This is a genomic window from Mesorhizobium sp. B2-8-5 (assembly GCF_006440675.2).
GTDB lineage: Bacteria > Pseudomonadota > Alphaproteobacteria > Rhizobiales > Rhizobiaceae > Mesorhizobium.
In genome coordinates this window covers 1,509,164-1,621,681 of the sequence record NZ_CP083951.1, presented here as the reverse complement: position 1 = coordinate 1,621,681, position 112,518 = coordinate 1,509,164, and the positions used below count along the sequence as shown (strand labels likewise).

The 112,518-nt window shown below is 64.5% G+C and carries 108 protein-coding genes, 1 tRNA gene and 1 riboswitch (1 of these 110 running past the window's edge); of the genes, 51 read left to right on the top strand and 58 right to left on the bottom strand.

Features of this window, described 5'->3' with window-relative positions:
- Nucleotides 1-139: 139 nt before the first annotated feature.
- The 4 genes from FJ430_RS07885 to FJ430_RS07870 all read left to right on the top strand — a co-directional run bounded on the left by FJ430_RS07885 (nt 140) and on the right by FJ430_RS07870 (nt 3,621).
- Nucleotides 140-1,714 carry an ABC transporter permease gene (locus FJ430_RS07885; protein WP_140645267.1) on the top strand — a complete coding sequence of 525 codons (1,575 nt, stop codon included), beginning with the start codon at nt 140-142 and terminating at the stop codon, nt 1,712-1,714.
- Nucleotides 1,711-2,793 (top strand): ABC transporter ATP-binding protein, encoded by a 1,083-nt coding sequence (locus FJ430_RS07880; RefSeq protein ID WP_140704921.1) that lies wholly within the window; start codon nt 1,711-1,713, stop codon nt 2,791-2,793. The genes FJ430_RS07885 and FJ430_RS07880 overlap by 4 nt, the downstream gene beginning before the upstream one ends.
- Before the next feature lie 157 nt (nt 2,794-2,950).
- Nucleotides 2,951-3,226 (top strand): AbrB/MazE/SpoVT family DNA-binding domain-containing protein, encoded by a 276-nt coding sequence (locus tag FJ430_RS07875; protein WP_140645203.1) that lies wholly within the window; start codon nt 2,951-2,953, stop codon nt 3,224-3,226.
- Entirely contained in the window at nt 3,223-3,621 is a 399-nt protein-coding gene (locus FJ430_RS07870) for a type II toxin-antitoxin system VapC family toxin (RefSeq protein ID WP_140704919.1), read from the top strand. Before FJ430_RS07875 ends, FJ430_RS07870 begins: the two co-directional genes overlap by 4 nt.
- Before the next feature lie 3 nt (nt 3,622-3,624).
- Here FJ430_RS07870 and FJ430_RS07865 read toward each other — a convergent pair whose 3' ends face one another.
- The 5 genes from FJ430_RS07865 to FJ430_RS07845 form a co-directional block, all read right to left on the bottom strand.
- Nucleotides 3,625-4,422, bottom strand: coding sequence for a phosphodiesterase (locus FJ430_RS07865; RefSeq protein ID WP_140704917.1), 798 nt, complete (start codon nt 4,420-4,422; stop codon nt 3,625-3,627).
- A 22-nt stretch (nt 4,423-4,444) separates the two neighbouring features.
- Nucleotides 4,445-5,554: a sn-glycerol-3-phosphate ABC transporter ATP-binding protein UgpC gene (ugpC, locus tag FJ430_RS07860; protein WP_140704915.1), complete on the bottom strand. Its 1,110-nt coding sequence runs from the start codon at nt 5,552-5,554 to the stop codon at nt 4,445-4,447.
- A gap of 10 nt (nt 5,555-5,564) precedes the next feature.
- Complete coding sequence (locus tag FJ430_RS07855; RefSeq protein WP_140645199.1) at nt 5,565-6,479, bottom strand: ABC transporter permease subunit; 915 nt, start codon at nt 6,477-6,479, stop codon at nt 5,565-5,567.
- Between the two features lie 7 nt (nt 6,480-6,486).
- Nucleotides 6,487-7,371 (bottom strand): ABC transporter permease subunit, encoded by an 885-nt coding sequence (locus tag FJ430_RS07850; protein WP_140704913.1) that lies wholly within the window; start codon nt 7,369-7,371, stop codon nt 6,487-6,489.
- A gap of 166 nt (nt 7,372-7,537) precedes the next feature.
- Nucleotides 7,538-8,890, bottom strand: coding sequence for an extracellular solute-binding protein (locus FJ430_RS07845; protein WP_140704911.1), 1,353 nt, complete (start codon nt 8,888-8,890; stop codon nt 7,538-7,540).
- A 253-nt stretch (nt 8,891-9,143) separates the two neighbouring features.
- Here FJ430_RS07845 and FJ430_RS07840 point away from each other — a divergent pair, with 253 nt between their 5' ends.
- On the top strand, nt 9,144-10,184 hold the full coding sequence (locus FJ430_RS07840) for an endonuclease/exonuclease/phosphatase family protein (protein ID WP_140704909.1): 1,041 nt from the start codon (nt 9,144-9,146) through the stop codon (nt 10,182-10,184).
- A 160-nt stretch (nt 10,185-10,344) separates the two neighbouring features.
- A complete protein-coding gene (locus FJ430_RS07835) occupies nt 10,345-12,786 on the top strand; it encodes an EAL domain-containing protein (protein ID WP_140704907.1) in 2,442 nt (813 codons plus the stop codon).
- 5 nt (nt 12,787-12,791) lie between these two features.
- Here FJ430_RS07835 and tlpA read toward each other — a convergent pair whose 3' ends face one another.
- Entirely contained in the window at nt 12,792-13,475 is a 684-nt protein-coding gene (gene tlpA / locus FJ430_RS07830; RefSeq protein WP_140704905.1) for a thiol:disulfide interchange protein TlpA, read from the bottom strand.
- 33 nt (nt 13,476-13,508) lie between these two features.
- Between tlpA and argH the strand changes: the two genes are divergently transcribed.
- From argH to FJ430_RS07805, 5 genes are all read left to right on the top strand, one after another.
- Complete coding sequence (gene argH / locus FJ430_RS07825; RefSeq protein ID WP_140704903.1) at nt 13,509-14,909, top strand: argininosuccinate lyase; 1,401 nt, start codon at nt 13,509-13,511, stop codon at nt 14,907-14,909.
- 129 nt (nt 14,910-15,038) lie between these two features.
- Entirely contained in the window at nt 15,039-15,245 is a 207-nt protein-coding gene (locus FJ430_RS07820; protein WP_127253283.1) for a lipoprotein, read from the top strand.
- A 55-nt stretch (nt 15,246-15,300) separates the two neighbouring features.
- On the top strand, nt 15,301-16,569 hold the full coding sequence (lysA, locus tag FJ430_RS07815; protein WP_140704901.1) for a diaminopimelate decarboxylase: 1,269 nt from the start codon (nt 15,301-15,303) through the stop codon (nt 16,567-16,569).
- 28 nt (nt 16,570-16,597) lie between these two features.
- Nucleotides 16,598-17,539, top strand: a complete 942-nt coding sequence (locus FJ430_RS07810; RefSeq protein ID WP_140704899.1) for a threonine/serine dehydratase — start codon at nt 16,598-16,600, stop codon at nt 17,537-17,539.
- 114 nt (nt 17,540-17,653) lie between these two features.
- Nucleotides 17,654-20,263, top strand: a complete 2,610-nt coding sequence (locus FJ430_RS07805) for a TIGR02302 family protein (RefSeq protein WP_140704897.1) — start codon at nt 17,654-17,656, stop codon at nt 20,261-20,263.
- A gap of 137 nt (nt 20,264-20,400) precedes the next feature.
- Here the strand turns inward: FJ430_RS07805 and FJ430_RS07800 are convergent, their stop codons facing one another.
- Nucleotides 20,401-21,285 (bottom strand): LysR family transcriptional regulator, encoded by an 885-nt coding sequence (locus tag FJ430_RS07800; protein ID WP_140658779.1) that lies wholly within the window; start codon nt 21,283-21,285, stop codon nt 20,401-20,403.
- A 368-nt stretch (nt 21,286-21,653) separates the two neighbouring features.
- On the opposite strand from FJ430_RS07800, the gene FJ430_RS07795 reads away from it, so the two are divergent.
- Nucleotides 21,654-22,607 carry a DMT family transporter gene (locus FJ430_RS07795; protein WP_140704895.1) on the top strand — a complete coding sequence of 318 codons (954 nt, stop codon included), beginning with the start codon at nt 21,654-21,656 and terminating at the stop codon, nt 22,605-22,607.
- Here FJ430_RS07795 and FJ430_RS07790 read toward each other — a convergent pair.
- From FJ430_RS07790 to FJ430_RS07780, 3 genes are all read right to left on the bottom strand, one after another.
- Entirely contained in the window at nt 22,590-22,961 is a 372-nt protein-coding gene (locus tag FJ430_RS07790; protein ID WP_140704891.1) for a response regulator, read from the bottom strand. The two genes, FJ430_RS07795 and FJ430_RS07790, sit on opposite strands and share 18 nt — an antisense overlap.
- An 83-nt stretch (nt 22,962-23,044) precedes the next feature.
- A complete protein-coding gene (gene hpt / locus FJ430_RS07785) occupies nt 23,045-23,587 on the bottom strand; it encodes a hypoxanthine phosphoribosyltransferase (RefSeq protein ID WP_027167478.1) in 543 nt (180 codons plus the stop codon).
- Nucleotides 23,588-23,744: 157 nt separating this feature from the next.
- On the bottom strand, nt 23,745-24,374 hold the full coding sequence (locus FJ430_RS07780; protein ID WP_140704889.1) for a hypothetical protein: 630 nt from the start codon (nt 24,372-24,374) through the stop codon (nt 23,745-23,747).
- A 180-nt stretch (nt 24,375-24,554) separates the two neighbouring features.
- Here FJ430_RS07780 and ftsE point away from each other — a divergent pair, with 180 nt between their 5' ends.
- The 3 genes from ftsE to FJ430_RS07765 all read left to right on the top strand — a co-directional run bounded on the left by ftsE (nt 24,555) and on the right by FJ430_RS07765 (nt 27,085).
- A complete protein-coding gene (ftsE, locus tag FJ430_RS07775; RefSeq protein ID WP_027167480.1) occupies nt 24,555-25,214 on the top strand; it encodes a cell division ATP-binding protein FtsE in 660 nt (219 codons plus the stop codon).
- Nucleotides 25,207-26,199: a cell division protein FtsX gene (locus FJ430_RS07770; protein WP_140704887.1), complete on the top strand. Its 993-nt coding sequence runs from the start codon at nt 25,207-25,209 to the stop codon at nt 26,197-26,199. The genes ftsE and FJ430_RS07770 overlap by 8 nt, the downstream gene beginning before the upstream one ends.
- A gap of 157 nt (nt 26,200-26,356) precedes the next feature.
- Nucleotides 26,357-27,085 (top strand): YdcF family protein, encoded by a 729-nt coding sequence (locus tag FJ430_RS07765; protein ID WP_140704885.1) that lies wholly within the window; start codon nt 26,357-26,359, stop codon nt 27,083-27,085.
- On the opposite strand, the gene FJ430_RS07760 is transcribed toward FJ430_RS07765, so the two are convergent.
- Complete coding sequence (locus FJ430_RS07760; RefSeq protein ID WP_140704883.1) at nt 27,082-27,702, bottom strand: pyridoxamine 5'-phosphate oxidase family protein; 621 nt, start codon at nt 27,700-27,702, stop codon at nt 27,082-27,084. The two genes, FJ430_RS07765 and FJ430_RS07760, sit on opposite strands and share 4 nt — an antisense overlap.
- Before the next feature lie 101 nt (nt 27,703-27,803).
- On the opposite strand from FJ430_RS07760, the gene FJ430_RS07755 reads away from it, so the two are divergent.
- Entirely contained in the window at nt 27,804-28,706 is a 903-nt protein-coding gene (locus FJ430_RS07755) for a LysR family transcriptional regulator (RefSeq protein WP_140704881.1), read from the top strand.
- An 81-nt stretch (nt 28,707-28,787) separates the two neighbouring features.
- Nucleotides 28,788-29,582 carry a lysophospholipid acyltransferase family protein gene (locus FJ430_RS07750; protein WP_140704879.1) on the top strand — a complete coding sequence of 265 codons (795 nt, stop codon included), beginning with the start codon at nt 28,788-28,790 and terminating at the stop codon, nt 29,580-29,582.
- Nucleotides 29,583-29,586: 4 nt separating this feature from the next.
- Here FJ430_RS07750 and FJ430_RS07745 read toward each other — a convergent pair whose 3' ends face one another.
- The 4 genes from FJ430_RS07745 to FJ430_RS07730 form a co-directional block, all read right to left on the bottom strand.
- Nucleotides 29,587-30,207 carry a LysE family translocator gene (locus tag FJ430_RS07745; protein WP_140704877.1) on the bottom strand — a complete coding sequence of 207 codons (621 nt, stop codon included), beginning with the start codon at nt 30,205-30,207 and terminating at the stop codon, nt 29,587-29,589.
- A gap of 76 nt (nt 30,208-30,283) precedes the next feature.
- Nucleotides 30,284-31,231, bottom strand: a complete 948-nt coding sequence (locus FJ430_RS07740) for an aldo/keto reductase (protein WP_140658770.1) — start codon at nt 31,229-31,231, stop codon at nt 30,284-30,286.
- A 79-nt stretch (nt 31,232-31,310) separates the two neighbouring features.
- The gene (locus FJ430_RS07735) at nt 31,311-31,475 is read right to left on the bottom strand and encodes a hypothetical protein (protein WP_181175318.1); all 165 of its coding nucleotides are present in this window, start codon (nt 31,473-31,475) and stop codon (nt 31,311-31,313) included.
- On the bottom strand, nt 31,472-31,993 hold the full coding sequence (locus FJ430_RS07730) for a gamma-glutamylcyclotransferase (RefSeq protein WP_140704875.1): 522 nt from the start codon (nt 31,991-31,993) through the stop codon (nt 31,472-31,474). The genes FJ430_RS07735 and FJ430_RS07730 overlap by 4 nt, the downstream gene beginning before the upstream one ends.
- A 125-nt stretch (nt 31,994-32,118) precedes the next feature.
- On the opposite strand from FJ430_RS07730, the gene FJ430_RS07725 reads away from it, so the two are divergent.
- Together FJ430_RS07725 and FJ430_RS07720 are read left to right on the top strand one after the other, a co-directional pair.
- A complete protein-coding gene (locus tag FJ430_RS07725; RefSeq protein WP_140704873.1) occupies nt 32,119-33,117 on the top strand; it encodes a DUF2125 domain-containing protein in 999 nt (332 codons plus the stop codon).
- Between the two features lie 7 nt (nt 33,118-33,124).
- Entirely contained in the window at nt 33,125-34,069 is a 945-nt protein-coding gene (locus FJ430_RS07720; protein WP_140704871.1) for a sugar kinase, read from the top strand.
- A gap of 120 nt (nt 34,070-34,189) precedes the next feature.
- Here FJ430_RS07720 and FJ430_RS07715 read toward each other — a convergent pair whose 3' ends face one another.
- From FJ430_RS07715 to FJ430_RS07675, 9 genes are all read right to left on the bottom strand, one after another.
- Nucleotides 34,190-35,125 (bottom strand): prephenate/arogenate dehydrogenase family protein, encoded by a 936-nt coding sequence (locus tag FJ430_RS07715; protein ID WP_181175316.1) that lies wholly within the window; start codon nt 35,123-35,125, stop codon nt 34,190-34,192.
- A gap of 6 nt (nt 35,126-35,131) precedes the next feature.
- The gene (gene hisC, locus FJ430_RS07710; protein WP_140658765.1) at nt 35,132-36,235 is read right to left on the bottom strand and encodes a histidinol-phosphate transaminase; all 1,104 of its coding nucleotides are present in this window, start codon (nt 36,233-36,235) and stop codon (nt 35,132-35,134) included.
- A 140-nt stretch (nt 36,236-36,375) separates the two neighbouring features.
- A complete protein-coding gene (locus tag FJ430_RS07705) occupies nt 36,376-37,206 on the bottom strand; it encodes a 3-methyl-2-oxobutanoate hydroxymethyltransferase (RefSeq protein WP_140704866.1) in 831 nt (276 codons plus the stop codon).
- Between the two features lie 2 nt (nt 37,207-37,208).
- Entirely contained in the window at nt 37,209-37,670 is a 462-nt protein-coding gene (gene rbsD, locus FJ430_RS07700) for a D-ribose pyranase (protein ID WP_140658763.1), read from the bottom strand.
- Entirely contained in the window at nt 37,667-38,617 is a 951-nt protein-coding gene (locus FJ430_RS07695; RefSeq protein ID WP_226892107.1) for a ribokinase, read from the bottom strand. Before FJ430_RS07695 ends, rbsD begins: the two co-directional genes overlap by 4 nt.
- Nucleotides 38,618-38,630: 13 nt before the next feature.
- Nucleotides 38,631-40,148, bottom strand: coding sequence for a sugar ABC transporter ATP-binding protein (locus FJ430_RS07690; RefSeq protein WP_140704862.1), 1,518 nt, complete (start codon nt 40,146-40,148; stop codon nt 38,631-38,633).
- Nucleotides 40,149-40,207: 59 nt separating this feature from the next.
- A complete protein-coding gene (locus FJ430_RS07685; RefSeq protein WP_140704860.1) occupies nt 40,208-41,176 on the bottom strand; it encodes a sugar ABC transporter substrate-binding protein in 969 nt (322 codons plus the stop codon).
- Nucleotides 41,177-41,329: 153 nt separating this feature from the next.
- Nucleotides 41,330-42,352: an ABC transporter permease gene (locus tag FJ430_RS07680; RefSeq protein ID WP_140704858.1), complete on the bottom strand. Its 1,023-nt coding sequence runs from the start codon at nt 42,350-42,352 to the stop codon at nt 41,330-41,332.
- Between the two features lie 134 nt (nt 42,353-42,486).
- Complete coding sequence (locus FJ430_RS07675; protein WP_226892106.1) at nt 42,487-43,242, bottom strand: phytanoyl-CoA dioxygenase family protein; 756 nt, start codon at nt 43,240-43,242, stop codon at nt 42,487-42,489.
- Nucleotides 43,243-43,430: 188 nt separating this feature from the next.
- Here FJ430_RS07675 and FJ430_RS07670 point away from each other — a divergent pair, with 188 nt between their 5' ends.
- The 4 genes from FJ430_RS07670 (at nt 43,431) to FJ430_RS07655 (ending at nt 47,539) form a co-directional block, all read left to right on the top strand.
- The gene (locus tag FJ430_RS07670) at nt 43,431-44,285 is read left to right on the top strand and encodes an AraC family transcriptional regulator (RefSeq protein ID WP_140704856.1); all 855 of its coding nucleotides are present in this window, start codon (nt 43,431-43,433) and stop codon (nt 44,283-44,285) included.
- Between the two features lie 170 nt (nt 44,286-44,455).
- Nucleotides 44,456-44,533, top strand: a riboswitch (SAM riboswitch).
- A gap of 95 nt (nt 44,534-44,628) precedes the next feature.
- Entirely contained in the window at nt 44,629-45,798 is a 1,170-nt protein-coding gene (gene metX, locus FJ430_RS07665) for a homoserine O-acetyltransferase MetX (RefSeq protein ID WP_140704854.1), read from the top strand.
- Between the two features lie 79 nt (nt 45,799-45,877).
- Complete coding sequence (gene metW, locus FJ430_RS07660) at nt 45,878-46,492, top strand: methionine biosynthesis protein MetW (protein WP_140645165.1); 615 nt, start codon at nt 45,878-45,880, stop codon at nt 46,490-46,492.
- Between the two features lie 54 nt (nt 46,493-46,546).
- Nucleotides 46,547-47,539 (top strand): glycosyltransferase, encoded by a 993-nt coding sequence (locus FJ430_RS07655; protein ID WP_140704852.1) that lies wholly within the window; start codon nt 46,547-46,549, stop codon nt 47,537-47,539.
- Nucleotides 47,540-47,669: 130 nt separating this feature from the next.
- On the opposite strand, the gene FJ430_RS07650 is transcribed toward FJ430_RS07655, so the two are convergent.
- Entirely contained in the window at nt 47,670-47,990 is a 321-nt protein-coding gene (locus FJ430_RS07650; protein WP_140704850.1) for a DUF1330 domain-containing protein, read from the bottom strand.
- Between the two features lie 327 nt (nt 47,991-48,317).
- Between FJ430_RS07650 and FJ430_RS07645 the strand changes: the two genes are divergently transcribed.
- Complete coding sequence (locus tag FJ430_RS07645) at nt 48,318-49,247, top strand: glycosyltransferase family 2 protein (RefSeq protein WP_140645163.1); 930 nt, start codon at nt 48,318-48,320, stop codon at nt 49,245-49,247.
- A gap of 105 nt (nt 49,248-49,352) precedes the next feature.
- Here the strand turns inward: FJ430_RS07645 and FJ430_RS07640 are convergent, their stop codons facing one another.
- Together FJ430_RS07640 and FJ430_RS07635 are read right to left on the bottom strand one after the other, a co-directional pair.
- Nucleotides 49,353-51,194 carry an ABC transporter ATP-binding protein/permease gene (locus tag FJ430_RS07640; protein ID WP_140704848.1) on the bottom strand — a complete coding sequence of 614 codons (1,842 nt, stop codon included), beginning with the start codon at nt 51,192-51,194 and terminating at the stop codon, nt 49,353-49,355.
- A gap of 118 nt (nt 51,195-51,312) precedes the next feature.
- Nucleotides 51,313-52,089, bottom strand: a complete 777-nt coding sequence (locus tag FJ430_RS07635) for a class I SAM-dependent methyltransferase (RefSeq protein WP_140645161.1) — start codon at nt 52,087-52,089, stop codon at nt 51,313-51,315.
- 150 nt (nt 52,090-52,239) lie between these two features.
- On the opposite strand from FJ430_RS07635, the gene gloB reads away from it, so the two are divergent.
- Both gloB and FJ430_RS07625 read left to right on the top strand, forming a co-directional pair.
- On the top strand, nt 52,240-53,007 hold the full coding sequence (gloB, locus tag FJ430_RS07630; RefSeq protein ID WP_140704846.1) for a hydroxyacylglutathione hydrolase: 768 nt from the start codon (nt 52,240-52,242) through the stop codon (nt 53,005-53,007).
- Between the two features lie 59 nt (nt 53,008-53,066).
- Nucleotides 53,067-53,501 (top strand): cupin domain-containing protein, encoded by a 435-nt coding sequence (locus tag FJ430_RS07625; RefSeq protein ID WP_140704843.1) that lies wholly within the window; start codon nt 53,067-53,069, stop codon nt 53,499-53,501.
- A 13-nt stretch (nt 53,502-53,514) separates the two neighbouring features.
- On the opposite strand, the gene FJ430_RS07620 is transcribed toward FJ430_RS07625, so the two are convergent.
- Genes FJ430_RS07620 through FJ430_RS07610 form a run of 3 tightly spaced genes read right to left on the bottom strand, consistent with a single transcriptional unit; the run spans nt 53,515 to nt 55,895 of the window.
- Nucleotides 53,515-54,186: a lysoplasmalogenase gene (locus tag FJ430_RS07620; RefSeq protein WP_140704841.1), complete on the bottom strand. Its 672-nt coding sequence runs from the start codon at nt 54,184-54,186 to the stop codon at nt 53,515-53,517.
- Nucleotides 54,183-55,070, bottom strand: coding sequence for a DMT family transporter (locus tag FJ430_RS07615; RefSeq protein ID WP_140704839.1), 888 nt, complete (start codon nt 55,068-55,070; stop codon nt 54,183-54,185). Before FJ430_RS07615 ends, FJ430_RS07620 begins: the two co-directional genes overlap by 4 nt.
- A 33-nt stretch (nt 55,071-55,103) precedes the next feature.
- Nucleotides 55,104-55,895 (bottom strand): DUF3108 domain-containing protein, encoded by a 792-nt coding sequence (locus tag FJ430_RS07610; protein WP_140645156.1) that lies wholly within the window; start codon nt 55,893-55,895, stop codon nt 55,104-55,106.
- Nucleotides 55,896-56,152: 257 nt separating this feature from the next.
- On the opposite strand from FJ430_RS07610, the gene rpmB reads away from it, so the two are divergent.
- From rpmB to FJ430_RS07585, 5 genes are all read left to right on the top strand, one after another.
- Entirely contained in the window at nt 56,153-56,449 is a 297-nt protein-coding gene (rpmB, locus tag FJ430_RS07605) for a 50S ribosomal protein L28 (RefSeq protein WP_126087388.1), read from the top strand.
- A gap of 110 nt (nt 56,450-56,559) precedes the next feature.
- Nucleotides 56,560-57,246, top strand: coding sequence for a queuosine precursor transporter (locus FJ430_RS07600; RefSeq protein ID WP_140704837.1), 687 nt, complete (start codon nt 56,560-56,562; stop codon nt 57,244-57,246).
- A gap of 121 nt (nt 57,247-57,367) precedes the next feature.
- The gene (locus FJ430_RS07595) at nt 57,368-58,042 is read left to right on the top strand and encodes a hypothetical protein (protein WP_140704835.1); all 675 of its coding nucleotides are present in this window, start codon (nt 57,368-57,370) and stop codon (nt 58,040-58,042) included.
- Nucleotides 58,043-58,200: 158 nt separating this feature from the next.
- Nucleotides 58,201-59,976 carry a GtrA family protein gene (locus FJ430_RS07590; RefSeq protein WP_140704833.1) on the top strand — a complete coding sequence of 592 codons (1,776 nt, stop codon included), beginning with the start codon at nt 58,201-58,203 and terminating at the stop codon, nt 59,974-59,976.
- A 221-nt stretch (nt 59,977-60,197) separates the two neighbouring features.
- Nucleotides 60,198-61,007, top strand: coding sequence for a hypothetical protein (locus FJ430_RS07585; RefSeq protein ID WP_140704831.1), 810 nt, complete (start codon nt 60,198-60,200; stop codon nt 61,005-61,007).
- A 136-nt stretch (nt 61,008-61,143) separates the two neighbouring features.
- On the opposite strand, the gene FJ430_RS07580 is transcribed toward FJ430_RS07585, so the two are convergent.
- The 4 genes from FJ430_RS07580 to FJ430_RS07565 form a co-directional block, all read right to left on the bottom strand.
- A complete protein-coding gene (locus FJ430_RS07580; protein ID WP_140704829.1) occupies nt 61,144-62,160 on the bottom strand; it encodes an esterase-like activity of phytase family protein in 1,017 nt (338 codons plus the stop codon).
- On the bottom strand, nt 62,157-64,055 hold the full coding sequence (gene cobT, locus FJ430_RS07575) for a cobaltochelatase subunit CobT (protein WP_140645150.1): 1,899 nt from the start codon (nt 64,053-64,055) through the stop codon (nt 62,157-62,159). Before cobT ends, FJ430_RS07580 begins: the two co-directional genes overlap by 4 nt.
- A gap of 54 nt (nt 64,056-64,109) precedes the next feature.
- Nucleotides 64,110-65,096 carry a cobaltochelatase subunit CobS gene (cobS, locus tag FJ430_RS07570; RefSeq protein ID WP_140633012.1) on the bottom strand — a complete coding sequence of 329 codons (987 nt, stop codon included), beginning with the start codon at nt 65,094-65,096 and terminating at the stop codon, nt 64,110-64,112.
- A gap of 124 nt (nt 65,097-65,220) precedes the next feature.
- A complete protein-coding gene (locus FJ430_RS07565) occupies nt 65,221-65,844 on the bottom strand; it encodes a J domain-containing protein (protein ID WP_140659654.1) in 624 nt (207 codons plus the stop codon).
- Nucleotides 65,845-65,980: 136 nt separating this feature from the next.
- Between FJ430_RS07565 and FJ430_RS07560 the strand changes: the two genes are divergently transcribed.
- Nucleotides 65,981-66,283 carry a BolA family protein gene (locus FJ430_RS07560; RefSeq protein WP_140645148.1) on the top strand — a complete coding sequence of 101 codons (303 nt, stop codon included), beginning with the start codon at nt 65,981-65,983 and terminating at the stop codon, nt 66,281-66,283.
- Here FJ430_RS07560 and FJ430_RS07555 read toward each other — a convergent pair whose 3' ends face one another.
- Nucleotides 66,284-67,090 carry an alpha/beta hydrolase gene (locus FJ430_RS07555; protein ID WP_140704827.1) on the bottom strand — a complete coding sequence of 269 codons (807 nt, stop codon included), beginning with the start codon at nt 67,088-67,090 and terminating at the stop codon, nt 66,284-66,286.
- 284 nt (nt 67,091-67,374) lie between these two features.
- Here FJ430_RS07555 and FJ430_RS07550 point away from each other — a divergent pair, with 284 nt between their 5' ends.
- From FJ430_RS07550 to FJ430_RS07540, 3 genes are read left to right on the top strand one after another with little or no spacing between them, the layout of a single operon-like run.
- Nucleotides 67,375-69,324, top strand: coding sequence for a PrkA family serine protein kinase (locus FJ430_RS07550; protein WP_140645146.1), 1,950 nt, complete (start codon nt 67,375-67,377; stop codon nt 69,322-69,324).
- A 19-nt stretch (nt 69,325-69,343) separates the two neighbouring features.
- Nucleotides 69,344-70,654, top strand: coding sequence for a YeaH/YhbH family protein (locus tag FJ430_RS07545; protein ID WP_140659657.1), 1,311 nt, complete (start codon nt 69,344-69,346; stop codon nt 70,652-70,654).
- 11 nt (nt 70,655-70,665) lie between these two features.
- On the top strand, nt 70,666-72,210 hold the full coding sequence (locus FJ430_RS07540) for a SpoVR family protein (RefSeq protein WP_140704972.1): 1,545 nt from the start codon (nt 70,666-70,668) through the stop codon (nt 72,208-72,210).
- 403 nt (nt 72,211-72,613) lie between these two features.
- Here the strand turns inward: FJ430_RS07540 and FJ430_RS07535 are convergent, their stop codons facing one another.
- The 3 genes from FJ430_RS07535 to FJ430_RS07525 are packed head-to-tail and all read right to left on the bottom strand — an operon-like array spanning nt 72,614 to nt 75,278.
- Nucleotides 72,614-73,510, bottom strand: coding sequence for an HlyC/CorC family transporter (locus FJ430_RS07535; protein ID WP_140704825.1), 897 nt, complete (start codon nt 73,508-73,510; stop codon nt 72,614-72,616).
- Nucleotides 73,507-74,652: a 3-dehydroquinate synthase gene (gene aroB / locus FJ430_RS07530; RefSeq protein WP_140704823.1), complete on the bottom strand. Its 1,146-nt coding sequence runs from the start codon at nt 74,650-74,652 to the stop codon at nt 73,507-73,509. Before aroB ends, FJ430_RS07535 begins: the two co-directional genes overlap by 4 nt.
- The gene (locus FJ430_RS07525) at nt 74,649-75,278 is read right to left on the bottom strand and encodes a shikimate kinase (protein ID WP_140659660.1); all 630 of its coding nucleotides are present in this window, start codon (nt 75,276-75,278) and stop codon (nt 74,649-74,651) included. The genes aroB and FJ430_RS07525 overlap by 4 nt, the downstream gene beginning before the upstream one ends.
- A 188-nt stretch (nt 75,279-75,466) precedes the next feature.
- On the opposite strand from FJ430_RS07525, the gene FJ430_RS07520 reads away from it, so the two are divergent.
- The 5 genes from FJ430_RS07520 (at nt 75,467) to FJ430_RS07500 (ending at nt 79,434) form a co-directional block, all read left to right on the top strand.
- A complete protein-coding gene (locus FJ430_RS07520) occupies nt 75,467-75,619 on the top strand; it encodes a hypothetical protein (protein ID WP_042643428.1) in 153 nt (50 codons plus the stop codon).
- A 34-nt stretch (nt 75,620-75,653) separates the two neighbouring features.
- Nucleotides 75,654-76,568, top strand: a complete 915-nt coding sequence (locus FJ430_RS07515) for a site-specific tyrosine recombinase XerD (protein ID WP_140704821.1) — start codon at nt 75,654-75,656, stop codon at nt 76,566-76,568.
- Between the two features lie 99 nt (nt 76,569-76,667).
- Nucleotides 76,668-77,618, top strand: a complete 951-nt coding sequence (locus tag FJ430_RS07510) for an acetyl-CoA carboxylase carboxyltransferase subunit alpha (RefSeq protein ID WP_140704819.1) — start codon at nt 76,668-76,670, stop codon at nt 77,616-77,618.
- Between the two features lie 224 nt (nt 77,619-77,842).
- Nucleotides 77,843-79,132, top strand: coding sequence for a L,D-transpeptidase family protein (locus FJ430_RS07505; RefSeq protein ID WP_140704817.1), 1,290 nt, complete (start codon nt 77,843-77,845; stop codon nt 79,130-79,132).
- 50 nt (nt 79,133-79,182) lie between these two features.
- Entirely contained in the window at nt 79,183-79,434 is a 252-nt protein-coding gene (locus tag FJ430_RS07500) for a sulfurtransferase TusA family protein (protein WP_140657901.1), read from the top strand.
- Between the two features lie 17 nt (nt 79,435-79,451).
- On the opposite strand, the gene FJ430_RS07495 is transcribed toward FJ430_RS07500, so the two are convergent.
- Both FJ430_RS07495 and FJ430_RS07490 read right to left on the bottom strand, forming a co-directional pair.
- Nucleotides 79,452-80,591: a CobW family GTP-binding protein gene (locus FJ430_RS07495; RefSeq protein WP_181175314.1), complete on the bottom strand. Its 1,140-nt coding sequence runs from the start codon at nt 80,589-80,591 to the stop codon at nt 79,452-79,454.
- Nucleotides 80,592-80,599: 8 nt separating this feature from the next.
- The gene (locus FJ430_RS07490) at nt 80,600-81,766 is read right to left on the bottom strand and encodes a D-alanyl-D-alanine carboxypeptidase family protein (protein WP_140704813.1); all 1,167 of its coding nucleotides are present in this window, start codon (nt 81,764-81,766) and stop codon (nt 80,600-80,602) included.
- A gap of 221 nt (nt 81,767-81,987) precedes the next feature.
- Between FJ430_RS07490 and FJ430_RS07485 the strand changes: the two genes are divergently transcribed.
- Together FJ430_RS07485 and FJ430_RS07480 are read left to right on the top strand one after the other, a co-directional pair.
- Nucleotides 81,988-83,151 (top strand): M20 aminoacylase family protein, encoded by a 1,164-nt coding sequence (locus FJ430_RS07485; RefSeq protein ID WP_140647422.1) that lies wholly within the window; start codon nt 81,988-81,990, stop codon nt 83,149-83,151.
- A 133-nt stretch (nt 83,152-83,284) separates the two neighbouring features.
- Nucleotides 83,285-83,361 (top strand) — tRNA-Arg (locus FJ430_RS07480).
- 43 nt (nt 83,362-83,404) lie between these two features.
- Here FJ430_RS07480 and FJ430_RS07475 read toward each other — a convergent pair.
- The 6 genes from FJ430_RS07475 to FJ430_RS07450 form a co-directional block, all read right to left on the bottom strand.
- Nucleotides 83,405-84,811 (bottom strand): NAD(P)-dependent oxidoreductase, encoded by a 1,407-nt coding sequence (locus FJ430_RS07475; protein WP_140704811.1) that lies wholly within the window; start codon nt 84,809-84,811, stop codon nt 83,405-83,407.
- A gap of 297 nt (nt 84,812-85,108) precedes the next feature.
- Complete coding sequence (locus tag FJ430_RS07470; RefSeq protein ID WP_140704809.1) at nt 85,109-85,789, bottom strand: SGNH/GDSL hydrolase family protein; 681 nt, start codon at nt 85,787-85,789, stop codon at nt 85,109-85,111.
- 54 nt (nt 85,790-85,843) lie between these two features.
- A complete protein-coding gene (locus tag FJ430_RS07465) occupies nt 85,844-86,773 on the bottom strand; it encodes an ABC transporter permease (RefSeq protein ID WP_181175327.1) in 930 nt (309 codons plus the stop codon).
- Between the two features lie 24 nt (nt 86,774-86,797).
- Nucleotides 86,798-87,760 (bottom strand): ABC transporter permease, encoded by a 963-nt coding sequence (locus FJ430_RS07460; RefSeq protein WP_140704805.1) that lies wholly within the window; start codon nt 87,758-87,760, stop codon nt 86,798-86,800.
- The gene (locus FJ430_RS07455; protein ID WP_140704803.1) at nt 87,757-89,286 is read right to left on the bottom strand and encodes a sugar ABC transporter ATP-binding protein; all 1,530 of its coding nucleotides are present in this window, start codon (nt 89,284-89,286) and stop codon (nt 87,757-87,759) included. Before FJ430_RS07455 ends, FJ430_RS07460 begins: the two co-directional genes overlap by 4 nt.
- Nucleotides 89,287-89,359: 73 nt before the next feature.
- Nucleotides 89,360-90,385 (bottom strand): ABC transporter substrate-binding protein, encoded by a 1,026-nt coding sequence (locus FJ430_RS07450; protein WP_413467866.1) that lies wholly within the window; start codon nt 90,383-90,385, stop codon nt 89,360-89,362.
- A gap of 442 nt (nt 90,386-90,827) precedes the next feature.
- On the opposite strand from FJ430_RS07450, the gene FJ430_RS07445 reads away from it, so the two are divergent.
- Both FJ430_RS07445 and FJ430_RS07440 read left to right on the top strand, forming a co-directional pair.
- Nucleotides 90,828-91,478 carry an SGNH/GDSL hydrolase family protein gene (locus FJ430_RS07445; RefSeq protein ID WP_140704799.1) on the top strand — a complete coding sequence of 217 codons (651 nt, stop codon included), beginning with the start codon at nt 90,828-90,830 and terminating at the stop codon, nt 91,476-91,478.
- 47 nt (nt 91,479-91,525) lie between these two features.
- Nucleotides 91,526-92,626 carry an ROK family transcriptional regulator gene (locus FJ430_RS07440; protein ID WP_226892105.1) on the top strand — a complete coding sequence of 367 codons (1,101 nt, stop codon included), beginning with the start codon at nt 91,526-91,528 and terminating at the stop codon, nt 92,624-92,626.
- 147 nt (nt 92,627-92,773) lie between these two features.
- Here the strand turns inward: FJ430_RS07440 and FJ430_RS07435 are convergent, their stop codons facing one another.
- The 7 genes from FJ430_RS07435 to FJ430_RS07405 form a co-directional block, all read right to left on the bottom strand.
- Nucleotides 92,774-93,664 (bottom strand): adenylate/guanylate cyclase domain-containing protein, encoded by an 891-nt coding sequence (locus tag FJ430_RS07435; protein WP_140704797.1) that lies wholly within the window; start codon nt 93,662-93,664, stop codon nt 92,774-92,776.
- Nucleotides 93,665-93,859: 195 nt separating this feature from the next.
- Nucleotides 93,860-94,789: an anti-sigma factor family protein gene (locus tag FJ430_RS07430; RefSeq protein WP_140704795.1), complete on the bottom strand. Its 930-nt coding sequence runs from the start codon at nt 94,787-94,789 to the stop codon at nt 93,860-93,862.
- Nucleotides 94,776-95,315, bottom strand: coding sequence for a sigma-70 family RNA polymerase sigma factor (locus FJ430_RS07425; protein WP_226892104.1), 540 nt, complete (start codon nt 95,313-95,315; stop codon nt 94,776-94,778). Before FJ430_RS07425 ends, FJ430_RS07430 begins: the two co-directional genes overlap by 14 nt.
- Nucleotides 95,316-95,361: 46 nt before the next feature.
- Entirely contained in the window at nt 95,362-95,697 is a 336-nt protein-coding gene (locus FJ430_RS07420; protein ID WP_140704793.1) for a hypothetical protein, read from the bottom strand.
- A 118-nt stretch (nt 95,698-95,815) separates the two neighbouring features.
- Complete coding sequence (gene chrA, locus FJ430_RS07415) at nt 95,816-97,204, bottom strand: chromate efflux transporter (RefSeq protein ID WP_140704791.1); 1,389 nt, start codon at nt 97,202-97,204, stop codon at nt 95,816-95,818.
- A complete protein-coding gene (locus FJ430_RS07410; RefSeq protein WP_140704789.1) occupies nt 97,201-98,019 on the bottom strand; it encodes a chromate resistance protein ChrB domain-containing protein in 819 nt (272 codons plus the stop codon). Before FJ430_RS07410 ends, chrA begins: the two co-directional genes overlap by 4 nt.
- A gap of 281 nt (nt 98,020-98,300) precedes the next feature.
- Nucleotides 98,301-99,089, bottom strand: a complete 789-nt coding sequence (locus FJ430_RS07405; RefSeq protein ID WP_140704787.1) for a 3-hydroxybutyrate dehydrogenase — start codon at nt 99,087-99,089, stop codon at nt 98,301-98,303.
- Between the two features lie 248 nt (nt 99,090-99,337).
- Here FJ430_RS07405 and FJ430_RS07400 point away from each other — a divergent pair, with 248 nt between their 5' ends.
- Entirely contained in the window at nt 99,338-100,126 is a 789-nt protein-coding gene (locus FJ430_RS07400; RefSeq protein WP_140704785.1) for an acetoacetate decarboxylase, read from the top strand.
- Nucleotides 100,119-101,279 (top strand): patatin-like phospholipase family protein, encoded by a 1,161-nt coding sequence (locus tag FJ430_RS07395; RefSeq protein ID WP_140704783.1) that lies wholly within the window; start codon nt 100,119-100,121, stop codon nt 101,277-101,279. Before FJ430_RS07400 ends, FJ430_RS07395 begins: the two co-directional genes overlap by 8 nt.
- Before the next feature lie 158 nt (nt 101,280-101,437).
- Here the strand turns inward: FJ430_RS07395 and FJ430_RS07390 are convergent, their stop codons facing one another.
- The 3 genes from FJ430_RS07390 to FJ430_RS07380 all read right to left on the bottom strand — a co-directional run bounded on the left by FJ430_RS07390 (nt 101,438) and on the right by FJ430_RS07380 (nt 104,825).
- Nucleotides 101,438-102,466: a CorA family divalent cation transporter gene (locus FJ430_RS07390; protein WP_140647437.1), complete on the bottom strand. Its 1,029-nt coding sequence runs from the start codon at nt 102,464-102,466 to the stop codon at nt 101,438-101,440.
- Between the two features lie 84 nt (nt 102,467-102,550).
- Nucleotides 102,551-104,161, bottom strand: a complete 1,611-nt coding sequence (locus tag FJ430_RS07385; protein WP_140657936.1) for an inorganic phosphate transporter — start codon at nt 104,159-104,161, stop codon at nt 102,551-102,553.
- Between the two features lie 130 nt (nt 104,162-104,291).
- Nucleotides 104,292-104,825 carry a TetR/AcrR family transcriptional regulator gene (locus FJ430_RS07380; RefSeq protein ID WP_140704781.1) on the bottom strand — a complete coding sequence of 178 codons (534 nt, stop codon included), beginning with the start codon at nt 104,823-104,825 and terminating at the stop codon, nt 104,292-104,294.
- Between the two features lie 146 nt (nt 104,826-104,971).
- On the opposite strand from FJ430_RS07380, the gene FJ430_RS07375 reads away from it, so the two are divergent.
- Together FJ430_RS07375 and FJ430_RS07370 are read left to right on the top strand one after the other, a co-directional pair.
- Nucleotides 104,972-106,297 carry an efflux RND transporter periplasmic adaptor subunit gene (locus FJ430_RS07375; protein ID WP_226892103.1) on the top strand — a complete coding sequence of 442 codons (1,326 nt, stop codon included), beginning with the start codon at nt 104,972-104,974 and terminating at the stop codon, nt 106,295-106,297.
- Nucleotides 106,294-109,377, top strand: a complete 3,084-nt coding sequence (locus FJ430_RS07370; protein WP_140647440.1) for an efflux RND transporter permease subunit — start codon at nt 106,294-106,296, stop codon at nt 109,375-109,377. Before FJ430_RS07375 ends, FJ430_RS07370 begins: the two co-directional genes overlap by 4 nt.
- Nucleotides 109,378-109,503: 126 nt before the next feature.
- Here FJ430_RS07370 and FJ430_RS07365 read toward each other — a convergent pair whose 3' ends face one another.
- The gene (locus tag FJ430_RS07365; protein ID WP_140704779.1) at nt 109,504-109,959 is read right to left on the bottom strand and encodes a L,D-transpeptidase; all 456 of its coding nucleotides are present in this window, start codon (nt 109,957-109,959) and stop codon (nt 109,504-109,506) included.
- A gap of 635 nt (nt 109,960-110,594) precedes the next feature.
- Here FJ430_RS07365 and FJ430_RS07360 point away from each other — a divergent pair.
- Entirely contained in the window at nt 110,595-110,759 is a 165-nt protein-coding gene (locus tag FJ430_RS07360; RefSeq protein WP_140647442.1) for a hypothetical protein, read from the top strand.
- 71 nt (nt 110,760-110,830) lie between these two features.
- Here the strand turns inward: FJ430_RS07360 and FJ430_RS07355 are convergent, their stop codons facing one another.
- Complete coding sequence (locus FJ430_RS07355; protein WP_140647443.1) at nt 110,831-111,532, bottom strand: response regulator transcription factor; 702 nt, start codon at nt 111,530-111,532, stop codon at nt 110,831-110,833.
- A 93-nt stretch (nt 111,533-111,625) separates the two neighbouring features.
- Here FJ430_RS07355 and FJ430_RS07350 point away from each other — a divergent pair, with 93 nt between their 5' ends.
- Together FJ430_RS07350 and FJ430_RS07345 are read left to right on the top strand one after the other, a co-directional pair.
- Complete coding sequence (locus tag FJ430_RS07350) at nt 111,626-112,354, top strand: response regulator (protein ID WP_226892102.1); 729 nt, start codon at nt 111,626-111,628, stop codon at nt 112,352-112,354.
- A 136-nt stretch (nt 112,355-112,490) separates the two neighbouring features.
- Nucleotides 112,491-112,518 carry the beginning of an ATP-binding protein gene (locus tag FJ430_RS07345; RefSeq protein WP_226892101.1) on the top strand. 2,081 nt of this gene lie beyond the right edge of the window, so the window shows 28 of its 2,109 coding nt (coding positions 1-28); its start codon is at nt 112,491-112,493; its stop codon lies off the right edge, out of view.

Here is a 112,518-nt window from a genome sequence, read left to right as displayed (position 1 = left end):
CGCGGCAATTCGCCTTCCTCGGGAGCGTTTTTTGTTTGGAGATGGCTTCGTCGATGACAGTCGACTGCGCTTCGAGCCGCTCGCGCGGCGTATCAGATCGCGTCCGCCGCCCGGCGGCAGCGGCGCAGCGGCCTGCCTGATGCAGTCGGCGATCGACATGACGCCGGCAAGACTGCCGGCGGCCGGGATGAAGAAGCACCGGTCCATCTCGTGGATCACGCTCGCCGCCGCTCTGATCGCGCTTATCGCGCTGCTGCCGCTCGCCTTCATCGTCTGGGTGGCGATCCAGACCGGCTGGGACACCGTGGTGGCGCTGATCTTCCGCCCGCGCGTCGGCGAATTGCTGGTCAACACCGTGCTCCTCGTCGTTGTCGCCGTGCCGATCGCCATCGTGCTCTCGGTGGCGCTGGCCTGGCTGACCGAGCGCAGCGACCTGCCAGGCAACCGCTGGTGGTCGTGGCTTTCGGTCGCGCCGCTCGCCATTCCCGCTTTCGTGCACAGCTATGCCTGGATCAGCTTCGTTCCGGGCCTGCACGGGCTGTGGGCCGGCGTGCTGGTCTCCGTCATCGCCTATTTCCCGTTCCTGTATCTGCCGATCGCCGCCGCGCTGCGCCGGCTCGATCCGGCGCTGGAGGACGCGGCCGCGGCACTTGGTCTTGATCCTTGGCGGGTTTTCGCGCGCGTCGTGCTGCCGCAGCTCAGGCTCGCCATCTGCGGCGGCTCGCTGCTGGTCGGCCTGCATCTTCTGGCCGAATACGGCCTCTATGTCTTCATCCGTTTCGATACCTTCACCACCGCGATCGTCGACCAGTTCCAGTCGACCTTCAACGGTCCGGCGGCCAACATGCTGGCCGCCGTGCTGGTGGTCTGCTGCCTTTTCCTGCTCGCTCTCGAGGTGACGATACGCGGCGAGGAGCGCTATGCCCGCGTCGGTTCCGGCGCCGCGCGCCAGCAGCAGCGCGCTCGCCTCGGCCGCGCCACCTTGCCCTGCCTGCTTTTGCCGGCGGGCGTCGCGCTGCTGTCGCTCGGCGTGCCCTTCGTCACGGTCAGCCGCTGGCTGATCGCCGGCGGCACGGAAGTCTGGCGTTGGGACGAGATCGGCCTGGCGCTCGGCCAGACGCTGTTCCTCGCCATCGCCGGCGCGGTGCTTGCAACGATCGCCGCCATGCCGATGGCCTGGATCTCGATCCGCGCGCCGGGACGGCTGCAGCGACTGCTCGAGAGCTGCAACTATATCGTCGGCGCGTTGCCGGGCGTGGTCATCGCGCTGGCGCTGGTGACGATCACCGTGCGCGTCGCGCTGCCGCTCTACCAGACGCTGTTCACCATCCTGTTCGGTTACGCGCTGATGTTCCTGCCGCGCGCGCTGATAAGCCTGCGCGCCTCGATCGCACAGGCGCCGGTGGAGCTGGAGCGCGCCGCTTCCAGCCTCGGCCGTCCGCCGGTCAAGGCGCTGTGGTCGACGACCATCCGTCTGTCGGCGCCGGGTGCGGCGGCCGGCATGGCGATGGTGGCGCTCGGCATCACCAACGAGCTCACCGCCACCCAGATGCTGGCGCCCAACGGCACCCGCACGCTGGCGATGGCCTTCTGGTCCTACAGCGGCGAGATCGACTACGCCTCCGCCGCCCCTTACGCGCTGATCATGGTGGCGATGTCGTTGCCGATGACCTGGTGGCTCTACGTCCAATCGAAGCGGATGGCGGGACGATGAGCTTTCTCGAACTCAGTGGCGTCGCGAAGAATTATGGCCCGGTGACGGCGCTCGCCGGCGTCGACCTGGCTGTCGAGAGCGGCAGCCGCACCGCGATCGTCGGGCCGTCCGGCTGCGGCAAGACAACCTTGCTCAGGCTGATCGCCGGCTTCGAGGCGCCGGACCGCGGTCGCATCGCGCTCGACGGCAAGGTGCTCGCCAATGGCGGCGCGGCCGTGCCGGCGCATCGCCGCGGCATCGGCGTCGTCGCGCAGGACGGCGCTCTGTTCCCGCATCTCACCATCGCCGACAATATCGGTTTCGGCATCGCGCGGAATGCCGATAGACGAGCCGAGCATATCGTCGAGCTCGCCTACATCGTCGGACTGGACAAGGCGATCCTGAAGCGGCGGCCGCACGAGCTTTCCGGCGGACAGCAGCAGCGCGTGGCGCTTGCCCGCGCCATGGCCATGAAACCCAGGCTGATGCTGCTCGACGAGCCGTTCTCGGCGCTCGACACCGGGCTTCGCGCGTCGATGCGCAAGGCGGTGGCCGAGCTTCTGGAAGAGGCCGGCATCACCACCATACTGGTCACGCACGACCAGGCCGAGGCGCTCTCCTTCGCGGGCCAGGTGGCGGTGATGCGCGACGGCCTGTTCTCGCAGGTCGGCACCCCGCGCGAGCTCTATTTCCAGCCCAGGGACCGGATGGTCGCCGAGTTCCTCGGCGACGCCATCATCGTGCCGGCGAGGATCGCGGACGGTTTTGCCGTGTCGCGGCTCGGTCGCATCGCGGTCGACACAAAGGAACGGCGCGATGTCGCGCGCATCATGCTGCGGCCCGAGCAGGTCCTGCTCAAGCGGACCTCGCGCGAGGGCATGTCCGGCACGCCGGACATGCTGTTCGGTGAAGTGACGGACTGCGAGTTCGCCGGCTCGGTCTGCACCGTCGCGGTGCGGCTGCTCAACAGCCCGGATCCGCCCGATGCCGCCGCCATCGGCAACACGCCGCTCATTCTGCGCAGGACAGGCATGGACGCGCCGGCTGTAGGCGAGATCGTGCGCCTCACCTTCACCGGCAAGGCGCATGTCTTTGCTTGATCTCCGTCTTGAGAATAATGCAATCTTGCATTATTTTTGGCGTTGAGCAATCCCAGGAAAAGTGTGAGCGGTTTTTCCGTCAGGAATTGCGACAAAGAAGGAGATAGAGCGGTTCGCCGTTTCCGTGAAACGGTGAACCACTCTAGCAGGCCACATCATGACGACGTTGACGGTTACCGCACGGGGCCAAGTCACATTCCGGAAGGACGTGCTCAAGCACCTTGGCATCCAGCCCGGCGACAAGATCAGGCTTGATCTTCTGCCTGGTGGACGGGCGGAGCTGAAAGCTGACCAGGGCAAGGGCTCGTGGCAAGAGCTGAGCGGGATGCTCAAGGGCAAAACGAACGGCGCACGGCTTTCGATCGAGGAGATCAACGATGCGATCGCCGGCGCCGGTGCTTCGAGCGGGATGCGCGGAATCGAGCGCAAGTGAAGATCAGCCTCGACACCAACGTGCTGTTGCGCCTTGTTGTCGGAGACGACGAAGCGCAGCAACGGACAGCAGCCGAGACCCTGGAAGGGGCCGAGTTGGTCGCGATCAGCGTTCAAGCGCTCTGCGAGTTTGTTTGGGTGCTGGATAGAAGTTACCAGGTTACGCGGCCGGATATATCCGCTTCGATCCGCCGCATCCTCGACATGCGCAACGTCGTAGCCAACCGACCAACGATCGAAGCGGGCCTGGCTGTGCTCGACGCTGGTGGAGATTTCGCGGATGGCGTGATCGCGTTCGACGGTCAGTGGCTCGGTGGCGAAACCTTCGTGTCCTTCGATAGGAAAGCGGTAAAGCTGGTCGATGGGCAGGGAACGCCCACACTGTTGCTCGGGTGATTTCTACCGTACGCGCTGCCCCGTCGCCGGCGACCATAGCGGCCATTGCTCAAGGAAATCACAGCTGTGGATGGCGACGCGCTGGCTATCGATCAGGATGATCGAATAGGCGGGCGGCGCCTGCTCGACAACCTCGTCGCCGACGAGATCGAGCATGAAGCGGGCATGCAGGCCGCGCTGCACCGAGAAGGGAATGCCGGCGACGGTGCCGGCGATGTCGCGGTGGACATGGCCGAAGAAGATGTAGCGGACATTGCCGTGGCGGGTCAGCACATCGAGTAGCCGCTGCGGCTGTTCGAGGCCGAGCGGGTCGAGCAGTGTGAGCCCGAGTTCTACCGGCGGATGATGCAGGAAGATATAGGCCGCCTTGCCTGCGGCCTCGCCAAGCCGTGCATCGAGCCAGGCAAGCCGGTTGTCGCACAACTCGCCGGTGACACGGCCTTCCGCCAGGCTGTCGAGAAAAACCAGCCGCCCTTCCGGCGTGTCGAAAACCGACTGCGCGAAGCCGTTGCCGTCGGTTCCATTCTCGGGAAAGGCGGCGATGAGATTGGCGCGCCGGTCGTGGTTGCCAGGCAATAGACGGTAAGGCACGGTCAGCCGGCTCAGCGCCGCCTTCAGGTCGGCATAGCTCTCGGCCTCTCCGTCATCGGTCAGGTCGCCGGTGAAGATGCAGAGCGTCGCATCGCTGTGACGCTGATTGATATGATCGATGCATCGATCGAGTCGTTCATTCAGGTTCGCGCCGTAGCGTATCTCGCGCCGACGGCCGAGATGGACGTCGGTGACCTGGATGATTTTCATTGCATGAACCCTCAAATCAAATTCACAACGTCGCCGGAGCCGGTTCCGGCACCGAGGCCTTGAACACATCGAGCCTGCCACCCGTCTCCGAGGAGAAGAAGTGCAGGTCCGATTCGGCGAACTGCAGGCCGATCGTGCTGCCCGGTTCGGGGTGGACGGTCTCCGACGTCACGATGGAGAAAGGCGCGCCGTCGAGATCGACATAGACGACGCGGCCGGCGCCCAACTCTTCGATGAGATCGACAGTCGCCGCGAGCGCTCCCGGCGTGCCCGGCGCCACCATGCGCACCGCCTCCGGCCGGACGCCGACCGCGACTTTCGCGCCCACGGGAACGCCCGTGCGCGACACATTGAGCTTGCGGCTGCCGCCGAGCAATGACAGCCCGTCGAGCGTGACGGTGCCTTCGAGCATGTTCATCGCCGGCGCGCCGACGAAGGTGGCGACGAAGCGGCTTGCCGGCCGGCTGTAGACTTCCGCCGGCGTGCCGACCTGCTCGACGCGGCCGCCATTCATCACCACCAGCCGGTCGGCCAGCGTCATCGCCTCGACCTGGTCATGCGTGACGAAGACCGAGGTGGCGCTGAGGCGCCGGTGCAGCTTGCGGATCTCGGAGCGCATCTGCACGCGCAGCTTGGCGTCGAGGTTGGAGAGCGGCTCGTCGAAGAGGAACACCTTCGGCTCGCGGATCATGGCGCGGCCCATGGCGACGCGCTGGCGCTGGCCGCCGGAGAGCGCCATCGGCTTGCGGTCGAGCAGGTGCTCCAGCTCCAGGACGCGCGCCACCGCCTGGACGCGCTGGGCGCGCTCGGCCGACGCAACGCCGGCTACCTTCAGCGAATAGCCGATATTCTGTGCCACGCTCATATGCGGGTAGAGCGCGTAATTCTGGAACACCATGGCGCAGCCGCGCTCGCGCGGCTCGAGCCTGTTGACCACCGTGCCGTCGATCGCGATCGTGCCGTCGGAAATCTCTTCCAGCCCGGCGATCATCCTGAGCAGCGTGGACTTGCCGCAGCCCGACGGCCCCAGGATGACGACGAATTCGCCCGAAGCGAAGTCGAGGTCGACGCCGTGCACGACCTGCGTCTTGGCGTAGTTCTTCTTGACGCCGCGAATGGTGATGGAGGCCATTTTTGTCTCCCTATTTTTCGGTGGCGATCAGGCCGCGCACGAACCAGCGCTGCATCAAGACCACGACGATCAGCGGCGGCAGCATGACGATCAGCGTGCCGGCCATGGCGATATGCCATTCCGGCGCGCCGCCGACATTGGGTATGAGCTGCTTCAGCTCGGTCACCGCCATCGCATGCGACTGGTCGGTGGTGATGAGCAACGGCCACAGATACTGGTTCCAGGCCCACAGGAACATGATGGTGCCGAGCGCCGCCATGTTGTTGCGCGACAGCGGCAAAAGGATATCGACGAAGAAGCGCAGCGCGCCGGCGCCGTCCATGCGCGCCGCCTCGGTCAACTCGTCCGGCACGGTCAGGAAGAACTGGCGGTAAAGGAACGTGCCGGTGGCGGTGGCGACCAGCGGCAGGATCAGGCCGCTATAAGAGTTGAGCAGTCCCAGGCTGAGCGAAACCTGCACGCCCGAGACCTTTTCGATCAGCCAGGAGAGGCCGGTCAGGTCCATGATCGCCTGATAGGGCTCGAGCACGTTGGCGACCACCGCGTAGGTCGGCACGATGCGCACCTCGAGCGGCAGCATCAGCGTGATGAAGATCAGCCAGAACATCAGCATGCGGCCGGGATAGCGGAAATAGACGATCGAGAAGGCGGTCAGCGCCGAGATGATCACTTTGCCGGCAGCCACGCCAAACGCCATGATGAAGGAGTTGAGCAGCTTCGGACCGAGATCGGCGGTCGTCCACGCCGTCTTGATGTTGACCCAGAAATCGCTGCCCGGCAGCAGCGACATCGGCACGTCGTTGACGTCCTTCAGATTGTGCGAGGCGGCGATCGCGACGATAGCAAATGGCGCCACGCAGAATACGAAGCCGGCGAACAGGATCAGATGCGTGAAGAAATTGAGGATCGGGGTGCGCTCGACCATGGCCGCCTCACCGGTAATGCACGCGCCGCTCGATGAAGCGGAACTGAACGATGGTAAGGGCGATGATCAGCAGCATCAGGATGATGCTCTGCGCGGCGGCGCCTGAATAATCCAAACCTTTGAAGCCGTCGGAATAGATCTTGTAGACCATCAGATTGGTGGCGTTGGCCGGGCCGCCGGCGGTCATGATGTCGACGATGCCAAAGGAGTCCTGGAAGCTCTCGGTGATGTTGATGACCAGCAGGAAGAAGATCGTCGGCGTGATCAGCGGGAACTGGATATCCCAGAAGCGCCGGATGACGCCGGAGCCGTCCATCGCCGCCGCCTCGATCAGCGAGCGCGGAATCGCCTGAAAAGCGGCGAGGAAGAAGATGAAATTATAGCCGACATATTTCCAGGAAAAGGCGATGATGATCGAGGCCATGGCGTCGGCGCCGTCGAGGCCCGGGTCCCAGAAACCGGGCCAGGCTCGGTTGACCACGGCCATGAAGCCGGCTTCCGGCGCCAGGATGAAGCGAAATGCCAGCGCAAGCGCCGGCGCGGCGATGCCGTAGGGCCAGATCAGCACCACGCGATACAGCCATGAGCCGGCAAGTTGCCGGTCGGTCAAGGCGGCGAGCACCAGCGCGATGACCATCGCCAAACCCGTGCTGATGCCGGCGAAGATCATGCTGGCGGCAATCGAGTCCCAGTAGCTGGCGTTGGACAGGATCGAGCGGAAATTGTCGAGCCCGACCCAGATATTGCCGCCGCCCCAAGGCTGCTGCAACGTCAGCGACCAGTAAACGGCCTGCCCGGCCGGCCAGTAGAAGAAGGTGAAGATCAGGAAAAGCTGCGGCACGGCGAACAGGATGCCGATCGTCCATTTGCTGAAAGTGACGCGTTTTTCCATCGATCCGCCGATGTCGTTGAACCGCCAACCCGCTCTCGCGGCACAAGACTAAAGCATGTCTCCCGAAAGTGGGAACCGGTTTCGGGACAAAGACATGCGTAAATCAAAACCCATATGAAATGGCCGCCCGTCGATGCTCGGCGGGCGGCCGTTCCAGTATCCGGGATCAGGGCAGGGTCTTACCCGGATAGGTCTGCTGGAAGCGATCGAGGATCGCGTCGCCATTCTTGACCAGCGCGTCGAGGCCTTCCTGCACGCTGACCTTGTTGGCGAAGATCGCCTGCATCTGCGTGCCGAACTCGGCGCGGATCTGGGTGAAGTTGCCGAGGCGAACGCCGCGGGTGATGTCGGTCGGCTCCGACGCGGTCAGGCTGGCGATAGCCACTTCGCGGCCCTTATAGGGCGCCTTGTCGTAGAAGCCGTTGGACTTCATGAAATCGAAGCCCGACTTCGTCACCGGAATGTAGCCGGTGTTGGTCGACCAGAACAAAGCGGTCTTGGGGTCGTGGATAAAGTTGAGGAACGCGGCCGCGCCCTTATATTCGCCGTCCGACTTGCCCGACAGCACCCACAGCGAAGCACCGCCGACCAGCGAATTCTTGCGCTCGGTGCCGGCATAGACCGGCAGCTCGGCGACGTCCCAGTTCATGCCTTCCTTCTGCGTGCGGCCGACCGTGCCGTGGTCGCCGACCGAGGTCAGGATGAGCTGGCAGGTGCCGGTGGCGAAAGCCTGAACCATATCCTGGCCGAGATCCTTCGACTTGATCTTGACCAAGCCGGCGTCATACCACTTCTTGAGGTCGGTAACGTACTGGACGAACTTGGTCTTGTTGACTTCGAGGCGGGCGTCGAGGCCGTCATAGCCGTTGTTCTTGGTGGCGACCGGCTGGTTGTGCAGCGCCGAGAACTGCTCCATCAGCTGCCAGCTTTCATTGGCCGAGATGTTGATCGCCATCGGGCAATCATAGCCGGCGTCCTTCAGAGCCTGGAGGTCGGCGGCGACATCTTCCCAAGTCTTCGGCGCCTCGGTCTTGCCGATCTTGGCGAAGGCGTCCTTGTTCCAGTACATCAGCGCGGTCGACGAGTTGAACGGGAAGGACAGCATCTCGCCCTTCGACGTCGCGTAATAGCGCGCGATGCCTGGGAAATAGTCGCTGTAGTCGATCTTGTAGCCGTTCTCTTCCATCAGCTTGTCGGCGGGCTTGTAGGCGCCCGACAGCATCATGGTGGCGGTGCCGACGTCATAGACCTGGACGACGGTGGGCTGCTTGCCGGCGCGGAAGGCGGCGATCGTGTTCTGCAGCGTGGCGTCGTAATTGCCCTGGCTGGTGCAGACGACCTCGTAGTCCTTCTGGGATTCGTTGAAGTTCTTGCACAGCGTATCGACGACGCGGGCGAGATCGCCCGAAAGACCGAACCAGAAATCGAATTTGACCGGCTCGGCAAAAGCAGGAACCGCGAGCGCGGTGCTGAGCGCGCCGGCGGCAAGGGCGGCGAAGCCCCGCTTGATGATCGTCATGGTTTTTCCCTCTTGATTGGCAGTGTGACCAGGGTTTTGCGCAAGTCCTTGCCCGCTCTCATAGAGAAGGTATGTGACAGTTCTGTTGTGGCCCCTGGACCGGTAAGCGGTTCCTGTGGACAGCCAGTCTCTCCTCCCCTGGCAGCGGTCGCGCCGGCATGAAAACGTCACATCGGCGCTCTAGGAAGCTAGGGCGCCTCGAAGCGGCGAAAAGACCTTCCGTGATTAACCGGCTAACTGGATGAGAAGAGACATGCTGGTCCCGCAGCTCACGCACGTGCCTGTCGCCGCCCGCAACGCGATGCGGAACGGACCGCGCGACAGCGCCACCCATCTGCGCCACGCCGCCGCCATTCCCGCCCTGGGCGAGATCGAGATCGGCGGCCAGGCGACGCGCGGGAGCGTCGGCGGGAGCCTGACCGTCATGGCCTGGAACGTCGAGCGGCTGCGTCATGTCGATGCCATCGCCGCAACGATCGCCGGCCGGGCGCCGGACGTCGTGCTGCTGTCCGAGGTCGACAAAGGCATGGCCCGCTCCGGCAACGGCCATCTGTTGAGCCGGCTTGCCGATCGTCTGGGCCACTCCTACGCCTATGGCGTCGAGTTCCTGGAACTCGGCACCGGCAATGAGACGGAGCAGGCGGCAAATGGCGGCGCCGAGAACACGGAGGGCTTCCATGGCAACGCCGTAACCAGTGCCGTTCCGCTGCTGCGGCCTTTTCTCATTCGCCTGGACGCGGCCGGCGCCTGGTTCCTGCCGGAGCACGGCCAGCCGCGCATTGGCGGCCGCATGGCGCTTGGCGGGCAGGTGATGGTCGGCGACCATCGGGTCACCGTCGTTTCGGTGCATCTCGAAAACCGCACCACGCCTGCCGGCCGCGCCGACCAGACGCGCCATCTCCTCGACGCCATCGACAGGTATGACGCGGAGGCGCCGGTCCTGATCGGCGGCGACTTCAACACGCTGACCGCCACATATCCGGAACGCAATGACGATCCTGCGGCGTGGCTAAAGCGCGTTGCCGCCGAACCGGACCGGCTGATGTATCCGGAGCGCCATGAGCCTTTGTTCGCGGTATTTGCCGAGCATGGCTACGACTGGAAGACGGCCAATGCTTTCGACAAGCCCACCCAGCGGCGCGCGGTCGGCGACTTGACGCCGGCCGGCCATATCGACTGGTTCTTCACCCGCGGCCTCACGGCAAGCGCGCCGGCGACGCTGCCGGCGGTGTTGACGGACGGCAGCCCGAGCGCCGATCACGAGGCGCTGGTGGTCACGGTGCGGGTGAAGTAACGGCCCCCGGATCGACACAATCGATCCCGAGATCGTTCCGGCGCATCAATACAACCTGGAAAGCACGCAGCGGTTGCGGGCAGCATAATCGATTCTTCAGCCGTCCGGCCCTAATCAATCATGTTGCCTTGATTGATGGGGGAAGATCAGGTGAAGCAAGATGCTGACCGTCTATAATTGCATCGTGAATGAGCACGACCTGAGACTGGTGGCGCTGGCCGCGCTCATTTGCGGAATCTCCTGTTTCTCCGCCGTCAACCTGCTTCGCCATGTCGACCAATCGACGAGCCGAAACCGTCATGTGTGGTTGCTGATTGCAGCCGCGTCGACCGGCTTCGGCATATGGGCGACGCACTTCATCGCCATGATCGCCTTCACGCCGGGAATACCCAACGCCTACAACGCCGAGCTTTCGGTGGCTTCGCTGGCGATGTCTGTCATCCTGACCGCGGCCGGTATGTGGATCGCGACGGTGCGCCGTAGCATCGACCACTACCTCGTCGGCGGCGCCGTGCTCGGCATCGGCATTGCGGCGATGCATTATACCGGCATGGCGGCTTTCGAGGTCGAAGGCCGGATCGTCTGGAACCGGTTGCTGGTCGCCGCATCGTTGGCCTCGGGTGTAACGCTTGCCGCGCTCTCCATGCTTGTCGTGCTTCGCCGGCCGTCCACACAGGCGACGGTCGCCGGCGCTGTCCTGCTCACGCTGGCGATCTGCACGCTGCATTTCATCGCCATGGCCGCCGTCTCGATCTATCCGGATTCCTCGATCGAGATCTCGAAATTCACGATTGCGCCGATGTCGCAGGCCTTTGCCGCCGCGGCGGCAAGCCTCGTCATCCTGGTGCTGTCGGCCACGGCGCTGTGGATCGACCTGCGCTTCCGCCGCCACAGGACAGAGGCGGAGCGTATGCACGGCCTTGCCAATGCCGCCGTCGAAGGCCTGATCGTCTGCGACGGCAGCCGCATCGTCAGCGCCAATGACAGCATCGCTGCGCTGAGCGGTATCGCCGCCGGCACGCTGAACGCGATGACGCTGGGCGACCTGTTCGGCGAGCGGACTGCTTCCGCCGTCGCCGCGGGCAACGGGCAGGCGCAGGAGGTTGACCTGCGCGGCCAGGACGACAGCCGGATTCCGGTGGAACTGATCGCCAGGAGCATCGACTATTGCGGCAAGCCGCACCTGGTCGTTGCCGTCCGCGATATTCGCGAGCGCAGGAAGGCCGAGCAGGAGATCATGCGCCTCGCGCATTACGACCCGCTCACCGGGCTTGCCAATCGCCGCAGCTTCACCGGCCGCCTGGAAGCCGAGATCGCCGCGTCCGCGGAAGGCGGCAAAGACGGCCAGTTGGCGCTCATGCTTCTCGATCTCGACCGGTTCAAGGAAGTGAACGACCTCTTCGGCCACGCCGCCGGCGACGCCGTGTTGCAAAAGGTGGCTCACTGCGCCTCCGGCGTGCTGCGCCACGGCCAGATGCTGGCCCGACTCGGCGGCGACGAATTCGCCATCATAGCCCCCAGCCTTCCCGACCCGCAGGCGGCCGGCCGCATTGCCGAAGCGGTGCTTTCGGCGCTGCGTCAGGAAAACCGGCTGTCGCCCGGCGGCATGGTTTCGGCCAGCATCGGCATCGCGCTCTACCCGCTCGACGCCGACGAACAGGCGGCGCTGATCAGCCATGCCGACACCGCGCTCTATCGCGCCAAGGCCGAGGGCAAGGATACGTTCCGCTACTTCGAGGCCTCGATGGGCGCCGAGGCGCGAGACCGGCGCATCATGGAGCAGGACCTGCGCCAGGCCGTGGCGCGCGGCGAATTCCGGCTCGTCTACCAGCCGCAGAAGGAAATCAGCAGCGGCAGGATGATCGGCTTCGAGGCCTTGCTCCGCTGGCAGCATCCCGAACGCGGAGAGGTTCCGCCCTCGGTGTTCATCCCGGTGGCCGAGGATAGCGGTTCGATCGCCCAGATCGGCGAGTGGGTGCTGGCGACGGCCTGCAACGAGGCCGGGACATGGAAGAACCCGTTGACGGTCGCGGTCAACGTCTCAGCGGTGCAGCTTCACAACCTCGATTTCAGCCGCCGGGTGCATGAGGTGCTGCTTCGTTCAGGCCTGGCGGCGGGCAGGCTCGAGCTCGAGATCACCGAGACGGCGCTGGTGAAGGACATGCCGCGGGCGCTGGCCACCTTGCGCCAGATCAAGGCGCTTGGCGTGCGGGTGGCGATGGACGATTTCGGCACCGGCTATTCGTCGCTGTCCAACCTGCGCGCCTTCCCTTTCGACAAGATCAAGATCGACGGATCCTTCATCAAGTCTGTCGACCGCAACGACCAGGTCGCGACCATCGTACGCGCCGTGCTGGGTTTGGGGCGCGGCCTCGGCCTGCCGGTCCTGGCCGAAGGCGTCGAGACGCTGGACGAGCTGCGCTTTCTCGATGCCGAGGATTGCGACATCGGCCAGGGATATTATCTCGGCAGGCCTGGCCCGATCGAGGCGTTCGGCGAACTGACCGGCGTTTCGGCCGCCGATGACGGCGTCAAGCCTGCCGGCAGGAGCGGCGGCAGCATCCTGATGCTCGAGCCTGCCGCGGCGGCGCGCTCAGCCTGATACGATCAGGGTTCGAGCGCCGCTTCCACCAGCCGCTTGGCATCGGGGCTCGACCATTCGGCCGGGCCGTTCATATGTGCGATCAGGCAGCCATCCGCGTCGATCAGCATGGTGACCGGAAGCCCGAGCGCCAGCCCGCGCGTCTTGACCTCGTTGAACAGCGCGATCGTCGGGTCCCGGTAGAAGCCGAGCGTTTGAACGCCGATCTCGTTGAGGAACTTCTTCGGCTTCGTGTCATCGCCAGTGTCGACATTGACCGCGACCACCTCGAAAGCATTGCTGCCTTTTTCCTTCTGCAGCGCATCGAGCGCCGGCATCTCGGCGCGGCACGGCGCGCACCATGTCGCCCATAGATTGAGCAGCACCGTCTTGCCGGCATGGTCGGCCAGCGTCATCGGCTTGCCGTCGGGGCCGTTGAAGGCCAGGCTCTTCAGCGACTGCGGCGGGTCGGCCGGCTGCAGCGCGGCCACCTGGCCGACGGCCTTGGCGGCGACCTGCTTGGCGCGCCCGGCCTTGGCCGCGCAGGCGGCGTCGTCCTTGCCGGCAGCCGCGGCGACCTTCTCGGGAGCGTTGTTGCCAGAACCGCTCTCGCTGACATATACCGCGACCGCGCCCGCCAGCACGCCCGCCAGCAAGGCGGCCAGGATGAGGCGCGTAGCCGGAAAAAAGAATCTCTTGCCGTCTGCCATTTTCAAAACTGCTCCGGAGCACGGGTTATAGCGATGAGCGACAAGAAGGCCAGCAACCAGATGTGGGGCGGACGTTTTGCCTCGGGTCCGGCCGCGATCATGGAAGCGATCAACGCGTCGATCGGCTTCGACCGCAAGCTCTATGCGCAGGACATAAGCGGATCGATCGCCCATAGCGAGATGTTGGCCGAAACGGGCATTATTTCGGCGGCAGATCAAGAAAAAATCGCTCACGGGCTGAACACGATCCTGAAAGAGATCGAGGCCGGCACGTTCGAATTCTCGACCAAGCTGGAAGACATCCACATGAATGTCGAGGCCCGCCTTGCCGATCTGATCGGCCCGGCGGCGGGACGCCTGCACACCGCCCGCTCGCGCAACGACCAGGTGGCGGTCGACCTCAGGCTCTGGGTCAAGCAGGAATGCCAGCGCGTCGCCCGGGCATTGAAGGACCTGATCGCCGCGTTGCTCGAACGCGCCGAGGAACATGCGGCGACCGTCATGCCCGGCTTCACCCATATGCAGGCGGCGCAGCCGGTGACTTTCGGCCACCATTGCATGGCCTATGTCGAGATGTTCGGCCGCGACCTCGCGCGCGTCCGCGACGCCATCGAGCGCATGGACGAAAGCCCGCTCGGCGCGGCGGCGCTTGCCGGCACAAGTTTCGGCATCGACCGCCACATGACCGCGAAGGCGCTGGGTTTCCGCGAGCCGACGCGCAATTCGCTGGACAGCGTTTCGGATCGCGATTTCGCGCTCGAATTCCTGAGCCTCGCCGCGATCTGCGCAACGCATTTGTCCAGGCTCGCCGAGGAGATCATCATCTGGTCGACGCCGCAATTCGGCTTCGTCCGCCTGTCGGATTCCTTCTCCACCGGCTCCTCGATCATGCCGCAGAAGAAGAACCCGGACGCCGCCGAGCTGGTGCGCGGCAAGACCGGCCGCGTCAACGGCCATCTCGTCGGCCTGCTGACCGTGATGAAGGGCATGCCGCTGACCTACGGCAAGGATATGCAGGAAGACAAGGAAGCGGTCTTCGACGCCGCCGAGACGCTCGACCTGATGCTGGCGGCGACCGCCGGCATGGTGCGCGACATGACCGTCAACGCCGCCGCCATGAAGAAGGCGGCCGGCGCCGGTCACGCCACCGCGACCGACCTTGCCGACTGGCTGGTGCGCAATCTCGGCCTGCCCTTCCGCGAAGCCCATCATGTCACCGGCCGCGCCGTGGCGCTTGCCGAGGAGAAGAAGGTCGGACTGGAAAAACTCTCGCTGGACGACCTGCGCTCGATCCATCCAGGCATCACCGACGATATCTTTTCGGTGCTTGCCGTGCAGAATTCGGTGAAGAGCCGCACAAGCTTCGGCGGCACCGCGCCGTCGGAAGTGCGAAAGCAGATCCGCTATTGGAAAAAGCGGCTCGCCAAGGCTTAATGCATGTCGCCCAGAAGTGTGCAGCGGTTCTGGGACAACGACATGCATCAAAGCAATTGCCGGGATGCAAAGCGCTGAAAACTCGGCTAAAAGCGGCGTCACAAGAAACAGTTTCGAACGGATGGATCGATGACCCGTAGCAGGATTTTGGTGACGCTGGCGCTGCTGGCGGCGGTTGTCACCGTCACGGCCTGCGGCAGGAAGACCGGCCTAGACACGCCCTATGAGGCGGCGGAGCAGGCGCGCAAGGATGCGGAAAAGGCCAAGCAGCCGGTTCCGCCCGAGCCGGAAAAACCGGTCAAGGACAGGAAGTTCATCCTCGATCCCCTGCTCTAGAGCCGATGAGATCGACCCGATCTCATCGAGCTTCAACCTTCCGGAACCGAACCCCGTGAACCATTTCGACTACCGCGACGGCGTGCTCCATGCCGAGGACGTCGCCATCCCCGACATCGCAGCCGAGGTCGGCACGCCCTTCTATTGCTATTCGACGGCGACGCTGACCCGGCATTTCCGCGTCTTCAAGGAGGCCTTTTCCGGCCTCGACGCGCTGGTCTGCTACGCCATGAAGGCGAACTCCAACCAAGCCGTGCTGAGGACGCTGGCCAGGCAGGGCGCAGGCGCCGACGTGGTCTCGGAAGGCGAGTTGCGCCGCGCCCTGGCCGCCGGCGTCCCGGCCAGCAAGATCCTGTTTTCCGGCGTCGGCAAGACCGCGCGCGAGATGGACTTCGCGCTTTCGGCCGGCATTCTCTGCTTCAACGTCGAATCCGAGCCGGAGCTGGAATTGCTGTCGGCGCGTGCCGCGGCCCTCGGCAAGGTGGCGCCCATCTCGCTGCGCATCAATCCGGATGTCGATGCCAGGACCCACAAGAAGATCTCGACCGGCAAGGCCGAGAACAAGTTCGGCATTCCGTGGCAGCGCGCGCGGCAGGTCTATGCCCGCGCGGCTGAACTGCCCGGGATCAGGGTGGCCGGCATCGACACCCATATCGGCAGCCAGATCACCGAATTGCAGCCGTTCGACGATGCCTTCGCATTGCTGGTCGAACTGGTCGGGGCGCTGCGCGCCGACGGACATTCGATCGAGCATGTCGATCTCGGCGGCGGCCTCGGCATTCCCTACCGCGTCGACAACAGCCCGCCGCCCCTGCCCGACGCCTATGCCGAGATCGTCAGGAAGCACGTCACCAGTCTGGGCCTGAAAGTGATGTTCGAGCCCGGCCGCCTGATCGTCGGCAATGCCGGCATCCTGGTGTCTGAGGTCATCTATGTGAAGGAAGGCGACGCCAAGAACTTCCTCGTCGTCGACGCCGCCATGAACGACCTGATCCGGCCGACGCTCTATGACGCCTTCCACGACATCCGGCCGGTGGTGCAGCCGCCTGCCTCCACCCCGCGCATGAAGGTCGACGTCGTCGGCCCGGTCTGCGAGACCGGCGATTTCATCGGTCTCGACCGCGACCTGGCAAGATTGAAGGCAGGCGATCTGATCGCGGTTTCCACCGCCGGCGCCTATGGCGCGGTGCAGGCCGGCACCTACAACACCAGGCTCCTGGTGCCAGAGGTGCTGGTCGACGGCGACCGTTTTCATGTCGTGCGGCCGCGCCAGACCTATGAGGACCTGATCGGACTGGATTCGGTTCCCGACTGGCTGAAATAACCGAGGCGCGCGCCTTAAGGAGCTGGCCATGCTGGAAAAAAAGACGATCACGCGCGAGCGCATCGCCGCTGTCGAACCGCGCATCCGCCCCTATGTCCGCCATACGCCGGTGATGCGCGTCGACCTGGCGGATTTCGGCCGTCCCGCCTTTCCGGTCGATCTCAAGCTCGAATGCCTGCAGCATTCCGGCTCCTTCAAGGCGCGCGGCGCCTTCACCAACCTGCTCGAGCGCCAGGTGCCCGAGGCCGGCGTGGTCGCCGCGTCCGGCGGCAATCATGGCGCCGCCGTCGCTTATGCCGCCATGAAGCTCGGCCACAAGGCGACCATCTTCGTGCCGGAGGTCAGCCCGCCGGCGAAGCTCGCGCGCATTCGCGGCTACGGCGCCGAGTTGGTGGTCGTCGGCGCGCGTTATGCAGAGGCGCTCGCTGCCAGCGAGGATTTTGCGGCCAGGACCGGCGCCCTGCAGATCCATGCCTTCAACCAGGAGGAAACGCTGCTTGGCCAGGGCACGCTCGGCCTGGAGATCGAAGCCGACTTGCCCGAAATCGACACGCTGCTGGTCGCCGTGGGCGGCGGCGGCCTGATCGGCGGCATCGCCGCCTGGTTCTCGGGACGCATCCGCATCGTCGCCATCGAGCCCGAGGGGGCGCCGACGCTTTACCGCGCTTTGGAGGCCGGCCAGCCGGTCGATGCGCCCGCCGAAGGCATTGCCGCCGATTCGCTGGCGCCGAAGCGCGTCGGCGAAATGATGTTCCCGATCGCCGAGGCCTTCGTCGAACGCTCGATCCTGGTCAGCGACGACGACATCGTCGCGGCGCAGAAAGCGCTCTGGGACCGCGTGCGAATCATCGCCGAGCCCGGTGGCGCCGCGGCCTTCGCCGCCATGCTTTCCGGGCGCTATGTGCCGGCGGAGGGCGAGCGCGTGGCGATCCTCGTCTGCGGTTCCAACACGAATCCCGCCAATTTCTGATCATAACCCGGCCAAACCGCTTCACGTTTTTGGAACCCGCCTCGCCTTTGCCGTGTTTGCTGGTATCCTTCTGGTGATGACGTCCGGGCTATTGTGCCCGGGCAGGAAGGGCCGATGACCGAACGACCCATTTCCAGCGGCAAACGCGGCCTGGCCGGGCGCTTGGCGTTCAGCCGGTTGGCGACGCGGGCCTCGATGACCTTCGAGCGCGCCTGGCCGCTCGTGCTGCCGCTGCTGGTCGTCGCCAGCCTGTTTTTCAGCTTTTCGTGGTTCGGCCTTGTCCCGCGCCTGCCGGACTCGGCGCGTATCGGTCTTCTGATCCTGTTCGCGCTGGCGGCGGTCGCGGCGCTCTATCCGCTGCGTTTCTTCCGCATGCCCTCGGCCGCCGAGGTCGACAGGCGCATCGAGGCGGCGAACGAATTGCTGCACAGCCCGGTGCAGGTGCAGACCGACCGGCCAAGCGGCGCCGACAGCATCTTCTCGCAGGCGCTGTGGCGCGAGCACCAGAAGCGCATGGCCGAGCGGCTTTCGAGCCTCGGCGCCGACCGGCCGCGCACCGGCGTGCCGGACTATGACCGCTGGGGCCTGCGCGCCGTGGCGGGGCTGCTGTTCGTCACGGCTTTGGCCTTCTCCTTCGGACCCTTTGGCGGCAGGGTCAGCGACGCTTTTGTCGCCCGCGCCGGGCACGACGCCGTGCCGCCGCGCATCGACGCCTGGGTGACGCCGCCCGCCTATACCGGCAAGGCGCCGCTGTTCCTGACCGCCGATGCCAATCAGGCCGTCCAGACCTTTTCCGTTCCGCAAGGCAGCGACGTTTCGCTGCGCGTCACTGGCGGCTCGGGCGAGGAAACGCTGAGCTATGCCGATCAAGGCGGCAATGACCGCGCCATCGAGCCCGCGGCGCCCCCCGGAGCAGCCAAGGGGACCGCGCCCGCCGCCGCCAGCCAGACGGCGCCAAAGGTGCGACAGTTCTCCGGCAAGCTGAACACCAACGGCACGCTGACGCTGAAATCCGGCGAGGGCGATCTCGGCCATTGGGCCTTTGCCGTCATTCCCGACAAGCCGCCGACGATCCGCTTCGTCGGCGAGCCGAAGCGCGCGGTCAACGGCGCCATCGAGCTGAACTACCAGATCGACGACGACTACGGCGCCGCCTCCGCCAAGGCCGTTTTCGAGCCGTCGAACCCGCCGGCCGCCAACGCCCATCCGCTCTACGGCGCGCCCGACATGCCGCTGACGCTGCCGCGCCGCGGCGGCAAGGCGAACGCGGCCAAGACGACCAAGGACCTGACCGAGCATGTCTGGGCCGGCACCAACATCAAGCTGACGCTGAGCGTCACCGACGATGCCGGCCACACCGCGACCAGCGAAACCAAGACAATGGTGATGCCGGAGCGGCCTTTCGCCAATCCGCTCGCCCGCGCGGTGATCGAGCAGCGCCGGCTGCTGGCGCTCGACACCAATGCCAAGCCGCGCGTCCTCGACCTGATGGACGCGATCACGCTGCGTCCCGAGGACACGTTCGACAACATGTCGAACTATCTCGCCATCATGAGCGCGAGGAGCCGGCTGAAGCTCTCCGAGAGCGACGACCAGCTGCGCAACGTCGTGTCCTATCTGTGGGAGATCGCGCTCGGCATCGAGGAAGGCAATCTGTCGGCCGCCGAGCGGCGGCTGCGCCAGGCGCAGCAGGCGTTGCAGGATGCCATCAAGAACGGCGCCAGCGATCAGGAGATCGAGAAGGCGATGAAGGAACTGCGCGAGGCGATGAACCAGTTCCTGCAGGAATTCGCCCAGCGCGCGCAACAGAACCCGAACGCGCCGCAGATGCAGCAGAACGGCCGCGAGCTGCGCCAGAGCGATATCGACCGCATGATGGACCAGATCGAGAATCTGGCCAAATCGGGCGATCGCGACAAGGCCCAGCAGCTTCTCTCCGAGCTGCAGGACATGATGAACAACTTGCAGGCCGGCCGCCAGCAGCAGGGCGGCGAGCAGGACAGCGAGCTGCGGCAGCAGATGGACAAGCTCGGCGACATCATGCGCCGCCAGCAGGAAATGATGAACGACACATTCCGGCTGGACCAGATGCAGCGCGGGCAGCGCGGCGAAGGCGGCGAGCAACAGCAGCTTGGCGAGGACGGCGAACAGGGCCAGTTCGACGACCAGCAGCAGCGGCCCGGCCCCGGCCAGGACCGCGATCCGCTCGGACGTCCGAAAATGTCGCCGAAGGATTTGGCCGATGCGCTGAAGCAGCTGCAGGAGGGCCAGGGCCAGCTGCAGAGCGAGCTCGACCAGCTGAAGAAGGGACTCGAGGGCATGGGCATGGAGCCCAATGAGGGCTTCGGCGAGGCCGGCAAATCGATGGGCAATGCCGAACAATCGCTGGGCCAAGGCGACGGCGACCAGGCCGTCGGCCACCAGGGCCGCGCGCTGGAGGCGCTGCGCCGTGGCGCCAAGGACATGATGAAACAGATGCAGGCCATGCAGGGCGATCAGGGCGGCAGCGAACAGGGCGGCCGCCAGCAGGACGCCGACCGCGATCCGCTGGGGCGGCCGCGCGCCACCAACGGCCCCGATGACGGCACCTCGGTCAAGGTTCCCGACGAGATCGACGTGCAGCGCGCGCGCCAGATCCTCGACGCGATCCGCAAGCGGCTCGGCAATGCGCTCAGCCCCGATATCGAGCGCAGCTATCTCGAGCGGCTGCTGGAGCTGAAGTAAGCTCGCATACGCCTTCCGGATTTCCGCCACCTACGCCGAAACTTGGACCCGTCACCCGATCCTGCGCTTGTTCGACATCGCCAAAGGGGCGCGAATTCTATCGGCAAACTGCTGCAAATCGGACGCAGTTCCAGAATTCAAAGACCGGCCGCAACCGGTGCCTGCCGGGTCAGCATGAAGGCCTCGCGGATCGCATTCTCCATACCGTCGATCGCCTCGCCGGTCGCCAACGGATTGCGGTGCAGGACAACATTGGAGGAATCGATGTCGCCGAAACCGTCGGCGACCGTCAGTTCGCGGCAATCGTCCGGGATGTTGCTGCGCGAAATCGGCGCGATCGCCAGGCCGGAAGTGACGGCGAGCGTCAGGCCGCCATTGGTGTCGCTCGTATAAGCGACCCGGTAGTCGAGGCCGCGCTGCTGCAGCGACTTGATAGCGAAGTCGCGGCACCAGCCGTTGCGGCTGTAAAGCGCGATCGGCACCGGCCTTTCCTCATGCATGTGGTGCAGCGTCGACGTCACCCACACCGTGGGGTCGTGCATCAGCACCTCGCCGCCGGAAGAGCCCTCCCATTCGAACACCACCGCGAGATCGAGCTCGCCCGCCGCGAGCGCCCTTACCTGCGAATCAGAATGCGCGTAGCGCACCGTGACCTCGACGCGCGGATGGCGCTTGGCGAATTCGCCGAGTGCCCGCGACAGGATCGACCGGCCATATTCGGCCGGGATGCCGATGCGCACCAGCCCGCCGAGCGGCGGCGCCACCAGCGAGGCGGCCGTCTCGTCGAGCAGCGAGACGATCCGCCGCGCGTTCGAGATCAATTCGCTGCCGCGGCGCGTCAATGCCACGCCGCGCGAGCCGCGCTCGAACAGATCGTCGCCGACCATGTCCTCCAGCTTCTTCATCTGCATCGACACGGCCGATTGCGTGCGCCCGGCTTTCTCCGCCGCGCGGGTGAAATTGCCGGTTTCGGCCACCGCCACGAAGGTGCGCAGGAGGTCGCTGTCGAGCACGGGCTTCATCGAGTTCCGCCATAAGAAAATTTGATTGCTGGCATCATTCCAATTCGTTTGCAAGATGTCAAACACCGCAGGATAGTCGCCATACCCATTGGATATGCGACCGCGAAATCGGCCGCGGACCAATCGAAGAGTCCTCACTCGTACCCGCTGCCTGAAAATGGTAGCGGGTTCTTTTTACGAGCATGATGCCGAAAAGCGGGAACCGGTTTTCGGACAAGATCATGCTCAAACGACAACAGTTGGAGCAGGATGACGGTTCAGCGAAGCGTCATCCTGCTCTACGAGCAATTCCAGGAAAAGAGCCCAGCGGTTTTCCGTCCGGAATTGTGTGAATTGAATAACCAACGGCTCGCGGGGGGCCGACATTGATGCAGAACCGGATGGTGCTAGGCATTCTGAGCCTGTGCCTCGGCGTGCTGGTCTTTTCGCTGCAGGATCCGCTGGTGAAGGCGGTGTCGAGCGGCTATCCGGTGACCGAGGTGATGGCGATCCGCGCCATTGTCGCGCTGCCGATCCTGATCGTGCTCGTCCAGGCCGATGTCGGCCTGAAGGCGGTGCTGTCGAAGCGCTTCGGCATGCTGACGCTGCGCGCCTTCATCCAGTTCTCGTCCTACACGGTCTACTATCTGGCGATCGCCGCACTGCCGCTGGCCGACGCGGTGGCGCTCTATTTCATGGCGCCGCTGTTCATCATGGCGATGGCCGGTCCCTATCTCGGCGAGCGCGTCTCCTGGAAGACGCTGGCGACTGTGCTGATCGGCCTGGTCGGCGTGCTGGTGATGGTGCGTCCAGGCGCCGGCGTGTTCGACTGGGCGGCGCTGCTGTCGCTCGGCTCGGCCTTCCTCTACGGCTTTTCGCAGTTGATGGCGCGCCGCATCGGCGACACCGAATCGTCGACTGTGATGGCCTTCTACCAGAACGGCGCGTACCTCAGCGGCGCCGTTGCCGTCGCCGCCGTCTTTCATCTCGCCGGCATCACCCACGCGGCGCATCCGAGCATCGAATTCCTGGTGCGGCCATGGGTGTGGCCGACGATGCCGGATTTCCTCAAGATGGCCGCCTGCGGCTTCGTCGCTTCCGCCGGCATGATCCTGCTGTCGCAGGCCTACCGCATGGCGCCGGCCAACCGCGTCGCCACGTTCGAATACACCGGCATTCTCTGGTCGCCGCTGTGGGGTTTCCTGTTCTTCGCCGAGGTGCCGCGCGAAACGACCGTGCTGGGCGCGGCGCTGATCATCGGCGCCGGCCTGCTTGCGCTCAGCGGCGGGCGTCGGCGAAGGGCCGCGCCGGCGGCCGGCGCGGTCTCAAGCGAAGCAGCTTAATGCCTTGCCGACACGGGCGCGGATCTCGGCAAGCGTGAACGGCTTTTGCACGACATCGAGGATGATGCCGTTGAGTTCCTCGGCGCGCTCGCGCTGATCGGCATAGCCGGTCATCAGCACGATCCTCATCGTCGGGAATTCCCTCGCGGCCGCCGTGGCCATCTCGATGCCGTCCATTTCCGGCATGCGGATGTCGGACACCACCAGATCGTAGCCGCCACGGGCCCGCCGGATCATGTCCAGGCCCTGCGCACCGTCGGTGGCAATGGTGACATTGTGGCCGTCGCGCTCCAGGGCGCGGGCGGCGAGGGTGCGGACGGACTCATCGTCCTCGACGATCAGAAGCTTTGCCATGCCGAGATAGATGCCGCCGAAACGTTGACGTTTTCTGAAAATTCTAACGAACGGCGGCTTTTCGGAACGACTCCTGCGCCTCCTCAGGCGTCGCCCTTGACGACCCCGACAAACGGCAGTTCGCGGAAGGCATGGGCGACGTCCATGCCGTAGCCGACGACGAAATAGTCCGGGCAGTCGAAGCCGACATAGTCGGCGTTGAGCGAGGTCTGGCGGCGCATGCGCTTGTCGAGCAGCACGGCAATGGCGCAGCTCTTGGCGCCGCGCGAAAGCATCAGGTCGCGGGTGAAGGAAAGCGTCTTGCCGGATTCCAGTATGTCGTCGATCAACAGCACATCGCGGCCGGCGACCTCATTGTCGATGTCGCGCAGCACCCTGACCTCGCCGCTCGTGGTGCCGGCGCCGTAGCTGGAAATGAAGATGAACTCGACTTCCGGCGACAGGCCGACATCATGCATGGCGCGGATGAGATCGGCGGCGAAGACGAACGATCCCTTGAGGATCGAGATCACCAGCAGGTCGTGATAGTCGCGCCCGGCGATTTCCTTGGCGAGTTCGAGATTGCGGCGCGCGATCGCCGACGCCGAAAACAGGACCTCAATGTCCTTGCCACGCACAACTGGCATAGTTTTTCCTTCAAAAATCGGCGTACGTGAGCACCGGCCTACGCCGGCCGTAGCCTCAATTTAACTGCTACGCCACTCCTAAGTACTTCGGCCGGCGAAGGCCGGACGCGCAGGAAGCCGCTATTTGCAGGCCGGCCTCACCTGAATATCGACCCGTCTAGCCTGCGAAGATGACTGCGACGGTTCTTACGCCGTCTTTAGGCACATCGAAGCGGCTGGAAAAGCCGAATCTTTCGCCGGGCGCCAGCGAGCGGTTAGATGTCCCCAGCCTGTAGCGGATGATGTTGGAATTGTTGTCGGTGACGCGGATTTCGAGCGGCGGCAGCGTTTGCGACCTCGTCCCGTCATTGGCCGCCTCGCCATCCACGAACAGCACCGGCTTCAAGCCCGATTCATCGATGCGCGACGTTAAGCCGGAAATGGTGAGCGCGCTCGCCGGCGCCGCGGCCGCCCAAAAGGGGCTTTGCCGGACCAGCGCATGACCGCCCGACACCCAGAAGGAGATCAGCGCTATGCCGACGCCGGCGATCCAGAACATCGGGCCGCCGCGCGAGGATCGCGACGGCACGGCTTCCGGTTTGCGCAGCATGCCCATGCCTTCGATCGAAGGCGTCGGAGGGATCTGCGGCGGGGGCGCCGACGGCGCCGCGGCAAATCGCGGCAGCACCACATAATCGGCATCGACGATATCGGCTGCATCGAACATGACGCGCTCCGGCGCGGCATTTGTTGCCGTGCCGGTCATGATTTCGCCGGAAACAGGGCGCGCGGTTCTCTCGTCAGCCATTACGGCACCAGTGCAGTCTTCGTTTCTTTTGCGTAAACGGAATTGGTTAACGCTTCCCCACCGGAATGGCTTTGATGCGCGCTGAACATTGCAAAATTAACCGCCGGTTAACCATGCCGGCCGATGGTCGGTTAAAGTAGATTGTGGCGCGTCGCCGCCGAAAGTTTCAGGTCGCCGAACGTGATCCGCTTCGAAAATGTCGGCCTCCGCTATGGCATGGGTCCGGAGATCCTCCGCGACATCTCCCTGCACATTCCGGAGCGCTCCTTTCAGTTCCTGAGCGGCCCCTCGGGTGCCGGCAAGACGACCTTGCTGCGCCTTTTATTCATGTCGCTGAAGCCGACGCGCGGCCTGATCACCATCTTCGGCAAGGACCGCTCGCGCATCTCGCGCGGCGAACTGCCGCTGCTGCGCCGCCGCATCGGCGTGGTGTTCCAGGATTTCCGCCTGCTCGACCACATGACCACCTACGAGAATGTCGCGCTGCCGTTGCGCGTGCGCGGGCGCGAGGAAGCGAGCTATCGTACCGACGTGACCGAGCTTCTGAAATGGGTCGGCCTCGGCGACCGCATGCATGTCCTGCCGCCGGTGCTTTCGGGCGGCGAGAAGCAGCGCGCCGCGATTGCCCGGGCCTTGATCGAGCAGCCGGAGATCCTGCTTGCCGACGAGCCTACCGGCAACGTCGATCCGCCGCTGGCGCGCCGGCTGCTCAGGCTGTTCATCGAGCTCAACCGGCTGGGCACAGCCGTGGTCATCGCCACCCACGACCTCGGCCTGATGGAGCAGGTCGATGCGCGCCGCATGATTCTGGCCGGCGGAAGGCTGGACGTCTATGACTGACTTTCCGGCCGATCACCTGCACGATGAAGCCGACGCCGAGGCGTCGGTGACGGTCCGGCGTGTGCAGCGCAAGACGGCGCCGATCGTGCCGGCGCAGAACATCGCCGGGCGGGCACTGGTGCTGGTCATCGCCATCATGACCTTCCTGTCCTGCCTCACCTTCGGCGCGGTGACGCTGGTGCGCGATACCGCCTCCGTCTGGGAGAACCAGATCTCGCGCGAGGCGACGATCCAGATCAAGCCGGCCGACGGCCTCGACATGGAGGCTGCCCTTGCGCAGGCCTCGCAGATCGCCGGCGAGTTCCCCGGCGTGAAGGGCACCAAGATCATCGACCGCGAGGCGACGGCGCGCCTTCTGGAGCCATGGCTGGGCAGCGGCCTCAACATCGATGAACTGCCGGTGCCGCGCCTTATCATCGTCACCATCGACGAGGTCAGCCCGCCGGACTTTGCCGCCATGCGCGCCGCCATCACACCCAAGATCCCGACCGCCGCGCTCGACGATCATCGTACCTGGGTCGACCGTCTGGTTGCCATGGCGCACACGACGGTGACGATCGGCATCGCCGTGCTGGTGCTGATGCTTTCGGCGACCGTGCTGACGGTGGTGTTCGCCACACGCGGCGCCATGGCCGGCAACGGCCATATCATCGAGGTGCTGCATTTCGTCGGCGCCGAGGCGCGCTTCATCGCGCGCGAATTCCGCTGGCACTTCCTGGTCACCGGCATGAAGGGCGCGGCTGCCGGCGGCGCTCTGGCGATCGCCGTCTTCATCGTCTTTTCCTGGTGGTCGTCGCGCAACATGGCCACGCCCCAGGCCGACCAGGCCACCGCTTTGTTCGGCAATTTCGCCATCGGTTCCGCCGGCTATTTCGGCGTCGGCCTGATGGTGCTGGTGATCGGCGCGCTGACAGCGGCGACCTCGCACGCGACCGTCGTCACCTATCTCAGCGACATCGACGTTCGCCAACCGGATGCGGGCTGACCCATGAGCTCAGACCGAAAATCGGCGCAAAGCGTTGTATCCAAACAGGACAACGATCACAGATGAGACACTTGCCGTAACGCAATGTGCGCCGTGTTACCTATCAAAGGCCGCATTTCGGAGTTAACCATGGGATGCTTTCGGGATTAACCTGGGGATGATGGAAGCGCGGGAGTCGATCGGGACAACTGGACGGATGCCGGTGGTGCATGCCCGCGCCGCTGCTTCCGCCACGTCGGGCCGTTTGAGGTTTGCCCTGCGCGTCTGCGGTTTCATCATTCTCGCCGCGCTGGTGCTTTTTGCCGGCGGCTTCGGCTGGTTCGCCGACAAGGTCAGCCATATGACCACCCCGCTCAACCCGGCCAGGGCCGACGCCATCATCGTGCTCACCGGCGGCCAGTCGCGGCTCGACGCGGCGATGGACCTGCTAGCCTCCGGCAAAGGCGAACGCCTGCTGATCAGCGGCGTCCATCCATCGGCCACCAAGCGCCAGTTGCAGGCGGCAATGGGCGGCGACAAGCAGCTCTTCTCCTGCTGCGTCGATATCGACCGCGCTGCGCTCGACACCATCGGCAATGCCGAGGAAAGCGCCAAATGGGTGGAGAACCACGCCTATGGCAGCATCATCATCGTCACCAACAATTACCACATGCCGCGCAGCCTGCTCGAAATGAGCCGGCTGCTGCATGGCGCGCGCCTCGAGCCCTATCCGGTGGTCAACACCAATCTCGGCAATGGCGGCTGGCTGACCAAGCCGGAAGCACTGCGCGTGCTGCTGACCGAATACAGCAAATATGTGCTGTCGCTGGCGCGCGGCTTCCTGCCGCTCCGCGCGGCGCCCGAGAGCGTCACGCTGGCGGAAGCATCGACTTTGGCGAAGAACTAAACCTTAGCCGCCGCATTCTCGCGCAGGCGCGCAATCTCCTGCTCCAGGCGTGCGATGCGCCGGTCGCGCTCGGCCAGCGCCGCCGCGACATCCGCCGCCTCGAAGCGCTGCGGGATGTGCTGCGGGCAATTGGCATCCCAGGCCGTGATCGTGAACAGGATCGCCTGCTCCGGCCGCGCCTTGTAATCCGGCGGCATCAGCCTCGCCGTCAGCTCCGGGTCATTTTCGACGACACCCGCCCTGCCCCAGATCTTGATGCGCTGCCTGAGCATGTAGTCGATCAGGAACAGGAAAGCCTGGTCGTTGTCCTCGAGATTGCCCTGGGTGATGAACTGCCGGTTGCCGGAAAAATCGGCAAAGCCGATCCTGTGCTCGTCGAGCACCTTGAGGAAGCCGGCAGGCCCGCCGCGATGCTGGATGTAGGGCTGACCTTCGGCGTTTGCCGTCGCCAGGAACACGCTGGTCTGCGCTTCGATGAAGGCGGCGAGGTCGGCAGTGATCGTCGCCCGCCAGCCGCCGCGCTGCTCGACGCGCGCATAGGAGTCGCGCGACCCCTTGCGGGACTGGATGGCCTTGACGGTCGGCGTGAAGGCGACGTCGCTGGTGAATTCATTCATGCTGGCGCTCCTCGGACAGGATCGCACATCAATTAGCCACTTTCGAAAATCGGATGTAGAGGGCATATTCGCAATCTATCTTTCCAGATTTCGGAAGAATAATGGATCGCCTCGACGCCATGTCGCTGTTCGTCACCACGGTTGAGGCCGGCAGCCTATCCGCTGCGGCACGCCGCGCCGGCGTGCCGCTGCCGACCGTCAGCCGCAAGCTCTCCGAACTGGAGAAGCACTTAGGGACGCGCCTGCTCAACCGCTCGACGCGGCGGCTGACGCTGACCGATCCCGGCCAGTCCTATCTCATCGCATGCCGACGCATTCTCGACGAGGTGAGCGAGGCCGAGCGCTCTGCCGCCGGCGAATACCTCAACCCAACCGGTGAGTTGGCCATCACCGCGCCGGTCGTCTTCGGCCGCTTGCATGTGCTGCCGGTAATCACCGGCTTTCTAGCCGTCTATCCGCAAGTGGATGTCCGCCTGACCTTGTCGGACCGGATCACCCAACTGGCCGAGGAGCATATCGATCTGGCGGTGCGCATCAGCGAGCTGCCGGATTCCGCCATGGTTGCAATCCGCGTCGGCTCGATCCGCCGTATCGTCTGCGCAAGCCCCGCCTATCTCGCCCTACATGGCACGCCGGAGAAACCATCTGAGCTCGCGGGCCGCAACTGCGTCACCTTCGAAGGTCTCTCCGCGCCCGCGACCTGGACTTTCGGCACGGGCAAGACGGAGATCGTGGTGCCGGTGCGCTCGCGTCTGCAGGTCAACACCGCGGAAGCAGCCCTCGATGCCGCGATTGCAGGCTTGGGCTTGACCAGGGTTCTGTCCTACCAGGCCGACGCTGCCGTGCGCGCCGGCGCGCTGCGGGTGGTGCTGGAGCCGTTCGAGCCGCCGCCCTGGCCGGTCAGCCTCGTTCATGCCGGCCAGGGCCGGCTGCCGGTGAAGCTGCGCGCCTTCCTCGATTTCGCCGCGCCGCGCCTGAAGGAGCGGCTGGCTAGGTCACTCTAGCGGCATTCATTCGACATAGTGGCGTTTCCTTTTTGCCGCCGCTTGGTGTAACCAACGCACACTTTCTCACGGGCCCCTTGCATGCTCATCATCCGCTCGCTGGCGTTCAACCTCGTCTTCTATCTCAACCTGATCGTCCAGATGGTCTTCTGGACGCCCTATTATTTCCTGTCGCCGCGCCACCGCGCCTGGTTCGTGCCGAAATTCTGGTCGCGCACCTCGATGTGGCTCTATGACAAGATCGCCGCGACGACGAGTGAGATCACGGGGGTCGAGAACCTGCCCGAAGGCTCCTTCATCCTGGCGCCGAAGCACCAGTCCTTCTGGGACGCGATCGCCTTCTTCCCCCATCTCGACGATGCCCTCTACATCCTAAAGCGCGAGCTGACCTGGATCCCCTTCTTCGGCTGGTACATCATGAAGATGCGCATGATCCCGGTCGATCGGGGCAGCCGCTCGAAGGCGCTGAAGGCGGTCGTTGCCGCCACCAGGCAGGAAATGGATCGCAATCCGCGCCAGCTCATCATCTACCCCGAAGGCACGCGCCGCCCGCCGGGTGCCGAGCCGTCCTACAAATACGGCATTGTCGAGATCTATTCGCAACTGGGCGTGCCGGTGGTGCCGGTCGCCCATGTCGCCGGCCTCTACTGGCCGCGCCGCAAGTTCCTGCGCTATCCCGGCACCATCAAGGCCCGCTTCCTGCCGCCGATCCCGCCCGGTCTCGGCAAGGACGAATTCATGCAGCGGCTGATCGGCGAGACCGAAGCCGCCTGCGACCAGATGCTCGTCGAGGCGGCGCAAGCGCCGAACCCGCCGCCCATGCCGCCGACGGCGCTGAAGCGGCTGGCGGAGCTCGGCGCGACCGCGAAGACCTGATCGGCTACCGCAACGCCGTCAGCGCAGTCGTCAGCACGAGCGTGGCGGCAAACGCCAGATTGATGATCCGCGAGGCCAGCGGATGGCGCAGGAAGCGCGCGAAAGCCGTTCCGGCAAGCAGCCACGCCACATGGATCGCGACGATCATCGCGGCGAGCACCATTAGCCTGGTGGAAAGGCCGAGCGTATCGGCCCGCGACGCTGCGCCGGCGAACACGGCGCCGATCGCCACATAGGCTTTCGGATTGGCGATGGCGAGCATGAAGCCGCCGAGAAAATCAGGTTTCGTCGCCATGCTGCCGCGCTCGGCCAATGGCGGCGCGGTCGCGATTCTGAAAGCGAGATAAAGGATGTAGGCCGCCGAGGCGGTCGCCAGCACCGGCGCCAGAACCGGCAGCGAGGTCAGCATGCCCAAAATCCCGGCCGCCACCGCCAGAAGCACGGCGATCGTGCCGAGCGCCACGCCAGACGTGTAAGCCAGGGAAGGGCGCAGGCCGAACGCCGCGCCAATGGCGGTGACGCTGATCGTCGCCGGTCCCGGACTGCCCATGACGACCGTCGCGGCCACGATAAGCGCCAGCACTTGCTGCCAGGGCTGCGCTTCGCCCAAGATGCCGTCGGCCATGCCGTACCTCCTCCTGCCGCGATGCGACAGGATTTACGAGGGATCGTCATGGCCGTCTTGGACGATCGTGCGAATGCTATGAGCTGGCGCGGTCCAGCGCCCCGATATCGTCGGCTGAAAGCTTGAGCGACGCGGCGCGGATCAGACTGTCCATCTGGGCGGGCGTCGTGGCGCTGGCGATCGGCGCGGTGACGCCCGGTCGCGCGATGATCCAGGCCAGCGCCACTTCCGCCTGCTTGGCCGAATGGCGCTCGGCCACGGCATCGAGGGCGGAAAGGATGCGCATGCCGCGCTCGTTGAGGTAGCCGGCAACGCCCTCGCCGCGCGCGCTTTTCCCGAGATCGGCCTTGCCGCGGTATTTGCCGCTCAAAAATCCTTTGGCCAGGCCGAAATAGGTGATGACGCCGATATCCTCTGCCTTGCAGAGGTCGAGCAGCGGTCCGTCGAGCGACGAGCGGTCGTACAAATTGTATTCAGGCTGCAGCACCTCGTAGCGCGGCAGGCTGCGCAGGCTGGCGACGTCGAGCGCCGCGCGCAACTGCCCGGCATCGAGATTGGAACAGCCGGCATAGCGGATCTTGCCCTTTTCGAGCAGGCGCTGATAGGCGCCGAGCGTTTCCTCGTAAGGCGTCGCCGGATCCGGCCAATGCGACAGATAGAGGTCGATGACATCGACCTGAAGCCGCTTCAGCGAAGCGTCGACCGCCTTTTCGATATAGGCGGCGGAGAGGTCCTTCTTGCCTTGCCCCATGTCGGAGCCGACCTTGGTGATGACGACGACATGATCGCGGTTGCCGCGGCTTTTCATCCAGTTGCCGATGATGGTTTCCGATTCGCCGCCCTTGTTGCCCGGAACCCAGCGCGAATAGGCATCGGCCGTATCGACGGCATTCAGGCCGGCGCCCACGAACCGGTCGAGCAGGTCGAAGGAGGTCTTCTCGTCGGCGGTCCAGCCGAAGACGTTGCCGCCCAGGACCAGCGGCGCGATGGAAAGGTCGGTGCGACCGAGACGGCGTTTCTGCAAGACTGATCTCCGTGATGCTGGAAAGGGCTTGATGCCTAGGGATGGGGTTGCCGCTAAGCTAGGCCGTGCCCGGCGGAGGTCAAAGGCATGGTTTTGCTTTTTGATCGGACCAGGGCAATTCCAGCAAAAGTGCGCAGCGGTTGGGCTCGGCGGTTTTGCCGTAGCCTTGCACCCGGAATTGCGTAAAAACAAAGAGATAGAGCCCATTGAAGGCGAAATTATTTTCGCCGGAAATGCTCTTCACGAAGGCGCGATCTGGCGGCCCACCTCCTCCAGCCAGTGATCGCGGATGCCGAGCGCCTTGAGATGCTCGAGCGTGCTCAAGACATAGTCCTCGTTCCGGCCGGACTGGCCGACGGCGCCGCGAACGACCTCTGCGGCGTGATCGGCATCGAGCCCGCCGGCATATTGCTCATGCTGCCGGTCGACGGTGTAGGCGACCGCCTCGACCGAACCGCCGCCATCCAGCCGGACATCGAGCATGCGTTCGAGATAGACGCTGGTCACCAGCTCACGTTCGCGCAGGTAGGAAAGCACCTCGTCGCGCAAATTGCCGGGAACACGGTATGCCAGGCCGATGCAGGAGCCGCCCCGGTCGAGGCCGAGCACCAGGCCCGGCCGGGTGCGTGTGCCGCGATGCACGAAGGAATAGACGCAAAGCGAGCGGCGATAGCCGTAAAGCCGGGCGCGGCGCGTCTCGACATGGGCAAATCCGGGCCGCCAGATCAGCGACCCATAGCCAAAAACCCAAAAATCGCCCATATCGCCAAGCCTGATCGCATTCGAGTGAACGACACCGCACCGCCAAGGTGCTTCTTCTGTCCCCCGCTTGTTTGCGTGAGAGTGAAAGCCCGCTCGCTGGATGAGGGGTTAACGAGAGCCGCAGCATGACGTCAAGTGACGAGCGATCGCCCAAACCTCGCCGCCGGCTGTTCTGGCTTGCCGCGTTCATCCTCGTGCTGTTCGCCATTTACAGCGGCGGCTGGTTCTATCTCGCCGACAGGCTCAAAACCGAGGCCGACCAGGCGGTGGCGAGGCTGGGCAGCAATGGGATCGCCGCCGGTTGCGCCAACCTCGCCGTCACCGGCTATCCGATGAGCTTCATGGTCTCCTGCGACAACATCGCCTATGAGGACGACGCCCGGAAGGTCGCCGCCTCCACCGGAAGCTTCAATGCCGTCGCCGGGATCACCGGACCCTTGTCGCCGGTCGCCGATCTGCGCGGGCCGCTGCGGACGATGGCGCCCGGCATGCCGCCGCTCTGGATCGACTGGGACCAGTTGCAGGCCAATGTCAAAGTGTGGTGGCCGCTGCCACGGAGCGTTTCCCTGAAGGCTGAAGGCTTGAACGGTCAGACCGATCCGCAGGACGACACAGACCCGATGCAGTTGTTCAGCGCCGGCAAAGCGGCCGGCCAGTTGCAGCCGGCCGGCCAGGACATCAACTATGTCGGCAGCTTCGGCGATCTGGAGATCAATGCGGATGCCATCGACGGACGCGTGCTGCCGGCGTTGGACGGCAGTGGTGACGTAATGCTGAAGAACGGCGTGGCGCTGATCGCCGCGCCGCCGAAAAGCCTGCGCGGCCAGTCGATCGACATCGCCAAGCTCGACCTGTCGTCGGGAACCGCGCGCATCACCGTCTCCGGGCCGGTCTCCGTCGACGCGGAAGGGCTGGTCAACGCAAGCCTGACGATCAAGCTCAAGGACCCCAAGGCGGTGGCGGCCATCCTTGGCGGTGCCATGCCGGAGCACAAAAGCGAAATCGACCAGGGCTTTGCCGCCATTGCCATGCTCGGCAAGGAACCGTCCTTGCCGCTCAAGATCGTCAAGGGCAAGGCCTCGCTGGGCTTCATCCCGCTCGGCAAGATCAAGCCGTTAGAGTAGCGCAGCGATGGCGCGGCCGGTCAGACTGCTCAGCGTCGGCGCCTTCACCCTCGACACGATCCTTCGCGTCGAGGCGCTGCCCGCGCATCAAGGCAAGTTCATCGCCAGCGACGGTGTCCAGATCGCCTCCGGCATGGCGACGAGCGCCGCCTGCGCCGCGCGGCGCCTCGGCGCCGAGGTCTCGCTATGGGCCAGCGCGGGCGACGATCCGGTCGGCGACCAGCTGATCGCCGATATTCAAGCCGAAGGCGTCGACTGCAGCCTCGTCCGCCGCATCGCCGGCGCGCGTTCGGCGCTGGCCGCGATCCTGGTGGATGCGCATGGCGAGCGCGTCATCGTCCCCTTCTACGACAAAAAGGCGCAAGCCGATCCCGAGGCGCTGCCGCTCGCCGACCTTTCCGCCTTCGACGCCGTGCTGGTGGATGTCCGCTGGCCGGGCGCCGCGGCGCTTGCTCTGAGCGCGGCCAGATCGATCGGCCGCCCGGCGATCCTGGATGCCGACACCGCGCCCGTCGAGGTGCTGGAGCGGCTGCTGCCCTTGGCCTCGCACATCGTCGCCTCGGAGCCGGCGGCGCGCATCGTCTGCGGCCACGCGCTCGACCCCGAAAGCGCCTGCGCCGACCTTGCCTCGCGCACCGATGCCTTCGTCGCGGTGACCTGCGGCGCGGCAGGCACATGGTGGCATGACCGGGCGACCGGGCGCGTGCGCCATGTCGAGGCGCCGAAGGTCAAGGCTGTCGACACGCTCGCCGCCGGCGACGTCTTCCATGGCGCCTTCGCCGTCGGCCTCGCCGAGGCCATGCCCATGGAAGAGGCCCTGCGCTTCGCCAGCGCCGCCGCCGCGCTCAAATGCCTGCGCTTCGGCGGCCGCCTCGGCGCGCCGGATCGGGCCGAGACGCTGGCCATGATGGCGGCGCACTGGCCGCCAGCCCGAGAAGGCAAAGGGAGCTGAGATTCAGGTCAGGCCGAGTCGAAAATGGTGGGTCCCGAGAACCGAAGCGGAGCGTACTTGAAGTACGTGAGCGCCGGAAGCGCAGGGAGCTGCCATTTGCAGGCCGGCCTCACCTGAACATCAGTTCCCTTTGGGATGCTCGACGGCCTGCCGACCGAAGTCCGGCACATCGATGTCTTGTCCGGCCTCGATGATCGAGCGGCGGACGGCGCGGGTGCGGGTGAAGAGATCGAAGAGCTTTTCGCCGTCGCCCCAGCGGATCGCCCGCTGCAGCGACGCCAGATCCTCCGAGAAACGCGCCAGCATCTCCAGAATGGCATCCTTGTTATGCAGGCAAACATCGCGCCACATGGTGGGATCGGAGGCTGCAAGACGCGTGAAGTCGCGAAAGCCGGAGGCGGAATATTTGATGACTTCGCTCTTGGTCACCGCTTCCAAATCGTCCGCCGTGCCGACGATGTTGTAGGCGATGATATGCGGCAGATGCGAAACGATCGCGAGCGTCATGTCGTGATGCTGCGGGTCCATCGTGTCGATGTTGGAGCCACAGCGCCGCCAGAATTCCGAAAGCTTCTCGAGCGCCGCGGGATCGGTGCCCGGCAACGGCGTGAAGATGCACCAGCGGTTCTCGAAGAGATCGGCGAAGCCGGCATCGGGTCCGGACTTTTCCGTGCCGGCCAGCGGATGTCCGGGGATGAAGTGCACGCCTTCCGGCACATGCGGCTGCATTTGCGTAATGACCGAGGCCTTGGTCGAACCGACATCGGTAAGGATGGCGCCTTTCTTCAGCGCCGGCGCGATCTCGGCCGCGACCTCGCCGGACGAGCCGACCGGCACCGAGACGATGACGAGGTCGGCGTCACGCACCGCTTCGCTGGCATCCGTCGTGTAGGAATCGCCAAGACTTAGCTCCTCGGCGCGCTTCAGCGTCGATGCGCTGCGCGTCGCGATGGCGATATGGCGCGCCAGGCCCTCGCGGCGGATGACGCGGGCGAGCGACGAGCCGATCAGGCCGATGCCGACCAGCGCTATTTTCTCGAACATCGGTGATGCCATGGTGTTCTAGCTTTTCAGGAAGGTCTTGAGCGCGTCGATGACGCCGCGATTGGCCTCTTCTGTGCCGATGCTCATGCGCAGCGCATTGGGAAAGCCGTAGCCGGTCACGCGGCGCAGGATGTAACCGCGCGCACTGAGATAATCGTCCGCCGCCGCCGCCGAATGCTTCTTGCCGTCGGGAAAATGGATCAGCACGAAATTGCCGACGCTGGGCGTGACGCGCAGGCCGAGCCCGGTCAGCTCCGCGCTGAGCCAGGCCAGCCATTTCTCGTTATGCGTCGCGCTGCGCTCGATATGGGCGCGGTCGCGGATCGCGGCGATGCCGGCCTCGATCGCGGTGGCATTGACGTTGAACGGGCCGCGGATGCGGTTGATTGCATCGACGATATGCGCCGGGCCGTACATCCAGCCGATGCGCGCGCCGCCAAGACCGAGCTTGGAGAAGGTGCGGGTCATCACCACGTTCTCGGAGCTGCCCGCCAGCTCGATGCCGGCTTCATAGTCGTTGCGCCGCACATATTCGGCATAGGCCGCGTCGAGCACCAGCAGCACATCCTTCGGCAATGCCGCGTGCAGCCGGCGCACTTCCTGGAACGGCACATAGGTGCCGGTCGGATTGTTCGGATTGGCGAGGAACACGATCCGCGTCGCCGGCGTCACCGCGGCCAAAATCGCATCGATGTCGGCGCGCTCGTCGGTTTCCTTGACCGCCACCGGCTTGGCGCCTGCCGCCTGGATGTAGATCTTGTAGACCATGAAGGCGTGCTCGGTGAACACGGCCTCGTCGCCCGGCGCGAGATAGGTCTGCGCCAGGAGCCCGAGGATCTCGTCGGAGCCGTTGGAGCAGATGATGTTTGCCGGGTTCAGCCCATGCACTTCGGCGATCGCCTCGCGCAGCCGGCGGGCGGTGCCATCGGGATAGACGTCGAGCTTCGCCGCCACTTCGCGCGCGGCCTCGATCGCCTTCGGCGAGGGCCCGAGCGGATTTTCGTTCGACGACAGCTTGTAGACTTTCGTCACGCCGGCGGGCGCGGTGCTTTTTCCCGGCACATAGGCCTCGATGTCCATGATGCCCGCGCGGGGCGTCGGACGGGGCTGATCCTGCTTCATGTCGCAAATCCATCGAGAAGGCCTTCAAGGCCGCAGCGGAAATACAGGCCACGGGCTGGAATGTCGAGTGCCGGCGCCTGGTGCATGCGGACCGCCCGCGAGGATCAGGCCTTGAAATCACACCGCGTCTCAGGAGCCAGTCATGACTTCGTCGAATCGACGAGGGCGCGGAACCCCTCCAACTCCTCTTCGGCAATGGCCGCGATCTCGGCCTTGCCGGGGTAGCTGCCGCCGTCGACCTCCTTGCGGAAGGCGGTGAGCGCGTCGATCCGGGCGTCGCGTACCTGCTGGTGCAACGCGGCCAGCTTGCCCCAGGCCCGCGCGTGGCGAGGGAGGCGGGTCGACTCACCGCAGATGTCCGACGTGAACAGGAAGATGACGTCCGGCTCGGCGCCCGAGCCGAGCGACACGGTCACCAGCGAGGTGCGGCGGTGGATTTCCGCCATCAACGCCGCCGGTATGATCTCGCACTCGACCGCGAAGGCGCCGGCATCCTCCAGTCGCCGGAACTGGTCCCAGAGTTCGACCGCCTCGGCCGCAGTCTTGCCGACCGCCCGGATGCCGCCGACCCAGGTCGATTTGCGCGGCACGAAACCGAGATGGCCCATGACCGGTATCCGTTCATTGGCCAGCATGCGGACCGTGTCGAAGCCGCGTCCGGTGATGACGGCGTCCGCGCCGGAGGTGATTGCCGAAAAAGCGGTGCGCAGGATCTCGTCGCCGGTCACCGCGTCGGCGAAGCCGAGCGCGGCCGTTACGAAGACGCGGCGCGACCCCTCGCGGACGCGGGCCACATTGGCCGCCCGGCAGACGACCATCTCGATGCCGGCCGCCTCGGCCGCGGCGGCCTCGTCCGCCGTCTCGGCGGTCACCTGGGCGACGCGCCGGCCGGCCTGCCGCAATGCGCGCAGGCCGGCCACCGTGATGCTCCGCTCGACCTCGCGGCCGCCGAAATCGAAGATCTTCGGCACGCTCAGCCCTTGAGTTTCTTGGCGTAGTAGTCGGGCGCGACAACGCCGGGCTTGGAGAACCAGGCCGGAACGTCGACACCGGAATAGAGCAGGATGTTGCCCCAGGGGTCGAAGGCGCCGGTGCGCACGATCACCTTGGCCTTGGCGGCCATCTCGCCGAGAATGGCCTCGTGCTTGACGCTTTCATGGTCGGCGTCCGGGAACAGGCGCTTCACCTTCGCGAGCAGCGGCGCGTTGTGCACGGGCAGCGTGTCGGCATAGGCGACGCGTTCGGCGATCAGGTTGGCCGCGATTGGCGTCAGCACGGTCTCGAGATCGGGAACGTCGGGCGTGATGGCGAGGTCGATGCGCCATGCGCTCGACGGAATGGGAAAACCCGCGTCGCAGACGATCATCAGGTCGCCATGCCCCATGGAGGCGATGGCATGAGCGAGTTCGGCGTTAAGCAGTCGGTTGCGGTTCACGGTTGCTCCTTCCATACGGTTTTCATGGCTTCGGCATAAAGCGCGTCGGCCTGGTCGCGCTGGGGCAGACCGGGAATGACGCCGAGCCTGGTGCAGGCGATCGCGCCGCAGGCGACGCCGAAACGCACGGCGTCGACGATGCCGCGGCCTTCGGCAAGCGCCATGGCGAAGCCCGAATTGAAGGCATCGCCCGCGCCGGTCGTGTCGGTGACCTCCACCGGCACCGCCGGCACCATGACGTCGATCTCGTCGGTCAGGATCAGCGCGCCGCTGCGGCCGAGTGTGACGACGACGTTGCGCACGCCGCGCCGCCGCAATTCCCGGGCGAGTTCGCGCGAGGACCTGGGGTCGTCGGCGGGCAGGCCGAGCAGGATGCGCAGTTCGCTTTCATTCGGGGTGAGGTAATCGACCCAGGCGAAGATCGTGTCCGGCAGCTGGCGCGCCGGAGCCGGGTTGAGGATCGTCCTTGCGCCATGCTTGCGGCCAAGCTCCATCGCCCGCGTGGCGGCGGCCGTCGGCACCTCCAGCACGGTCATGACGACATCGCTTTCGGCGATGCGCGCCTCGGCCGTGTCGACCGTGGCCGCGTCCATCAACTCGTTGGCGCCCATGTCGAGGATGATGAAGTTCTCGCCCTTGTCGTTGAGGATGATGAAGCCGACGCCGGTCGCCCGCTCCGTCCGCGTGCTCACAAGGCCGGTGTCGACGCCTTCGATTGCATAGAGATCGGTGGCGATGCTGGCGAGCTTGTCGGTGCCGAGGATGGCGAGCAGCGACGACGACGCGCCCAGACGCGCGGTTGCGACGGCCTGGTTGGACCCCTTGCCGCCCGGACCCATGTCGAAATCGGTGCCGAGCATGGTTTCGCCGAAAATGGGCAGCTTGGGCGCCCGCATGGTCAGCCCGACCGCGAAGCTGCCGACGATGGTTATCTTTGGCTTGGTCATCCGCATTCCCGTCTCACGATGTCATGGCGCATGCTAGGATCGCCGTCTCGGTGATAGCCTGGCCGGTGAGTTCGCCCGACAGGCGGCCGTCGCGCAGCACAAGCACTCGTTCGGCATTCATGATCAACTCCGGTATCTCCGAAGAGATCATGACGATCGCCATGCCTTCGCCGGCGATGCCGCGCAGGATCGAGTAGATTTCCGCCTTGGCGCCGACATCGATGCCGCGTGTCGGCTCGTGCAGCACCAGCACGCGCGGATTGGTGACGAGGCTGCGGCCGAGGATGATCTTCTGCTGGTTGCCGCCCGAAAGCGTTCCCAGTTTCTGGCCGAGATGTGAAATCCGCGCATCGAGCCGCGCGACCTGGGCGCGGGCCTCGCGTTTCACCGCGCCGCGCCGCACGAAGCCGGCTAGCGAAAAGCGCGGCAGCGAGGCGGAGACGACATTGTCGGCCACGCTCATCTGCAGAAGGCCGCCGGAACCGCGCCGGTCGGCCGGAACGAAGGACATGCCGAGGCGGATCGCGGCAAGTGGATCGGCGCCGCGCAGTTCCTTGCCGTCGATGGTGACCTTGCCGCGCCGGGCGCAGAGCCCGAAAAGCGCGTCGCCAAGTCCGTCCTTGCCGGAATCGGGAAGTCCGCCGATGCCGAGGATCTCGCCGGCGCGCACGCTGAAGCTGACGTCCTCCAGCCCCGCCGCCTCGAGCTTCTCGACTGTTAGCACGGTGTCCTCGTCTTCAAGCCTGGGTTCGACCTGAAGCGACCATTGCATGGCGGCGTCGAGGTCGCGACCGACCATGGCCCGGATGAGCTGGTCCTCCGACAGGCCCTCATTGTCCATCGTCACGATCGTGCGGCCATCGCGCATCACCGTGACGCGGTCGGCGATATCCAGCACCTCGCGCAGATGGTGCGATACGTAGATGATGGTCACGCCCTCGGCGCGGAGCTGCCTGACGACCTCGAACAGCCTTTCGCTTTCGCGTTTGGAAAGCGCCGAATTCGGCTCGTCGAGCACGAGCACGCGGGCATTCTGGCGGATGGCGCCGGCGATTTCGACCAATTGCATCTCGGCGACCGAGAGGCGGCCGACCTTGGTGTCGGGATCGAGGCCGCCCATGCCGAGCCGGGTAAGCGCATCGCGCGCCTCCCGCCGCATCATATCGCGCGGCAGCAACGAAACGGCAGAGCGCGCCGCCATGTCCGACATCATGATGTTTTCGGCCACGCTCATCGTCGGGCAGAGCGCCAGCTCCTGATAGACGACAGTGATGCCGTGGGCGCGGCTGTCGAGCGGGGAGGAAAGTTTCACGTCCCTGCCCTCGACCAGAAGCTTGCCACCATCGGGGCGCAGGTCCCCGGCCAGGATGTTCATCAGCGTCGACTTGCCGGCGCCGTTCTCGCCGATCACGGCGTGAACCTCGCCGGCCCGGAAGCCGACGGAAATACGGTCAAGCGCGAGCACACCGGGAAACCGCTTGGTTACGCCGGCGATCTCGACGATGTTTGCGAGGGAGGGGGCGGCCGTCATCGAGCTGGCTCGACGGGCCGGCGGAACCTGCGGCCCGCCGGCCCGTCACGCTGGCATTGTTACTTCTTGGCCACCTCGGCAATGTTCTCCTTGGTGTAGACGCCGACGCCGGTGTCGAGGTTCTCGATCGTCTGGCCCTTGAGGAACTGGACGAGGAGGTCGACCGCGGCGAAGCCCTGCTTTTCCGGAGCCTGGTCGATGGTGGCCTGCACGTCGCCGCTCTGCACGAGCTGCACGGTCTGGTCGAGCAGGTCGAAGCCGACCACCTTCACCTTGTCGGCCGCCTTGTTGCGCTCGACCCAGGTGCCGGCGGCGGGAGTGGAGCAACACTCCAGCGACAGGATGCCGGAGATCGAGGGGTTCGCCAGCATGGCGTTCTCGATCGCCGAATAGATCTTCTGCGGATCGGTGCCGGTGTTCAGCGTGCTGACCACCTCTAAGCCGGGCTCGGCCTTCAGCGCCTCGCGCGCGCCTTTTTCACGGTCGAGCGACCACTGGGCGGCGGCGTCGATGGTGGTGATCATCACCTTGCCCTTGCCGCCGAGGACCTTGGCCATCAGTTTGCCGGCCTCACGACCCGACTGCACGAGATCCTGCCCGGCGAAAGCCAGGCGCTTGCTTTCGGGATTGTCGGTGTTGAAGGTGACGACCGGGATACCGGCGGCGATCACCTTGTCGATCAGCGGCGCCAGCGCGTCGGTCGACACCGATGAAATCGCCAGGCCGTCCATCTTGCCCATCAGCGTCTCGATCTCGCTGATCTGGCCGTCGGCATCGGCGCCGACCGGGCCGATGAACTGCGCGCTGACCTTGTCCTCGGTTGCCGCCCGCTGCACGCCGGCCTTCATGAACGGCGCGAATTCGTTCGAGACGTCATGGTAGGAAACGTAGATGTCGAGCGGCTGGCCTGCGGCGATCTTGGCCTTGATGCGATCGGCGAGCGAGAAATCGGCAAGCTTGGCCTCGGCATGCGCGAGCGTGGGCAGCAGGCTGAGCGCCGCCGCGAGAATGACGTGTCTGATTTTCATGGATAGTCCTCCCTTTTTTGTCTGGCTTGATTGCCCTCAGAGCATGATGCCGAAAAGTGTGCAGCGGTTTTCGGACGACATCATGCTCTATCTCCCTGATTTGGAACCGGATTCAGATTTCAGGTTGATGCCGCCTGAAACCCGAATCCGGTTCTAGGCCGCGCGGCGCGTTGTCCATTTGTCGATGCCGACGGCGATGATGATGACGAGGCCGATCATCAGTTCCTGCACGAAGGGCGAGACGCCCATCAGCACAAGGCCGTTGCGCATCACGCCGATGATCAGCACGCCGAGTATGGTTCCAAGGATGGTGCCCTCGCCGCCCGACAGCGAGGCGCCGCCGACGATGGTCGCGGCGATGACGTCGAGCTCCAGCCCGAGGCCGGTGCGGCCGGCCTGCCCGCTGGGCAGGAAGGCGAGGCTGAGGATGCCGGCGAAGGCGGCGAGCAGCCCCATCAGCACGAAAGCCCAGATCTTCACGGTGTTGACGGAAATGCCCGACACGCGCGCCGCTTTGGCGCTGCCGCCCACGGCATACACCCGGAAGCCGAAGTTCAAATAGGAAAGCACCAGCCATGCCAGCACGGCGATGACGGCGAAGAACACGAGCTGCATCGGAATGACGCTGAACAGATAGCCCTGACCCATGAAGTTGAAGGTGTCGAGAACGTCGGGAAGCGCGCCGTTGCGCGCGTTGACGGTGACGGGCTGGCCGTTGGTCAGGATGAGCGCGGCGCCGCGGACGATGCTGAGCATGCCGAGCGTGGCGATGAGCGAGGGCAGGCGGCCGTAGGTGGACAGGGTACCGTTGATGACGCCGATGACGGCGCCGGCGAAGAGGCCGACCGCGAGCGCCGGCAACAACCCCCAGCCAGCGACGATCAGCATGCCGGTGGCAAGCCCCGAAAAGGCGTAGGTCGATCCGACGGACAGATCCACCTCGCCGGAGATCAGCACGAATGTCATGCCGACCGCCATGATCCCGAGCAGCGAAACCTGTCGGCCTATGTTCAAGAGGTTCAGCGACGTGAGGAAGCTGTCGGTCGCGAAGGTCAGGAACAAGCAGATCACGACCAGCGCGATGAACACGCCAGCCTCACGGACCCGCAAGAGTCGCGACAATTCAAACCGGCCTGCGGCTGCCGCGCGCGCGCCGCTCCTGACCGTATCGGCCATCCCATTCCTCCCTCGACGGCGGCGCGACGGCTGCAGCCGTCCGTCGCTGTTCTTCATCTCCCCATCGATCCGCAGCCTGGGCCCAAGCCCGGTTCGATGTCCTCAAGGCCGGGCTTCTGCCCGGTCGTGCTTGCTCAGGAAGCCTGCTGGAAAGAACCGGCAGGCACCTTGCGCAATTGTTCGTAGTTGCCGTATTCGCGCACCTTCTTGAAGGGCGCGTTCTCGACCGCGTTGTAGGAGCAGATATAGCCCCAGCGATACGTGTCCGAGCGGTTCGCGTCCGAACGGTGCAGCAGGTTGCCGTCGAAGACCAGGGCGTCGCCCGCCTCCATCTCGACATAGATGTGCTCGAAGCGCTTCAGGGCAGCTTCCAGGTGCTCATGCTCGACATTGGTCTGCTCGTTCTCGCGGATATGATTGAGGCGGCCGAGCTTGTGCGTGCCCTTGAGCACCTGAAGGCAGCCGTTTTCGCGGGTCGCCTTGTCGAGCGCGACGTAGATGCTCATCATTTCCGGTGCCAGGCAGCCGTAATTGTACCAGTAGCCGAAGTCCTGGTGCCATTCCCATGCGCCGCCTTCGTTGGGCTGCTTCATCGTCATCTTGTGGCTGTAGAGGTAGATCGGCTTGCCGACGGCGTCCTCGGCCAGATCGACCATGCGCTCGTCGCGGGCCAGCAGGCCGTATTTGTCGTCTTCGGCCTTGGTCCACATCTTCAGCAGCGTGGTCTTGCCCTCCTTGTCGCCCTTGGACATCACGCCGCCCTTGCTCTGCTCCTCCGCGAGCTGCTTGCGGGCGTGGTCGCGAAAGTTGGCGACTTCACCGGCGCCCAGCAGGCCACGGCGAATGATGTAGCCGTCGCGAGCGTAAAGCTCGGCTTCATGTCTGGTCATCGCGAGCATCGGTATTCTCCCTGGAACCCCAAAGCGTCCCGCGATGCGGCACGGGCGCCCCTGAACCTTTTTGAAGGCCTGGTTCCGATCCGTTTCCGGCCGGAAATCCCAGGCTCTTGAGGAGAATTTAGCCCCTCCGCCGCGGAACAAAATGGACAAAGGGAACGTATTTTTTGTATAAAACGCGCATGCACAAAAGAACGTCCGTAATTGAGAGTTTCCACTATGTGCCAGCCCCGGCCTGGACCCGCGCCGCGTTCAGCGTGCTGCGCGCCGGAAAAGTCGCCGCCGGACCGGATTACCGGATAGAACGCGCCGTCTATCCCGGACAGGACATCATCTACTGTCTTGCCGGCGCCGGCTATGTCGAAACGCTTGGGCAAAGGATAGACGTCGGGGCTGGTCAATTGGTCTGGATGGCGAACGAGGCTCCGCACGTCCATTCCGCCGATCCCCGGGATCCTTGGACGGTACTTTGGTTCAGGCTGGACGGCCCGGAGCCCGCCATCCTGCGGCGCAAGCTGTTCGGAGAGGGCACGCCGCGCGCCACCTTCGCCGAGGGAACAACTCCAGTCCCATGGTTCGAGCGCCTGTTTGCCGCGTTGCGCCGCCGCGACGCCAGCCTCGATCTGCGCCTTTCGCAACTGGTTGCCGAATTCCTGCTCCTGATCGATCGCGCGTTGGCGGGGCCGGATAGCGACGACCTGCCGAAACCGCTCGCTTCTGGTATCGAGGCGATGCGCGGGGCGCTCGGTTTCGCATGGACCGCGTCGGCCCTGTCGGCCGTCACCGGGCTCGGGCCGTCGCAGACCCGGCGGATGTTTCAGCGCTATCTTCGCACCAGCCCGCATCAGTGGCTGATGCGCGAGCGCTTGATGCACGCGCAGTCGCTGCTGGTGCAGGACGACCAGCCGATCGCCGAGATTGCCGAGACATGCGGCTTTTGCGACGTCTATCATTTCGGTCGCGAATTCAGGCGATCCGTTGGCATTTCGCCTTCGGCCTGGCGGCGCAGCGAATTAGGTGTTGCGTCGAAGCGCTGAACAGATTCCGTGAAGGCGCCACACGGCTTTCCGGCAAGAAACTGCGACAAGACAAGGCAGGCCATGTGTTGGCTTGGCAGGAAATGGCCTGCTTGGGTGCGGTGAACCGACTGGAGCGCCGCGAGGAGGCTACCCGTTGACGAAGCGCGGCGCTGGTCCTAGAAGAACTGCCAGACTTCCGTGGTGATTTGGCCGGTCGGCTTGCAGCCACGTTAAACAACTCGCTAAAGGGCCGTTTGCAACCTGTAACCGGCTTTGCGACGGCAATGCCGGTTTTTTGTTGTCCGCTGCCGGCCGGACACCGCGTCGGGACGAGACCGATGCGGACAGGATGAGGATGGACATGGCCGCTCAGCGCGCTGCAAGGACCAAGGACGAGGCCGACCATCCGTCGAGCCCGGTGCTGCAGTTCGGCCCCGACAAGCCGCTGAAGCTCGACGCCGGCACGCTGCTGTCGCCTTTCCAGATCGCCTACCAGACCTATGGCACGCTCAACGCCGCGCGCTCCAACGCCATCCTCGTCTGCCACGCGCTGACGGGCGACCAGCACGTGGCCAATACCAATCCGGTGACCGGCAAGCCCGGCTGGTGGGAAGTGCTGATCGGCCCAGGCAAGATCATCGACACCAACCGCTTCTTCGTCATCTGCGCAAACGTCATCGGCGGCTGTCTCGGCTCGACCGGCCCGGCCTCGACCAATCCGGCGACGGGCAAGCCTTATGGGCTCGACCTGCCCATTATCACCATCCGCGACATGGTGCGCGCGCAGGCGATGCTGGTCGATCATTTCGGCATCGAAAAGCTGTTCTGCGTGCTTGGCGGCTCGATGGGCGGCATGCAGGTGCTGGAATGGGCGGCGAGCCATTCGGAGCGTGTGTTCTGCGCCCTGCCGATCGCCAGCGGCGCCCGCCATTCCTCGCAGAACATCGCCTTCCATGAAGTCGGCCGACAGGCCGTCATGGCCGATCCGGAGTGGCATGGCGGCAAATATCTCGATTTCGGCAAGCGGCCGGAAAAGGGGCTCGCCGTCGCGCGCATGGCCGCCCACATCACCTACCTTTCGGAAGCAGCGCTCCACCGCAAATTCGGCCGCAACCTGCAAGACCGCGAGGCGCTCACCTTCGGCTTCGACGCCGATTTCCAGATCGAAAGCTATCTGCGCCACCAGGGCATGACCTTCGTCGACCGCTTCGACGCCAACTCCTACCTCTATCTGACCCGCGCGATGGACTATTTCGACCTTGCCGCCGATCATGGCGGGCGCCTCGCCGACGCCTTCGCCGGCACCAAGACGCGCTTTTGCCTGGTCTCCTTCACCAGCGACTGGCTGTTCCCGACCGAGGAGAGCCGGTCGATCGTGCATGCCTTGAACGCGGCGGGCGCTTCCGTCTCCTTCGTCGAGATCGAGACCGATCGCGGCCACGACGCCTTCCTGCTCGACGAGCCGGAGCTGTTCGCGGCCATCAACGGCTTCATCGCATCGGCAGCCCGCGCCAGGGGGCTCAGCGCATGACCCCGAGCCGAAGGTCAGCGAACGCAAAAAGTTGCGGACTTTTCGGAGCTGGATCATGCGCCATGCAGGAGGCAAGGCCATGAGCGTCAATCGCGCCCAGCGTGTCGACCTCGAGGTCGTCACCGATCTCATCCCGGCCAATTCGCGCGTCCTCGATGTCGGCTCGGGCGACGGCGTGCTTCTGGAACTCCTGCAGGAGACCAAGCAGGTCGACGGCCGCGGGCTGGAACTGTCGCAGCGTGGCGTCAATGAATGCGTGGCGCGCGGGCTATCGGTTATCCAGGGCGACGCCGACACGGATCTGAAATTCTACGCCGACAAGGGCTTCGACTTCGTCGTGCTGTCGCAGACGCTGCAGGCGACGCGCAACCCGAAGGTCGTGCTCGACGAACTGCTTCGGATCGGCAACCGCGCCATCGTCTCCTTCCCCAATTTCGGCCACTGGCGCGTGCGCTTTTCGCTGCTGATCAAGGGCAGGATGCCGGTCACCAAGGACCTGCCCTACTCCTGGTACGACACGCCCAACATCCACTTCTGCACCATCCGCGACTTCGTCAACCTGTGCGAGGAACTCGGCGCGACGGTCGAGAAAGCAACCGCGCTCGACGCCAACGGCCAGAAGATCGGCCTGTCGATGCCCTGGTGGTTCTGGAACTTCTTCGGCCAGCAGGCGGTGTTTTTGTTGAGGCGCTGACGGGTGGCTTCGCCCCGGGCTTTTTGCTAAGTCTCGCGCCGGGCGGGGTGGAACATGATGGCGGAACGACCAACCTATTCGGTTGTCCTCGAGATGGAGAATGCCAACTTCATCGACTGGGCTGAGGTCAGCGTAGGGTTGAACGCGCTCGCACGCGAGATTGCCTCGGTTTCCGAAGCCGGCATGGCCAGGCCCACGGTCATCATATCGCATGCCGGAGAGCCATCCGACGGCGATTTGCTGCGCAGCAGTTTCGAGGCCGAAGCACCCCACTTGGGTCAAGTCGCCGAGCTGGTCTTCGCGGCCTGTGCCGGTGGCCGCTACTACGATCTCAAGAACAATGGCGTCCTTTTGACCGAAGCCGACATCGTGGTTTTCGTCGACTCGGATTCGGTTGCCGAACCAAATTGGCTTTCAGGTCTGTTGACGCCCTTCAAACGGCCGGAAACCGTCTGCGTGAACGGCTACACCTATCTTTTGCACGACGACTTCTTCTCGCGGACCTTTGCTCTGCTCTGGTTCTTTCCCCTGGCCGAAGGGGACAAAAAATTTGCAGCCAAACGTGCTCTCAACGCCAACAACATCGCCTTTCGGCACGACTGGATATCCAGCCACCCATTTCCAGCACACAACGGCTTCAAGGTCTCCTGCACGCTGCTGATGCATGAGCTTTGGAGCGAAGGCCACAAGATAGTCAATGTGGACGCGCGCGTTCACCACTATTCCCCGCGCGGCTGGCGGTTCTTCTTTTGGCGCGCTCTGGTGACCGGCAGGGACGCCGATCGAAAATTCGTCGAGCTTCACGCGCCTGGCAGGGTTCAGCGTATCGTCAAATCATTCACGCGCTGGGGGACAATGTCGTGGCGCACGCTGCGGCGCGTGGTCAACCTCGCACCGCAGACCGGCATGCCGGCCTGGCAAATTCCCTTCGCGGCGATTGTTGGCCTGACGTTCTACACTTTCGCGTTTCTCGGCCATTTCAGCCTGGCGGCGGGGCTCGTTCGCGACGGACCTGAAATCGTGCCCGACTATGTCGTGCACAGTTAGGGCAATTCCAGGAAAAGTGTGAGCGGTTTTCCGTCCGGTATTGCGTAGAAACAAAGAGATAGAGCGGTTCGCCGTTTCCGTGAAACGGTGAAACGCGCTAGGGTAATTCCAGGAAAGGCGCGCTGTTCTGCTACCCAAGCACATCCGTAGCCTTGTGCGGATGCTCGACGCCATCGACGAAGACCACGTCGGATTCAGAATTGTGGGTGCGCAACTCGAGGATCTGTTGATATGCGGGCGACCGGTACCAGTCCCGCACATGCTGGCTGTCGGGGAATTCGATGACGATCAGATGCCCGGGCCAGTTGTTTTCGACGACCTCGACATCGCCGCCATGGACGACGAAGCGTCCGCCGAACGGCGCCAGCGTGGCGTCGATCTTCTCCAGATACTCGATCATCCAGGGACCCGGCGTGACTTGGCGCATGTGGGCAACGGCGTAAGCGGTCATGATCCTGCTCCTTCATGGGACTGAAGCCGATCGGCCGGCCTCGTTGGGTCATCATGCAAAAGTCAGGTAGTCCGGTCGATTACCTTGGACGTCATCGAGACAACGCCGACCATCGCCCCGGCGGGCTGTCGCCTAGCCAGAACGTCGATTGTGTTGCCATCAAACCGCAATGTTGCGGAAAAGCCACTAATTCGGCGTTTCTCGGATAGCTTTGCGTGACACAAGCGTGGCTTTTTTGTAGCGTCTGTCGCAAATCAGAGGTGGGACGCGAGGATAGCCATCAGACCCATCCGACAAACGCTAGATCCGACCGGCAGTGGCAGCCCGATGTCGAACCAGGACGCTCCGCTGATCTCTGTGATCACGCCGACCCACAACCGGCGCAGCCAGGTCGTGCGCGCGGTGGAAAGCGTTCTGGCGCAGACACTTACCCGCTTCGAGCACATCGTGGTCGACGACGGTTCGACCGACGGGACGGCCGCCGCGTTGGCCGAAATCCGCGACCCGAGGCTGATCTATGTCGGCGCCAAATGGCGCGGCGCCAATGCCGCGCGCAATGCGGGCATTGAGCGCGCCCGGGCGCCGGTCGTGACCTTCCTCGATTCGGACGATGTCTATCTGCCCGATCGGCTGGAGCGGACGCTGGCGCGCTTCGACCAGAATCCCTCGCTCGAAGTTCTCATCAGCTCGTTCTTGTCGCTGAAAGGCAGCCGCAGCACCAAATGCATCAATCGCGACGCTTTCCTCGATAAGAGCACGCTGCAGCGTGCCCTGGTCTCGCAGACCATCTTCATTGCCGGCTCGGCGATCACCGCAAGGCACGAGTCGTTGCTCGCGATCGGCGGCTATGACAGCGACATCACGCGCATGCAGGATCGCGAATTGCTGCTGCGCTTTGCCCAGCGCAGCGGCGCCTTGCTGTCCGAGGATATCGACTGGAAGAAGTACAATTCGGAGAATTCCATCTCCGGCCGCCGCGACGGCTATGTCGAGGCCTACGCCAGTCTGATCGACAAGCATCCTTATATCGCCGACCGCTATCCCGACGTTCCGCCTTACATGATTGCGCGCCAGATCATCGCCGATATCCTCAAGGGCAGGTTGCCGCAGGCGTTTTCGGGCTATCACGCCAACCGGTCGTCCAAGTCGCTCGGCTACTCGCCCGCCGAACTCTTGCGCGGCTATGTCGTCGGCCGCCGCTGGCGGCGCGACTGCTACGACGAGTTCCGCGCCAAATATGGCGCCCGGGCGGTCTGATTGCCTCCTTGACGCGATGCCGACGAAAACCGCTGCACACTTTTCCGTCAGGAACTGCGTGAAAACAAAGAGATAGAGCCGTTTTCCGCGGAACGGTGAAACGCCCTATGCTTCAGTGGTTTCCTTCTTGCGGCGAGCCGCCGGAGGCGGTGGTTCGATCGCCCCGGCCCTGACTCGCGCGGGTTTCAGCGCCGGCGCGCCGGTATCCTTGACGATGTTCAGCGAGCGCGGAAAAAACTGATTGTTGTGCTGACCACGTCCGATATTGACGATCGCGGTTTCGGGCAGGCGCTTCTGAAGCATGGCCAGAACCCGCCGCAACGTCGGCCCGTCGAACGCGTCAAGCGCCTCGTCGATGATCACCCATTTCGGCTTGCGCAAGGCGAGCCTGGCGAAGGCCAGCGCCCGTTGTTCGTCGTCGCTGAGCTCGCGTTCCCAGCGCCCGGGATGATCAAGGGCGGTTGCCAGCCGGTCGAGGCCGACCTCGGCAAGCACCGCCGCGATCTCGGCATCGCCGGCCGGGGCTTCGCCGTTCGGATGATCGAGCACCTCGCGCAGCGTGCCGGCCGGGAAATAAGGCACGCGCGGCACGAAGATGGGGGTCTCGCCGGCCGGCAGGCCGATCCGGCCGCTCCCCCATGGCCACAGGCCGGCGATGGCCCGGAAGAACAATGTCTTGCCGGCGCCCGGCTCGCCGGTGATCATGACGCGCTCGCCGGCGTGGATCTCGACGTCCGTCTGGGCAAGCTTGGTGCAGCCTTCCGGCGAAGCCACCTCAAGCGTGTCGAAGGTCAGGCTGCCATTGGCGTTTTCGCCGAACCGGATGCGTTTTTCCGTGTCATGCAGCGCGTCGGTTTCGGTGAGCGCGATGCGGAAGTCGGCCACCCGCATCAGCGTCGCGCGCCAGTCGGCGATGCTGCCGATATTGTTGATGAACCAGCGCAGGGACGAATGAACCTGGTTGAAGGCGCCGACCGCCATCATCAGCCCGCCGAACGAGATGTCGCCCGAGAAATAGACCGGCGAAGCCACCAGGATGGGCGCCACCACCGTTATCCAGCCATAGGTGTCGGTCACCCAGGATAGGTTGATCTGCGCGGTGAAGATGCGCCGCATGGCGCCCAGCACCGTGCCGAGGTCGAGCTCGAGCCGGCGCCGGGCATCGGGCTCGCCATGATAGAGCGCGATCGCGTCGACATTCTCATTCACCCGCACCATGGAGGAGCGCAGCTCCGCTTCGCGGGTGTAGCGCTCGCTGTTGAGACTGATCAGCGGACGCCCGACCAGCCAGCTCAGCCACGAGGCGATGCCGGCATAGAGGAACGCGGCCCACACCATGTAGCCCGGTATCGCCAACGAATAGCCGCCGACGTGGAACACGAAACCGGAAGACAGCTGCCACAGCACGCCGATGAAGGAGACAAGCAGGATGAACGACTGCAGCAGGCCGACACCGAGATCCGTCGACAGGTCCGACAAGTGAGCGGCATCCTGCTGCATGCGCTGGTCGGGATTGACGCCGATGGCGCCAGCATTGGCCAGCCGGAAGGCACGCGCCGGTCGCATCCATTGATCGATGAGGTCGAGCGTCAGCGCCTCGCGCAGCCGCAGGCGGATCATCTGGTTGAGCCAGGTCTGGCCGATATTGAGCACCAGAAGCCCGCCGGCGATCATCGCGAAGACCAGAAGCTGGTGCAGGAAAGCAGCCATGTCGCGCCGGGCCAGCGCATCGTAGAAAGGCTGGTTCCAGCGGTTGAGCAGAACCTGTCCGATCGAGGTTGCGATGATGACCGCGACGATGCCTATGGAGACCCAGGCAAGTCGCCTGCGCACCGGCGAGGCCTTCAACCCCAGCTTGATCGTCGCCACCTGGTCGGCGAGGCTGCTCGCCTCGACCGAGACGGCGGCCTTTTTTGGACCTGGCTTTTTATCGGTCTGGTTGTCCATGAAGGATATTCCTGGTTTCCGCGGCGGTCACGAACACCGCGCCAAGCGAGCATTCCTCAGATCGAGCATGCCCTCAGATAGGGTGACGATCGCTGCGCGATGCAAGGCGCGGCGGCGATCACGAACGCGTCACAGGGCCAGGCGCGCCGTCGGCCGCGTGCCGGCCAAGCCGCGTTGCCCCCTGCGGCGAGAAGACCGGCACGAAGACGCGGCGCGAGGCGCGCTGCGCGACCGGCACGCCCTGATAGAGCCGCTTCTGCGCCTCGACGACGATGACGCCGGAAAAAATCGGCCAGAACCGCCGGCCGGCTCTCTCCAGCACATTGTGGAACCGCATCATGAAACGCCGCGGCGACGGCGGGAAGAACAGCGCGTCGCTCCATGTCGCCGGGGTGAAATTCGCCTCGCGCAGCAATTCGGTCAGTTGGCCGCGCGAGAACGGCCGGCCATTGCCGAAGGGCGTGTGCTCGAACCGCGCCCACACGCCGCGCCGGTTGGGCACGACGATGACGACCCTGCCCGCCGGCGACAGCACGCGCCAGATCTCGTTCAGCGTCTCGCGCGGGTTTTCGGCATGTTCGAGCGAGTGCACCAGGAGCACGCGGTCGATGCAGGAATCGACCAGCGGCAGTTCCTCGTCGAAGACCAGCGCCGTCGCCGCCGGTCCGTTGGCCGGCCACACCACCGCGCCCTGCGTCGCCGGCATGAAGGCGAAGACGCGCTCGGCATCGGCGCCGAAGCGTTCCAGCCATGGCAGTGTATAGCCGAGGCCGACCAGCCGCTCGTTGGGCACGGTTGCCCATATGGACGACAACGCCATGGTGATCGAATGCTCGGCCAGGCGGCCGAGCGTGGACGAGTAGAAGGAGCGCAGGTCGACGATATCCGAATGCATGCGCGGGACGGTAGCCGTGAAGCCTGCCAAGTTCAACAAAGGCACCCGGTTCAACAAACGCACCCGGTTCAACAAACGCGCCAGGCAACAAATGCGGATGACATCGGCGCCCGCCCGCCCTATGTCTGCGACGACAAAGGGAGACATGCGATGCCGGTCGAAATCGAGCAGTTCATGTGCCGCACCGACAATTTCGGCGTGCTGGTCCACGATTCGAAGAGCGGTGAGACGGCGATCATCGACGCGCCGGAAGAGGCGCCGATCCTGGCCGCGATCAAGCGCACCGGCTGGACGCCGACATTGATCCTCACCACGCACCATCATGCCGACCATGTCGAAGCCAATCTGGCGCTGAAGGAACGCTTCAAATTGCGCATCGTCGGCCCGGAAGCCGAAAAGGCGAAGATCCCCGGCATCGACGAGACGGTCGGCCAGGGTTCGGTCGTGCGCCTTGGCGAGGAAAGGATCGAGGTCATCGAGACGCCCGGCCATACCGCTGGCCACGTCTCCTATTATTTGCCGGCCTCGAAGGTGGCCTTCACCGCCGACACGCTGTTTGCGCTGGGTTGCGGCCGCCTGTTCGAATGCAAGCCGCCGGTGATGTATGAATCGCTGAAGAAACTGGCGGCGCTGCCGGCGCAAACCGCCATCTATTGCGGCCACGAATACACTTTGGCAAACGCCCGCTTCGCGGTGACGGTCGACCCGGGCAATCCGCTGCTGAAGCAGCGCGCGGCGAAGATCGAAGCGCTGCGCGCCGCCAACAAGCCGACGCTGCCGACCACCATCGGCGAGGAATTGTCGACCAACCCGTTCCTGCGCTGGCACGACCCGGCGATCCGCAAGCATCTCGGCATGGAGAAAGCCACGGACGCCGAGGTCTTTGCCGAGATCCGCAAGCGCAAGGATAATTTTTGAGGCATGTCGCCCAAAAATGTGCGGCGGTTTTGGGCGACATGCATCAAGACAGGATGCGAATGACCACCAGCGCCGCCGAGATCATCGCAACGCTAGGCCTCAAGCCGCATCCCGAGGGCGGCTGGTATGCCGAGACCTTTCGCGACGCCGCGGGCGGCTCGCGCGGTCATTCGACCGCGATCTACTTCCTGCTCGAGCAGGGCCAGCTTTCGGCATGGCACCGGGTGAAGGACGCGGCCGAGGTCTGGCACTTTTATGCCGGCGCGCCGCTGGCGCTGTCGATGCATGAGGAAGGCGCGGGCGTGGTCATCGAGCAGGTGCTGGGCACGGCCCTTGCCGCCGGCGAACGGCCGCAGATCGTCGTGCCGGCCGGCTGGTGGCAATCGGCGCGCAGCCTCGGCGAATGGACGCTGGTCGGCTGCACCGTGGCGCCGGGCTTCGATTTCGCCGCCTTCGAGCTGGCCGAGCCGGGCTGGCAGCCGAAGATCGCCTAGCTGAGAAGATCGCCTAACTGAGAAGAAATCCCAGTGTGATCGCCAGCTGTGCCGCGTAATAAAGCACCCAGACCGCGTAGCGCATCCACACGCGATGCGGCGAGATCGCCGCAAGCAGGAAGCGCTCGGTTGCCAGCAACCCATCCGACGCGATGAACAGCACCGCGCCGGCAATGACCCAGACCTTGTCCGTGGTGAGCGCCGAAATACCCATGGCAAGGATCGCCGCGACATAGACGGCGACCGGGATACGCAGCTGCGGGCCGACGCGGCGCCGGAGCGCGGCAAGCATGACGATGCTGAATGCGGCCATGGCGAGCGCAATCGCGCCCCGCCAGGATTCGGCGCTCAACAGGCCGAGCCCGCCGCCCGCCTGCAAAAACAGCGCGACATAAGCGATGTGGCCGGCGAGAAAGCTCGCCAGCCCGCCGAGAAAAGCCTTTTCGCCGTCGCGCGACAGGAAGGCGTCGCCGACGGCGCTCAAACCCAGCGCCGCGACGAGCAGCAGCGGACCGCCCTGCATGGCGGCAAGCACGGCCAGCAAAGCCACGGCCAGCGTCTTTGCCGCGCTGCGCGTCCATTTCGGCGGCATGTCGACCGCAAAGGCGTAGATCACGGCCGCGACGAACGAGAACAGCAGCGTCGCATTGGCGTTGGCCTCGATGCCGCCGGGAAACGGCATCATGCGTTGACCTCTGTGGCCGCCGGCTTGCGCATCAGCAGCGACTTCGCCGCCAGCGCGGCGCCGGCGGTGATGAGCACGCAGGCGGCGAGGATGCGCAGCGACGGCGCGGCGACGCCGGCAGCGATCAGCACCAACGTCGACAAAAGCGGCGCGGCATAGCTCGCGGCACCCAGCACCTGGATATTGCCGCGCTTGACGCCGATGTCCCAGGCGTAGAAGGCCGCGCCCACCGGCATCAGGCCGAGCCCGATGACGGCCAGCCACTGTCCAGGGCCATCCGGCAGCACCGTCTTCTCAAGCAGAAAATGGCAGATAAGCGACAGCACCGACGTCGCCGCGCAGAACCAGGTGACGATCGAGGTCGGCACCGACGGGAAGCGCCGCGACAGGAGCGAATAGGACGACCACAACAGCGCGCAGACGGCGGCCATCGCATAGCCGAAGGCGTAGCGCGAGTCGAAGGCGAGCGCGCCGCCCTTGGTGACGATCAGGAAGGTGCCGGCAAGGCCGAGCAGCGCGCCGACGACATGGTTCCAGGCAAGCCGCTCGCCCGGCATCAGCGCCGAGCCGAGCACGATCAGCAGCGGCCACAGATAGGCGATCAGGCTCGCCTCGACCGCCGGCGCATTGCGCAGCGCCGTGAAATAGAAGAAGTGGTAGCCGAACAGGCCGGCTATGCCGATGACCCAGACCTGTGGCGGGATCTTCTGGCTCCGGTCGGGCGCCGGCATCACCAGCCGTGCCGCCAGGCCGACGCAGGTGCCGATGGCGAAGGTGATGGCCGACAGCAGGAACGGCGGCACCCGCCCCGAGGCGTCGGTGAGCAGCGCCAGCAGCGCCCACATGGCGACCGCCGAGAACCCGATCAATGTTGCGCGCGCCATTCGTTCCCCCGCCGGCGCGCGGTGGCGCCTGACCTAATTTACCGCCTCGAAGCGTCTCGCGCTGATGGTCAGCGGACCGATCTGGGTCCCGACCGTGGCGCGGATCGGCGCATATACGCCGGATTGGCCGAGCGGTGCAAACGTCACCAGCATGCGGCTCTTGTTCTTCAGGAAATTCAGCGCCTTGCGGCCCTTGCGATAGCCCGCCACCGGCTCGAAGCCCATCTTGCAGGTCACCGTGTCGCCCTTGTAGCCCGGCACCGAGATCGAACCCTTGGACGCATAGGTCAAGGTCAGGTCGGCGCGCATCTCGCCGTCGTAAAATTTGACCGTCCGTCCGCAGACCTTGTCCAGGCTGTCGGCGTGGATGACGGTCGCGGCCATCGGATCGAGCACCGATTTCAAGTCGCTATCGCCGAGCGGCACCCAGCTCTTCGAATCGCGCTTCTTCGGCGCGGGAACGACCTGCGTGGAGGTGACCGCACCGTTGTTGAAGCGGATCTCGACCATCGAAGCCTTTTTGCCGGACGTATAGTCGGCCCGGAAGGCATGCGGCTGCATCTGCTTGCCGGAAATCGTGCCTTTCGACGAAATCGTGCCTTTCGTGTCGTCGAAGAGCTTGCCAAGGCCGGCAGCCGAGACGGTGCCGTCGATGGCATAGCTGTCGCCTTCGTAGCGGCTGGAAAAAGTCGCCCTGGCGATCGAAAGGCCGAGATAGGACACCGTATACTCGCCCTTGAAGGACTGCGGCGCCGCGGCGGCGAAGCTCGTTGCCGGCACGGCAAGGGCAAGCAAGCTGGCGAATGCATGAGATGGACGGAGCATGGCGGCTGGCGAATCCCTGGCGGTTCGGCCGGAACGCAGCGGCTCCAGCCTGGCATATCCCTTCGCGAAGGGCTTATACTGTGAAATCCGGCCTTTATATGGAGCGCGCCTGACGACGGGCCGCGTGCCGGAGCTTGACGCAGTGGTGAAATGCCACTATGGAACGCCAACTTTTCCAAAGGCCGCCTGACCGAGACCGCGCGCCGCCCGGCGCGGGCAGAATGGTTTGGCAGGTTTAGAAACTGAAGGTTAGACAAATGTCCCGCACCTGCGAACTCACTGCCAAGGCAGTTCAGACTGGCAACAATGTGAGCCACGCCAACAACAAGACCAAGCGTCGCTTCCTGCCGAACCTGGTCAATGTGACGCTTATTTCCGAAGCGCTGAACCAGAATGTTCGCCTGCGTATTTCGGCCAACGCGCTGCGTTCGGTCGAGCACCGCGGCGGCCTCGACGCCTTCCTGGCCAAGGCCGACGCCAAGGAATTGTCGCAGCGCGCGCGTCTGCTCAAGAAGCAGATCGCCAAGAAGCTTGCCGAGCAATCGGCCGCTTAAAGCAGCTTTCAGGCGGGGGACGACCGCCTCGAGCCCGGCCAGACCGGCGCTCGAAACAAGGGCGGGCGTCGGCGTGGCGCTCGGCTGGTTCCATTACCCAGGATAAAAAAATGAATTTCCTGACGCGATATTTGCCCTTCGTGGCCGCCATGGCGCTTGTCGTCGTGGCCTCCAACATCCTTGTCCAGTTCCCGATGCAGGGCCAGGTCGGCGGTCTGGCGCTGGCGGACGTGCTCACCTGGGGTGCCTTCACCTATCCTTTCTCCTTCCTGGTCACCGACCTCGCCAACCGCCGCTACGGTCCGGCCGTGGCGCGCAAGGTGGTGTTCGTCGGCTTCATGACGGCGGTGACCTGCTCGATCCTGATCCCGCCTTTCCTGTTCCGCCACGGCCTGATCGAGTTCGAGACCGCCGCCGACCGGCTGGTGCGCATCGCGGCCGCCTCGGGTGCCGCCTTCCTCACCGCGCAATTGCTCGACGTCACCGTCTTCAACCGGCTGCGCCGGCAGAGTTGGTGGCGCGCGCCTATCGTCGGCACGCTGGTCGGCTCGGTGTTCGACACCATCGTCTTCTTCGGCGTCGCCTTCTCCGCCGCCTTCGCCTTTGCCGGCCCCAATGACAGCTTCGCGCTGGAGACCGCGCCGCTGATGGGCGTTCTGCCGGTCGAGACGATGCGCTGGGTGTCCTGGGCGCTTGGCGACCTTTCGGTCAAGCTGATCATTGCCGTCGTGGCGCTGATCCCCTACCGGCTGCTCGCCGCACGCTGGAGCCAGCCAGCGGTCGCGGTCGGAGCATGATCCCAAAAAGTGGGACTCGGTTTTTGGAAAAGATCATGCTCCAAACAAAAAGAGAGAGCATGATCCCAAAAAGTGGGACCCGGTTTTTGGAAAAGATCGTGCTCAAACCAAAAGAGAGACCGTGATCCCCTGGGTTCAGCTTGATTCCGCCCGCACGCCTGATGGCGCGCAGGAACTTCGCCTGAAGCGGCGCGGGGATGAGTTCTCGATCATGCTCGGCACCAACGAGCTGATGAACAGCCGCCTCAGCGGCTCCGAGGAGGCCCTCGCCAGGCTTTCCTGCGAGCGGATCGCCGGCCGCAAGCGGCCAGGCATCCTCATCGGCGGGCTCGGCATGGGCTTCACGTTGCGCGCCACCCTCGCCGCGCTCGATCGCGACGCCGCCGTCACCGTCGCCGAACTGGTTCCCGCGGTCGTCGCCTGGGCGCAGGGGCCCATGTCCGGGATATTCGACGGCTGCCTCGACGACCCGCGCGTCACCCTTCGCGAGGCCGATGTAGGCCAGTTGATAAGGGCGGAGAAGGCCGCCTGGGACGCCATCCTGCTCGACGTCGACAACGGCCCAGAAGGCATCGTCTACAAGGGCAACGATACGCTCTATGGCGCGGCCGGCCTCGCGGCCTCGCGCGCCGCCTTGAAGCCCGGCGGCGTTCTGGCGGTCTGGTCGCAGGGACCGGACGGCGGCTTCGCCCGACGGCTGAAGCAGGCCGGCTTCGCGGTCGAGGAGATCAACACGCGGGCCCGCGGCAAGCGCGGCGCCCGCCACGTCATCTGGATCGCAGCCAAAGGCCTGTGATCTGGATTGCAGCCAAAAGCCTGTAATCTGGATTGCAGCCAAAAGGCTGTAATCTGGATCGCGGCCAGAACGCCGTAGTCGGATTGCCGCGCGGCTTTACGCTTTATTACGCCCGATGATGCAGGATCGCGAAAATTCTCCAGGGCATTGCGACCAGCATGACCGTGCAAGGCACCGGTTGGAAAAACGATCTCCTGCTTGCGTTGTGCGCCACGCTGGTGGTGCTGACGATCAACGCGGTTTCCGGCTTCCCCACCCTTGCCAACTACGGCGCCGACAATGACAGCATGCTGCGGCTGGTCGAGGTCCGCGACCTGCTCGGCGGCCAGGGCTGGTTCGACCTCCATCAATACAGGATGGGCGCCTCGGGCGGCTTCGTCATGCACTGGTCGCGGCTTGTGGACACGCCGCTCGCGCTGATCATCATGGCCTTCGATGCGCTCGGCGCCAGCCCCGCCACCGCCGAACGCGCCGCGCTGATCATCTGGCCGACCCTGCTCTACGGACTGACCATATTCGTGCTGATGCGCGCCGCGCAGCGCTTCGCCGGCGCGAATGTCGCGATGCCGGCGCTCATCCTGTCGACGGCGGGCCTTTTCTTCCTGGTGATCTACAGCCCGGGGGTGATCGATCACCACAATGTCCAGCTGTTGCTGACGGCGGCCGGCCTCTGGCTCCTGATGGAAGCGCCCTCCTGGCGGCCCGCGGCCCTTCTGTCGGGCATCTGCGCCGGCCTGACGCTGGCTGTCGGCATGGAGACCGCTCCCTATGTGGCGGTGCTCGGCATCTGTGCCGCTGTCCTGTTCATCCTCGACGACAAGGAGCGCGTCACGGCACGAGGCTTTGGCCTCGGATTTGCCGGCATCGCCTCGCTGGTCTTCGTGGTTACCATCCGTCCGGCCGACTGGGGCGAGGCCCAATGCGACGCCTTCTCGTCCTTCCAGTTCGCGGTTGCCGCGCTGTCCGGCTTCGGCCTGGCGATCGCCGCTACATCGACCGGGCCGACAACTCGGGCGCGGCTCGGCTCCACGCTGGCGCTGGCGGTGGTGGTCGCGGCCGCCGCGATGCTGTTCTTCCCGCAATGCCTGGCGTCGCCCTATGCGGGCATGGACGAGCGTATCCGCACCTATTGGCTGGCCGACGTGGTCGAAGCGCAGCCCTTCTGGAGCGTCGCAGTCCACCAGCCGAAGCTGATGGCGGCGCGCTATGTGACGCCCTTCATCGCCATCCTGCTGATCGGCTTTCAACTCCGAACGCGTCGCCTGCGCCGCGAGGAGATGCTCGCCGCCATCCTGCTTGTCGTCGCCTTCGGCGTCAGCCTCTGGCAGGTGCGCGGCTCGACCTTTTCGGTCGCCTTCGCCGTATTGCCGCTCTCGGCCTGGATCGCGAAAATCCGCCTGCGGGCGGACGCCGCGCCCTCATGGCGCCTTTCCACCGGCATCGTCATGGCGTGGCTGGTCTCGCTCAACGCGACCTGGGCCGGGGTCGCGGTGGCGGCGCAGTCCGTGGTCCAGAAGGCGCCGCAACAGATCAATTCCGATCCCGATCACGCTGTGACCTGCGGCAAGCCAAGCGACTTCCACGATCTTGCCGCCATGCCGGCGACGACGGTGCTTGCCTCGTCCAATCTCGGCTCGGGAATACTGATGTTCACCCGCCACCGGGCGCTGGCCGGCCCTTACCACCGCAATGTCGGCGGTAACCTTGCCATGCTCGACGCTTTCATGGGAACACCCGACGCCGCGCGCGCCGTCATCGAGCGCGAGCATGTGGGGCTGGTCGCGATCTGCCGCGGCAACACGGAAGAGATATCGCTGAGCCTGGATGCTCCGAAGGGCCTTGCCGCGGCGCTGCTGCGGGGCGACCTGCCGGCATGGCTGGAACTGGACCAGTCTACCGCGGGAAAACCGATCGAGATCTACAAGGTCCGTTGAATATCGGCCTGCGGCCATGTCAGCATCGTCGACCGCGCTCCTCGCAACGCGCTCGTTTCGCGCTGATGCGGCATCCCTCCGTGATTTAGAAAACCCCGATTTAAATCAGTCCCGTGGATCATTGCAATCCAGCCTGTGCTTTGGTTAGCATTTCGCCGGGGCGGCGATATATGTATTCAGGAAATTTGGATTCGGGGCTTTAGATTGGGGAAAGGGTATCCATGTCGGCCATAGACGGCGCGGTGGCGCCAGCATCAGCCAAACGAACGCTGCAGCATGTTGTCTCCCACATGGTGGACGCCGTGAACCGCGCCGCGTTTGTGGAAACGCCTTTCTGGCATCTGGAAATGACCGATGTTTTCCCCGCGGACCTTTATCTGCGCATGCGCGCCGCCATGCCGGAGGCGCGCGAGTATCGTGCGCTCAAGGGGCGCAACAACGTCAACATTCAGGCCGACGGCACTGCGACGCGGGTCAAGATCGACCTCTACCCCGAATATATCCGCCATCTGCCGGACGAGAAACGGGGGGTCTGGTCCCTGGTCGGAAAAGCGCTGCATGCGCCGCAACTGAAGGACGCATTCATGCGCCGCCTTGCCCCGGGATTGGAACGCCGGTTCGGGTCGGATTTCATGAAGGTCGGCATGTATCCGGTGCCGATGCTGACGCGCGACGTGGCGGGCTACAAGATCGGTTTCCACACCGACACGAAATGGAAGGGCATCACGGTCCAGTTCTACCTGCCGGAGGACGACTCGATCAACCACATCGGCACCCGATTCGCCGAACGCAAGCCGGACGGGCGTTTCGAGAATTCGCACCGGATGTCGTTTTCCCCGAACACCGGCTACGCCTTTGCGGTCGGCACCGACACCTGGCACGCGGTCGATACCGTCGGGCCGGAGGTCCGCACCCGCGACAGCATCCTTCACACCTATTTCGTGGACAACACCGCGACGCTCAAGATCCGCAACCGGAGCAAGCGCGCCGCCAATTTCGTGATGAACGAAGTCCGCCACGTCGGCCGCTAGAGCATGATCCCGAAAAGTGGGAACCGGTTTTCGGAGAAAGATCATGCTCCAACAAAGAGTTAGATCGTGACGGCGATTCAACGAAACGCCATCACGATCTAGAGCCAGGGCGGCTGGATTCTGCCAGCGATCCTGCTCAATCCTGGTGCAGGATGAACTCCAAATAGAGGTTGCGCTGCAGGATCGAATGGTTGTCGTCGGAGATCAGCGACACCATCAGCGCGCCGTCGTCGCGGGTCCAGACGTCGAGCCCTTCCATGTTGTCGATCTGGTAGCCCATGTCGGCCTCCATCAGCACCGGCCCGTCGGCGACCGCGCCCTTCGCGACGCTTTCGCTATAGATGCGTCGCAGCCGCATCTTCACCCCGCGCGCGATCGAAAAACTGCGCTCCAGCAGCAGCAGGTCACCGTCCGGCAGGAAGGCGCCGTCGGTAATGTCGAAATCGCCGTCGCGCCTGACGGTGAAGACGCCCTTATGCGCCCCCTCGATGATGGCGGCATAGACGTTGCCGGCTTCGTCGAGGCTCCTCTCCGAGACCACGACCAGGCCTCCCGCGTGCTGCCCATAAGGGTTGGCATGAGTGACGGTCTCGAAGCCGCGATTCTGGCGCAGCTCCTTGGCGGGCACCAGGTAATCGAGCTGCCGGATCGGCGCTTTCATATCGTCGGGGTCGATCTTAAACTGGGCGACACGCTGGTCGCGTTCGAAGCCGACGGTGGCGATACCGTCCTTGACGGCGAGCCCTTCCGCGTCGACCTCCCACTTCCGGTCGGTCGGCTGGCCCGAAGCGTCGACCATCTGCTGCATGCGGAAATTAGAAACGCCCGATGGGCGCCTGCCGGCGTCATGCGTGATCGCGCCGAAGAACCAGAAGCCGGTGTCGGCGACACCGATGAAGTCGCTGCCCGGCTTCAGGAAGCGAAAGGCCGACAGCGCGCCGAAATCGCGTGCCGGCGACGTCATCTCCAGTCCGCCGACGAATTCGAGCGGCCCGAACCGCGTCTCGTCGTGGCCGACATGGAACTGGCTGATCGGCCGCGCCGAAATCTCGACCGTCTCGGCGGGAGCGCCCGACGCGGCAATTGCCGGCAAGGCGCAGGCCAGCACGCAGGCGAAAAGCGTCCGCCGCGCGCGCCGCCCCGAAAAGATCATCCGGCGCGCCGCAATCCGCCGCGCCGCGTGTCGCGCGCGCTTTCCTCGCCAAACAGCGAGGCGAGCTGCTCGGTCATGGCGCCGGCCAGTTCCTCGGCATCGACGATGGTGACGGCGCGGCGATAATAGCGCGTGACGTCGTGGCCGATACCGATCGCGAGCAGCTCGACCGGCGAGCGCGTTTCGATCAGCTCGATGACCGCGCGCAGATGCCGCTCCAGATAATTGCCCGGATTGACCGAGAGCGTGGAATCGTCGACCGGCGCGCCGTCCGAGATCATCATCAGGATCTTGCGCTGCTCGGGCCGGCCGATGAGCCGGTTATGCGCCCAAAGCAGTGCCTCGCCGTCGATGTTTTCCTTGAGCAAGCCCTCGCGCATCATCAGCCCGAGATTGCGCCGCGCGCGCCGCCACGGATGGTCGGCGGATTTGTAGATGATGTGGCGCAGATCGTTGAGGCGGCCGGGGTTCGGCGGCTTGCCGTCCTTCAGCCATCTCTCGCGCGCCTGTCCGCCTTTCCAGGCGCGGGTGGTGAAGCCGAGGATCTCCACCGAAACGCCGCAGCGCTCCAGCGTGCGCGCCAGAATGTCGGCGCAGGTCGCGGCCACCGTGATCGGCCGGCCGCGCATCGAGCCCGAATTGTCGAGCACCAGCGACACCACCGTGTCGCGGAATTTCGTGTCGCGCTCCTGCTTGAAGGACAGCGGCTGCATCGGGTCGATGACGACGCGCACCAGCCGGGCCGGATCGAGATAGCCTTCCTCAAGGTCGAAGTCCCAGGAGCGGTTCTGCTGCGCCATCAGCCGGCGTTGCAGCCGGTTGGCGAGCCGCCCGACGACGCCGGAGAGATTGGCGAGCTGCTTGTCGAGGAAGGCGCGCAGCCGGTCGAGCTCCTCTTCCTCGCACAGGTCCTCGGCGCCCACCGTCTCGTCGAAGGCGGTGGTGAACACCTTGTAGTCGATCTCTTTCGGCAGGTTCAGGAACGGATTGTCGTTGCGCTTGGCCTCGCCCGGCGTCTCGGCGTCGGAATCGTCCTCGTCGGAAAGGTCGTCGGAAGTGGCGTCGGTCGCTTCCGTCTCGGCCGATTCTTCCTCGTCCGCGGAAGCTTCGGCATCTTCAGACTGCGACTGCTCAGAGCCTGAATCCTCCTCGCCGCCTTCCTCGCTCTGTTCCTCGCCCTGCTGCTCGTTCTCTTCGTTTTCCTCCGAGTCGTCGGTTTCCTGGTCGTCGCCGAGCTCCTCGGCCATCTCCATGGAAACCAGCATGTCGCGCACGACGCGGGCAAAGGCCTGCTGGTCCTCGAGCTTGGCCGACAGGCCGTCGAGGTCGCCGCTCGCCTTCTCCTCGACCCAGGGGCGCCACAGATCGACCAGCCGCTCGCCGCTCTTCGGCACGGGACGTCCGGTGAGCTTTTCGCGCACCATCAGCGCAATCGCTTCCTCGAGCGGCGCGTCCGCCTTGTCCCTGACGTCGACGAGGTTCGCCTTGGCGTATTTGTCCTCGAGCATCGAGCCGATATTGTCGGCCACGCCCTGCATGGCGCGGCTGCCGATCGCCTCAACGCGCGCCTGTTCGACCGCGTCGAAGATAGACCGCGCCAGCTTGCCTTCCGGCGCCAGTTTGTTGTGGACGCGCTGATCGTGGCAGGCGCGCTTCAGCGCCATGGAATCGCCCAAGCCGCGCGTGATCGCGATGTCGTTGCGGGAGGCTTTCTTCGGCAGCTCGGGCAGGCGCGCGCGGTTGCCGGCCAAGGCCGGACGGTCCTTGGCGAAGCCGACCTCGAGGTCCTTGTCGCCGGCGACGGCACGCATGCACACGGTGACGGCGCGCTTGAAGCTGTCGGCTTCAGACCCGTTCTTCGGCTTGTTGCGCGTGTTGTCGCCCGGACCCGCCATGATCATTCCTTGCGCGATTGGTGCTGAAAGGCTGGAGGCCTTTCGGCTGCGCGCCTAGCCCAGCACCACGTTGGCGGCGCTCTCCGGCAGATCCTCGCCGAAGGCGCGCTGGTAGAACTCCGCCACCACCGAACGCTCCAGCTCGTCGCACTTGTTGAGGAAGGTCAGCCGGAACGCCATGCCGATGTCGCCGAAGATTTCGGCGTTTTCGGCCCAGGTGATGACGGTACGCGGGCTCATCACGGTGGACAGGTCGCCATTGATGAAGGCCGAGCGCGTCATGTCGGCGACGCGCACCATCTTGTTGACGATGTCCTTGCCCTTGCTGTCGCGATAGTGCTTGGCCTTGGCCAGCACGATGTTCACTTCATTGTCGTGCGGCAGGTAGTTGAGCGTGGTGACGATCGACCAGCGGTCCATCTGCGCCTGGTTGATCTGCTGCGTGCCGTGATAGAGGCCGGTGGTGTCGCCAAGGCCGACCGTGTTGGCGGTGGCGAACAGCCGGAACGCCGGATGCGGGCGGATGACCCGGCTCTGGTCGAGCAGCGTCAGCCGGCCCGACGATTCCAGCACGCGCTGGATGACGAACATCACGTCCGGGCGGCCGGCATCGTACTCGTCGAAGCAGAGCGCGACATTGTGCTGATAGGCCCAGGGCAGGATGCCGTCGCGGAATTCGGTGACCTGCAGGCCTTCCTTGACGACGATGGCGTCCTTGCCGACGAGATCGATACGGCTGACATGGCTGTCGAGGTTGACGCGCACGCAGGGCCAGTTGAGCCGCGCCGCCACCTGCTCGATATGCGTCGACTTGCCGGTGCCGTGATAGCCCGACACCATGACGCGGCGGTTGTAGGCAAAGCCGGCGAGGATCGCCAATGTCGTCGCCTTGTCGAACAGATAATCCGGGTCGATGTCCGGCACATGCTCGGTCGCCGCCGAATAGGCGGGCACGACCATCTTGGAATCGAAACCGAATTTCTCCTTCACCGACACCGTCGTGTCGGGCAGGTTGGCGATGTCGCGATCGACCTTGTTCATCTCTATCAACGTCTCCACGGGCGAAACGCCGCGTTTCGCCGGCAATCGATTTTGTCCGGGGGCGGTCTTAGAGCCTTTTCCAACCTTATGAAAGTTGGAAAACGACATGGGACCGTAGGGCCGCTCAGCACAATCCTGCTTGCTTGAGCACGCGATAGGCCTGCAGCACATCGCGGAACCGGTCTTCCGAACCCCTGTCGCCGCCATTCGCATCCGGATGGTGGCGCTTAACGAGTTCCTTATAGCGTGCCTTGATGTCCTGACCAGTCGCCTTTGTATCAAGGCCAAGCGTTTCCAGCGCCTTGGCCTCAAGCGGCTTTGCCTTGCGCTCGCGCGGCTCGCGCGCGCCTGAACCGAACAGATTGAACGGGTCGCGCATGCGGTTGTGGTAGCCGGCGCGGCCCGAACGCTGTTGCGCGAAATCCGGCGCCGAGCGCGTTCCGCCGACATTGGCGCCCATGCGCCAAGTCGGCCTGTGGCCGGTCAGCGCCTCCTTCTGGAAGCGGGCGATCTCTGTGTCCGACACGCCGGAGAAGTAGTTGAAGCCCTTGTTGTATTCGCGCACATGGTCGAAGCAGAAGCGGAAATACTCGCCCTCCTTGAGGCGCCCGACCGGCGCGCGATGCGTTCCCGCCTCGTTGCAGCCATCCCACTGGCAGATCGGCGCGCGCGACTTAAGCTCCGCGTCCTTCTCCGGCCGGATTCGAATTTTCTCGAAATATTTGGGATACGCTTTCATCTCACCCATTTATGGGCTGTTCGCACGTGCGAAACAAGAATTGACATTTCGCCGATGATCGCCCTAACCGCTGAATCGCGGCTTAAAAGCGGTCGAAATTCAAGATTTTGCGGCTGTGCCGCAGATGTGGGGAAGGGAACCCAGGATGTCCATACAGTCGACGATGGAAAACAAGCTGAAGGCGGCGTTTTCGCCCGAAAGGCTCGCCGTCATCAACGAAAGCCACCTTCACGCCGGCCATCACCATGTCGAGTCGGGCCACCATGCGACGTTCGACGGCGCCGGCGAGACGCATTTCCGCGTCCGCGTCGTCTCTGCCGCCTTTGCCGGCATGGGTCGCGTCGAGCGCCATCGCGCCGTCAACGAACTGCTCGCCGACGAATTGAAAGCCGGCGTGCATGCGCTGGCGATCGAGCCGGCCGCGCCCGGCGAGAAGACGCGCTGGTAGTCAGCCGACGGTCGCCTTGAGGAAGGCCAGCGCGGCCGCGGTCAGGGCATCGCCGTCCTCGCCGAAATCGCGATTGATCGACATATGTGTATAGGCGCTGCCGTCGAACAGCGTCACCTTGGTGCCGGTGGCGCGCAAGCGTTCCGCGAAAGCTTTCGATTCTTCGCCTCGCCTGGATGCCCGCGAATAGGCGATGAAGGTCGGCGGATGCTTCCTGCCGTCGACATAGCTCGCCGGCGACAGCGCCGCCCACTGTGCCGGGTCGGAAAAGGCACGCGCATAAGCCCGAACCATACCGCCATTCCTGGAAAGCGCGGCAAGATCATAGGCCCTGGTGTCGTCGAGGATCAGCGCGGCGACACCGGGCAATCCGCCGCGCATGCCGGTCAGCGCAATCAGATGGCAGCCGGCCGAATGGCCCATGCCGACGATGCGATCCGGATCGCCGCCATGCCAGGCGATGTTGGCGCGCACATAGGCGTAGGCCTTTTCGACATCGCCGGCCTGGGTGGCGACATCCGCTTGCGGCAGCATGCGGTAATCGATCGAGACGAACACAAAGCCATTGGCGAGCAGGAAGCCCGGCTTGGCGCCGACCTGGCTGCGCTTGCCGAACCGCCAGGCGCCGCCATGGACGAAGAAGATCACCGGCAGCTTGTTCGCATCGTCGCCTGCATGGACATCGAGCTTGGCCGGACCGTAATCGAGGGTTTGCGGTTCCGGCTGGCCCGGACGCCCGGTCGCCGACGCACCTGGCGGCAACAGTGCCGCCAGCGATGCCGCGATGAGCCTGCGTCGATTGATCATCGTCATCTCCGGTTGCGGCGACAGCGCACGGACCCTGGCCACGCACCTCATTTACTGACCAAAAATGACAACTTTCGGTGCGAAAACAAATCCAGTCCTTGACGGTCCGCCGGCAATCACCACGTATCTTACTAGGCGAGCATTTTCGGCCGAATCGGAAACTCCGGGGGGCCGATGTCGGAGTGCGGAGAGCTCCCCTTCATGTGAAGGGAACCACAATGCTTTCCGGCAGTTGATGAAGCGATGAGCCGATTGGCAGCCTGTCGGCTCCGAGGCAAAGCATCATGCGCGAGAATCAAACAGACGTCTTCGATCTGTTTTCGGAGATTTATTCCAACGCGGCTCAGGAGGAGATAAGCCTCCAGCAATACCTGCTAGCTTGCCGCGAGGACAAATCCATGTATGCCTCGGCGCCCGAACGCATGGTTGCGGCAATCGGCGAGCCGAACCTGATCGACACCAGCAAGGACGAGCGGCTCGGCCGCATTTTTTCCAACCGCACCGTCAAGGTCTATCCCTCCTTCTCCGATTTCTACGGAATGGAGGACACGATCGAGCGCATCGCCGGATATTTCCGCTACGCCTCGCAGGGCCTCGAGGAGCGCAAGCAGATCCTCTATCTCCTCGGTCCGGTCGGCGGCGGCAAATCCTCGCTGGCCGAACGGCTGAAGAAGCTGATGGAGGAGCGCCCGATCTACACGCTCAAGGTCGGCAACAAGATCAGCCCGGTCTTCGAATCGCCGCTCGGCCTTTTCCATCCCGACCGCATGGGCGATCTGCTGGAGGATAAATACGGCATCGCCCGCCGCCGCCTGAACGGACTGATTTCGCCCTGGGCGGCCAAGCGCCTCGACGAACTGTCGGGCGACATCTCCAAATTCAGCGTCGTCAAGCTGATGCCGTCGCGGCTGCGCCAGATCGCCATCGCCAAGACTGAGCCCGGCGACGAGAACAATCAGGACGTCTCGGCGCTGGTCGGCAAGGTCGACATCAGGCAATTAGAGCACTTCAGCCAGTCCGACCCGGACGCGTATTCCTACAGCGGCGGCCTCAACCGGACGACGCAGGGGCTGCTCGAATTCGTCGAGATGTTCAAGGCGCCCATCAAGGTCCTGCACCCCTTGCTGACGGCAACCCAGGAAGGCAGCTACAACGGCACCGAGAATTTCGGCGCCTTCCCCTATCAGGGCATCGTCGTTGCCCATTCCAACGAATCGGAATGGCAGCAGTTCAAGAACAACAAGAACAACGAGGCCTTCCTCGACCGCATCCTCGTGGTCAAGGTTCCCTATTGCCTGCGCATCACCGAGGAAAGGCACATCTACGAGAAGCTTTTGCGCGAAAGCGAATTGGCAAGCAGTCCCTGCGCGCCAGAGGTGCTGGACATTCTCAGCCGTTTCACCGTCTCGACCCGCCTTGCCGAACATGAGAACTCACCGCTCTACACCAAGATGCGCGCCTATGACGGCGAGAACCTCAAGGAGGTCGATCCGAAGGCGAAGTCCGTCCAGGAATATCGCGACGCCGCCGGCGTCGACGAAGGCATGACCGGAGTCAGCACGCGCTTCGCCTTCAAGATCCTGTCGCAGACGTTCAACTACGACACCAAGGAGGTGGCGGCCGATCCCGTGCACCTGATGTACATCCTCGAGGAGGCGATCAAGCGCGAGCAATTCCCGAAGGAAACGGAGGCCGCCTATCTCGAATTCATCAAGTCGGAACTCGCGGCGCGCTATGCCGAGTTCATCGGTCACGAGATCCAGAAGGCCTATCTGGAATCCTACAGCGAGTACGGTCAGAACCTCTTCGACCGTTACATCGCCTATGCCGATGCCTGGATCGAGGATCAGGACTACAAGGACCCCGACACCGGCCAGATCCTCAACCGCGAGGTCCTGGACAAGGAGTTGTCCCAGGTCGAGAAGCCGGCCGGCATCGCCAATCCCAAGGACTTCCGCAACGAAGTGGTCAAATTCACCTTGCGCGCCCGGGCGCGCAACCATGGCCGCAACCCGTCCTGGACGAGCTACGAAAAGCTTCGCGAGGTCATCGAGAAGCGCATGTTCGGCCAGGTCGAGGACCTGCTGCCGGTGATCAGCTTCGGCTCCAAGCAGGACAGCGTCACGGAGAAACGGCACAACGAATTCGTGCAGCGGATGGTGGAACGCGGCTATACCCAGCGGCAGGTGCGCCGGCTGGTCGACTGGTATATGCGCGTGAACAAGGCGGGCTGATCAAAGCCGGGACGGTTCCATGCCGATCTTCATCGACCGCCGCCTGAATCCGAAGGACAAAAGCCTTGGCAATCGCCAGCGCTTCCTCAGGCGTGCCCGCGAAGAGCTCAAGCGCTCCATCCGCGACAAGGTCCGCGCCGGCGGGATCGCCGAGCTCGACCGCGAGCACGCCGTGCCGATGCCTCGCAAGGGCACCGGCGAACCGACCTTCGGCGACGACAAGGAAAGCGGCCGGCGCCAGCACATCCTGCCCGGCAACCGGACGTTCAGCCCTGGCGATCTTATCGACAAGCCTGGCGGCGGCGGAGGCTACGGCTCGGCTCCGGGGACCACGGAATCCGAGGACGACTTCCGCTTCGTGCTGTCACGCGAGGAAGTGCTCGACCTTTTCTTCGAGGACCTCGAACTGCCGGATCTGGTCAAGCTCAGTCTAAAGCAGATACTCAGCTTCAAGCCGAAGCGGGCGGGTTTCGCGGCAAGCGGCGCGCCGACCAACATCAATGTCGGGCGCACGATGCGAAACAGCCACGGGCGCCGCATCGCGCTCAGGCGTCCGAAGCAGGCTGACGTGGACGCCATCGCCGGGCAGATCGCCGAGCTGGAATCCAGGCCGCCGGATGCAAAGACACGCGAACGCATCGAGGCTCTGCGCGACGAGTTCGATCGGCTGGAGCGCCGGCGCAGGCGGATTGCCTATGTCGATCCGGTCGACATCCGCTTCAATCGCTTCGACCCGCAGCCGCGGCCGAATGCCAGTGCCGTTATGTTCTGCCTGATGGACGTCTCCGGATCGATGGGCGAGCGAGAGAAGGATTTGGCCAAACGCTTCTTCGTGCTGCTGCATCTGTTCCTGACGCGACGATACGAGCGCACCGAAATCGTCTTCATTCGCCACACCCATGAGGCCAAGGAGGTGGACGAGCACACGTTCTTCTACCACACGCAAAGCGGCGGCACCGTCGTTTCCACGGCTCTCGAGGAGATGCATCGCATCATCGAAGAGCGATATCCGGCCTCTGAATGGAACATCTACGCCGCCCAGGCCTCTGACGGCGACAATTTCGCCACCGACTCCGAACGCTGCATAGAACTGCTGGACCGCAAACTCATGGGGCTTTGCCAGTATTTCGCCTATGTGGAGATCATCGATGAGCGGGAAAGCCACATTTTCGGCTCGACCGAGAACGGCACGTCGCTCTGGCGCGCCTACAACGCCGTCGACGGCAAATGGCCGAACTTCCAGATGAGGCGCATTGCCGCGCCGGCCGACATATACCCGGTCTTCCGCGAGCTCTTCGCCAGGCAGCCCGGCTTACGCAAGAGCGCTTGAGGGCTTCGGCGATGGTCAACCAGGCGCGCAAGTCCGAACTGCTGTTTTCCGGGTCCGACTGGGATTTCAACAAGCTGTCCCGGGTCTATGACGAGATCGAAGCGATCGGCCGCGAAGTGCTTCACCTCGACATCTACCCGGTGCAGATGGAGGTCATTTCCTCCGAGCAGATGCTCGACGCCTATTCGTCGATCGGCATGCCGCTGATGTACCGGCACTGGTCGTTCGGCAAACGTTTTCTTTACGACGAGCTTCTCTACCGCAAGGGCGCTCGCGGTCTGGCCTACGAGATCGTCATCAACTCCAACCCCTGCATCGTCTACCTCATGGAGGAAAACACCATGGCCCTGCAGGCCTTGGTGACCGCCCATGCCGCGCTCGGGCACAATCATTTCTTCAAGAACAATCATCTCTTCCGGCAATGGACGGATGCCGGCGGCATCCTGAGCTACCTGGACTTCGCCAAGAGCTACATAGCCCGATGCGAGGAACGGCATGGCCTGGCCGCCGTGGAGGCGATCCTGGATTCGGCCCATGCGCTGATGGAGCAAGGCGTGTTCCGTTACCGTCGCCCGCCGAAACTGTCATCGGAGCAACAGCGCGAGGGGTTGCGCGAGCGCCTCGAATACGAGGAACGCTCATTCAACGATCTGTGGCGAACGCTGCCGCCCCCGCAGGGAAAGAACAAGCCGGAAGCAGGGGACGAAATCCTTGCCGAGCGCAAGAAATCGCTCAATCTGCCGGAGGAAAACCTGCTCTATTTCCTCGAGAAGAACAGCCTGGTGCTTGAGCCCTGGCAGCGCGAGATCGTCAGGATCGTGCGTGTCATCGCGCAATATTTCTACCCGCAGCGGCAAACCCAGGTGATGAACGAAGGTTGCGCCACCTTCGTGCATTACACGCTCATGAACACGCTGTTCGACCGTGGCCGCATCGGCGAAGGCGCCATGCTGGAGATCCTGCGCAACCACTCGAACGTCATCTTCCAGCCGGCCTATGACGATCCGCGCTTTTCCGGCATCAATCCCTATGCACTGGGTCTCGACATGATGCAGGACATCCAGCGCATCTCGACGGCGCCGACCGCCGAGGACCGCGACTGGTTTCCCGACATCGCCGGCCGCGGCGACTGGCGCGACACCCTGCTCGACGCCTGGGCCAACCACCGCGACGAATCCTTCATCCGCCAATATCTGAGCCCGACGCTGATCCGCAAATGGCGGCTCTTCGTGCTCGCCGACGGCGCCGACGAGCCGCACTATGAGGTGGCCTCGATCCACAATGAGCGCGGCTATGCCAAGATACGGTCGGCGCTCGCGCAAAGCTACGATGTCGGCGCCAGCCGTCCCGACATCCAGGTGGTTGACGTCGACCTGCTGGGCGACCGGCATCTGCGGCTCCAGCACAAGATCAAGGACGGCGTCATGCTCGAGGCCCAGAGCCGCGACGCAACCCTGCGCCATATCCGCAGGCTTTGGGGCTATGACGTCAGCCTGGCGGCAATCGATGCTGGAACCGGCGCGATGCTCAGCGAGCGTTCGACCAAGGAATTGTGAGCCGGGGCTCTGAGACGCCTGGTTTCTTCGGCGTAGGGATTTTGAAAGGTTGCAGGGTTGTCGGGCGCCAAGGTTTTCACCATTCGCTTCGGTGAAATCAGCGCAGATGTTGGGGGTTGGCTGAAGCCTCTCAACCTCGTCATCCCTGGGCGGAGCAGCCGCGAAGCGGCGTCGCGGAGACTCTGGGATCCATTCCGTGACCCTGATCGAAGAACGCAGCGGAGCAGAATTCTGCACCGCAGCAGCGCTCATGCGTCACGGAACGGATCCTCGGGTCTGCGCGCGTCGCTAGGCTCCTTGCTCCGCCCGTGGATGACGAGGCCGGACCGTTTCGGCCAATCTCCAAGGCATACCAACTGCCAACGCGACATGGCCGACCAGGCAAGATTTCTGTGTTAGTGAACTAGCTTTCGCTGGCGGGACGTATCCTCAACCTCGCAATGCGGTTCTTGTCCCGCTTCATCACCACGAAACGCTTGCCGTGGAAGGTGAAGGCCTGCTTCTCCTCCGGGATCGACTGCGTCTCATGGATGACCAGGCCGGCAATCGTCGTGGCTTCCTCGTCGGGCAGGTCCCAGTCGAGCGCGCGGTTCAAGTCGCGGATCGGCACCGTGCCGTCGACGACGACGGAGCCGTCCGCTTCCTTCTTCACGCCCTGCATGTCGATGTCGTGCTCGTCGGCAATCTCGCCGACGATTTCCTCGATGATGTCTTCCAGCGTCACCAGTCCTTCGACCTCGCCATATTCGTCGACGACGATGGCGAAATGCGCCTTGCGGCGCAGGAAGGCGTTGAGCTGTTCCTGCAAGGTGGTGGTGTCCGGCACGAACCACGGCTTCGCCGCGATCTTCATGACATCGATCCGCGAAAAGTCGTTGCCGAGCTCGTTGAGGGCTCTCAGCAGATCCTTCGCATGCAGGACGCCGACGATGTTGTCGAGCGAACCCTTCCACAGCGGCATGCGGGTGTGCGGGCTCTGCAGGATTTCGCGCACCACCGCCTCCGGCGCATTGTCGGCATTGACCGAGCGCATATTGGTGCGGTGGACCATGATATCCGACACTTCGAGTTCATCGAGGTCGAAGAGCCCTTCGAGCCGATTGCGCTCCTCACCGGCAGCCGCGCCCTCGCGGCGGGCATCGTCGCCGCCTTCATCCTTGCCGTTGCGCTCGGTCCGCTGCGGCGGCTCGAGCGGCCGCAGCGCGTAGCCGAAGGCGGCAAGCAGTCGGGTGCGCAACAGAAGCGCCGAAAGCAGGATGACGGCGAGGACGGCGGCGACGATCCAGCCGGCGTCGGTCATCCGGAACGGCTCCTCTTGGACCGTTCGGGATGGCTCGTCTTGAGGAAGGACAGCACTTCCAACGGCGGCACGTCCTTGGCGATGAAAGCCTGGCCGATGCCGCGCGTCAGGATGAAGGTCAGCGCGCCGCGCGACACCTTCTTGTCCTGGGTGATGAAGCCGAGCAGCGCCTCGGCATCCGGCAGCTCGCCCGGAATATCGGCCATGCGCCAGGGCAGGCCGACGGCGCGCAGATGCGCTTCGACGCGCCCCGCGTCGTCCGGGCTCGCCAGGTTGAGGCGCGCCGAGAAGCGATGCGCCAGCGCCATGCCGATGGCCACACCCTCACCATGGACGAGGCGCGCCCCGTCATAGCGCGTGGCCGCTTCCAGCGCATGGCCGAACGTGTGGCCGAGATTAAGCAGCGCCCGGTCGCCGGTCTCGAACTCGTCACGGGCGACGACGTCTGCCTTGGCGCGGCAGGCCTCGGCGATCGCCTCGACCCGTGCCGGGCCGCCGGCAAAGACTTGCCCCCAGTTCTGCTCAAGCCAGGCGAAGAAGACCGGGCGGTCGATCAGCCCGTATTTGGCGAGCTCGGCATAGCCGGCGCGGAACTCTCGGATCGGCAGCGTGTCGAGCACCTGGGTGTCGGCGAGCACCAGCCTGGGCTGGTGGAAGACGCCGACAAGGTTCTTGCCGCGGGCGCTGTTGATGCCGGTCTTGCCGCCGACGGAGGAATCGACCTGCGCCAGGAGCGAGGTCGGGATCTGCACGAAGTTCATGCCGCGCCGCACGATGCCGGAAGCAAAGCCTGCAAGGTCGCCGATGACCCCGCCGCCGAGCGCGATCACCAGGTCGCGGCGTTCGAGCTTTGCCGCGAGGACGCCGTCGACCACCTCTTCGAGATGGGCAAAACTCTTGGTCTTTTCGCCGGCGGGCAGCGCGATGACGGCGGACTGGATGCCGCCTTTCTCCAACCCCGCCTTCAGCTTGTCGAGATGCGCGGCGGCGACGTTCTCGTCGGTGACGATGGCCGCGCGGGTGCCGGGAAGCCGGCGCGCGATCTCGTCGCCGGAGCGCGCCAGCAGCCCGGAGCCGATCAATATGTCATAGGCGCGGTCGCCGAGCCCGACCTCGACCTTCACCGGTTCGGCATCGCTCACGACTGCACCTCGTCGGTTGTGGCGCTTGTAGCGCCTGTCGCGATCGCGTCGACGCCGAGATGGGTGCAGAGCGCCGCGACGACTTCGCCGGCGATGATCTCCTTGCGGTCGTCCCGCGTCGGCACGGTCAGGTCGGCGGTGGCGTAGACCGGATAACGCTCGCCCATCAGCCGCTCCAGCACGCCGCGCGGATCGGGATTCTTCAAGAGCGGCCGGTTCTGCTTCTTCGAAACCCGCTCCATCAAGAGGTCGAGGTCGGCCTTCAGCCACACAGACACGCCATAAGCCGTGATTGCCTCGCGCGTCTGCGCGTTCATGAAAGCGCCGCCGCCGGTCGACAGCACCTGCGGTCCGTTCTCCAGCAGGCGCAGGATCACGCGCTGCTCCAGCGCGCGGAATTCCGGCTCGCCATAGCGCTCGAACAGCTCCGGCACCGTCATGCGCGAGACGCTTTCGATCTCCTGGTCGCTGTCCATGAAGGGCAGCGAAAGCATCGCCGCCACCTTGCGGCCGATCGCCGTCTTGCCAGCGCCCATCAGCCCGACGAAGACAATCGAGCGGCTGCCGAGCGCTTCGATCAGCGCGGCGCGGCCTTCGTCCGTCGGATTGGGTGGCAGAGCGTTCATCAGGGCCTCTTTGCGCCGTATCGACATCAAAAGCCTGTTTGCGTCAAGCACGGCCGGACAACCGGGCGCGAAGCGTCCCGGCAAAACCTTCTGTTCACCGGAAGCCTTCGTCCTTGAATTGGCCGGATCGGCGTCCCATAAGGGCACAGGGCTTTGGAAACGCAGAACAACAAGACGGGCGAAATTGAATGCCGACTTTGTTTCGCTTCGTCGTGACGCTGGCGGTTCTTGCAGGCATTGCCTATGGCGCGATGTTCGCGCTGGCCATGTTCGTGGAGCCGAAAAAAGCGGAAATGAGCATCCGCATTCCGGCCGAAAAGCTCAACCCCAAGAAGAACTGACCAAGAAAACCGACAAAGAGCTGATCCCGGCCCGATGAAAAGCGCCGCCCGCATCGAAGCCTTCCTCGAAATGATGAGCGCCGAACGCGGCGCGGCGGAAAACACGCTCGCCTCCTATCGCCGCGACCTGGAGGATGCCTCCGAGACGATCCAGGGCGGGCTTGCAGGTGCTGGAGCTTCCGACATCCGCGCCTATCTCGACGACATCGCCGCGCGCGGTTTCGCGCCGACCTCGCAGGCGCGCAAATTGTCGGCGATCCGCCAGTTCTTCAAATTCCTCTACGCGGAAGGCCTGCGCGGCGACGACCCGACCGGCACGCTGGACAGCCCGCGCAAGGGCCGGCCGCTGCCGAAGACGATGAGCGAGGCCGAGACCGGCCGCCTGCTCGACCGCGCCGCGCTGGAAGCCGGCGAATCCGCCCCGGACGGCGACAGGCTGGCCGCGTTGCGCCTGCACGCGCTGGTCGAGGTGCTCTACGCCACCGGCCTACGCGTCTCCGAATTGGTTGGCCTGCCGGTGACGGTGGCGCTGCGCGACGACCGCTTCTTTATGGTGCGCGGCAAGGGCGACAAGGAGCGCATGGTGCCGCTTTCGACCAAGGCGCGAACCGCCATGCGCGCCTGGCTTGCCGCGAGGGCCGAGCGCCCGGCCTTTGCCGAAAGCCCGTTCCTGTTCCCGGCCTCATCCGACAGCGGGCATCTTTCCCGCCAGGTTTTCGCCCGCGATCTCAAGGGGTTGGCCGCGCGGACGGGGATAACCGCGGCAAAAATCTCGCCGCATGTGCTTCGCCATGCTTTTGCCAGCCATCTGCTGCAGAACGGCGCCGATCTCAGAGCCGTTCAGCAACTTCTAGGCCATGCCGATATCTCGACCACGCAGATCTACACCCACGTGCTGGAGGAGCGGCTGGTGCGGCTGGTCAACGATCATCATCCGCTTGCCGACTAGGCCTCATATCGCTATGTGAGGGCGACGTTCCACCCCCCGGAGCCGGCATTTCAGCGGTTCCGCCTGCCATTGCCTTCCGACGGATCGGTCCGCCCAAGCATGTACAACTACCTCGACTTCGAAAAGCCGGTGCAGGATCTGGAACTCAAGATCCTTGAGCTGAAGAAGCTTGCCGAGAACGGTGAGGCGGTCGATGTCGCCGAAGAGATCAGCAGGCTGGAAAAGCGCTCGCGCGACGCATTGCGCGACCTCTACAAGGCGCTCACGCCCTGGCAGAAGGTGCAGGTCGCGCGCCATCCCGACCGCCCGCACTGCGTCGACTACATCAAGGCGCTGTTCACCGATTTCACGCCTCTGGCCGGCGACCGCAATTTCGGCGACGACCAGGCGATCGTCGGCGGCTTCGCCCGTTTCCGCGGCGAGCCCGTCGCGGTGATCGGCCAGGAGAAGGGCTCCGACACAGCAAGCCGTATCAAGCACAATTTCGGCTCGGTGCGCCCCGAGGGCTACCGCAAGGCGGTGCGGTTGATGGAGCTTGCCGACCGCTTCCAGATCCCGCTGCTGACGCTGGTCGACACCGCCGGCGCTTATCCCGGCGTCGGCGCCGAGGAGCGCGGCCAGGCCGAGGCCATCGCGCGTTCGACCTCGGCTTGCCTGTCGCTGAAAGTGCCGTCGATCTCGGTGGTGATCGGCGAAGGCGGCTCCGGCGGCGCCATCGCGATTGCCACCGCCAACCGCGTCTACATGCTGGAACACGCCATCTATTCGGTGATCTCGCCCGAGGGTGCCGCCTCGATCCTGTGGCGCGACACCACGCGCTCCAAGGACGCGGCGACCAGCATGAAGATCACCGCGCAGGATCTTCTCGAGATGAAGATCATCGACGCCATCATTGCCGAGCCGATGGGCGGCGCCCAGCGCGCGCCGGAGACGGTGATTGCGTCCACCGGCGACCTCATCGCCAGGACGATGAAGGACTTTGCCGGCGCCAACACCGATTTCCGCGAGCAGCGCCGCGAGAAGTACCTGGCGATGGGCCGCAGCCTTTAATCGGGCATCTTGCGGTAAACTGTGGCGGCAACGACCAATTTCGCCACAAAAATGCCGCCGGATTCGGCTCAATGGACTTGCCGTGAGGGGTTGGCCCAATTTGTCGCGAAGGCTTGCGGTAAGGAATTTTCAAGGTTAACGGGCTTACGGTCCACTGGTGTTCAGCCTGCGGGTCAAGCCATGCCGAGAGCCGTTAGCCCGAAAGAAGAGACGTAGCCGTACCGATGTTTGCCAAGCTTGCCCGCACCGGAGTCCTTATCGCCGCCATTGGCGTCGCCGGCTGCAATGATTCATCGATGAAGGATTTCGCGCCGGAGGCCAACAAGCCGTTGCCGGACAAGATCCTCGCCGACATGAAGGCCAAAGGCATGGTGCGCACCTCCTCGGTAATGGCGCGCATCTTCAAGGAAGAAGGCAAGCTGGAGATCTGGAAGGCCAAGACCAATGGCCGCTACGATCTCGTCGCCAGCTACGACATCTGCAAATGGTCGGGAAAGCTCGGCCCCAAATACACCGAGGGCGACCGCCAGGCGCCGGAGGGCTTCTATACGGTGCGTCCGTCGCAGATGAATCCGCGCTCGAATTATCATCTGTCCTTCAACATCGGCTTCCCCAACGCCTATGACCGCGCCAACGGCCGCACCGGCCAGAACCTGATGGTGCATGGCGCCTGTTCGTCGTCGGGCTGCTATTCGATGACAGACGCCCAGATCGAGCAGATCTATGCCTTCGGCCGCGACGCCTTCCAAGGCGGCCAGACCGAGTTCCAGGTCCAGGCTTTCCCGTTCCGCATGACCGCCGCCAACATGGCGCGCTACCGCAGCGACCCGAACTATGAATTCTGGAAGATGCTGAAGGTCGGCTACGACAATTTCGAGATCACCAAGGTGCCGCCGAAGGTCGACGTCTGCGAGAAGCGCTACGTCTTCAATCAGGTCGCGCCCGAAGGCACGGCCTTCGACCCGACTGGCCCCTGCCCCGCGACGACCCAGCCGGATTCGTTGAAGACGGCCTACGCCAATTACGAGAAGAGCTACGACGCGGCCTTCAATTCGGCCGTAAAATCGAGCACGCCGCCACCGAAGCCGACGATTGCCGGCGTAAAGGAAGCCAGCATCGTTTCCGACTGGTCGAAGCGCCGCGCCCGCGGCGAGCGCGTGCCGATCGATCCGCCGTCGATGAATTCGGACGGCTCGGTGACGGAAACGACCCGCATGGGCCGCATAGATTCCCCGCTCGGCCGCAAGATGGCAGCAGCCGACGCGGAAAAGGAAGCCAAGCGCAAGGCCGAAGAGCAGCGCCTCGCGGCGATCGAGGCGGCCAAGGCCGCCAAGGAACAGGCAAAGGCGCAGGCGCTGGCCGAGAAGGAGGCCGCCAAGCAGGCCGCGCAGCAGCCGGTCGTCACCGCCGGCGTCGAACCCGCGGCCGTCCAGCCAGCGCAGCAGCCCGCCGATGCCGACCAGGGCACCGTGTCGAAGCTGAAGAAGAAGCTGCTCGGCATGTTCGGCGGCTGACATTTTTATGCATGTCGCCCAAAAGTGGAAGACGGTCTTGGGATAACGACATGCATGAACAAAAGGCAAAGCCGCCCGCCAACTACGATCTCAAGGGACTGAACTGTCCGTTGCCGGTGCTGAAGGCCCGCAAGCGACTGGCCGCGATGCGACCTGGCACCCGGCTGTGGCTCGAAACCACCGATCCGCTCGCGGTGATCGACATCCCGGCCTTCTGCGCCGATGCCGGTCACCAATTGGTCGAAACGGCCGCGGTCGCCGGCGGCCACCGCTTCCTGGTCGAGCGCGGCAACGCGGCCTGAGCCGGTGTCTTTTCGGCTTACAATCCAGCTATCGCCAGCGGATTGGCTTCCAGCGCCGCGCGGTCCGGCGTGTCGATCGACGGCTTGTTGGTGAAGGCGGCGAACAGCCGCCGGATATAATCATCCGGCATATCGAGCGTGATCAGCACCAGCCTGGTGCCGCGCTGGCCATCGGGCCAGGCCGGCAGTCTTGCCGGCGGATGCAGGATCTTCTGCACGCCGTGGATGACCACCGGCCGCGAGGGGTCCTCCGCGAGCTCGATGACGCCCTTCATGCGCAGGAGTTTCTCGCCATGCGTCGAGCGCAGAAGGTCGAGGAACATCTCGATCGTCGCGAACGGCACCGGGCCGTCATGGACAAGCGAGTGCGAGCGCACGCGCGTGTCGTGGCGATGCGCATGGTGATGGCGGCCATGATCATCGTCACCGTCATGGTGATGATGGTCGTGATTATGGTGATGATCCTGATCATGGTGATGATCCTGATCATGCGCCGCCTCTTCGCCAAGCCAGCGCCGCACGTCGGCGGACTTGGTCTCAGGATCATAGAGGCCGCAATTGAACAGCGCCGCGGCGCCGGCCTCGCCGACATCGAGCACGACGGCGCCCGGATTGATCTGCTTGAGTCTTGCCCGCAACGCCTCTACCCCGGCCGCGTCGGCAAGGTCGGCCTTGGTCAGCACGATGCGGTCGGCCACCGCGGCCTGTTTCACCGCCTCGACATGGGCATCGAGCGTCGCCTCACCGTTGACGGCGTCGACCAGCGTGATGACGCCGTCGAGCCGGAACGCCTGCACCAGCGCCGGATGCGCCATGATCGACTGCAGCACCGGCGCCGGATCGGCCAGACCCGTCGTCTCGACGACGACGCGGGCCAGTTTCGCGATACGGCCGGTCTGCAGCCGGTCGACGAGATCGGCGAGTGTGTCGACCAGGTCGCCGCGCACCGTGCAGCAGAGGCAGCCGTCGGAAAGCTGGATGATGCCGTCCGAGGCCTGCTCGACCAGGAGATGATCGATCGCAACCTCGCCGAACTCGTTGATGATCACCGCCGTGTCGGCAAGCTCCGGATCCTTGAGCAGCCGGTTGAGCAGAGTCGTCTTGCCGGCGCCGAGAAAGCCGGTGAGCACCGAAACGGGAATGGGAAAGCCGCTCATCAGCTTGGCTAGTTGGCAGCTTTGACGGGCTGGTCGCCCTGGGCTCCGGCGGCGGCCGTCGCCAGCGGCTCGGCGCCGGCCGGCGCCGGTCTGTCCGGCCGCCAGATCGGCAGCGGCACATCGGCATAGTTCTGGTCGACCTGGTCGACGAATGCCTTGGGCGCTGGCCCCGTGGCGCCGCCGAGTCCGACCGCGACCAGTGTCGGGTGGTCGAGCTTCACCTGGTAGGGCGATTTCGACTTGTCCTTGGCCGCAACCTCGGGCGCCGCCTCGGACTGCTCCTCCTTCGGTTTCTTCGCGCAGATCTCGTCATGCATGTCGTTGGGCGACAGCGTGTCGCCATAGGGCTTGAGAGCGCCAAGCGTGGTCGAAGTGGCCGACGGCATCTCAAAACCCAGATCGAGCAGCTTTGCCGCCGCTTCGGCGCGGCTGATCGCCGATTTCTCGCCAAGCACGACGGCGACCAGCGTGCGCCCGTTGCGCGTCGCCGAGCCGATCATGTTGAACCCGGAAGAGCAGACGAAGCCGGTCTTCATGCCGTCGGCGCCGGGATAGCGGCCGATCAGCAGATTGTAGTTCGGGATGGCCCTCTTGCCGACGGCAAGGCCCTCGATCGAGAACCAGGGCGCATATTGCGGAAAATCATTGCGCAGCGCCGCCACCAGCACGGCAAGGTCGCGCGCGGTCGTGTACTGTTCCGGCGAATAGAGCCCGTTCGGGTTGACGAAATGCGTGCCGACCATGCCGAGCCGGGCCGCCTCGGCGTTCATGCGGTCGGCGAAGGCGGCTTGCGACCCGCCGATATTCTCGCCGACGGCCATGGCGATGTCGTTGGCCGACTTGACCAGCATCATCTTCAGCGCATTGTCGAGCCGCATCACCGAGCCGGGCTTGAAGCCCATCTTGCTCGGCGGCTCGCCCGCCGAATGCTTCGTCACCTTGATCGGCGAATCGAGCGCCACCTCGCCCGCCTGGATCGCGCGGAAGGTGACATAGGCCGTCATCAGCTTGCTGAGCGAGGCCGGATACCAACGCTTGAACGCGTCCTGATGCTCCAGAATGGAGCCGCTTTTGAGGTCGAAAAGCACGACCGGGTTGGCATGCGCCGCGCCGGCGAGCGCCGGAAGCGCCAGCGCGCCTGCCAGCAACAGGTTGAGGAAATGCCTTTGCCGCATGATCAAATCCGAAATCGCCTCTTGCCGTAGTCGCCGCTGGGTCCGTAAGATTTCGTTACCCATCGCCAGCACAAATGCGGCTCGACCCTCGACCCCGGACCGCATTGTTGTGGTGCTATTTACCCTATGTGACGCCAAAATGGCAAAGTTCAACATAATCACAATTGCTGAGCAGCGGATCTGAACCGACTGCCGCCAATCAACCAAGAGATGGAACGATCATGCCGATTCTGAACCGCGCCGCGCAAATGCAGGAAGAAGTCGCCGGATGGCGACGACATCTGCACCAGACACCGGAGCTGAATTTCGACGTCTTCCAGACCGCCGGCTTCGTCACCGAAAAGCTGAAGGCGTTCGGCTGCGACGAGGTGGTGACGGGACTGGGCAAGACCGGCGTCGTCGGCATCATCCGCGGTCGCAAGGGCGATGGCCCGACCATCGGGCTGCGCGCCGACATGGACGCGCTGCCGATCGACGAGATCACCGGCAAGCCATGGGCCTCGACCGTGCGCGGCAAGATGCATGCCTGCGGCCATGACGGCCATACCGCGATGCTGCTTGGAGCCGCCAAATACCTCGCCGAGACGCGCAATTTCACCGGCACCGTGGCGGTGATCTTCCAGCCGGCCGAGGAAGGCGGCGGCGGCGGCAACGAAATGGTCAAGGACGGCATGATGGAGCGCTTCGGCATCGAGAAAGTGTTCGGCATGCACAACATGCCGGGCCTGCCGGTCGGCCAGTTCGCCATCAAGCCGGGCCCGATCATGGCCGCGACCGCCGAATTCACCATCACCGTCAAGGGCCGCGGCGGCCATGCCGCGATGCCGCACGGCACGATCGATCCGATCGTCATCGCCAGCCAGCTGGTCGGCGCGCTGCAGACCATCGCCTCGCGCAGCACCGATCCGGTCGAGGCTGTGGTGGTATCGGTGACGAAGTTCCATGCCGGCGACGCCTACAACGTCATTCCCGAAAGTGCCGAGATCGCCGGTACCGTGCGCACGCTGAAGAAGGAAGTGGCCAAGAAATCGGAAGAGCGCATTCGCGCGCTCTGCGCCGGGCTCGCCTCCGCCTTCGGCGCCACCATCGCGGTGGATTACGACGCCAACTACCCCGTCACCTTCAATCATGCCGAGGAGACCGTGTTTGCGGGCGATGTCGCCGCCGATATCGCCGGCGACAGCCATGTCCACCGCGCCATCCAGCCGGTGATGGGCGGCGAGGATTTCTCCTATATGCTGGAAGCCCGCCCCGGCGCCTTCATCTTCATCGGCAACGGCGACTCGGCCGGCCTGCATCACCCCGCCTACGACTTCAACGACGAGGTCATCCCGCACGGCATGAGCTATTGGGTGAAGCTGGCCGAAACCGCGCTGGCCGCCTGAGCGGCCGCCGGCGAAGGCCCCGCCGCCATATGCTTGGCCGGCTCAGCCGGCCTCGCCGAGACATTACGGCCTATGGGGAGGTCAGCATGCCCCTTGGCGAACCGACCCGAAGCGGCTATGTGTCTGGCCGCGTGGTCCCGTAGCTCAGTAGGATAGAGCGGCAGATTCCTAATCTGTAGGTCACAGGTTCGATTCCTGTCGGGATCACCATATTTTTCAAAGGCTTGGCGAGCAAATCGCCGCATGGTGGGTGTCAGGGCGATCCTGAAGTGAACGGCCCCGAAAGATGATACGTGCGCATAAGTGTGGAGAGACGGTTCGCGGCCTCGGCGAACGCTTCGCCTCCGGAAGCGATCAGCGCCGGTCGCTCCTGCTCGGACGCCGCCAGGATGCGTTCCCAGAACGCGGCAACGAGAGCGCTTGATCGGGCGAGGTCGGCGGCCACGTTTTGATCGTCGGCCAGCGCCGCCAGGTGCCGGAGATTGATGCCGCCGATACCGGGCGGGGTTTTCGCTCCCATGTCGACAAAACCGGAAGGCAGCGATCCTTTCAGATTGTGGACGCGATGGTCGACGATGGCGGCGCGGATCTGATCGATCGCCTGCTTGGCGCCCGCGACACGGGAGGGATGGTCGGTGTCGGCCGCGGCATGCGGAAGAAGTTCCAGACACTGGCCATAGGCTTCGACCAGCTTCAGATAAGGCAGCATCGGTCCTGAAAGCGTCGCGCCATCGGCAAAAAGGTCGGCATCGATCGCCGCGTGGGAAATACGGCCCGATTCCAATGCGCGCTCCAGCGCCGCCACGTCGACCAGTTCGCCGCGATCATAGTTGATGAGCACGGCGCCGTAGTTGAGAGCCGAAAGCACCTCATCTCCGATCAGCCCGGCATTGGCGTATTTTTGCCGGCCGGCATCGAAAGCGCCCAGGCCAAGATGGACCGAAAGCGCGTCCGCGCCGCGCGCCGCCTCCACCATGCTTGCGGCGTAGTCGAAGCCTTCCAGCTCGATCCATTTGCGGTGACGGGGCCGCGCATGGATGGTGACCCGCATGCCGAAGGCCTGGCCGAGCCTGGCGAATTCCCGACCGATGTTGCCATAGCCGATCACCGCCAGTCTTTTTCCTTCGAGCTTCTCGGTCGGGTAATGGCGCAGATCTTTTCCCGTATCGAACTGCCCGCCGGCGACCAGGCTGTTGAGCCTGTCCACGGGAAGATCCGGCCTGACTTTCAGCAGCGCCTTCATGGCCATTTGCGCGGTGGCGCGGCTGTTGATGCCCGGCGTGTTCATGAGAGGCGCTTCGCCGCCTTCCCCGCTGCCCCCACCCCACGATGCCGAGCCCATATTGCCGGTGCCGGTCCCGATGCGCACGCCGCCGAGGCGGAACCTGGCCTCCGCCGGAATGAAGGTAGCCGCGGCGATGACGGCGTCATAACGGCCGTCGCCAGCCTCGGCCAACAATTCTTCCCGCGTGCTCAATTGCGGCAGGTAGGAGAAATGCAGCCTGCCGGGATCGAGGGCGCCAGCGCTGCCGATGCCTGTCTGATGGAACACGCCGCCCTTGGCTTCGATGTAAGCCTTGACCTCGCTGTGATCGGGATTGCCGTCCGCGCCGAAGCGAAGGCCGACAAAGTCGCAGATCAGAATGTTGGCTGATGTCATGAACGTCGTTTCCCTGCAGCTGCCTCCAGCTACTCCGATCCGTTATCCGATGGACGACGTGAAGCGGCATATCCGGGTCGCAAGCGAGAGATTTGCCTCAGGAAGCTAGAACCTATCGGCTCTGACTTGGAAGGGACAAGCCGCTGAACAATTCATGGATCGGTCCGCTAATGGTTTTCATGGCCGGGACGAAACCCGCACGATCAGCCTGCCGAAATTGCGGGCCGGCGGTGCCGCGCCGGTCCCGCAATCGACGCATCGGTCTGGAGGGGCCGATGCGCCGTCACACCTGAACCTTCAGGCAACCTTGCGATCGGCCTGGCGCGCGAAGATCTCCTGAACCTTGTCCGCTATCGCCTTGCCGAGGCCGCAGTTGTTCTCGGCAGTGAAGTGGATGCCGTCGCAGCCGTCGGTGGTGATGAAATCCCCGGCATTGAGGAAATCGACCTTCGTGAAATCGGCCATGGCACGGTATTCGGCCGCGAGCGCCGCCGTCTTCTCATGGCCGCCGGCGAACATGCCCTGGAAGAAGGGATGCGGCATCGGGGTCAGCGGCGGCGGCGCGACCACCAGCGCCTGCGGGGCCGGATAGGGCGTGCCGACACCGCCGGCGCTGGTGAGAATCTGGCCGACGAGCTTGGCCATGCCGTTGGCGATCTCGTAGGGCGTGCGGCGGAAGAACGACTTGGTGTCATTGGTGCCGAGCATGACGATGACGAGATCGAGCGGCAGGTGGCTGGCGATGGCCGAGGGCAGATAGGCGCTGCCGTTGAGGCGCGGATCGTTGGGATCGTCGAGGCTGGTCGTGCGGGCGCTCAAACCTTCCTCGATCACATGATATCCGTCGCCCAGATGCGAGGCCATCACGCCCGTCCAGCGGTCCTGATAGGCGTAGCGATGCGTCGGCGATCCCTCGATGACCGGAATCCAGCCCCAGGTCAGCGAGTCTCCAAAACAGAGGATCGATTTTTTGGTCATGTCTCCAATCCATTTCCCTATGCGATTGACTATTGGCCGTCCCGAACTCGCCGCTCAGTTCGACCTGCTCCTGATGCCGTAGAGGATCGCCGCGAGCAGGATGATGAGGCCTTGCGCGATCAGCTTGCCGGGCTCGTCGACGCCGAAGGTTGTCATCACCACGAACAGCAGCGCAAAGGACAGCACGCCGAAGAAAGGCCCCCAGACGCCACCTTCCCCACGGCCGAAAACGACGCCGCCGAGGATGGTCGCGGCGACCGCCAGGATCGGCAGGTCGAGGCCGACCCGGACGCTGCCGACGGCAATCGAAGCCGTCTGGACCAGCGCGGCGATGCCAGCGAACAAGCCCGCCAGCGTATGCGCAAGCACGACCGTGCGCGCGACCGGGACGCCGGAGAAATGCGCCGCCTGCACGTTCTCGCCGACCGACGTCACATAACGGCCGAAGACCGTGCGCGACAGGAACAGCGACAGCGCCACCGAAACCACCACCCAGAAGATCACCGGCGTCGGCACCGGGCCGAGCTTGGTGTTGTAGATGTCGGCGAACATGCCGGGCACATCGCCGGGCGGCTTGCCGCTCGACAGATACTGCACGATCCCGACCAGGACGATGCCGACGGCGAGCGTGACGATGACGGCCGAGACCCGCCTCACCCCGACCATGAGGCCGTTGAAGAACCCGACGGCCAGCCCGATGGCCAGCGCCAGGACAATGAAGAAAGCCATGGAAGCGCCGGGAAAGACGCCGGACGAGATGGTGTAGTTGATGAGCAGGATGACACCGCCGCCCGACAGGTCGATGCTTCGCACCCGCATCACCAGAAGCTGGCCCAGCACCAATATGCCGAGCGGCACGATCTGGCGCACGAATATGCCCATGATGTTGAGATTGAGCATGTTCGGCCGCGCGATCCACAGAACCAGGAGCAGCACGCCAAAGACGTAGTAGGCAGGAGGGACGCGCAGGAAGCGGCGCATCATAGGATGGGTGAGCGCGGCAGCCACTTACAACCCCATCTTTTTGCGCGACTGCAGAGCGACCACAAAAAGCAGGATCGCCCCCTTGATGGTGGTCTGGATGAAGGGCGACACATTTGTCAGGTTCATGCCGTTGGCAAGCAGCGCCATGACAAGGGCGCCGATGACGGTCCCATGCAGGCTGCCGATGCCGCCGGAAAGCTGGGTGCCGCCGATGGCCACCGCCGTGATCGCGTCGAGCTCGAACAGCAGCCCGACATTTGGATCGCCCGAGACGATGCGCCCGGCGAGGAAAATGCCGGCAAGCGCCGCGAAGCAGGCGCAGATCACATAGGCAAGCACGATGTTGCGCCGGTCGGCGATGCCGAAATTATGCGCCGCATCCTCCACGCTGGACGAGACGCCACCACCGATCGCGAAAAGATGCAGCCCGAAGCGGGAACCGTAAAGCAGCTTCCAGGCGACCAGGAGGGTGAATACCCCCCAGAACACCGGCATGGGTATCCCGAAGAAGGAGCCGGCCACGGCGCTGATGACGATATCCGGCACCGTGCCGCCCGAAACCGGCCGCAATATCCGCGTGATCCCGAGCAGGATGTACTGCGTCGACAGCGTCGCGATGATCGGATGCACGTTGAAGCGGGTGATGATGAAGCCGTTGCCGAAGCCGACCAGCGCGGCCAGCACGAATACCGCCGGGATCAGCACCCAGGCCGGTCCGCCGAGGGCGAGCACCGCCGTCGTGAAGCTGATCATCGACCCTACCGAAAGGTCGAGCCCGCCGAGCAGGATGACGAACATCTGGCCGACCGCCGTGATGACGAGCGGCATCGCCTGCGGCACCAGATTGAGCAGATTCTCCCCGTTGAGGAACTGCGCCGTCTCGAGGCTGAGCCAAAGCGTGATGGCCAGAACGATCAGCAAGGGCAGCATCCACATGCCTTGCCGCGATCCTCTCGCGCCCGTCAGGCGTCTGCTAATGGTTGTCATCGGCGCTCACCTCTCGCCTCATTGGCCTCCCCGTTGGCGCTGAGCGCGGCGTCGAGGATGTTGTGCTCCGTGGCGTCTGCCGCCGGCATTTCCTTGACGATCGTGTCGTTGTGGACGACGCAGATGCGGTCGCAGAGCCCGATCAGCTCGATCGTCTCGCGCGACAGCACCAACACCGCCCCGCCTTTGCCGGCAAAGTCGCGCAGCAGCCGGTAGATCTCGGACTTTGCGCCGATGTCGACGCCGCGCGTCGGTTCTTCGACGAGCAGGATGTCGATGTCGGCGGCGAGGTAGCGGCCGAGCAGCACCTTCTGCTGGTTGCCGCCCGACAGCGTGCCGACGGGGGCGCTCGGACCGCTGGCCTTCACGGCAAGGCTCGACATCATGTCGGCGACCTGCCGCTGATAGCCGGCGGCCAAGGCCAGTTCCGACCGTTTCGAATGGAGTGCGGCGGCAATGTTGTGCGCCACGGAAAGGCCGAGGAAGAGCCCGTCTTCCTTGCGATCCTCTGGTACGAAGCCGACGCCCATTGCCTGCAGCCGGCGCACGCCGCCGCCAGGCGACACCGGCAAGGGCAGCGACTTGCCCTTGATCGTCACACGGCCGGCGAAAGGATGGTATTGACCGACCAGCGAGCGCAGGAAGCGCTGCTGGCCCTGCCCCTCCAGGCCGGCCAGCGCAACGATCTCGCCGCGGTTGAGCGCCAGCGAGAACGGCCTGGAGCGCTCGGTGATGCGGAAACCCTCGACCGAAAGCATGGCGGGGCCGGAGACATCGCCACGCTGGGGAAAGAGATCGGCCAGCTCGCGGCCGACCATCATCGCGATCAGCGACGCCGGCGTCATCTCGGCGATTGCCCTGGTGCCGACGAGTTCGCCGTCCTTCAGAACCGTGACGGTGTCGCAGATGGCGAAGATTTCGTCCATCCGGTGCGAAATGTAGACCACCGCCTTGCCCTCATCCTTCAGTCTGCGGATGTGGCGGTTCAACACTTCGACATCGGCGGCATTGAGCGCCGCCGTCGGCTCGTCGAGGATGAACACGCTGGCATCGGTCATGATGCCGTGCGCGATCTCCACGAACTGCCGTTCGGCGATGCTGAGCCTCGACACCAGTGTGCCCGGATCGAGCGTGAGGCCGAGCTCTGCAAGCGCCTTGCCCGCCTCGCGCCGCATGCGGCGATGGTCGACCCCGCCGAAAGCAGTGGTCGGTTCTCGGCCGAGAAACATGTTTTCGGCGATCGTCAGATTGGGCAGCAGCGACAATTCCTGGAACACCGTCGAGATGCCGGCTTCCAGCGCATCCTTCGGCCTGTGGAAGGCGATCTGGCGCCCATCGCGCAGAATGGCGCCGCCATCCGGCTGATGGACGCCGGCGAGGATCTTCATCAACGTCGATTTGCCGGCGCCGTTCTCGCCCATCAGCGCATGGACGGAGCCCGATCGGAGAGCGATGGAGACGCCCTTCAGCGCCGCCGTGCCGGCAAAGGCCTTCCGGATATCCGACATTTCGACAAGGGTTTTCACGAAACAAGCACCACTGCATTCAGGAGTATTCGGTGGCGCGGGCCCACGTCACCGCGCCACCATGGCGCCACCTCTACTTCTTGGCGTAGAACTCCTTGAGCTTGTCTTCGGGCAGCTCCGACGGCCACCACACATTGGCCGAGAGATCGTCGCGATAATATTTCTTGATCTTCTCGATATCCCAGCCGGGCGGATTGTAGTCGTAGTGCTTCTTCAGCTCCTTGCCTTCGAGCAGGGCCACGGCGGCGCGGATGCCGGCCGCGCCCTGGGCCGGGCTATATTCCGCCGAGATCGACTTGAAGCCGTCGGCGATCCACTGGCCGAAGAAGCCGTTGTTGCCCTCGCCGGTGATCGGCGGGATCTTGGCGCCGAACTGCTTGAAGACGTCGACGCAGGCGCGCGTCATATCGGCGCCGGAAGACCAGATGCCGTCGACCTCGGGATTGTTCAGGTAGAGCGTCTCGCAGAGCTTCTTGGCCTTGTCGTACTGCCAGTCGCCATGCTCCTCGGCGATGATCTTGACGTCGGTCCCCTTCAGCGCCTGCAGCAGGCCGTTGTAGCGGTTGGTGTCTTCCGGATGGCCGGCGAGCCCGCGCAGCACCCAGATATTGCCCTTGCCGCCGAGTTCCTTGACCAGGAAGTCGCCCATCACCTTGCCGAAATGCTCGGCGCCGCCCTGGATTTCGGTGGTGAAGGCGTCGCTCTCGATACGGCCGGTATGCACGATGACGGGAATGCCCGCCGCCACGGCCTTGGCAATGCTGGCGTCCGCCGAGGTTGACGTGACCGGCTGGACGATGATGGCGTCGACCTTCTGGGCGATCAGGTCCTCGATGTCGGCGACCTGCTTCTTCTGGTCAAAGCCGGCATCGAGCAGGATGAATTTGCTGATGCGCTTGTCCTTGGCGGCGGCAGCCTCCGCCTCATGCGCGACCTGCACCGTCCAGGTGTTCGCGTTTACGCCGAAATGGCTCATGCCGATGACCCAGGGCGGATCCTTCTTGAATTTCCCGGCCTCGACCGCTGGATTGTCGCCGGCACGGGCGGTAACCCCGTCGAGCAGCGATACCTCGTCGGCGAACGAGGGAGCGCACCACATGGTGGTCGCGATCACTGCCGCTGCGATTGATTGGATAATCCGTCTCACTGAGCCATCCTCCTTCTCAAGCTCCACGAGCCCTGGTGACCAGGGCCACGACTTCCCCATCGGCGTCCGGCCATGGCCAAACGCCGCACCTGCCGGGGCGATCCCGGCACTGCTTCAGTTCATTGCTCAACCCGAGCGCATGGCTGCTGGAGACAAGGTCCAGCGTTGCCGCCATGGGTCATGGCAGCCTATCGGCACAAAAGGTTCGGGGCATTCCTCCCAGGCTCACTTTCAACCATCGATCCGGTGGACTGTCAATAATTATTCAGAGTGATGGATTATCTTTGCGGCTTGCGCTACCTTTCCGCCGGATGGCAGGGTCGCTCGACTCGGACGACCGACTCTCGTCCGACAATTTCTGCAAATCAGAACCTTGGCTGGATCGGGGAGGAGCATGCGATCGGTCTTGTGCTACGGCGACTCCAACACGCATGGGCAGGTACCCGGCGGCACACCGCTTGACCGCTACGGTCCGGCCGAGCGCTGGCCCGGTGTCATGGCAAGGGAGCTGGGCGTCGGCTGGCATGTCATCGAGGAAGGCCTTAGCGGCCGTACGACGGTGCGCGACGATCCCATCGAGGGTGCCCACAAGAACGGACGTACCTACCTCAGGCCTTGCCTGCAGAGCCATGCCGTTCTCGATCTCGTCATCATCATGCTGGGGACCAACGACCTCAAGGCGCGCTTCAACCAGCCGGCTTCGGAAGTCGCCATGGCCATGGGCTGCCTCGTCTACGAGATCAAGGAGCTCAAGCCTGGCCCGGGCGGCAGCGTGCCCGAGATCATGATCGTCTCCCCGCCACCGATGCTGGACGACATCAAGGAATGGCGGTCGATCTTCGCCGGCGCGCCTGAGAAGTCGCGGCAGCTGGCGCTCGAATTCGAGATCATCGCCGATTCGCTCGAAGTGCATTTCTTCGACGCGGGCTCGGTCGTCACCTGCGATCCGCTTGATGGGTTCCACATCAACGGACAGGCCCATGTGTCGCTTGGCCGTGCACTGGCCCGCGAAGTCGAAGCAATCGGGTGGCCGGATGAGCGATAAACGCGGCATACGGGTGTCCCGCACGACCGATTGCGAGAGGACGCACCATGCCTGACATGCGCTTTGCGCCGCCGAACCCGCTCCGCATCGCGGACCGCGCCAGCGGCCTCAACGCCGTCAGCGTGCGCAGCTACAACGAACGCCTTGTGCTGTCGTTGCTGCTTCAGAGCAAGGATATCACCCGTCTCGAGATCGGTGAGCGGACCGGCCTGTCGGCGCAGACTGTGTCGGTCATCGTCCGATCGCTCGAGCAGGAAGGGCTGATCGCCAAGGGTGAGGCCCAGCGCGGCCGTGTCGGACCGCCGACGGTGCCGATCTCGCTCAACCCCGAGGGTGCCTATTCCGTCGGCATCAGCGTCGGCCACCGGCAGGTGGAGGTCGTGCTTGTCGACTTCGTCGGCTCGATCCGCTCCCATACGGTCCTGCCGTTCTCAGCCGCACAAGACACCAACCACCCGCAATTCATGACCGCCATCGCCAAGGCGATTGCCGATCTGCCCCGGCATCTCCACTCGCGCATTGCCGGTATCGGCCTTGCCCTGCCCGGCGACGAAGCAGAACTCGAGCTAACGCCGAAAGCGGCACGCGAGCGGTTCGACGCCCTGCAGGAGGAGGTCGAGAGGGAGATCGGTTATCCCGTCTACGTCCAGAACGACATCACCGCCGCTGCCGGTGGCGAAAGCATGTTCGGCGTGGCAAAGCATCTTTCGGACTACCTTTTCTTCTATCTCGGCGCGCGCCTGCACAGCCGCCTGGTCCTCAATCACCAGATCTACAACACCACTGCCGCGGTGAGTTTCGACGTCGGCATCCTGCGCCTGGAGCAGGAGATCCGGAAAAATGGCAATTCGCCCTCCGAGCTGTGGGAGCGGCGCGCGGACTGGCCTTCGTTCGGCGATGCCGAGATCGCGTGGCAACGCGAGCTGCTGGAGCAGATGAAGTCGTCGATAGCGGCGCTGAAGCCATTCGTTCCCGTGGCTTCGGTCGTCCTGTCCTCTTACGCGCCGCAGGCGGTCTGCAAGGCGATCTGCCGGGAGCTGGAACAGGCTATGCCTGGTATAAGCGCCATAGCCGGCAACATCGAGCGTTCGCCCAAGGCGGTGGGAGCGGCGGGCCTGCCCTTCAGCTCGCGGTTCATGGTGGAGTGACGTTCATGGTCACCGGCGTCTCGCTGCCCATCGACGGCGGCTACACCTGCCGGTGATATCGGGCGCATAACAAACGCTGGACCACGCCACCAGCAGCGGCGGGACAGCGGCCGCTTGAGTCAGCCACGCCCCAACGAACCCAGCCGGTCAGCCTGAGATAATTTCGTAGCGAAGGATCTGGGCGTCGCCGAGGGCCGATCTGCGTCCAGGCGAGATGACGCCGGAGCCGAAGAGGAGAATATCTTCGCGGCGTACGAATACTTCATTGCCGGGCCCCATCGACACAAATGTGCCCGACGAGCTGCGCTCGACAAGCCGGACCTTGCCATTCGAAATGCTGAAGGTCGCGTGGTGCCTTGAGACCCAGGGCCGCGGGACAACGATATTGCATTCCGGAGATCGGCCGATCGTCACCAATTCGTTGTTTCGGCAGGACCGCACCTGATCTTGATAGCGGATGACCAGATTGATCTGCGGCGGCGGAGTGGAGCGCCTATCGACAAAGGTGCCTCGATTGGCGACGAGCGTGCTGAGCGCCCCATCGTCGCTCCTCAGCGTATAGACATCGAAGAGTTCTTGCTTTCCCTTGAAGGCCATTTTGTCGAGGAGCCGCAAGGTACTGCGGCTGCCCGCGGAAAGGGCTTCGAAGAAGCTCTGGCTGATCAGGACCTCCCCGGGGTTGGCCGTGGTGGACAATCTTGCGGTGACATTGACAACGTCGCCGAACACCGCGCCACGCGCGCGAATGACCGCCCCGAAATGCAATCCGATCCGGGCGATCAAAGGTTCTTTCGTCAGTTGGCCGCCAATCTGGCAGACGGCCCTCAGCGCCGCCTCCGGTCTCTCGAACAGGCTGAGCACGTCATCGCCCTTCGAGTAAATGAAGTCACCGCCGTGCTGGGCGACGATCTCGCGTATCGCGTCGAGGCAATCCGAGACCTGCCGCAGGGCGGCATCGTCGCCGATGCGCTCATAAAGTGTCGTGCTGCCCACGACATCAGCTAAGAGGACTGCGGCTAGAAGTCTTTCCTGATCCATCGACTCGTATCCGCCCGAGAGCGTGGCGTGTATAACATACCAAAGGTGACCTTGACTTTATCTACCTGCGCGCCCGGGCGCCGGCGCAACGGGGCAAGTGCTTTGGCGCGATTATCCTGGACGGACAGGCATCTGCCTTCCCGCCAAACGGGTTATCGGCGTCAAAAATAGCGGCGATAAAGAAGTTTCGTTTCCCTAACCCGGGCTGCCGGCCGCCGGATTGGCGATGATGGCGGCCCGGAAGCGGGCGACGAAATCGTCGAGCGCCGGGCGCTCGGCGTCCGAGATCGCCCAGTAGGAAAAGGCGTCGTCGGTCCAGTGGACCAGAAGGAAGCCGCCCGCCGAGAGATCGTCCGCCACCGGCACCGATTTGGCCTCGTTCTGCCGAGGTGCGGCCACCAGCGTGATCAGATGCTCGTGATGGCGGTAGACCAGTGCCGGCATCGGCCTGTCCCCAATCACCTCGACGCGGCCGCCAAGCAGCGCGTAGCCGTCCTTGGCCATGTCGGGCGCCGGCGGCGACACGCCGATGCGCCCGTCGAGCCATGGCTTCACCGTATGCCGGTCGGACGAGACGATGTCGACCGGCGTCGCCGCGAGCAGGCTGCGGCGATGGCCGTTGGCGACGGCCACGGCGAAGCTGTCGGCCCCGTTGTCCGCCGTCGTCAGCCATTGTGTCGCGCCGCTGGCCAGAAACGCCGTCAGCGCGATCGATGCCGCCATCTGGCGCCAGTCGAAGGAATTGAACCAGCGCGGCGCGCGCGGCCGCATCGCGATGACCTGGCCCTGCTGCTGTTGCGGCACGGAGGGCTGTGCCTCCACCCTCATATCTTCAGCCTGCGTGGCCTCCGCGACCTCGGGATCCTTCACCTCGGCGATCGCCGCGATGCGCGCCAAAAAGTCGTCACTGACGGCGGGCCGCGGCACATTGGCGAGCGCACCGCGCAGCGCCACCAGGCGCGCATGTTCGGCGGCGAGCTCCGGATCGGCGGCCATGCGCCGCTCGACCGCCAGGGCAGCCGCGGCATCGAGCTCGCCATCGACAAGGGCGTGGATCATCAGCTTCATATCCTGCGGGTCTTGCGGCAATCCATCCTCACGCGGGCGATTTTCATGCGGGCTCATGGCGCCCTCCAAGTTCCGTCATCAAGAGACCGCGGGCCCGCGCCAGCCGCGACATCACCGTGCCTTGCGGCACGCCGAGCATGGTGGCGATTTCGCGGTAGCTGAGACCGTTGATGTCGCGCAGCACCACCGTTTCGCGGAAGGCTTGCGGCAGCCTGGTGATCGCCGCTTCCACCGCCGCCGAATTCGCCTTGGAGATCAGCACCGCCTCCGGGCTGTCGGCATCATTGTCCGGCGGCGGCGAGACGTCGTCGAGATCGGCGAGGTCGCCGACGGCGACCACGCTGCGCGGGCGGTTGCGCGCCATCCATGTGTAGGAAGCGTTGCGCACGATGGTAAGCAGCCACGCGCGGGAATTTCCCCCAGCGAACCCGGCAATGCCCGCATGCGCCTTGAGGCAGGCCTCCTGCACCACATCCTCGGCGTCGGCTTGATTGCCGGTCAGCCAGCGGGCAAGCGACAGCGCATCGCTCAGATGCGGCAGCACCACTTCGGCAAAACGCGCGGCCAGCATCTTTTCGCTCAACACCGTTCCGCCGTCGGGCGCTCCCGCCACGGGTCTGCCGCCGCCCTCAGCGGGAGGCGACGATCTGTCCCTGCTCGTGCGGGTGAAGATCGCGACCGCAGGCGATGGCGCCTGCTTCGAGGGAGGAGAAGGCATTGGTGTCACCGGAGTCAAGTGTCTCGGAAGCAAGGGGCGCCTCGGAAGAGGACGGCGCATCGCCGGCTGCAACGGGATGCTCGCCGTCATGGTCGTGGATCTCGATGGTTGCGATCGGCACGGGATCAGGGTCGGCGGCGGGGCGGTATCGCCCAGAACAGATGCGCCCAGCTCCAACGCTCCAAGCGACGACGGCTGACGCCTTCGCCTCTTCAGCCCGTGCGTATTTGTCTTCGCGCCGCTTCATGATGGTCTCCGCTGTTGCGCACAAATGGCGCATGCCCTGGAGACCGGCGGACCGGGTGGTTTATTCCCGGCCGGTCGGCTTTTTCGTTCACGCTAACGTGATCGGACGGCGTGCCCGCCTACAGCGCCAGCAGCGCAAGCCCCGCCAGCGCAGATCCCGCCAACGTCGGCAGCATGCCGAGTTTCAGCTTGAACATGGCGACCATCGCCGCCGCCGACAGCAGCGCGGCACGCCAGTCGAGCGAGGACAGGACCGGAACCTCCACGCCCCAGCCGACACTTGCTACCTTGCCGAAGACGACATGCAGCGCGAACCACAGCGCCAGGTTCATGATGACGCCGACCACCGCGGCGGTGATCGCGCCAAGCGCCGCCGCCAGCGCCTTGTTCCGTCTCAATTGCTCGATGTAGGGCGCACCGAGGAATATCCAGAAGAAGCAAGGGACGAAGGTGACCCAGAGCGTCAGCAGCGATCCGAGCGATCCAGCCAGCAGCGGGTTGGCAAAGCCGGCATGGCGATAGGCGGCGGCGAAGCCGACGAATTGCAGCACCAGGATCAATGGCCCCGGCGTCGTTTCGGCAAGCCCGAGCCCATCGACCATTTGGCCGGGCGAAAGCCAGCCGAACGACGTCACCGCTGCCTGCGCGACATAGGCAAGAACGGCATAGGCGCCGCCGAAGGTGACGACGGCCATCAGGCTGAAGAAGCCGCCGATCTGCGCCCAGACGCTCCCCGGCCCCGCCAACACGGCGATCAGCGCCGCCGGCCCCAGCCAGACCGGCAGCCAGATGGCGATGGTGCGGACGGCATGCCCTCGCTTCGGCATGGTGTGGCCGAGTTCGCCCCGCTCGAACATCAGGTCGACCGCGCCCCTGGTCTCGGCGCCGGCCGCAGTCTTGCCATGCGCCGAGACGGAGAACAGCGCCGGCGCGAAGCGGTTGCCGGCCCAGCCGATCAGCCCGGCTGCGAGCACGATCAGCGGGAATGGCACCCGGGCGACATAAATGGCGAGGAAGGCCGCCACGGCGATCGCCACCATCGCACGGTTCTTCAGCGCCCGCTTGCCGATGCGGATCACCGCCTCGACGACGACGGCGAGCACCGCCGCCTTGATGCCGAAGAACAGCGCCTCGACGACCGGCGCGTCGTTGTAGAGCATGTAGAAGCCGCTCAGGCAGAGCATAACCAACGCGCCGGGCAGCACGAACAGGATACCGGCCACGAGGCCGCCTGCCGTCCGGTGCAGCAGCCAGCCGATATAGACGGCGAGCTGCTGCGCCTCCGGGCCCGGCAGGAGCATGCAGTAGTTGAGCGCGTGCAGGAACCGCTCCTCGCCGATCCAGTGGCGCTCCTCGACCAGTTCCTTGTGCATCAGCGCGATCTGGCCGGCCGGCCCGCCAAAGGAGAGCAGGCCGATCCTGGCCCAGAGCCGCGTCGCTTCGCGGAAACTCGGCGCGGCCGGAATCTCGGCCCGTCGCGCGGCGGCGTCCTTGGCAAGCGCGCTCATTGTGCCTTGCCTACAACCGGCCAGTTATGCGTCTCGTCGGTGGCGTCGCGGCACCAGCGGAAGAAGGCGTCGTAGAGAAGCATGCCGGCTTCGAGCTGTTCGAGGTCATCACGGAACATGCGCGACAGGCCAAGCGAAGCGGCGAGGAACCCGGCCGCCTGCGGCACGAGGTCGAGGCGCGCCGTATCGGCGGCGCGCACGATCAGCGCCAGGCGGTCGAGCGCATCGACGCGCAGTCCGAATTCCTCGACCATCGTGTCGAATGTGCAGCGATCGCCGCGATGGCTCCAGAACACGCCTTCGATATCGAAGGGAACCGCGGCGAAGCGATCCGCGACCAGAGGCACCTCGGCAGCGTCGACGAACAGGAACACCGCATCGGGATCGACGAAGCGGCGGATCAGCCAGGGGCAGGCAATGCGGTCTACCTTCGGCCGGGAACGGGTGACCCATATGGTGCGGCCGTTCTGGTCGCGGGGCGGGATCGCGCCGGCCGCGACCAACGGCGCGCTGGCGGCGGCCCAGGCCTCGAAGCCGCCTTCCAACGACTCCGCCGGAATGCCGTCGTGGCGCAGCCACGCGGCAACGCCTTGCGAGAGTTTCTGCCCTCTCTGGCAGATGACCACGACCTTGCGTCCCGAAAACTCCGACGCCCAGCTTGAGACAGTCCTGAAATCGCGCCGGCATGACGCCGGCAACAGGCGCGGATCGGCTTCATAGTCCTCGTCGGTGCGCACATCGACCAGGCAAGGCGCATCGGGCAAGCCGACGAGACGGGAAAGCTGCGGAACGGTAATTGCGGTTGTTGACGGCATGGCGTCCACCTCCAGAACACAGAGAGTTTGGACGCGATCGTTGGGCTGACGCCTCACGGGGTCGTCGCGAGGAACCCCTTGGCCAGGATGCTGGAACGCTCCCCTACGATTGTCAAGAATTCAAATTGCTAATGCATGTCGCGCAAAAGTGTGCAGCGGTTTTGCGATAACGACATGAATGAAAACAAAGGCTTAAAGCGCGTCGCTGAATCCGCTTCAGCGCGACACGCCTTTAGGGAAGATGGGAGCTCCGCCCTGTCTCCCTTAAACGGTCGTTGCCCTTACTGCGCCGTCCAGCCGCCATCCATCGCCAGGGTCGTGCCGGTGATCTGCTTGGCGGCGTCCGAGCACAGGAACAGCGTCAGCGCGGCAAGCTCTTCGACGGTGACGAATTCCTTGGTCGGCTGCGCCGCAAGCAGCACATCGTGCTTGACCTGCTCTTCGGTCATGCCGCGCGCCTTCATCGTGTCGGGGATCTGCTTTTCGACCAGCGGCGTCCAGACATAGCCTGGCGCGATCGCATTGACGGTGATGCCGTCCTGCGCGACTTCCAGCGCCACCGTCTTGGTCAGGCCGGCAATGCCGTGCTTGGCCGAGACATAGGCCGACTTGAACGGCGAGGCGACCAGCGCATGAGCGGAAGCCGTGTTGATGATGCGGCCCCACTTGCGGCTCTTCATGCCGGGCAGCACTGCCTTGATGGCGTAGAAGGCTGCCAGAAGATTGATGCGGATGATGGCTTCCCACTTGTCGTCCGGAAATTCGTCGATCGGCGCGACGTGCTGGATGCCGGCATTGTTGACCAGGATGTCGAGGCTGCCGAACGCTGCCTCGGCCTCGTGAACCATGGCGCTGACGGCGGCGCCGTCCATCATGTTGGCGTCGGAGTAGCGGCACTTGACGCCGAAATCCTTCTCGATGCCGGAACGCTCCTGCTCGATCGCCGCGGCGTCGCCCAGGCCGTTGATGGTGACGTTGGCGCCCTCGGCGGCGAAGGCGCGGGCGATTGCCAGGCCGATGCCGCTCGTCGAGCCGGTGACGAGCGCATTCTTCGAAGACAGGGAACCCATGGGAGATCTCGCGACAGGAGGACAGGAGGGAAGACTATGAAGACGGACAGCCGGAAAGGCACATGATTTGTGCGCCGCAGCATCACAATGCCACACCCATATGTCGGCGCTATTACAGCTCCGCGATGGGGTTTGCCGGCTGTAGGAAGTGTCGTCTTGGCGCTGACACGGCACTGTCATGCTGCTGTGCAACATATTTGCCAGCGCATTCGCGCGGGGTCATTTCAAACCTGTTTGGGGCACCAGCCATGGAAATCGCCGACGTCGTGAAGCGGGCCTATGCGATGCCGCTCACCAACCCGTCCTTCCCGCCAGGCCCTTATCGCTTCTTCGACCGCGAATACATCATCATCACCTACCGCACGACGCGCGAGGCGCTGGAAGCCGTCGTTCCGGCGCCGCTCGAGATCGACGAGCCGCTGGTCAAATACGAATTCATCCGCATGCCTGACTCCACCGGCTTCGGCGACTACACCGAGACCGGCCAGGTCATCCCGGTGCGCTACAAGGGCCAGCATGGCGGCTATGTGCATTCCATGTATCTCGACGACGATGCGCCGATCGCCGGCGGCCGCGAGCTCTGGGGTTTCCCGAAAAAGCTCGCCAGCCCCAAGATCGTGCATGAAGGCGAAGTTGTGGTCGGCACGCTGCATTATGGCAGCGTTCTGTGCGCCACCGGCACGATGGGCTACAAGCACCGCGAGGCTGACCACGACCAGGTGCTCGCCTCGCTCGCCGCGCCCAATTTCCTCATCAAGATCATCCCGCATGTCGACGGCAGCCCGCGCATCTGCGAGCTGGTCCGCTACTACCTCACCGACATCACGCTGAAGGAAGCCTGGACGGCGCCGGCCGCGCTCGACCTTCGCCCGCATGTCATGGCCGACGTCGCCAAGCTGCCGGTGCTCGACATCGTCTCTGCCGTTCATTTCACCGCCGACCTGACGCTGGGTCTCGGCGAAGTCGTGCATGATTACCTCGCGGACCACGGCCGATCGGCTGCCGGCGCGAAGGAGCTGGAGAAAGCCGGTGCTTGAGCGCAACCGCAGCAAGGCGGCCGCCGCCACCATTCAGGAAATCACGGCGCAATATGACCGCATCGCCCTGGTCTTCCAGGGCGGCGGCGCGCTCGGCGCCTATCAGGCGGGTGTCTATCAGGCGCTTGCCGACGCCGGCTGTGAGCCGACCTGGCTTTCCGGCGTCTCGATCGGCGCCATCAATGCCTCGATCATCGCCGGCAACGAGCCGAGCCGCCGGCTGCAGCGGCTGGAGCAGTTCTGGCAGACGATCTCGGGCCGCAAGATCTGGGCCTATACGCCCGAAGGCGACATCTACCGCGACATCCGCAACCAGACCTCGTCGTGGATGACCATGACGATGGGCCAGCCCGGTTTCTTCAAGCCGCGCAGTCCCAGCCCCTGGTTCCAGCTGACGGGAGCGGAAGGCGCCACCAGCTTCTACGACACCGCCGAGCTCAAGGACACGCTGGAGAGCCTGATCGACTTCGACGTGCTGAACGACGGCAAGAAGCGCTTGAGCGTCGGCGCGGTCAATGTCAGGACCGGCAACTTCGTCTATTTCGACACCGACAAGGTGCGCATCGAGCCGGAACACATCATGGCGAGCGGCGCGCTGCCGCCGGCCTTCCCCTCGATCCGCATCGAGGGCGAATATTACTGGGATGGCGGCATCGTTTCCAACACGCCGCTGCAATATCTGCTCGACCAGGAAGAGGATCGCTCCTCGCTGGTGTTCCAGGTCGATCTGTTCAGCGCCCGCGGCGTGCTGCCGCGCGGCATGGCCGACGTTCTGTCGCGCCACAAGGACATCATGTATTCCAGCCGCACGCGCCAGAACACCGACAACTTCCAGCGCATCCATGCGCTCAAGATGAAGCTGCTCGACGCGCTGAAGCGCGTGCCGCCGGAGCAGCTCAAGGACGGCGAGAAGGAACTGATGGCCGACTATTCCGATGCCGGCGTGGTCAACATCGTCCACCTGATCTACCAGCACAAAGGCTACGAAGGCCACGCCAAGGACTACGAGTTTTCCGGCACCTCGATGCGCGAGCACTGGGAGATGGGCCTGGAAGACACCGAACGCACGCTGCGTCACAAGAAATGGCTGATGCTGCCCGACAACGCCGACGGCGTCACCATCCACGACCTGCACCGCGAAGACCCGACCTAAGGGTCATGGCCGCCCGGGCCGCGTCGCGGCTTGGGGTCCTGACGCACGTCAAGAAGCCTAATGCATGTCGCGCAAAGTGACCTCGGTTTTGCGACGACGACATGCATCAGGCAACGACCTAAAGCGCGTCGCGTGTATCCGTTTCGACGCGACACGCTTTAGAATTTGAGATCGGCGCCTGCCCGCAGCAGCAGCCAGTAGAACAATCCGGTCGCCCCACCCGCAAGCAGCATCGCCAGCAGGAAGCCGCCATGCGTATGCGTGAACGGCAGTCCTTCTGTGTTCATGCCGAAAATGCCGACGATCAGCGTTCCCGGCAGGAGCAGCGCGCTCATCACCGCCAGCGCCTTCAGGCTGCGGTTCGATTCGTCCGCGAGTTCCGCCGCGACCTCTTCCTGCAGCAGCCTTGCCCGGTCGTTGACCATGACGACTTCGCGGTCGAGCCTTTTGAGGCGAGCCGCCAGCTTGCCCAATATCTCATGCGCGCCGGCCGACAATTCCCAGCCGGCACGGTTCTCGTCCAGGAACAGCGCGACCTGTGCCGCGATCGGCCGGTGCAGCGACACCCCCAGGCGACGCACCTCCTTGATCCGGCGCCGCTCGTCGGCAAGGCGCTCGGTGACGAGACGGTCCTCGACCTCGTCAAGCTGCTTCGTGGCCAGCGCCAGCCGCCCGCTCGCGCTTCCGCAGAAGGCAAGCACGATAGCGCCGAACAGCTCGAAGGCGGTCGCCGGTTGGAGCCCTTGCGAAAGCGCCTTGTTCACCTCTTCCACCGCTGCCAGCGAATGGCGCCGGCCCGTCACCAGCAACCGGTCCGTCACGGCGAAATGCAGCCTGCCGATGGTGGTCGACCTGCGTCCGATCTCGCCATGCAGGTCGGCGGCGATACCGTGCACGACGCCCTTTTCATGCGCCAGCGCCATGCTGTCCTCATGACCTTCCAGGATCGCATGCGCCGATTGCGGCAGCGCGCAGGCATGGCTGATCCAGGAATGCGCCCGCTGGTCGATGAGATCGACATGCAGCCAAACCCAGCCGTCCGGCGCGGCAAGTGCTGCTTCGATGTCCTTCGGCGCGATCGGCTGCGGCGCTTGGCCGGCGGCGCCGCGATAGGCCCAGATCAGGCCGGGCGCGTGGTGGCGGCTGTCGTCCCAGGCAAGCAGCGTCAGATGCGATGCCTCATTCATGGCCGCCACTCGATCAAATGCTCGAAAGCAAGACGGCGCCGGAACCGGCGCCGTCGATGTTGTCGGTCAGGCAAGAACCGCCGCTCAGAAAACGTGGCGCAGGATCACGAACAGCACGAAGGCCAGCGCGATCGAGCAGGGCAGCGTGAGCACCCAGGCCAGCAGGAGGTTGCGCACGGTCGACCACTGCAGGCCGGAGCCATTGGCCGCCATCGTGCCGGCGACGCCGGACGACAGCACGTGCGTCGTCGACACCGGCAGGCCGAAACGGTCGGCCATGCCGATCGTCACCATCGCGACCAGCTCGGCGGCGGCGCCCTGGCCATAGGTCAGGTGGCTCTTGCCGATCTTCTCGCCTACGGTGACGACGATGCGCTTCCAACCGACCATGGTGCCGAGGCCAAGCGCCAGCGCCACGGCGATCTTCACCCACAGCGGGATGAACTTCGTCGCGTTGTCGACCGCCTTATGGTAGTCGGTCACCGACTTCAGGTCGGCGTCCTGCATCGGCAGCAGCTTCTTCTTGTCGATCAGCTTCAGCGCTTCGCCGATCAGGTAGATGTCGTTACGCGCGTTGCTGACCAGGTCGGTCGGCACGTTGTCGACGGAAGCATAGGGCTGCAGCTCGGCAGTCGTGTTGTGGATATAGGTTTGCAGCGCAACGGTCGTCTGATCGTTCCATGTCTTGCTGCGCACGGCTTCCTGCACGGCTGCCTTTGCGGCATTGGCATCGGCAACGGTGACGCCGGGCTTGGCATATTTGCCCAGCGCCGTCTCGACGCTGGCGGAGGCCGACTTGTAGGCTTGGAGATAGTTGATGTCGGGCGTGCGGTTGAGCGCATAGGCGGTCGGCACGACGCCGATCAGGATCAGCATGATCAGGCCCATGCCCTTCTGACCGTCATTGGAGCCGTGCGCGAAGCTGACGCCGGTGCAGGTGAAGATCAGCAGCGCGCGGATCCACCATGGCGGCGGCGCGTTGCCCTTCGGCGCCTCGTAGAGCGCCGGATTGCGCACCAGGAGCTTCATGGCATAGAGCAGGATGGCCGCGGCGAAGAAACCGACGATCGGCGAGACCAGCAAGGTGGTGCCGACATTGGTCGCCTGCCCCCAGTCGACGCCGCTGGTGGCGCTTCCGGCCGGGGCCATGAACTGGTTGGCGAGACCGACGCCGATGATCGAGCCGACCATCGTGTGCGAGCTCGAGGCCGGCAGGCCGAGGAACCAGGTGCCGAGGTTCCACAGGATCGCTGCGACGAGCAGCGCGAACACCATGGCGAAGCCGGATGACGAGCCGACCTGCAGGATGAGCTCGACCGGCAGCAGCGACAGGATGCCGAAGGCCACCGCGCCGCTCGAGGTCAGCACGCCGAGGAAATTGAAGACGCCCGACCACATTACGGCGAATTCGGCCGGCAGCGACCGCGTGTAGATGACGGTGGCCACCGCGTTGGCGGTGTCGTGGAAGCCGTTGACGAACTCGAAGCCCAGCGCAATCAGAAGGGCGATGCCGAGCAGGATCCAGGGCACCGTCTTGGCGATGGCAAGATCCTGGCTGAGCGCATAGCCGACATAGATGATGCCGACGAGCACCAGCACGCCGAAAGCCGGCAGGAACCATTTGGCACCGCCCGATTGTTCTAGGGGATGATCCGGTCTCGGGATCCCCGCCTCACTGGAAACTACGTCCACCATTGTCCCACTCCATTTGCATTGCAGCAAAGAACCGGGGAGGAGGCTATGTCTCTAGGATGAAGCTGGTGTGACGCTCTTAACCGTTTGGTCACCACCAAACAGTTTGGTCACTACCAAACAGTTTGGCGACCTATCCGGCTATCTTCAGGAGCGAGGACACCAGAAGCTTGCGCTCGTCTTCGGACAGCACGTCTGAATCAAACAGATTCATGCTGCGCATCCCCTCGATGGCGAGAAAGCAGACCAGCAGCGAGCCGAGGTCGTCCGTCTCTCCCTTCAGCCGTTCGAACAGCTGGTGCTTGAAGGCCTTGATCGGCGTCAGAAAATCGGGATCTTCGGCGATCGCCGAGAACATCCAGGACGCCGAGGGTTTCGGCCGCTCGCAGTCGTCGGCCGACAACTTGATATAGGCTGAGAGCACGCTTTCGTGGCCGGCCTCGCTAGCGCGTGCTTCTAGCGCCTTCTGGAAATCGCTGAGATAGCTTTCGACCAGCCCCTGCATCAGCTTGGCCTTGGTTGGGAAGTTGTAGAGCAGGCCGCCTTTCGACACGCCGGCGCGGCTGGCGACCGCCTCGAGCGACAGGCTTCCCGGGCCTGCCTCGCGCGCCACGTCGGCGGCGGCGGCAAGTATCTTTTCGCGTGAGTTGGCCCTGGGTACTCTCATCACGCCTCCCCCTACATTAGCCTAGGCGGAATTGACAAGACCGTCCAGCCGGTACAGTAAGGCGCGCCATTTGAAATCGGGACCTTTCGTCGATATGTGTCCCGGCATCGATTGATTTGCCGGTTGCCGGCTCGAGGGGACCATCCGTGAAGCGCTTTTTCATCATCGCCGGATTCTTGCTGCTGCTCGCCTTGGTATGCGTCGGCATCGTTGGTTTCAACTTCATGCGCGATGCCGGCATCAAGCAATTCTTTGCCACCATGAAGCCGCCGGCCGCTACGGTCTCGACCGTGATCGTCAAGCCGGCCGAATGGACGCCCGGCGTCGAGGCGATCGGTACCGTCAATGCCGTGCGCGGTGTCGACCTTACCGTCGAAACAAGCGGCATCGTCAAGGACATCCTCTTCCACGCCAACCAGAAGGTCGCCGCCGACGCCGTGCTCTTGCAGCTGGACGACGCGGTCGAGAAAGCCGATCTGGTGGCGCAGAAGGCGCAGGCCGCGTCGGACCAGGCGGCGCTGACCCGTGCGATCGAATTGCAGCGGCGCGGCGTCGGCACGGATGCGACGCTCGACGCCGCGCGCGCCGCGGCGGACGCCTCGGCCGCGCAGGTCAACAAGATGCAGGCCGTGCTCGATCAGAAGCAGTTGTCCGCGCCCTTCGGCGGCACGGTCGGCATCCCGAAGATCGACGTCGGACAGTACCTGGCCCCCGGCAACTCCGTCGTGACGATCCAGGACCTCGACACGATGCGGGTTGACTTCACGGTTCCCGAGCAGCAGCTGCCGCTGCTCAAGATCGGCCAGACCGTCAAGCTCGGCGGCAACCTCGCCGACATGACCTTTGCCGGCTCCATTCGCGGCATCGATCCCAAGATCGATCCGGCAAGCCGGTTGGTCTCAATTCGCGGCGAGGTCGCCAATCCGGAAGGCAAGCTGACGCCTGGCCAGTTCGTCCAAATCCGCGTCGAGCTGCCGCAGGAAGACAATGTCATCTCCGTGCCGCAGACGGCGGTGACAACCAGCCTCTATGGCGATTATGTCTTCGTGGTCGAGCCGGCAAAGCCCGCCGGGGCTGCCGCTGCCGCGCCGGCCAAGCCGGATGAGCACAAGGCCGGCGCCGACAAGGCGGCCGGCGATGCCGCCAAGCCGCAAGCGGACGCCACCAAGCCCGCCGACGACGCGGCAAAGCCGGCGGACGCGAAGCCGGCCGACAAGGCGTCCGGCGACGCCGCCAAACCAGCCGACGCCGCCAAGCCGGCCGAGGCCGCGCAGCAGCCTGCGCTCACCATCTCGCAGGTGTTCGTGAAGCTCGGCCGCCGCAACAACGGCATGGTCGAGATCGCCGAGGGCCTTAGGGACGGCGACCAGGTTGTCACGGCCGGCCAGAACCGGCTCTTCAACGGCATGTCGGTTGCCGTCGACAACACCATCGATCCCAGCAAATCGGCGAACAAGCAGGTTCAGCAATGAGCTTCTCCGACCTCTTCATTCGCCGGCCGGTGCTCTCGACGGTGCTGGCCTGCATGATCCTGCTTCTGGGCTTCCAGGGCATCTTCGGCCTGTCGATCCGCCAGTATCCGAAGGTCGACGAGACGGCGATCACCATCACCACGGCCTATCCCGGCGCCAGCGCCGACCTGATCCAGGGCTTCATTTCGGCTCCGATCGCGCGCGCCGTCGCCTCGACCGAAAACATCGACTACGTGACCTCGTCCAGCCGTCCGTCCTCGAGCACGGTCACCGTGCAGATGAAGCTCGGCTCCAACCCGGACGTCGCGCTCGCCGAGGTGTTGTCCAAGGTCCAGGGCGTGCGCGGCACCCTGCCGGACGCCTCCAAGGACCCGGTGATCGTCAAGGGCACCGGGCAGCAGTTCGCGATGATGTACATCTCGATGCAGAACCCGAACATGACGAAGGAGCAGCTCACCGAATATATCGAGCGCGTCATCCGGCCTCGCATCTCGACCGTGGAAGGTGTCGCCGACGTCCAGATCTTCGGCGCCCAGGAATATTCTATGCGCATCTGGATCGACCCGATCCGGCTCGCCGCCCGTGGCGCCACGGCCGTGGACGTGCTGACCGCGATCAACAACTCGAACTTCCTGTCGGCGCCGGGCAACACCCAGAACGAATATGTGGTCTCCTCGATCACCGTGCATTCGACCCTGCAGACGCCCGAGGCCTTCGCCCAGCTCCCGATCCGCTCGACGGATGGCCAGGTTGTGCGCCTGCGCGATGTCGCGCGAGTCGAGCTCGGCGCGGAGAACACCGACACCAGGGTGAGCTTCAACGGCAAGCCGGGAACCTTCCTGGCCATCTTCCCGACGCCCGCGGCCAACCCGCTGACGACGGCGGCGGCGCTGACCAAGCTCGTGCCGCAGATCCAGGATACGCTGCCGAAGGGCATGACGATCGAGATCGTCTACGACGCTACCGGGCAGATCAGCGCGTCGATCGAGGAAGTGTTCAAGACCATCGCCGAGGCGGTTGCCATCGTCATCGTCGTCATCCTTCTGTTCCTGGGTTCGTTCCGCTCGGTGATGATGCCGATCGTCACCATCCCGCTGTCGCTGATCGGCGTCTGCTTCATCCTGTTTGCGGTCGGCTACTCGATCAACCTTCTATCCCTGCTGGCCATGGTGCTGGCGATCGGCCTTGTCGTGGACGACGCCATCGTGGTGGTGGAGAACATCCACCGTCACATGGAGGAGGACCACATGTCGCCGATGCAGGCGGCATTCAACGGCATGCGCGAGATCGCGACCGCAATCGTGGCGATGACCATGACCCTGGCCGCCGTGTTCGCGCCGCTCGCCTTCACCGGCGGCCTGACCGGCGCGTTGTTCCGTGAATTTGCGGTGACGCTCGCCGGCTCGGTGGTCTTGTCCGGCCTTATCGCCATCACCATCACCCCGATGATGTCGGCACGTCTGCTGAAGGCCGGCCAGCACGGCCGCTTCCAGCGTATCGTCGACGGCACGTTCACACGCGTCGAACACCTCTATGAGCGGGCTGTCACCGCCTCGCTCAGGAATCGCCCGGTGACGCTGATCATCGTCGTCGCGTTGGTCGCCCTTACCGGCTTCATGTTCACCAAGACCTCGACCGAACTCGCGCCGGAAGAAGATCAGGGCTTCCTGCTCTCGATCGTGACCGCGCCGCGCTACGCGACGTCGGATTACACCGAGACCTACGTCAACCAGATCCTCGGCCTGGTGAAGGACATTCCCGAGACCAGGGCGCAGTTCTCGGCCGTTGCCTTTGGCGGCGCCACCAACAGCGCCTTTGTCGGCTTCGCCTTCAAGGACTGGGCGGAACGCAAGCGCAATTCGAAGGCGCTTCAGGCCGACATCCAGGGGCGCATCTCCAAGGTCGCCGGCGTCGAGGCCTTCGTCTTCGCGCCGCCGACGCTGCCCGGTTCCGGCGGCGGCCTGCCGATTTCCATGGTCGTGCGCTCCACCGGCGACCCCTCGGAAGTCTTCGAGCAGGCGGAGAAGATCAAGAACAAGGCGCAGGCTTCGGGCCGCTTCATCGTCGTGCAAAACTCGATGGCTTACGATGCGCCGCAGGTGACCGTCACCATCGACCGCGAGCGCGCGGCGGCGTTGAACCTGCCGATTGCCGATATCGGCAACACCCTGACGCTGCTTGTCGGCGGCGCCGAGGTGGCGCAGTTCGACCGGGATTCCAACAGCTACGACATCATCCCCCAGGTGCCGCAGGAATTCCGCGACAACCCCGAGAAGCTCGGCGAATATTTCGTCCGCAGCGTCGACGGCAAGATGGTGCCGCTGTCGGCGGTCGTGAAGATTTCGACCAACGCCTCGCCGGCGGCCATCGAGCAGTTCAACCAGCTGAACTCCTCGACGATCTCGGCCTTGCCTCTGCCCGGCGTGACCACCGGCGACGGCCTGAAGGTGCTGGAGGACCTCGCCAAGGAGACCCTGCCCGACACCTTCTTCGTCGACTATTCCGGCCAGTCGCGGCAGGAGAAGGAACAGGGCAACACCATCCTGATCGCCTTCGCGGCGGCCGTGATCGTGATCTACCTGGTGCTGGCGGCCCAGTTCGAGAGCTTCCGCGACCCGCTGATCATCATGATGGCGGTGCCGCTGTCGATCTTCGGCGCGATCGTACCGCTCAACATCGGCCTGGGGACGCTCAACATCTACACCCAGGTCGGCCTGATCACGCTGATCGGCCTGATCACCAAGCACGGCATTCTGCTGGTGGAATTCGCCAACCAGCAGCGTGAGATTCATGGCATGCGGCGCCGCGACGCCATCATCGCTTCGGCCAAGGTGCGCCTGCGGCCGATCCTGATGACCACGGCCGCCATGGCGCTCGGCGTCGTGCCGCTGATCGTCTCCAGCGGCGCCGGTGCGGCCGCGCGCTATTCGATGGGCCTGGTCATCTTCACCGGCATCCTGGTCGGCACCATGTTCACGCTCTTCGTCGTGCCGATGTTCTACACCTTCATCGCCAGCAGGGACTTGCCGCATCTCGCCGAGAAGCCCGATCCGAAGCTGATGCCGGCGCTGCCGAGCTGAAGCGAGCCAAAAAAAGAGGCCGGAAATTCCGGCCTCTTTTTTGGCGGTCGCCCCACGGCTTCGGCGCTATCCCGAAGGCGGCAACCCGCCTGCTACTTTACCCAGCCCGTTACTTGACCCAGTCTGCTACTTGACGATCACGATGCTGGTGTTGCCGGGGCCGAAGACCTCGACAAGCTGATAGAAGTCGGCCGCCGCATCCGGATGCAGCCGCACGCAACCATGCGAGGCAGGACGGCCGAGACGGCCGATGGCATAGGTGGCGTGAACGGCGTAGCCGCCGCTGAAGAAGACCGAATGCGGCATCGGCGCGTTGTCGTATTTCTTCGAATACCACATCTCGTGCATGCGGGTCGGCTTGAACGAGCCGGTCGGCGTGATGTGCCCCCTCGCGCCGGTCGATACCTTCCAGGTGTAGGTCGGGCGGCCGTCGACCGTGACTTCCATGATCTGCTGCGACAGCGAGACCTTGGCGACGATCTGGTTGGCATGCGCGGCATTGCCGGCGCCGAAGAGCAGAGCCGCGCCGGTGAGCGCGGCGGCGGTGACATTGATGAGCTTGGCGGAAATGGCGGTGTGCATGACGATCCCTCTGTTTTTGCCGTTGTGTCCGGCTTCAATTTCGATGGACCGCCTTATCGAGACTGCCTGTTTCAGGTCAATTTCGCTTGGTGCTCGTTTTTGTTTCGAATTTGTTTCTAGAAATCAACAAGATGTCTCCGAAGACGGGTGCTGCTAGACCTTTCCAAGGTAAGGGATAGAGGGTTGGACAATGGGCTCGGTCGGGAAACGAAAGTTCACTTCATACATATATGAAAGAAACGCAGCCCCTTTTGAAACCAATCTGCAACAAAGTGCAGCCACGGCGGCATGATCTGGATACAGGCCGGCGTCAGATTTGACGCAACGGGAACAGACATCTGCAAACGAAAATGCGCAGGAAATCGAAATGACGCTGGCGGCGATGACGTCCGGCGAGGTTTCGACGCTGCACATGGCTCTGTTCATCGCCACGGTCTGGATTTGTCCAGCCTGCGCGTCCACCGGCTGAAGGCCCTCTGGCGGGTCGGCCTTCGGCTGATGCGGACACGCGGCCCCTCCGGCTACTTGCTGCCGAGAGGACCGAAGGCCCGCGCCGCAGCGGGGGGCTCCGTCAGCGGCGCGGGCGCTTCGGGAGTTTCCTGAAGCACCGACGATTTCGAGATTGGGGTTTGAAGATGAAGACGAAATTTGCCGCTTCTGTGCTTTCCGCGCTGCTCTACGCGCAGGGTCTGCTCGGCTTCGCCGCGCTGGCGACGGTGTTGCTCAAGGAGCGCGCCAAGGCGGAGATAACCGCCAGCGCGGACCTTCCATCCGGCCCCTCTGTCATCGTGGTGCGCTGAGCGCCGGGCGTCGGACCCGGAATGACCACCGCTTGGGAAAGCCGATGCTCAAACGCCTCGCCGATCGGAACTTACTCGTTGCGCGGGACCGGCGGATCGAAACGATAGCCGGCGCCCCTGATGGTGGTGATGGTCTCGGTGTCGAGCTTGCGGCGCAGCCGCACGATGCGCGAGTCGATCGAACGGTCGAATGCGTCGGCATTCTCGGCCGGCGCCGCGGCAATGATGTCGTCGCGCGTCAGCACCTTGCGCGGGCTCGCCAGGAACAGCCTGAGCAGCGCCACCTGCCCCGGCGAAAGCTGATCCTCCGAGCCCGAGCGATGCATCACCATGGCCGACCGCAGATCGACGGTGGCGTTTTCCAGCACGATCAGTTCGCCGGCGGCCCTGCCGCGTCTGGTCAGCAGGCCGCCGATACGCGCGGCAAGCTCGCGCACGTTGAGCGGGCTTTCGATGACGTCGGCAGCACCGAGTTCGAGCGCCAGCACCTTGTCGACGAGGTCGCCCGGCCGGCAGATCAGGATGAAATCGGGACCGCCCTCGCCGCCACCGCCTTGGCCGCTGTAACGTTTGAGCAGTTCGCGGCTCTCGGCCTGGGTGACGCCGTCGCCAACCACCACGACATCGATGCCACCGGCCGAAAGCAGCGTCTCCGCTTCCCAGGGCTGGCGCGCCTGGCGCACGTCGTGCCCACGCCGGTCGAGATGATCGGCGAGATCTTTAGCCACCACCTCGGCGACGGACACAAGCGCGATGACGGATCGTGCGGCCATTTTCTTCACCCCGCCACAGACAACTCGAGATGAGTGCTGGACATCATGTTTATACCCAATCTACTTTCCGCTGAAAGCGGGAGCGAGCGCGTCGTGAAGGCACGCATCATCGTCGTTGAGGACGAACCGGATCTGAGGGAGGCTGTGGCCGAATATCTCGGCGCCAGCGGCTATGACGTCGTCACGGCCGAAAATGCGGCCGTGGCGCGCGCTCTGTTCGAGGCGCAGTCCTTCCACCTCGCCATCCTCGACATCGCCATGCCTGGCGAGGACGGGCTGTCGCTCGGCCGCTGGCTGCGCTCGAAAACGCAGATCGGCATCATCTACGCCACGGCCGCCGGCACCGCGCTCGACCGCATCGTCGGGCTGGAGCTCGGCGCCGACGATTACATCGTCAAGCCGTACGAATTGCGCGAGGTGCTGGCGCGGGTGCGCAGCGTGCTGCGCCGCGTGCCGCTGCCCGCCGAGCCGCAGGCGGCGAAGGCCGAAACCGGCAATCGCCGCTTGATGAATTTCGGCGGCTTCCAGGCCGATTTCGACGGCCGTCTGGTCATCGGCGCCAATGGCGCGGTCATCGAGATGGCCAAAAGCGAGTTCGACGTGCTCGAGGTTTTTCTCACCCGCGCCAACCGGCTTCTGACGCGAGCGGCGATTTCGGAAGCCATCGGCTTCGTGGAGGATCCGGAATCCTCGCGCGCGGTCGACATCCGCATCATGCGGTTGCGAAAGAAGATCGAGGCCGATCCCGCCAATCCGAAATTCCTGCGCACGGTGCGCGGCGAAGGCTATATCTTCTCGCTGCCGAGCGGCGACAGCAATTGAACCAGCCCAATGCATGTTGCCCAAAAGTGCGCAGCGGTTTTGGAAACGACATGCATCAAAATACAGACTTGAATCGCGGCGCTCGAATCCGTTTCGACGCGACGCGCCTCAAGCGGGCTCCGAGAGACGGCCGACCATGATTGCTGATACAGCACGCGCCGATA

Bases quoted from the DNA above. Each gene is read 5' to 3' on its own strand.
- FJ430_RS07885 (WP_140645267.1), top strand. From the start codon at position 140: ATGCAGTCGGCGATCGACATGACGCCGGCAAGACTGCCGGCGGCCGGG.
- FJ430_RS07880 (WP_140704921.1), top strand. From the start codon at position 1,711: ATGAGCTTTCTCGAACTCAGTGGCGTCGCGAAGAATTATGGCCCGGTG.
- FJ430_RS07875 (WP_140645203.1), top strand. From the start codon at position 2,951: ATGACGACGTTGACGGTTACCGCACGGGGCCAAGTCACATTCCGGAAG.
- FJ430_RS07865 (WP_140704917.1), bottom strand. From the start codon at position 4,422: ATGAAAATCATCCAGGTCACCGACGTCCATCTCGGCCGTCGGCGCGAG.
- ugpC (WP_140704915.1), bottom strand. From the start codon at position 5,554: ATGGCCTCCATCACCATTCGCGGCGTCAAGAAGAACTACGCCAAGACG.
- FJ430_RS07855 (WP_140645199.1), bottom strand. From the start codon at position 6,479: ATGGTCGAGCGCACCCCGATCCTCAATTTCTTCACGCATCTGATCCTG.
- FJ430_RS07850 (WP_140704913.1), bottom strand. From the start codon at position 7,371: ATGGAAAAACGCGTCACTTTCAGCAAATGGACGATCGGCATCCTGTTC.
- FJ430_RS07845 (WP_140704911.1), bottom strand. From the start codon at position 8,890: ATGACGATCATCAAGCGGGGCTTCGCCGCCCTTGCCGCCGGCGCGCTC.
- FJ430_RS07840 (WP_140704909.1), top strand. From the start codon at position 9,144: ATGCTGGTCCCGCAGCTCACGCACGTGCCTGTCGCCGCCCGCAACGCG.
- FJ430_RS07835 (WP_140704907.1), top strand. From the start codon at position 10,345: ATGCTGACCGTCTATAATTGCATCGTGAATGAGCACGACCTGAGACTG.
- tlpA (WP_140704905.1), bottom strand. From the start codon at position 13,475: ATGGCAGACGGCAAGAGATTCTTTTTTCCGGCTACGCGCCTCATCCTG.
- argH (WP_140704903.1), top strand. From the start codon at position 13,509: ATGAGCGACAAGAAGGCCAGCAACCAGATGTGGGGCGGACGTTTTGCC.
- FJ430_RS07820 (WP_127253283.1), top strand. From the start codon at position 15,039: ATGACCCGTAGCAGGATTTTGGTGACGCTGGCGCTGCTGGCGGCGGTT.
- FJ430_RS07810 (WP_140704899.1), top strand. From the start codon at position 16,598: ATGCTGGAAAAAAAGACGATCACGCGCGAGCGCATCGCCGCTGTCGAA.
- FJ430_RS07805 (WP_140704897.1), top strand. From the start codon at position 17,654: ATGACCGAACGACCCATTTCCAGCGGCAAACGCGGCCTGGCCGGGCGC.
- FJ430_RS07800 (WP_140658779.1), bottom strand. From the start codon at position 21,285: ATGAAGCCCGTGCTCGACAGCGACCTCCTGCGCACCTTCGTGGCGGTG.
- FJ430_RS07795 (WP_140704895.1), top strand. From the start codon at position 21,654: ATGCAGAACCGGATGGTGCTAGGCATTCTGAGCCTGTGCCTCGGCGTG.
- FJ430_RS07790 (WP_140704891.1), bottom strand. From the start codon at position 22,961: ATGGCAAAGCTTCTGATCGTCGAGGACGATGAGTCCGTCCGCACCCTC.
- hpt (WP_027167478.1), bottom strand. From the start codon at position 23,587: ATGCCAGTTGTGCGTGGCAAGGACATTGAGGTCCTGTTTTCGGCGTCG.
- FJ430_RS07780 (WP_140704889.1), bottom strand. From the start codon at position 24,374: ATGGCTGACGAGAGAACCGCGCGCCCTGTTTCCGGCGAAATCATGACC.
- FJ430_RS07770 (WP_140704887.1), top strand. From the start codon at position 25,207: ATGACTGACTTTCCGGCCGATCACCTGCACGATGAAGCCGACGCCGAG.
- FJ430_RS07765 (WP_140704885.1), top strand. From the start codon at position 26,357: ATGATGGAAGCGCGGGAGTCGATCGGGACAACTGGACGGATGCCGGTG.
- FJ430_RS07760 (WP_140704883.1), bottom strand. From the start codon at position 27,702: ATGAATGAATTCACCAGCGACGTCGCCTTCACGCCGACCGTCAAGGCC.
- FJ430_RS07755 (WP_140704881.1), top strand. From the start codon at position 27,804: ATGGATCGCCTCGACGCCATGTCGCTGTTCGTCACCACGGTTGAGGCC.
- FJ430_RS07750 (WP_140704879.1), top strand. From the start codon at position 28,788: ATGCTCATCATCCGCTCGCTGGCGTTCAACCTCGTCTTCTATCTCAAC.
- FJ430_RS07745 (WP_140704877.1), bottom strand. From the start codon at position 30,207: ATGGCCGACGGCATCTTGGGCGAAGCGCAGCCCTGGCAGCAAGTGCTG.
- FJ430_RS07730 (WP_140704875.1), bottom strand. From the start codon at position 31,993: ATGGGCGATTTTTGGGTTTTTGGCTATGGGTCGCTGATCTGGCGGCCC.
- FJ430_RS07725 (WP_140704873.1), top strand. From the start codon at position 32,119: ATGACGTCAAGTGACGAGCGATCGCCCAAACCTCGCCGCCGGCTGTTC.
- FJ430_RS07720 (WP_140704871.1), top strand. From the start codon at position 33,125: ATGGCGCGGCCGGTCAGACTGCTCAGCGTCGGCGCCTTCACCCTCGAC.
- FJ430_RS07715 (WP_181175316.1), bottom strand. From the start codon at position 35,125: ATGGCATCACCGATGTTCGAGAAAATAGCGCTGGTCGGCATCGGCCTG.
- hisC (WP_140658765.1), bottom strand. From the start codon at position 36,235: ATGAAGCAGGATCAGCCCCGTCCGACGCCCCGCGCGGGCATCATGGAC.
- FJ430_RS07695 (WP_226892107.1), bottom strand. From the start codon at position 38,617: ATGACCAAGCCAAAGATAACCATCGTCGGCAGCTTCGCGGTCGGGCTG.
- FJ430_RS07690 (WP_140704862.1), bottom strand. From the start codon at position 40,148: ATGACGGCCGCCCCCTCCCTCGCAAACATCGTCGAGATCGCCGGCGTA.
- FJ430_RS07685 (WP_140704860.1), bottom strand. From the start codon at position 41,176: ATGAAAATCAGACACGTCATTCTCGCGGCGGCGCTCAGCCTGCTGCCC.
- FJ430_RS07680 (WP_140704858.1), bottom strand. From the start codon at position 42,352: ATGGCCGATACGGTCAGGAGCGGCGCGCGCGCGGCAGCCGCAGGCCGG.
- FJ430_RS07675 (WP_226892106.1), bottom strand. From the start codon at position 43,242: ATGACCAGACATGAAGCCGAGCTTTACGCTCGCGACGGCTACATCATT.
- FJ430_RS07670 (WP_140704856.1), top strand. From the start codon at position 43,431: ATGCACAAAAGAACGTCCGTAATTGAGAGTTTCCACTATGTGCCAGCC.
- metX (WP_140704854.1), top strand. From the start codon at position 44,629: ATGGCCGCTCAGCGCGCTGCAAGGACCAAGGACGAGGCCGACCATCCG.
- metW (WP_140645165.1), top strand. From the start codon at position 45,878: ATGAGCGTCAATCGCGCCCAGCGTGTCGACCTCGAGGTCGTCACCGAT.
- FJ430_RS07655 (WP_140704852.1), top strand. From the start codon at position 46,547: ATGATGGCGGAACGACCAACCTATTCGGTTGTCCTCGAGATGGAGAAT.
- FJ430_RS07650 (WP_140704850.1), bottom strand. From the start codon at position 47,990: ATGACCGCTTACGCCGTTGCCCACATGCGCCAAGTCACGCCGGGTCCC.
- FJ430_RS07645 (WP_140645163.1), top strand. From the start codon at position 48,318: ATGTCGAACCAGGACGCTCCGCTGATCTCTGTGATCACGCCGACCCAC.
- FJ430_RS07640 (WP_140704848.1), bottom strand. From the start codon at position 51,194: ATGGACAACCAGACCGATAAAAAGCCAGGTCCAAAAAAGGCCGCCGTC.
- FJ430_RS07635 (WP_140645161.1), bottom strand. From the start codon at position 52,089: ATGCATTCGGATATCGTCGACCTGCGCTCCTTCTACTCGTCCACGCTC.
- gloB (WP_140704846.1), top strand. From the start codon at position 52,240: ATGCCGGTCGAAATCGAGCAGTTCATGTGCCGCACCGACAATTTCGGC.
- FJ430_RS07625 (WP_140704843.1), top strand. From the start codon at position 53,067: ATGACCACCAGCGCCGCCGAGATCATCGCAACGCTAGGCCTCAAGCCG.
- FJ430_RS07620 (WP_140704841.1), bottom strand. From the start codon at position 54,186: ATGATGCCGTTTCCCGGCGGCATCGAGGCCAACGCCAATGCGACGCTG.
- FJ430_RS07615 (WP_140704839.1), bottom strand. From the start codon at position 55,070: ATGGCGCGCGCAACATTGATCGGGTTCTCGGCGGTCGCCATGTGGGCG.
- FJ430_RS07610 (WP_140645156.1), bottom strand. From the start codon at position 55,895: ATGCTCCGTCCATCTCATGCATTCGCCAGCTTGCTTGCCCTTGCCGTG.
- rpmB (WP_126087388.1), top strand. From the start codon at position 56,153: ATGTCCCGCACCTGCGAACTCACTGCCAAGGCAGTTCAGACTGGCAAC.
- FJ430_RS07600 (WP_140704837.1), top strand. From the start codon at position 56,560: ATGAATTTCCTGACGCGATATTTGCCCTTCGTGGCCGCCATGGCGCTT.
- FJ430_RS07590 (WP_140704833.1), top strand. From the start codon at position 58,201: ATGACCGTGCAAGGCACCGGTTGGAAAAACGATCTCCTGCTTGCGTTG.
- FJ430_RS07585 (WP_140704831.1), top strand. From the start codon at position 60,198: ATGTCGGCCATAGACGGCGCGGTGGCGCCAGCATCAGCCAAACGAACG.
- FJ430_RS07580 (WP_140704829.1), bottom strand. From the start codon at position 62,160: ATGATCTTTTCGGGGCGGCGCGCGCGGCGGACGCTTTTCGCCTGCGTG.
- cobT (WP_140645150.1), bottom strand. From the start codon at position 64,055: ATGGCGGGTCCGGGCGACAACACGCGCAACAAGCCGAAGAACGGGTCT.
- cobS (WP_140633012.1), bottom strand. From the start codon at position 65,096: ATGAACAAGGTCGATCGCGACATCGCCAACCTGCCCGACACGACGGTG.
- FJ430_RS07565 (WP_140659654.1), bottom strand. From the start codon at position 65,844: ATGGGTGAGATGAAAGCGTATCCCAAATATTTCGAGAAAATTCGAATC.
- FJ430_RS07560 (WP_140645148.1), top strand. From the start codon at position 65,981: ATGTCCATACAGTCGACGATGGAAAACAAGCTGAAGGCGGCGTTTTCG.
- FJ430_RS07555 (WP_140704827.1), bottom strand. From the start codon at position 67,090: ATGATCAATCGACGCAGGCTCATCGCGGCATCGCTGGCGGCACTGTTG.
- FJ430_RS07550 (WP_140645146.1), top strand. From the start codon at position 67,375: ATGCGCGAGAATCAAACAGACGTCTTCGATCTGTTTTCGGAGATTTAT.
- FJ430_RS07545 (WP_140659657.1), top strand. From the start codon at position 69,344: ATGCCGATCTTCATCGACCGCCGCCTGAATCCGAAGGACAAAAGCCTT.
- FJ430_RS07540 (WP_140704972.1), top strand. From the start codon at position 70,666: ATGGTCAACCAGGCGCGCAAGTCCGAACTGCTGTTTTCCGGGTCCGAC.
- FJ430_RS07535 (WP_140704825.1), bottom strand. From the start codon at position 73,510: ATGACCGACGCCGGCTGGATCGTCGCCGCCGTCCTCGCCGTCATCCTG.
- FJ430_RS07525 (WP_140659660.1), bottom strand. From the start codon at position 75,278: ATGAACGCTCTGCCACCCAATCCGACGGACGAAGGCCGCGCCGCGCTG.
- FJ430_RS07520 (WP_042643428.1), top strand. From the start codon at position 75,467: ATGCCGACTTTGTTTCGCTTCGTCGTGACGCTGGCGGTTCTTGCAGGC.
- FJ430_RS07515 (WP_140704821.1), top strand. From the start codon at position 75,654: ATGAAAAGCGCCGCCCGCATCGAAGCCTTCCTCGAAATGATGAGCGCC.
- FJ430_RS07510 (WP_140704819.1), top strand. From the start codon at position 76,668: ATGTACAACTACCTCGACTTCGAAAAGCCGGTGCAGGATCTGGAACTC.
- FJ430_RS07505 (WP_140704817.1), top strand. From the start codon at position 77,843: ATGTTTGCCAAGCTTGCCCGCACCGGAGTCCTTATCGCCGCCATTGGC.
- FJ430_RS07500 (WP_140657901.1), top strand. From the start codon at position 79,183: ATGCATGAACAAAAGGCAAAGCCGCCCGCCAACTACGATCTCAAGGGA.
- FJ430_RS07495 (WP_181175314.1), bottom strand. From the start codon at position 80,591: ATGAGCGGCTTTCCCATTCCCGTTTCGGTGCTCACCGGCTTTCTCGGC.
- FJ430_RS07490 (WP_140704813.1), bottom strand. From the start codon at position 81,766: ATGCGGCAAAGGCATTTCCTCAACCTGTTGCTGGCAGGCGCGCTGGCG.
- FJ430_RS07485 (WP_140647422.1), top strand. From the start codon at position 81,988: ATGCCGATTCTGAACCGCGCCGCGCAAATGCAGGAAGAAGTCGCCGGA.
- FJ430_RS07475 (WP_140704811.1), bottom strand. From the start codon at position 84,811: ATGACATCAGCCAACATTCTGATCTGCGACTTTGTCGGCCTTCGCTTC.
- FJ430_RS07470 (WP_140704809.1), bottom strand. From the start codon at position 85,789: ATGACCAAAAAATCGATCCTCTGTTTTGGAGACTCGCTGACCTGGGGC.
- FJ430_RS07465 (WP_181175327.1), bottom strand. From the start codon at position 86,773: ATGATGCGCCGCTTCCTGCGCGTCCCTCCTGCCTACTACGTCTTTGGC.
- FJ430_RS07460 (WP_140704805.1), bottom strand. From the start codon at position 87,760: ATGACAACCATTAGCAGACGCCTGACGGGCGCGAGAGGATCGCGGCAA.
- FJ430_RS07450 (WP_413467866.1), bottom strand. From the start codon at position 90,385: ATGTGGTGCGCTCCCTCGTTCGCCGACGAGGTATCGCTGCTCGACGGG.
- FJ430_RS07445 (WP_140704799.1), top strand. From the start codon at position 90,828: ATGCGATCGGTCTTGTGCTACGGCGACTCCAACACGCATGGGCAGGTA.
- FJ430_RS07440 (WP_226892105.1), top strand. From the start codon at position 91,526: ATGCCTGACATGCGCTTTGCGCCGCCGAACCCGCTCCGCATCGCGGAC.
- FJ430_RS07435 (WP_140704797.1), bottom strand. From the start codon at position 93,664: ATGGATCAGGAAAGACTTCTAGCCGCAGTCCTCTTAGCTGATGTCGTG.
- FJ430_RS07430 (WP_140704795.1), bottom strand. From the start codon at position 94,789: ATGAGCCCGCATGAAAATCGCCCGCGTGAGGATGGATTGCCGCAAGAC.
- FJ430_RS07420 (WP_140704793.1), bottom strand. From the start codon at position 95,697: ATGAAGCGGCGCGAAGACAAATACGCACGGGCTGAAGAGGCGAAGGCG.
- chrA (WP_140704791.1), bottom strand. From the start codon at position 97,204: ATGAGCGCGCTTGCCAAGGACGCCGCCGCGCGACGGGCCGAGATTCCG.
- FJ430_RS07410 (WP_140704789.1), bottom strand. From the start codon at position 98,019: ATGCCGTCAACAACCGCAATTACCGTTCCGCAGCTTTCCCGTCTCGTC.
- FJ430_RS07405 (WP_140704787.1), bottom strand. From the start codon at position 99,089: ATGGGTTCCCTGTCTTCGAAGAATGCGCTCGTCACCGGCTCGACGAGC.
- FJ430_RS07400 (WP_140704785.1), top strand. From the start codon at position 99,338: ATGGAAATCGCCGACGTCGTGAAGCGGGCCTATGCGATGCCGCTCACC.
- FJ430_RS07390 (WP_140647437.1), bottom strand. From the start codon at position 102,466: ATGAATGAGGCATCGCATCTGACGCTGCTTGCCTGGGACGACAGCCGC.
- FJ430_RS07385 (WP_140657936.1), bottom strand. From the start codon at position 104,161: ATGGTGGACGTAGTTTCCAGTGAGGCGGGGATCCCGAGACCGGATCAT.
- FJ430_RS07380 (WP_140704781.1), bottom strand. From the start codon at position 104,825: ATGAGAGTACCCAGGGCCAACTCACGCGAAAAGATACTTGCCGCCGCC.
- FJ430_RS07370 (WP_140647440.1), top strand. From the start codon at position 106,294: ATGAGCTTCTCCGACCTCTTCATTCGCCGGCCGGTGCTCTCGACGGTG.
- FJ430_RS07365 (WP_140704779.1), bottom strand. From the start codon at position 109,959: ATGCACACCGCCATTTCCGCCAAGCTCATCAATGTCACCGCCGCCGCG.
- FJ430_RS07360 (WP_140647442.1), top strand. From the start codon at position 110,595: ATGAAGACGAAATTTGCCGCTTCTGTGCTTTCCGCGCTGCTCTACGCG.
- FJ430_RS07355 (WP_140647443.1), bottom strand. From the start codon at position 111,532: ATGGCCGCACGATCCGTCATCGCGCTTGTGTCCGTCGCCGAGGTGGTG.